Raw genomic sequence first — 115,343 nt, forward strand, 5'->3', positions numbered from 1 at the left:
CAGGATATCTCTTTCGACATCGAAGCCGACCAGCAAATAGCTTTGGTAGGCCCAAGTGGTGCAGGCAAGAGTACCATCGCCTCTTTATTATTAAGATTGTATGAACCGGCCGGCGGCAGCATCTCATTCAATGGCCGTGATGCGGCAGACTTCCCATTGTCTGCATTGAGGAGCCAGATGGCTATCGTACCACAGGATGTATTTCTATTTGGCGGCACCATCCGCGAAAACATCGCTTATGGCAAACCGGAGGCCACCCCGGACGAAATCATCGCCGCGGCAAAACAAGCTAACGCGTGGGAATTTATACAACGCTTCCCGGAAGGACTGGATACCGTAGTAGGAGAGAGAGGTATTCAATTATCCGGCGGACAGCGGCAAAGGATTGCCATTGCCCGGGCTGTGCTGAAAGATCCAAGGATCCTGATACTGGACGAAGCGACATCTGCACTGGATTCTGAGTCAGAAAAGCTGGTGCAGGATGCACTCGAAAAACTGATGCGCGGTCGTACTTCAATAGTAATTGCCCACAGGCTGGCGACTGTACGCCAGGCAGATAAGATTATCGTGCTGGATAAAGGCCGCATTATAGAGCAGGGCACGCACCAGGAATTGCTCACGGTAGATGGGGGATTATATAAAAGCCTGAGTGAAATGCAGTTCACCCATTGATCCCATATAAGAAAGATGCAGTGCAAACTGCATCTTTCTTATATATTAGAGATAAGGCTTCATCTCTTCTTCAATATTCATCCTCAATGCCATGAGCTTTTTAGCATAAGCTTCCATTTCAAGTGCGGCAGGTGTTTCGGGATGCCATTTGGGTACGGGAACCGTCTTGCCGTTATCATCTACGGCAGCGAACACCATTACACAGTGGGTAGTTTTGATCCTGTCATGCTGGCGGGGATTGCCTGCTGACACGTTTATGGCGATATGCATACTGGTGTTACCGGTGTAGATCACAGTCGCATTAATTTCTACCATGTCGCCTATCTGGATAGGACGGATAAAACGAATACCCCCAACATACACAGTCACACAATACTGACCGCTCCAATTAGCTGCACATGCATATCCTGCCTGGTCAATCCATTTCATCACGGCGCCCCCGTGAACCTTTCCGCCGAAATTAACATCCGATGGCTCTGCGAGGAAACGCAGGGTCACTGTGTTACTGATTGTATCTATCATAGTGCGCGATTTGAATATTGCAAGATACTCATAAATAAAAAAGCAGCGCCCCCAAATATTAAAGGCGCTGCAAAAACTACACAAACAAATTGATCGCTGACGCTTGCCTGTCAGTAATCAGAAATCATTATATTAATAGGACAAAACAGTCATAACGAAATTAGAAATCACCATTCCCTCCCTGTTCTTCTCCTTTCTTATTCTCTTTCTTTTTTCCTGCGTCAATCTTACCAAATCTCCAGGACACATTCAAACGCGCTTCGCGGGTAGCACGCTTGCGATAATATTCCTGCTCAGAATAATCAGTATTTGTATAATTGATACTCCGATCTGTATTGAAAATATCATTGATACCCATAGACACCACCAGTGATCTGTCTTTCAGGAACTCCTTGCGCAGCGCCGCATCCACGGTATATTTTCCGGCTCTTTCTCCCTGAGCCATAATCTGTTTGGACTCATAGATGCCAGTAACCTGTAAGGTCGTTCTATACGGCAATTTGTAATTTGTATTGATCTTACCAAAGAAGATAAACCCTGAATTTGTCAGGTTCGTCTGCAGGTTGGAAGCATTGATCTTCGTTTGCGCCATGTTCAGGTTCGTAGTCACATCCCAGTCTTTGGTCAACTGGTTACGCACGGTAAACTCCGCACCATATGCATTCCTAGTATCTGCATTCACAGGGTAAGTCAATACGACTTTCTGTGCTACACCATTCACGGTAATGGTAGTATCAGATGAGTAATCGGTGATCGCATTCTTTGTATTACGGAAATATAAAGACACCATTACATTGTGCTTTCGATTGAAATCTTTCAGATAGCTAAACTCAAATGAATTGGTGAATTCAGGTTTTAATGTCGGGTTACCACGACTTGCACTCTGTGCGGTGTAATTCAGGTTAGGCAACAGGTCCCTGAACCATGGACGACGTACACGACGTGTGTAATTCAGCTGCAGCTCATGATCACCTTTGAACTTCTGAGACAGAAACATACTGGGAAACAGGCTGATAGGGTAGCTGATCTTATAATTACTTTTAGTCGTGCTGGTCATATCACCACTGTAATAGGACTGTTCACCTCTCAAACCACCCATGTAACCAAAGCTTCCCAACTGACCGGAGTAGCTGATGTAACCTGCGTTGATGGTTTCTTTGTAATGATAGTTATTAGAGAGTGAGCTATCAAAAACGTAGTCTCCGGTAGCATTGTTCAGTCCCATGGTAGTCAGCGTATTATTAAAGATACGGCTGGTGGTACGCAAACCTGCTTCAACCTTTGAGTTTTCAGACAGCGGATTTACGTAGTCAATCTGACCCGTCACATAAGTGGTGTTACCACCACCATACGCATATCGTTTAGCAGGGGCGGTGGGTGTATCGATTGCAACATGATCCAACGTATAATATTGTAATGAATAATCACTACCATCATTGCTGGTGGCGTAGTTGTAATTGAAATCAGCCGTCAGCTCGTGACCCTGTTTTGCGAAAGTATGTTTATACCCCAACTGACCGGCATAGTTGCGGAAGTTGTGATTGTCATTGTCCACACCTGAACCATATCTTACCTGCTCTTTGCCGGTGTTCAGGTTGTACAGTGTCAGGTTATTATCATCACGGAAATCGCCTGCGTTGATGCTGGTGCTGATGCTAAAAGTATTACGGTTGTCCATGAACCAGTCAAAGCCGATACGGCCATATTGAAACTTACGGCTCTGGTCACCATTTTCATATTGGTCCAGGTAAGTAGTCGTATCTGTACCGATGTTCTTACGGAACAGGTGTTCTTTAGAAGAACCTTTACGGGAACGCACATTATAACTCAGGGAGAGATTGAACTTTTCACGGCGGATACTGAAATCGAAACCGCCATTCGCACCACCCAAAGAAGAAATACCTGCGTTCACCTGTCCGTTGATGCCAGCTTTCCTGTTTTTCTTCAATACTATATTTAATATACCACTCACACCTTCCGCATCATATTTTGCAGATGGGTTGGTGATCACTTCGATATTCGCAATAGCATCCGCAGGAATCTGATCCATGGTCAGGGTAGTAGGGCGGCCGTCAACAAAAATGGTCGGAGAACCATTCCGGACAGTCACATTACCGTCAATGTCTACACTTACCGCCGGTACCTGTTTCAAAACGTCGGTGGCGGTACCGCCTACGCTGGAAATATTTTTTTCCACATTGAAAACGCGCTTATCAATCGCCATGGTGTAAGCGGGCTTTTCACCTACGATCTCTACAGCAGCCAATACTTTCGCATTAGTGCCGAGCTTGATATTGCCAACATCAATAATATTATTTTTTGATGTTAAGGCAATTGCTTTATAAACGGTAGAATAACCTATGAAATTTACCTTCAATAAATACTTTCCTGTAGGAATTACAGGGAAATTAAAATCGCCGTTTGGTTTCGAGAGCATACCGGTCACTACGCTGGAATCGACGGAGCGCAGGATGGCAACGGAGGCATACTCGATGGGAGCATTGGTTTGTTCATCCATCAATTTTCCCTGAATAGACCCATTTTCAGGTGATTGTTGGTTGTTTTGTTGAGCATAAGAAAATGATAGAAATGACAGCGTCATTCCCATAAATAACGAGACAAATTTGTGCATGATCCAAATAACTTTTCTAATGTTAGCCTGTAACTACAGCTAAAAATAAATGTTTTATAAAAAGTTTCCTGCGATAATGGATGAATGGCGAACATGATTGATGTATCTTTACTGCCGGACCGTTACAATTTTCGAATAGCAAATTTTTATGTCTAACGCCTACCAGCCAGATTGGGATTTATACACTTGTCACATAGATGACCACCCGGCCATTATAGGGCTAGACCTCGACCTACGGCGATTCGCACCGCTGAACAGTAAACCGCATGCTATTTATGTGTCTGTATATTTGAATACTCCCCGGGCCGATGGGTTTCCACAGGGAGAAGAGTTTCAAGTGTTGGGTGAAATTGAGGACAGCCTGGTCAAAGGATTGGAAACAAAACTGAATGCACACTTTGTGGGCAGGACGATTTCCAATGGTGTAAGAGATTTTTATTTTTATTCCGGTGACACAACATTATATGATAAGCATATAGCTGATGTGATGATCGGATTTCCTAATTATCAATATGATTTTGGAGTAAAGGAAGATCGTACCTGGGAATTGTATTTTGATTTCCTGCTACCTGATAAGGTAGAGTTCCAGCGTATACAGAACCGTAAGGTGCTGCGCACGCTGAAACAACATGGGGATATTGAGGAAAAAGCCAGACACATTGATCACTATATTTATTTCAATTCGGAAGAAGATAGGGAGCGATACTGGCAGCAGATCAGCAAAGAAGGATTTGTTGTGCAGCAGCGTAACCTGAGTGGCAATGAAGAACGGCCTTACAGCCTGCATGTATCCAGACATGACTGTACAGATGAACGAAGCATCAATGCTGTCGTGCTTTTGTTGTTTGAACTGGCACAAGCGATCAATGCAGACTACAATGGCTGGGAAACGACGGTTGTAAACAGTTAATCTGTTTCCGATAGTCCATTTATTGGATCAAATCGCTTATGTCTAAGGCATAAGCGATTTTTTCGCGTGTGTAGGTTCGGGATTTTTATTTAGATTACTTACAACTGTTGTATGCTCTTTGCTAAGAAGGGCATATAAGTTATTATACGAGTGGGAAATCGATCAAAAATATTGTTACACTTTCTGGTTTGCTGTTGCCTGACTATGCCGTTACTCATTCGGCATGCATATGGCAGCACGCGAAAGGATACGGTTATTATTCCATACTATTTATACAGGGTTTCCACCCTGAGGGATACCCTTCCACCCAGATTATACAAACCGATCGCAGATACGATCCCCATTCCGTTATTTAAACCCAAACCGCCTTCCAGAAACTGGTTCCATCGTGTGGCGGAGTATAGAGATTCCCTGCGTCGCAGAGATTACCGCGACTCCCTGATCCGGAAAATGACCCGGCAAAATGCACCGGAACCACCTACTACAGACAGCAGTATTATTAAGAGTGAACAGTATTTCATTCCTTTTACCGGGAGGGTGATCCGGGATATCTATTATCGTAAGGTTAATGTATTCGGTCCGCAGAACATACGGGATACGGCGTTTACGACTTCTATGAAGCTGATCAAACTGGCCAACCGCCTTCACTATAATACGGAAGAATGGGTGATACGGCAGGCATTGTTCTTTAAATCAGGCGATACCCTGAACCCTTACGAAATGTCGGACAATGAGCGTTATCTGCGTAGCCGGCCGTATATGCAGGATGCCCGCTTGTATATTATAAACGCCGGCGCCAGCCCGGACTCACTGGATCTATTGGTGGTGACCAAAGATGTATTTGAATATGGTGTTGATGTCGGCGAAGCCAGTACTTCGGCCGTGAGAACCACCATTTATAATAATAACCTGTTTGGTGCCGGTCAGGAATTGCGGGTCGGCGCCTATTGGAAGAATAGCTACAATCCGCCCTGGGGATCGGAGGTAAAGTATACGAAATACAACGCTTTGGGCACTTTTGCCGATGTCTCGCTGGGGTATACGACACTCAATAACTATTTCCCCCTGGATTCTGGGGTATTTGAAGGCGCTTATTATTTAAATATCAACAGGCCACTCTATAACTCTTCCGCCGATTGGGCAGGTGGGATCGGTTTGAGAAGGAGCTTCTCTATTAATGCCCGTGAGCAACCTGATACCATTTACAGGGATTACAAGTATGAATTGCTGGAATTATGGGGAGGGTACAACCTGATCAAACAGGACAAACATAACCTGAACAATCAGCGTCCTAACCTGGCTATTCTGCTGGCACATTCCAACCAGATGTTCCTTAAAACGCCCAGGCAACCAATTTATAAGTACGATCCTATTTATAATAATCACCGTTATTACCTGGCGCAGGCCATTGTATTCCGGAATGAGTTCTTCAAGTCTACCCATTTCTTTGGGTTTGGCAGAACCGAGGATATTCCACTCGGGTACAATGCGAGTGTAACCTCCGGTTGGGAAACATGGAAAGGACGTACCCGGGCTTATGCCGGTATTGAAGGACAGAAGTTTTGGGTTACAAAACTGAAAGGGATCTTTAACGCCCAGATCGGGATAGGTACTTTTTATCAGAATGGCAGGTCAGAAGATGCTGTTATTCATACCAAACTGGAATATTATAGTCGTTCATTCAGGTTGGGAAAGGGCCGGTTCAGGGAATTTGCCTATTTTGATTACCTGGGAAACCCTAACCCCTATTTTTATAAACCCCTGCAGTTAAATATGGAGCATGGGATCTATGGATATAAAGGAGTTCCACTGACTGGTTATCAAAGAATAAATCTGAGATCTGAGACGGTGTATTATAGTCCGCTGAAAGTGCTGGGCTTTAAGTTCAACTGGTTTACCACCCTGCAGGCCACCCAGCTTACGATCAATAGTAACAATGTCTTTAAGAATCCCATTTATGGCGGGGTTGGACTAGGCTGTAGAATCAAAAATGAAAACCTGCCGCTTAATACACTCCTGTTCGATATTAATTATTTCCCCAATGCACCGGCACCTGTAAAACCTGTTTACTTTGAAATTACGACGACGGTGGATTTCAGGTTTGATATCTTTACGCTGAAGATGCCGAATTTTATCAATTTCAGGTGATTGATTTTTTTATTTTTATGATCACCAGCTTGGAAGTAGGCGTATTACTTTTATCTGCCACGCTATCCAGCGGTACGAGTGCATTTGTCTCCGGAAAGTAAGTGGCTGTGCACCTTTCAGGAATATCGTACAGGACCACTAAAAAGTTCCTCACTATTCTTTCTACACCCCCAAATTCATTGTATAAGTCCACCTTATCTCCACCTTTTATTCGATGCTTCGCCGCTTCGGCTTCGTTCATGAGTATCACACGACGCTCCTGGTAGATACCTCTGTACCGATCGTCCAGACCATAAATAGTGGTATTGAACTGGTCGTGGCTCCGGATGGTCATCATCATAAATTCATCGTCATTTAAGGCAGTTCGGGTCACAGGGGCCACATTAAAGTTCGCCTTCTGGTTAGTGGTATTGTATTTTCCTTCTCGGGCGCCGTTGGGCAGGTAAAATCCACCGGGGTGCCGTACCCGTTGGTTGTAATTATCAAATCCCGGAATGACCCTTTCCAGGTCATCACGGATATAATCATAGTGACGGGTGTAGCGTGGCCAGTCGACTACAGAGCGGTCTTTTAAAGCGGCCATGGCCAGCCGGCACACGATCACGGGTTCACTGAGTAGCTGGTCAGAAATGGGCGGCAGATTGCCTTTGGACATTTGAACGACTCCCATAGAGTTTTCGCAGGTCACGAATTGTCGTTCCCCATTTACGATGTCTTTGTCACTACGGCCGAGGGTGGGTAAGATAATGGCCTCTCTGCCATGTACCAGGTGACTTCTGTTCAGTTTTGTAGATACGTGTACGGTCAGGTTACAGTTGCGTAACGCATTGGCAGTCTGCACGGTATCGGGTGTGGCTGAAAGGAAGTTGCCACCCATGGCGAAGAATACCTTGCCTTTGCCATCGCGCATGGCGCGGATAGCGGCGACTACATCCCAGCCATGTTCCCTGGGTGGGTTGAAACCAAATACGTCCTGTATTTTATCTAACAGCGCCTTCGGCGGTCTTTCGAAAATACCGACGGTACGATCACCCTGCACATTGCTATGACCGCGTACCGGGCAGGTGCCGGCGCCGGGTTTGCCGATGCTGCCTTTTAACAATAGCAGGTTGACGATTTCTTTGATGGTGTCAACGGCATTTTTGTGTTGGGTGAGTCCCATGGCCCAGCAGGCAATGATTTTCTTTTTATGTACTAAAGCATTGACGGCAGCTTTTATTTGTGATAAGGGTACACCGCAGTCATTGACTAACTGATCTAAGTTTTGTTCCTGTAAATGGGCGATGTAGGCTTCGTATCCGCTGGTGTTGTTTTGAATAAATTCAGGGTCGAATACGGTGCCGGGGTGGGTTTCTTCTTCTTTTAACAGTAGCAGGTTGATGGCTTTAATTAAGGCCATATCACCATTGATCTTTACCTGCAGGAAAATATCTGTGAGGTGACTATCAATGTGGAGCATCCCTTTCACCGTTTGCGGATTCATGAATCCGAGCAGGCCGGTTTCTTTTAATGGATTCGCAGAGATAATGGTCACACCTTTTGCTTTTGCCTTTTGCAGGGCAGTGAGCATGCGGGGGTGATTGGTACCGGGATTTTGTCCTAAAATAAAAATCACCTCGGCTTCGTATAGGTCATCGAGTGTGACGGAGCCTTTGCCGATACCGACAGATTCGATGAGGGCGACACCACTGGATTCGTGGCACATGTTGGAACAATCAGGGAGGTTGTTGGTACCATATTCCCTGACGAATAATTGATATAGAAAAGCCGCTTCATTGCTGGTACGGCCGGAGGTATAAAAGATGGCTTCATTGGGAGAGGACAACGCATTGAGATGAGTGCCGATTTTTTCGAATGCCTTGTCCCAGCTGATGGGGGTATAATGGGTGGCGCCTTCGGCGAGGTACATGGGCTGAGCCACCCGACCTTTTTTGCCGATTTCGTAGTCGGTGAGGGTGGCCAGTTCAGCTACGCTGTTTTGAGCGAAGAAGGTGGCGTCCAGGCGTTTGGTAGTAGCTTCTTCAGCGACGGCTTTGGCGCCGTTTTCACAATATTCGGCTATCCCGGATCGCTCATCGTCGGGGTCAGGCCATGCACATCCGGGGCAGTCGAAGCCATTTTTCTGATTGAGTTTGTTTAAGGCTTTGAAACCCCTGATGGCGTCCATTTCAGCGAGAATGTGCTGCATGGCGTGGATGACTGCGGGTAGACCGGCAGCGGAGGATTGGGGTTTGCCAAGGCGGAAGTGTCCTGTGAAGGTTTCCGGGTTTTCGGCGTTGGGTGGGTTCAGTGGAAGGGAATTGGTATTAAATGAATCTGGATTCCCATTGCGGGAGCTTGCTGTGGATGAATCCGGGTTTCCAGCGTTGGATTGTTCCCCATTGCGGGAGCTTGCTATGGATGAATCTGGATTTCCAGCGTTGGATCGTTCTTCATTGTTGGAGCCTGCTATTGATGATTCCGGGTTTTCAGCATTGGTCTTGTTCATAACGCAATTTTTTCCTGTCCATGATAAATATTAAAACGCCCTTCTCTTAAGAAGCCGATCAGGGTGATATCCCATTCTTTTGCCATTTTTACAGCCATGCTGCTGGGTGCGCCTACAGCAGCTATGACGGGGATACCTGCAACGGCGGCTTTTTGAATCAATTCAAAACCGGCTCTGCCGCTGAGGAGCAATCCATATTGGCTAAAATCGAGATCTTGTTTTATGCCAATGCCAATCAATTTATCCACTGCATTGTGCCTGCCGATATCTTCTTTTATGTGCAGCAAAGTTCCCTCCGTATTGAATAAAGCAGCAGCATGTAAGCCGCCGGTATTATCAAATACTGCTTGCTGGTTACGTAATGACGCTGGCAGTTCATGCAAAATAGCGGCGGGAACCTTGATAAGGGAGGTAGTTTTGGAGACAGGCGTATAAATCGCATCCAGGTCTGTTTTACCACAAACCCCACAACTTGCATTCGCCAGGAAATTTCGCTGTGCGGGTTGTAAAGAAGGCGTGATGCCTGGTTGTAAAGTGACGGTGGCGACGTTATTATTATAATAAATGGTTTTTATTGCTGCGTATTGGGTAATGATTCCCTCAGTAAATAAAAAACCGGCGGCGAGTTCCTCATCTTGTCCGGGCGATCGCATGGTCACTGTAATACTTTGCTGCTGACCATTATGCACCAGGCGTATTTCGAGGGGTTCCTCGGCTGCCAGGGCATCTTCAGTAGCAGTGACAAGTGTATCCGTTACCCTTGTAATGTGCGCGTAGGATATGGCGGGATTTGACATACTTCGAAGTTACAGAAATCTCATGGTTGGCGTGCCAGTCCCTTCGGTGTTGGTACGTTTTTTTCACTGTCATTTTGTACTTTCGGGACTCATTAATCAAAAACAATCTATATGCGTTGGCAAAACAGACGACTCAGCGATAACGTGGAAGATCGCCGCGGCGGCGGCGGTGGTGGGGGTATGAGGAATATCGGTATCGGTGGCGTTATCATCATCGTTGTACTGGCACTCATTACCAAACAAAGTCCACAGGCGTTATTAAACAAGGTATCGCAAAGTACCGGTGGTGGTACTGAGCAAACAACTTCTCAGACTGTGACGAAAGCCAGTGATGAGGAAGCGCGTTTTGCATCAACAGTTTTGGCCAATACAGAAGATGTATGGACGGAGCTGTTCAAGGAAATGCATAAGGAATACGAAGCGCCTAAAATGGTATTGTTTTCAGATGTAGACGAGTCAGGTTGTGGTACGGCACAATCAGCGATGGGACCGTTTTATTGTCCTGCAGATGATCGGGTGTATCTGGATCTGAGCTTCTTTAATGAAATGGAGACACGGTTCAAGGTAGTGGGGGATTTTGCTAAAGCCTATGTTATTGCACATGAGGTAGGGCATCACATTCAAAACCTGCTGGGTATAAGTAGAAAGATGCAGGCAATGCGTTCACAGCTGAGTGAAAAGGAATATAATAAACTGTCAGTAAAACTGGAATTGCAAGCGGATTTTTTGGCGGGGGTGTGGGCACATCATGCGCAGAAAATGGATAATATATTGGATCCGGGAGATATTGAGGAAGCGTTGAATGCAGCAAGTGCGGTGGGTGATGATAAGTTGCAGGAAGCGGCGAATGGTAGAGTGGTACCGGATGCGTTTACGCATGGAACTTCAGCACAGCGTATGCGGTGGTTTAAGAAAGGGTTTGATACCGGGGATATTAAAGATGGGGATACGTTTAATGCGAGTAATTTATAATTGTAATAAAGGCCTGAGGAACATTGTTATGCGGGTAATTACTGGTTGGATATAATTTAAATAGAGCCGTAGATTTTGTTATGCAAAGAATTGCTTATTGGATATAATTTTTAATAAAACCAGAGATTTTGTTATGCTAGGAATTTCAGGTTGGATATAATTTAAAATAAAAACCAGAGATACTTTTTAATATAAGTAATCTCTGGTTAAATATAATTGACATGAAAGCCGCTGATATTTCTAATGTGAATAATCTCTTGTTGGCTGTAAAATAATCGTCCTACCATAGGCATTGGTTTCCTCTTCTTCCGACAACGGAAGTGTGAAGTGGAAACTGGTGCCTTTCTCTTTGTAACTTTGAAACCAGATCTCCCCATTGTTTCGTTGAATAAAATCCTTTGATAATGGCAATCCCAGTCCACAACCTTTCTCATTTTGTGTACCAGTTGTAGAATAATAAATATTGGAGAAAACTTTGGATTGATCTTCGGAAGGAATTCCAATTCCATTATCTTTTACCATCACTTCCACCTTATCCGGCGATAGCCGGTAATCAATGACAATACTTCCGTTTTTTGGCGTAAACTTAATAGCATTACTAATCAGGTTACGCAGCACCATGCGGATCATATCCTTATCTGCAAATACATGGATCACAGGCGGCAGGTAGTGATTTAACTGAATATTCTTTTGTCTGGCCAGGGTTTGCAGCAATTCGAACTCGTTGTTCAACAAAACCGTGATATTAAAATCATCGGGCATTACCCGAATTCCTTTCATCTGGCTATTGGCCCATTGCAAGAGGTTATCCATCATGGAAGAAGTATTTTTCATATCTCTCCACAGTTCATCTACGAACATGTTAAATTGTTCCTGCGACATCTTTTCATCCCTCAGCAAGAACAACATTCCTTCCAGGATACCCAGTGGTGCCCGAAGATCATGAGAGATCACAGAGAAGATTTTATCCTTTACCTGGTTGCCACTTTCCAGGGCTGCATTCTGATCCAGAATGATCTGGTTTTGTTGTTGAACGCGACGATTCCGGCTGTTTAACTGGCTATACAGGTCCTTTTGTCTTTTGAACATGCGGTATAGCAATACGGTGATGGTAGCAAGTGCCATGAATAATGCAATACAAAAAATTACAAGAATCTGTTGTTGCCTGATGGTAGCCAGGTGTAGCAGCTGTTCTTTTTTCAGCAGTTCATTTTCATGTTGTTTCTTTTCTGACTCGTATTTCTCTTTGGAATTGGCGATGAAGCGGGATTTTTCGGTACTAAAGAAGTCCTCGCTCAGGGCCTGGAATTCCTTGTAGTTTTCCAGTGCCTGGGCAAAGTTCCCCCTGGCTGAGTCCAGCATGGAACGGTACCGGTAATAGATCATTTCATTCCGGGTGTTCTGCATACTTTTATTGAGCCGGGCTGCGTTTTGCAGGTCTTCTTCAGCGGCAGTAAAATCTTTCAGGAATGTATTTGTCTGAGCCATGTTCAGGTACGACTTTACCACCCCCTGAATATTGTCTGACTCTTTATAATATTGGGAAGACATGGTGTGGTATCTAAGCGCCTCCTGATAATTTCCTTTTACAGAGAGGATAATTCCAATATTTTCATAAGCATAGGCCAGTCCGCGGTGGTCGTTGAGGGCGAGCTTGATCCTTTCGGAAGCATAGAGAAAGTGGAGGGCGGAGTCCCATTCTTTGAGCACCATATAACTGGTCCCAATTCCGTTCAGGGTTTTACCTATTTCGGCCTTGTCATTTTCTTTCTGTTTGATAGCCAGGGCTTTCTTCTGGTAAATTAAACCTTGTCTGGGTTGTTGCTGTTCGATCAGGATATTGCCGAGATCAGCATTGAGTATCCCGGTAGCCTTGAGGTCATTCAGCTGTTCCGCCAGTTTGAGGGCTTCCAGTGTCAGGTCCATCTGTTTTTCCAGGTTGCCTTTAGCATTTTCGGCCAGGGCGAGGTTGCGGGTAGCCCACAACTTACCAGGCAGATAGTATAGGCTATCGCTGATATAAAAAGCTTCTTTTGCGTAAGTCTCTGTCAGGGAAGGAACCTGGGTAAAGAGAAAACGGCTTAATTGATTGAGTATGTTGACACGGGTGGTATCTTTTGTAGGATGGGCGGCCAGCACTTTTGTCAGACTATCAGTCAATTGTGATTGCGCCATACTTGCCACCGGCTTCGTAAAGAACAATGCCAGCATCAATATCAATAAGGTGTAAGGGGCAGATCTCCTTCTCTGCCAGAAAGTATTCATTATCGGTACAAATTATTTTCTTAGGGTCACCTGAATGCTGTGCTAAAATTATAAAAAAATTGGATGCAAAGTATATTTACTGGAATCGTTGTAACTTTCCCCCCATGAAACCGACAGTTACAATCGAATATTGCCCCAAATGTGGGTGGCTGATGAGAGCAGCCTGGATGGCACAGGAATTATTGACCACATTTGCAGAAGAGCTGCATGGCGTGACCCTGAGGCCCAGTGAAGTAGGCGGTAGCTTTATTATTTATGTGAATGACGAGGTGCTGATAGACCGTAAGGTGATTGGACATTTCCCTGAAATTAAAGAAGTTAAACAACAGGTAAGAGACAAAGTCGCCCCTGAGAAAAGCCTGGGTCACTCAGATAGAAAATAAGAATAAATTGAAGACACGTTCACTCTCTTGTACGGCTGTACTATTTTTATTGTTGTGTGGATCCCTGAAAGCGCAGGATGATAAATCCATTGTCATAAAGGATACTTCTGTAGTTCATAAAAAAAGTTTTTTTCCATTGCCTGTATTGGGATATTCTCCTGAGAAAGGGTTGGAGATTGGAGCTGCTATGCTATATTCTTTTTATACAGATAAGAAAGATCCTTTATTGCGCAACTCCACGATTAGTTTAATTCCTGCATTGACAACCAATAGTCAGTATAAGATAGAATTAAAAACCGATTTCTGGACAGATCATAATAATTGGCATTTCAAAAGTAATATCCGTTATCATGATTATCCATTGTACTTCTATGGTATTGGGGATACCACCCGCAAGGCTGATGGGACGCTGTTGGGAAACCAGCGATACAAGGTTTTGGTGGAAGGGGAGAAGCGGCTTAGCGGGCATTTTTATGCGGGTATGTCTTTGCAGTACCAGCATGATGCTTATGAGCAGAATGAGAGTAAAGGGATTTATCCGGGGATGGCATTGACGGATAAAGATGGGGGGTATGTGACTTTTATAGGTGCGACGGGAATTTTTGATAACCGGGATAATCAGAATTATACGCACACGGGTTCCTGGGTGCGTTTGAATGTGGCATATGCGCCGTCGTTTTTGAGTAAACAAACTTTGTGGAAGATTGACGCGCAGGCGAAGCATTTTGTGCCCATTTCCCGTAAGAGTACGCTGGGAGTGAATGGGGTATTTAATTCATTGCAGGGTAGTTCTTTGCCGTTTTATTTATTGCCTGAGATGGGGAATGATCAGATGATGAGGGCGTATTATACGGGTCGCTACAGGGATCAGAATTATCTGGCTTTCCAGGCGGAGTACCGGTATTTTCTGGATCCGAAGATTCCCATCAATATCTGGTTTTTGCATATGCAGCCTAAGTTTGCCCTGGCGGCATTTGGGGCTACAGGAGCGGTGTTTAATAACCATGATTTTGGGCTGGATCATTTTAAGCCGGCTTATGGTATGGGGGTTAGGTGGTTCTATGATGAGGGGTCAAAGCTGACCATACGGATTGATTATGCGTGGGGAGAGAAGCGGACAGGAGAGGACAGGCAGTCGGGTTTGTATTTGTCGCTGGCAGAGGCGTTTTAGATAAAAGATAAGTAGTTAATAATCAGGTTCTATTTACATAAAATAAGCTGTATATAATCAGGTCACTGGCCTTAATAACTCTTTGTACCAACCTTAATAACACTTTGTACCAACCAGCCAGGTCTTCCAAAGGGCATCAAAATCAAACATATAATCCGTAAATAACCGGGTCGCGGCTAGTATGCAATCAGGTCACGGCTATAGTACGACTTCGTCACTACTAGTATACTATAAGGTCACTAAAAGGGCACTTGTATATCCAAGGGATATTGAGGTGCCCTTTTGATGTACTATTAGTACCGTAATGATGACGAAGCTACACCCTACTCATTGGCCATACTCAGTGGCATCTCAATGTTTTTTCTTTTTCATTTAAATTCGTTAAATTGATAGAACACGTTAGTTTTCACCCAAATGTTCCACTAAAATGAAAAACTTAGCCCTGTTTACCACGTTATTTCTGACGGTAGCAAGCTCGTACACCTTACACGCGCAAGACCAGAAAATAGCAGCGCCCTCAAAGTTTTATGTTAAAGTAGCCGGTGGCTATTTCTTCAGTGTTTTTCCTGGTGAGTTTCCCAAAGTGGGTCCTTATGAGCCACATGATGAGCAGAAATCGTATAATTCTTCGACAGGAACTACAACAACAGTTTCTGAAAAGGTCCTGACCGGATCGTATGGCGCAGGCAGCAGGGGAGGACTCTCCTTCGGCTGGAATATCAATCAGTACATCGCTGTGGAAGCTGCTTTTAATTACTATCACAGTAAGAAAAACCTTATGACCCGTGAGGTAACAGTACTGGCTGGTTCGAGTACGGAATTGGGTAAGATAGAATCGCATGGATATGTTAATGCGGTTGATTTTGCACCTGCAGTCGTGATTCATCCCGGTTTTGCCAGGGTCGATCCGTATGTACGTGTTGGATTTGTAGTGCCGTTGTGGGGTGAGTTGAATATCCATACAGATGCGAGTCAGACTGGTTCTGCGGTGGTTGGCGGTACGGCGGTGGTGACCAAGACGACGATTTCACGCGATGAGCGTGTAGATCCGAATATCACCGTTGGATTTCAGGGAGCTTTCGGGATTGTATTCCCGGTAGCGGCGAAGCTGGATGTATTCATTGAAACTGAGTACAGAAATATTCCGGTGCGCAGCAAGAAAAAAGAAGTGACTGCGTATGATGAGACAACGAATATTCTAAGTTCGACTACGGGTCAGGTAATTGCAACCCAGCATCGTGGGCTGGATGATCTGTCTACGGCAGAAAGGCATACAGAGTATCAGTCAACGCTGGATCAGAATTCTAATACGGCGGTGAGTCAGTCCGGTGCGACGGTGACGTATAAGGACGATAGTAAGCCTTCGAATGATTTGAAGTCTTATATTAATATTGGCGGTTTGGGTGGTAATGTTGGGTTGAGATGGCGGTTTTAGGAGATTAAACTGGTTACAATTTTAACGAGATCTGCTTTAAGTGTATTGTCAGTAATATTGCCGGCAGCATCGATTTTCGTACGTACGGTTGGTATAGTAAGGATACGATCGTCTGTAATTGTTGCCGTCATCACTTTTAATGTTTGTACCAGTGAGGCATTTGCTTTGTCACCACCGGTCATCATAGGTGAAGCACTGATTACGGCTGTAGGTTTATCAACAAATTCTCCGCTGGAAACGATCCAGTCCAACGCGTTTTTTAGCACGCCGGGTATGCCAAAAGCATATTCCGGTGTGCATACGATTACAGCATTTGCTATGCTGAGTTGTGCGCGTAAATCCGCTACAGTAGCGGCTGGCGTAGATCCTTCATAATCCAGTTCAGGGCTAAAATACGGCAACTGATCTAAGCCTTCATATATCGAAAATGAAATGCCCGGCCATTCTGCTAATTGCGGGATGGCCTTTAAAATGTTTGTATTTGAAGAGGTTGGGCGCAGGCTACCGGAAATACACAAGATCTTAAACATATACCTAACAATTTTGTAAGCACGCACAAGGAGGTGCTATCACGAATAACTTAGTCGTGGAACAAAAGTAAGAAACACATGGTATTAGGTTTGCATCATGTTGCGATTCGTGCGAATAATTTTGATGAGACGATTCGGTTTTATACGGCGCTATTGGGTTTAGTGTACAAAAAACCTGGGCGCTGCCGGCATTTAATCTCATGCAGGCGGCAATGATTCCCTTTACTATTTAAGGCTTATAATTTATATTATGTTAAATAGATAATTTCTTTATGGGATAGGGTTTGTTCCCATTTTACAGGCTTTATGCCGACTTATTCCCGCTTTCATGAATGTTTTATTCGGGTAACAGAATCCTCGTATATGCAATTCTGATTTTTTTCTTCTGTGGTAATGAAATGAAACTCCCTGTTTATCTTGTCCGGCGTGTAACCATAATCGAGTAATTGCTGACATAGATAAGTAATCAATTAATCTCCTTGTATACCATATGCCGCTATTACTTTTTTAGCTCCTTTGAATGGCGTGTCTTCCAGGTTTTGTCCAAACGTGATACTACAGCATAAGATGAACAATGGTAATAATAAATATTTCATCTGAATGGGTTTGACCCAATTTAACATTTTGAAGTTGTTTAGTCTTTTAATTTTTTACAAAAGAGGACTAAGATTGCGATCCATTGTAATGCTCTCCAGTTAGCCGCTTTTGTTTCAAATCTAATTATTAATGCTTTGAAGCTATCCATCCAGGCATTTGCTTGTTCGATCTTGTAGCGTCTTTTATATAATTGATCATCAAAGTATTGATATGACTCACTGGTTTGCTTGCTATTACGGGAATTGGTAGCGATATTAGCTTCCAATTCCTTTTCCATACAGTATTCTCTGAATTCTCCTCCATCAAATCCTGCATCTGCATTTAAGAACAATCCTTTCGTATTTATTGTAGCCTCTTCGAGGGTGGTTAGCATTTCTTCAAAAGTTGAAACAATATTATAAAGATCATTGTGATTGCCGGATTGTGGCTCGCTTACACTAAGTATCTGGCCTTGATTGTCACTCAAAAACAAACTATTACTCGTTTTGCATGATTTTCGACCCTGATAGCCTACTGCATAGCCTCCTCGCTTCGATGGTGTATGACTTCCATCTAATTGAATCGAAGACAAATCAAGGATTTGGCGATTTTCCTTTAAAAGATTTATCCAGATAAGTTTCCACGATCCATCGCTGCTCCATTTATTAAAGTAGTAATACACGCCTTGCCACGTAATTTCACCATTGGGGAAATATTCTTTAATACTTAATTCTCGCCACTGACAGCCCGTTTTTAACCGTTTTAATATCAAGCTTACTACTTTCACCAAATCCACTTTTGACTTATATCCTCGCTTTCCTATACTTAAATGCGGCAATATCCATTTTCTTATTATACCTTCGCTTATGATTCCCAGGGTAGTATCTTTTGGTTCGCAAAACAAAGATCAACTATTCCTGGGTTTCGTGTTTGTATAAAGACAATTCAATAAAGACTAAACAACTTCTTTTTAAACTTTTCATCAAAGGTTACCTTTTACCGGTTCGGAGTATAAAAAGAAAACACATTCTTATGCGTCCTTATTGTTACCTGGTGGTCCCCGCCATGACCCTCTATGCCTGTTCTGCAGGTAGTAGCTATCGCAGTACACTGGATAGTACTGTCGCTCAGGATTCCAACTCCTATACGGAAACGGTGGAAGCCGCAGCAAAGTCCGGCGAAGAAGTGCCGGCACTCAATTCCCCTTCACGTAAACATGTTAGAACGGCTGATGTAAATTGTCGTGTAGCCAATGTATTTAGTGCCGCTACTACACTCGAACATGCTACAAACAAACTCAATGGTTATGTGGTGGAAAGTACGCTTTCAAATGAATTTGGAACCTCACAGGATCTACCTTATAAAGGCGATTCCATGAAACATGTACAGCTCTTTACTGCGGTGGCAAACCTAACTATGAAAGTACCTGTCGAAAAGCTGGATTCGCTTGTGAGCACACTCACCAATGTTGCTACTTTTGTGAGTGCACGTACGTTAAAGGATGATGATAAAACACTGGAATACCTGGGAAATTCCATGAAGAATCAGGTCCCTGTGCCTACAGTAGCCGTGACAAAAAAGTCTGATCCGATAGCAACTGCAACTTACCAGGAGACTAAAAGTAATGAAACGATAGACCGGAAGATTGCAAATTTTGCTATTCTGGACGATGCGAATTTCGCGACTTTAACTGTGAAATTATCCCAACCACAACAGGCAGATATGCAAATTGTCGTAAACCCTGAAAGTGCCATCCGTGCAGGGTTTGGAACAGAGCTGCTGACAGCGTTGGGCACGGGTGCAACAGCTCTGCGTAATGTGTTTTTGTTCCTGCTGCAATTATGGCCTTTTGTATTGTTGACAATTGCAGGTGTAATTGGATATAAGAAAATATCTGCACGGAAAGTAGTTGCTAAGTGATGCTGCTGTGTATTTAAATACAAAAATTCAGGCAACCGCCAGGTGAATATTAATAAGTTTAAAGAACAAAATGAATTACACCGAAAGTGGCCACTAACATGCTTTTAAATACCCAAATATTATATCGTCATCTATGTATCTGAAAACAAAAAACAGTAACTACACCAACGCAGCAAACAACACCTCTGCCGGATGCAATGCTGTCTTGCCAGTACCATCCAATATCTGATGACGGCAGCTGGTACCAGGTGCAGCTATTATCACATCATCCGCCTGACTTCTTACAGCAGGAAACAAAACAAGTTCCCCTATCTTCATCGAAGTTTCGTAATGATCTTTATCAAAGCCAAATGATCCAGCCATTCCACAGCAACCGGAATTAATCACCGTTGCCTCATAATGCGCCGGCCATGACAGCACTTTTTTGATATAATTGACCGAGGACAACGCCTTTTGATGGCAATGCCCATGGATCACGATCTTACGCGCATCACTCCTGAAGGACTCTTTGCGAATACGGCCTTCATCCATTTCTGCTGATAAGAACTCTTCAAACAATTTCACCCTGGATGCTAATCCTTTTGCTTTCTCTTTCAGTTCCCCTGAAAGCAGATCGATATACTCATCCCTGAAAGTAAGGATGGCTGAAGGTTCCAGCCCGATCAAAAAATGTGGCTGGTCAATCAGGAACGATAATAGCTGCACATTCTTTGCTGCAATTGTTTTGGCTCTCTTTACCAAACCCTTTGACAAATGCGTGCGGCCGCTTTCAATATGATCTGGTATGATCACCTCGTAATCCAGTGCTGTCAACAGTTCTATACAACGCTGTCCGATATGTACATCGTTGTAATTGGTAAATTCATCACAGAACAGGAAGACTTTGTGTGTGAAAGTTTTGCCAGCTTGTTGTTGCCTGAACTGCTTGTACCAGGCGCGTAATGTTTGAGGCTGTAATGCAGGAACATGGCGCTCCGGCGCCATGTTCATCATGCCTTTGAGTATGCCGGAAGTAAATTTATTGGAGAAGGCGAAATTGTATAAACCAGGTGCGACGGACGCCATTTTGCTGAGGAAAGGGAACTCTCCTATCATCCGCGCTTTCAAAGGCGTACCGTTGGTATCGTAATACTGTTGCAGGTATTCTGCTTTCAGCTTGGATACATCCACACTGGATGGGCATTCTGCTTTACAGCCTTTACAGCTGAGACAGAGATCCATAGCATGACCAATCTCTTCATGATTGAAAGCCTGTGCTGTATTATCCTGAGCAAGGAACTGACGTAATACATTCGCTCTTGCACGGGTTGTATCTTTTTCAAAACGGGTGGCCATATAGCTGGGACACATTGTACCGCCCGCGAAATGCGTTTTACGGCAATCGCCTGAACCAGAGCATTTTTCTGCTAGTGATAAGATGCCATTGGTTTCAGAGAAATCAAAGTATGTTTTTATCTTTCCTCCGGCTGCAGGTTGCTTGAAACGGAAGAACTGATCCATGGGTGGCGGATCGATAATCTTACCCGGATTAAAGAGATATTCAGGATCGTATAATAGCTTCACCTGTTTGCAGCAATCATAACATTTGTCCCCCATCATGAAGCGGATAAATTCGCCGCGCAAACGACCATCGCCGTGCTCTCCACTAAGGGAGCCTTTGTATTTTTTCACAATGGCGGCGGTCTTTTCCAATACTTCACGGAACTGCTTTCTGCCTTCTTCAATTTTTAAATTGATGATAGGTTCTACGTGTAGTTCACCGGCGCCAGCGTGTGCGTAGTAAGAGGCTTTCAATCCCATGGATTTGAGCATTTCCTGCAGGTCGTCGATGTATTCAGGCAGATCTTCCGGTGCTACTGCACAGTCTTCGATGAGGTTCACGGGTTGTGCATCGCCTTTAATATTGCGGAGTAAGCCGAGACCTGATTTACGCAGGTTCCAGGCCTTATTGATATCGTTGCCGCGCAGCAATGGATAAGCGTACCCTAAATTTTTTGCTTTGACTTCGTTAATGAAGGCGCTGGTTTGTGCCTGTAATGCTTCTTCTGTATGACACATAAACTCAACCATGAGAATCGCTGCCGGCTCACCTTCCATAAAGAAGCGGTTTTGCTGATGCTCAGGGTGGCCTTTTGTAAAGTTCATGATCACGTCGTCCACGAGTTCTGAAGCCGTGACCGGGTGTCTGACAGCGATGAGGTTTACCTGTAGCGACTCTTTCACGCTGGTACAGTGTACGGCTACCAACCCGTTCACCTTTGGAGGCGCATCCAGCAATTTGAGTTTTGCTTCAGTCACGAATGCCAAAGTACCTTCTGAGCCGGCAATCAGGTGAGAGAGGTTGAATGGGGCAGCACCACCGTAAGGTGTTGTATCAAGAAGGGCATCGAGTGCATAGCCACTATTCCTTCTTTTTACAGTACGGGTAGGATAGCCATCCCGGATGGCCTGCTGATTTTCTTTATTGGAGAGCAGGGCGTGCATGGTTCTGTAAATACTGCCTTCCAGGTTGTTGAGCAGCATTTTATGCTGTAAGCCCTGTGTGTCTATATCTTCAAATATAGTGGTCTCGCCATTGCCGAGGACAACTTCGACTGAATGGAGATTGTCGCGCGTAGCGCCCCAGACCATGCTATGCAACCCACAGGAGTTGTTCCCGATCATGCCACCGATCATCGCACGGTTAGAGGTGGAGGTTTCCGGACCGAAGAAAAGCCCATAAGGTTGCAATAGTTCGTTCAAAACGTCTCTTTCGATACCCGGTTCCACCCTGACCCATTTTTCCTCCTTATTGACCTCTAAAAGGCGATTCATGTAGCGGGAAACGTCTACGATCAGACCTTGTCCTACTACCTGACCTGCCAGAGAGGTACCTGCGGTGCGGGGAATGAGGGGAATCTTGTGGGTTTTGCTGAATCGGATCAACGCAGCGATATCGGCTTTGTTCTTTGGCAGTGCGACACCCATTGGGTATTCCTGGTATACGGAGGCATCTGTAGAGTATGCCATGAGTATGGTGCGGTCCAGAGAGTTTTCTGAGAAGTAGAGATCGCCTGCCAGTTGTGGTTTGAGTTCCTTAAAAGCCTGCTTGAGTTGTTCCTTGATCATACCGTAAATTTACAGCTTCCAATTTAGAACATTCATGCAGAAAAATGCAAGAAAGTTTCGTAAACCGGCATAAAACAGCAAAAAAATAACCGCCGTTGATTGTAGATACCTTCGGCATCAGCAATCAACGGCGTAAAGGGATGGCCTGCGGCCGGCTTTAAAGATCAAACATCACCATTTTATATTTTTACTGATATACGCGATCAGTTCATTTGCCATTGCCTCCTGTTCCTTTGCATTTGGATGCCCCGGTGTGTCCTTATAAGGGAAAAAGCAGGTATGGATCTTCGCATCATGCAATCCGAGTACCGCTTCCTTTATGTAGCCCGGCCATGGTGAACCTTTCCGTGTTGCATCCATATTGCCCAGTGCACAAATGATCTGTGCTTTCGGATGTTTATCCCGGATCTTTTTCACCAGGTTACTATAAGCCGCTACTATCGTCTTTGCATCCGGCGCCTTATCACCAAATTTCGCTTTGAATTGTTCATGTTCCGGTTTTGCGACCAGCCAGCTATCATTCTGAAATAAATTTATCACGATCAGATCAGGCGTATAACTACTAAAATCCCATTTGCTTGCAGCATCCGTGGCATCAGTACGGTCGTACATTTCAGGCATGATCAGGGGGAACCAACTGATAAGGACTCCTATTCCACTCTTTGCCACTAAATGATATTCAGCATTAAAATGTCTTGCTGTCAGCGATGCATAGCTGATATAGGCATTCTCGTACGGACCTGTACCTCTATCCTTGCCACTGCTGTCTTCTACCGCATACCCACAGGTAATGGAATTGCCATAGAACTCGATCTTCCTTTTTTTCGCAACAGGGGCTTGTAAAAGCGTACCATCCACTTCAAAATTATACAACCATGTTTTACCCATGGCCCATTCTGTGCGCTTAAAGAGTACTAAGGTATGATTCCCGTTTTTCAATCCACTTACTAGCGTATATGTATGTACGGTACTATCAGGCTGTAGTTTACTGATCACTTTTCCATCTACCACTACATTATAATAATTATCTCCCCGCTCATCTTTCAGCTTTACCTTCACCCCCGTTCCTTTAAAATTTATACTTGCCGTTGTTGCCGACCAGGATAGCTGTGCACTATTATCTGTCTGGATGACACGACCCATATAGTGTATGTGTGGGTCATTACTTTTAATGGTTGAAAATTTTTCCTGTGCTTGTAACTGTATGGTCATCATACAAATCAGGAACAGGCAAAAGTGTTTTTTCATAATAAATGGATTTGTCGGAGAGGGAAATTAAGAGAGAATCTTTAAATTTCGGAAATAAATATTTATTTTGCCGCAGTTATATATATAAATTGTTGTTAGCTCATGAGATTTGTTAAGCAAACCGTGCTTTACTTTAAGGAGGGGACATCTGACAAAACTTACGAAATAGACCTATGTGAAACTGGCCCCGGACAATACATTGTGAACTTCCGCTATGGTAAGCGTGGAGCTGCACTCAAAGAAGGTAGTAAAACTGCAACCCCCGTTTCTCTGGAGGAAGCTACCGCTATTTTCGATGCATTGGAAAAGGAAAAACGTAGCAAAGGATACACCGGCGAGCAGGATGGTGTCGCCACCACCGCTTATACCAGTGTCGCTGTCGATGATGTGACTGACCCTGTCCACAAAGTAATACTGAAACGACTGGACGATGCCGTGACCGGCAAACAATCCTACAAGACAAAATGGTCCACATCCCGCGTGATCTGGGCTGCCGGTGAACACAAGATCCGTGCAGCCGCTCCGGTTATTCTGCGCCTGATTGAAAAAGGCAACGCTATGCAGCGTTACGCTGGTATCTGGGCATTGGGCAGATGTGGGGATCCGGCTGCCGTGTCGTTGGTCAGTTCCTATATAGATAATAGTACTTACCCGCAATACCTGCGACAGATGGCTGCCAACGCAGTCCTGCAACTCCTGTCAGGCGAAGAACGCACGACTTTTATTGCGCGCTCCCTGCATGCCCTGCCACCTGAGTTCCAGGATGCCATCAATGCTAAGGATTTATATGCCCTTACGCAACTGCTGGACCAGCGGGTGATGCAGCTCAATGAGCCTGGTTACCAGTTGCTGGAAGACCTGTATATTGTAGCTGCTGATATTGTTCCTGTAAGGCAACTCCTCTATGCTTTATTCGCCGCTTTACCTTTACGTCCATCTTACTTCCGGCATATCCGCCACTTATATAAACAGGCGGAACTGCGGGATGATCATGCATTGACGGCGCTCTTTTCTGTGCGCTTTGAAAGGGAAAGACAACTGTTCAGCACCTCCGGAAAACCGCCTGCGGAACTGAAAAAGCCGATGAGTAAACTGGCCTATTCCAACCGTACCCGTCGTCATTTCAGGAACAGGACCCTGCGCCACCTGCAGGAACTCGGACAACGTACGGATGTTGAATATGTAAAACTGGCTACAGCCCTGTTATTACAATATGACGGGAATGTGTATAAAGAAGCCGCTTACAGCAGAAACGTGTATCAATATGATGCTACTACCCGCCGTTATATTACCCGGGCTATCCGTTATCCAGCTAATTCCAACGCGGTTTACCTGAACTATATTTTAAGAGGTAACCAGGTGGATCTACAGCTCGTGGGTAATAATTCCCGTTGGGAATTTAAGGATCCCGAAGCGGGAAAACCTGCGGCGCAGTCTAAACCGGAACCACCTAAAAAAGAAGGCTTCCTCAACCAGATCGCCGGTATCTTCAAAACGCCTAAAAAGGACGAAGGTATACAGCCAAAAGAATCACTGGAAAAGGCGGTCAAAGAAAATGACGAACCGCACAGCGATATTCCTTTCCGTTCGCTCTGGCACCAGTTACCACAGGCATTCATCCAGCTGCTTATCAGTAGCCGTATGGAAGAGATTCATGCCTTTGCGTATTCGGAATTACAAGCCAGTCCGCAGTTCGAATCACTCAAAGAAAAGATAGATGCCAATGTCATTGCCGGTCTGCTGATCAATCCATTCCAGATCCCTCAGCGTTTCGGTCTGTCTCTGGCTATAGAAAAATATAATCCTGCTGCTCCTTCCCTCCCACTGTTTGTGGCGATGATAAACAGCCCATTTAATGAAGCCCGCGAACTGGGTATTGAATGGATCAAAACGCATATCGAATTCTGTGTTCAGGATACTGAATTTGTCACTGCCCTGATCTTTGCGGCATATGACGATGTGAGACAAATAGCCATAGACCGCCTTTCTACCACACTCTTACCACTGGATAAGAGCCGCCTGGTAGTAGGTAGAGCAGTGAGCGTATTACTGGAACAGCGTCAGCCAAATGAGGCCGTATACAATCTGCTTACTAAAGGTTGCCGTGTATTAGAACAATACTCAGTCGCCGCATTGCAGGAAGTGGATGCAAAGATCGTGGAAGACTTATTGAAATCAGGTATTCCACCAGCAGAAGCATTTGGTGTACGCCTCCTGTTACTGAAAAAAGGCCCTGTTCAGTTATCTGACGAATTGATTGTAAGCATCCTTGAAAATGCCTACCAGCCTGTAAGAGAAGGTGGTATTGCGATATTAAGCAGTATGGGTAATGCTGAACTTATTTCCCGTCCTGCTTTGTTATTGCAAACCTGCATCGCTTCTTACTCAGATGTACGGCAGGGTATTCGTCCTGTGCTGGCAAGGCTTGTAAAGGACTACAACGACCTCGCTGTATGGCTGGTGAACGAACTCGTGCCTTTGCTCATGCGAAAAGAAACTTCTGAAGGGTTGCACAATGACATCGCTAATATTCTTGGCAATGAACTCGTGGGGCACCTGCATGATATCGATAAGGCTACTGCTTTAAGACTCACCTATTCCAACTACCGCGCTACACAGGCATTTGGTGTACTTGTATTGGAAAAATATATTCCACCTGCAGAATTAACCCTCAAACAGGTGATCGCTACCGGCAATCATGAACTGAGAGAAGTACGTGAATGGTGCTGGCGTTTTTATGAGCAGCAACTTCCACGTATCCGCTACGAGAGGGACGATGCTATCGGTTTACTGGATGCAAAATGGGATGATACCCGCACATTCGCCATGCAGTTTTTCCGTACCCACTTCAGGGATGAAGACTGGTCGCCGGAAACCCTCGTTGCCATTGCAGACAGCGTGAACCCAATCGTACAGGCTTTTGGCAGGGAATTGCTGACCCGTTTCTTCAAAGCAGAAGACGGTCTCAACTACCTCCTGAAACTCAGTCAGCACCCGGGCGTAAGTATGCAAACCTTTGCGACCAACTACCTGGCTCAATATGCAGCTGGTGAACCGGATCGCTTGCGGGAACTTGAGTTTTATTTCCGCTCTGTATTATCCAGGGTGAATAAAGCAAGAGTGGCCAAAGAACGCATCTTTGCATTCCTGGAACAGGAAGCCCTGAAATCGGACGAAGCTGCGCAATATATTGCGGTGATCATTGCACATATCTCTGCAACAGTGGCTATTGGCGACAAAGCACGTTGCATTCAGATCATGCGCAACATCCACGAACAATATCCGGATATTACGCTGCCTGTTCAATTTATTGCTATTCCTGAGCATTCATCTTAAACCCTGATCACATGTTATTCAATTATAGATATAGCGGCAGTACGCAGGTATATAGCAATGCTACATCAGCAGGAATTTCATTTTCACCTGATACCCGGCGTGAGCCTACTTTCTTTAACGGAAAGCTACACAAGAAACTCGCTTTCAGGGAAGCCATTTCTGCATTGCATGATGTAGTAGTGTCAGATCTGCGATTCAAGCCAAAAGATAAAACAGAATATAAAGCTTGGGCTGCTCAGCAGGAAGATGTATGGCTGGCTGAATTCATGGGGAATTATGATGCAGCTGCTGCTCAGAGCAAAATAAAACTGATTCGTGAAGAGCTGAGCGCTGTGAATGCAGAGCGGGATAAACTGATGGCTCCTTATTACAAATCCCGCCGTAATTATTTCGATTACCTGTACCAGAAAGACAAAGATGCCTGGTTTGTACTGGATCCTGTGATCAGCGTACATCCGGATGAAATCTTTTTCGAGTGCTTTAGCCAGGATGAATCTGCCTACGGTAAACTGAGCGCCAGTTACAACGTATTCAAAGAAGTCAACGAATTTCAGTGTGGTACGACCAACATTGACTATTCCGCAAACCTCTATAATGAGTTCCAGAAAATACGTGATTACAAGGAGACGACCTTTACGGTGGATCCTTCCGGTTTTGCTGTGCAAACGACAAAAGAAGAACTCTTCAAAGAAGTAAAAATAGACCTGCCGGATAGCTGGGTCAGAGGTTTCCTGCAGGTAAGTTCTGCCATGACCTTACCCGCTGCCAGCTTTGATCTGCATCCTATGGATGTCTATAACTTCTGTCAGCAACTGCGTCGTTTCAAAGAAAAGAAAGGGCCCCGTTCTATTCGTTTTATTCTGGAACCCGGCCAGCCAGTCAAAGCCATCTTTGATCCATGGGGTACAATGATCGTTTGTGCGAGATCTGTATACACCGGTGCGCAGCGCAAAGAGATCTGTATATGGGGACGTCGTCGTCTTTTAATATTAGAAAGACTTATTCCAGTAGCAAAGAAATTCACCGTTCACCTCACTGGTAATGGACTGCCGTCCTTCTATATCGCTGACCTGGGAGATATGCAGTTCACACTGGGTTTATCCGGTTGGACGGCCAACGATTGGTCACGTTGCGGACAATTTGATCTCATGGCGCCAAGAGGCACTGTAGATGATGCGACGAAACAAATTATTTATGGCGACCTGCAACAGCATTGGTTTGGTACGCCCGAACAGATAGCTGCGCGAACCGGTACTCCGAAAGCTTCGGTACTGGCGGCATTGGGCATCTATACACAGGCAGGGAAAGCCATTTACGATTTACATTCAGGTTATTATCGCCTGCGTGAACTGAGCCGTGATCCATTGCCACTGGATGCATTACGTTTCTCCAATCCCGCAGAAGCCGCTGCCAGCAGGATTGTGGGCAAAGTGAAGTTCACCGCGAAGGATGTACCGGGTGTAGGTGTACAACTGGAAGGTTCTATGCCGGCACAAAATCGTTCATACCGCCCCGTTATAGTGATTGATGCAGATGAACGCATGGCTTCTGCCCATTGCGACTGTAATCACTACCAGATGAACAAGTTGCACAAAGGCCCCTGTGAACACATGCTGGCATTGAGAATGGCATACGAACAGGAAAAACAAAAAGTATAAAAAAATATAGCAGGGAATAGCAGAAAATTGAAGAAAAGAAAGTATCTTTAATCCCGTAATAAAACACTTCATGAAAGTTGGATTCACCAACATGGATGAAAACAATTTTTCAGAAATAAAGTTCTTTGTAAAGAGGAAATAATTGCACTTGCGCCCGTAAAAGGGACGAATGATGTTTCGTCATTCAGGTAACATGACTATACATGCTTCACTAAATGCAATCTTTACTTTGGGAGGGGCGTACTAGTAGTGATTTTACAGTACTTGCCCCAGGGGCCCTAAAATCACCACTAGTACGCCCCTCCCTGGAGTTGATTGATTTAGTCAAAGGCTTGCACGAAGGCCATTTCCTCTTTACAAATTAACCTCTCTCTTCTGCTCCCCTGCTTACATTCATTCATCATTTTTATCTGAACTGGAATTATGTCAGCAGGTTTGACCCGTCAACAATTATATGATAAGATCCGTGCTTCTTCTAAAGAAGAAGTAATTCTGGAAGAAATGATACGCCTTGGTTTCTGGGCGAAAAATGAACAGGTACCTAATGTACCCGAAACATTTATTCGTAAAGAAGGTGAGCTGCGTAGAGAATTGAACGACCTCCTTAGCGAACAAGCCAAATACAGAAATAAACAACAGGTACTCACGGACATGCGTAAAGCCCGCATGGCTGCCGCCAAGGCAAAACGTGCTGAGACCAAAAAACGGAATGAAGAGAAACGCCAGCAGCGCGCCGCAGCCTGGGCAGAAGAAAAGTCGAAATCTATCGTCTATCTCGGTGAAGACGTTTCTGCAGGATTAAATAAAACCTCCTCCAATACTGAACTGCTACAGCGCTTCGGCCTCCCGCTGCTTCATGATGCCGTACAGCTCTCCGCAGCTATGGGCATTACCCTCGGTAAACTACGTTTCCTGGCATTTGACAGGAAGGTAGGTACTATCTCCCATTACAAGCGCTTTTACCTGCCTAAGAAGTCAGGTGGCCGCAGACTGATCTCTGCTCCTATGCCACAACTAAAAGCTGCACAGTACTGGGTGCTGGAAAATATCCTGTATAAGGTACCCAACAGCGAAGCCGCACATGGTTTCGTGCCGGGCAAATCCATCGTGACCAATGCAACTAATCACGTAGGTCAGGATGTGGTGATCAATATCGATCTGAAAGACTTTTTCCCGACAATTGAATATAAACGTGTGAAAGGGCTCTTTATAAAACTTGGTTACAGCGAACAACTGGCCACTATTCTCGGCCTGCTATGTACTGAGCCCGAAGTAGACCAGGTAGCCCTGGACGGCCAGGAATATTTTGTGGCCAATACTCCCCGGCACCTGCCACAGGGTGCGCCCAGCAGTCCGGCCATCACAAACCTTATTTGCTATGGTCTGGACAAGCGTTTTGAAGGTCTGGCTAAAAAGTTTGGGTATACCTACTCCCGCTATGCAGATGATATGACTTTCTCTACCAAAGGCGAACCTGCCGACAAGATCGGTCAGTTACTCTGGTCAGTAAAGCAGGTCGTGAAAGAAGAAGGCTTCCACCTCCATCCTGATAAGTTGAAGGTAATGCGCAAAGGTGACAAACGGGAAGTAACCGGTATTGTGGTGAATGAGAAACTGAGCCTGGACAGGGATACCCTCCGTAAATTCAGGGCCTTGCTCCACCAGATCAGCGTATCCGGATTGGCTAATAAAAAATGGGGCAATGGAAACATCATTAGCAGCATAGAAGGTTTTGCCAACTATGTAGCCATGGTAAAACCCGAAACCGGACGCCTGCTAAAAGATAAAATCAGGTTACTCCTGAACAGGGACGATATAAAATCCCAGGCACGCACTTTGATGACGGGTGCACCGGCTCCTGCTTCTGAAAAAAATCCGCCCCAAAAAGGAGATGATAATTGGTGGAATGTGGTGTAAACACTAGCTTCTACTCCGGAAAAACGCTTTTACACAGGGAAAGGCGTTTTTTTGTTGTTTAAACAACATTTTCTTTTTGTTAACAGATCATTAACTATTTCCTCTCACAATTGAACTATTTTGCGTCATCAACTGTTAATTTTTTAGTTGATCACACAAGCGAACTATCCTCTAATTTCGTTATCAAAAAACTATCAGCATAGTAATCTCCGTTATCACAAAACAAATCACAATGAAAAAACATAGCAATGGGGGTCCTTTTATTACCTAAACTGTACAAGCAATTGTAGCTATCCACCCCAAAATTAATCAGTTTCAGCTCATTGCCTGCTTCTTAACTCTGATACACCATCTCATGGACTGGATTTACTGTACAAGCCGGGAACTTGTCGGTAAGTCTACGAAATGTTATGTTCCGTTAATTTAAAATATCGGTACATGAACCTACTACAACGAATCGTTACCACTGGTTGCAGTAACGTGAAGGCAACTTCATTGCAGGAGGTTGAAGACACACAACGAATTATCCGCTTCGTGAATACATTGTGTCTGACCTGTGCTGCTATGTCCTTATCCCTCAGTTTGTGCTGTCACTACCTGATTGGAAACCAGATCATTGTGTGGCCAGCCTTCGCAGAAGCCGCTGCCTTTGTCACTATCATTTGCGTGAACTGGGTGGGAAGGCATACCCTCGCCAGCATTCTCCTGATCATCGTCAGCAATGTGACCATTCAATATTACAGCGCCGTCATGGGGCGGGTCACAGAATTTCATCTTCTATTTATTTTCCTGATTGGTTTATCATTGCTATTATTTCAGCGACCTTTTCTGAGAAGGTTAGCTATTGGTATTACTATTGGGTGTTTTATGGCCGGCGAAATCAATATGTACTTTGGTTTCTATCCGCCTGCCATAAATTTTTCCACTGTTTTTCCTGTTGAATTCGTGATTCGCTGGGCGACCATTCCATCCATCCTGATCCTGGATATGATGGTGTTCACCTTTTATATTAAGAATGCAGATAGACTACGGAACCGCGAAATGACACAGGTACGGAAAATGCTGGAAACAGTCAGGCTACAAAATTCGGATCTGGAAGAGCTCACGGCCAAACTGGCCAGGGCTACAGATGCCAAGACTGTTTTTGTACGTGAAACCAGTCACGAGATCCGGACCCCGCTGAATGCCATCTTTGGTATCAGTCAGCTTTTGCAACTCAAAGTAGCGCAGGACAGAAGCCTCGCTCCCATCCGGCTGCTGGCCGATCACCTCTACGCCGCCAGTTTTAATACCAGGGAAATCATTAACAATGTATTAGAGTTTTCACGGATCGAAGCCGGCAAGGCCGATACGGCGCAAAACTCTTCGCTGGATATCAGGGAATGGCTGGACAATGTGGTGAATATACACCAATATATAGCAGGGGTTAAAATGGTCCGGATCCGGTATAATATATCAGAAGAAGTACCGGAATTCCTTTTCCTGGACAAAATGTTGCTCACGAAGATGATCAATAATCTCCTGTCAAATGCGATCAAGTTCACAGCGAGTGAGAGCAATGTCTCCATTCATATTTTCCCTAAAGGAGAACGGTTGAATATCACCGTGGCCGATCAGGGAGAAGGGATCAGCGAAGAGAGGCAGGCTACTATTTTTGATGCCTTTGTATCAGAGCGGAATATATTCCTGGAAGGTACTGGTTTGGGCCTGCACATTACGCGTCACCTGGCGGAAGCTATGGGTGGCACTATAGATGTGAAGAGTCAGATAGGCATTGGTACGACCTTCACGGTATGTCTGCCGCTGGAAGGTGCAGCAGGCTTGCCGGGTAAAGACCTGAAAGACTGGCCGGAAAGAATGATGAACCTGAATGCCGCCAGCATCCTGATTATAGAAGATGATAAAATGAGTCAGATGGTTTTATCACGGTTCCTTTGTAGTTTGGGTAGCAGGGTTACGCTGGCCAGCGATGGTGTGGAGGGCATGCTCCTGGGCAGGGCTTCAAAACCGGATATCATTATCCTGGATGCGCATATTCCGGGCATGAGCGGCAAAGATACACTTACTCATATTCGCGAAGATGATGTACTGAAAAATGTGCCGGTCATCATCGCCAGTGGAGATGCGTTTAATGAAGCCAGTGAAGAAATGATCAATGCAGGGGCGAATGAATACCTGGTAAAACCTATTGAGTTCAAGGCATTGCATGCCACGCTTACGAAATATATTGAATAAAAAAGGGGATTCACCCACAGGGATGAAAACCATTTTCAGAGAAAAGAGGCCGTATTACTCATGATACGGCCTCTTTTATTAGGTACCACCCTTTTCTGCTTAGAATTGCACCCAGGCAATATTTGCAGTTTTTGTCTCCCCCTTTCTTGTGATCAGCAGCGTCACATACTGGCTTTTCTCCTGCTTAAAATCACTGGCACCCAGCATGGTATAGTAGCCTTTGTAGGTTTCAGGGGCACCAAAGAGGAACATCCTTTCGCCGGCACTATTATAACACACGGTATTGGCATCGGTAAGGTAGCGCAATGCTTTCTTATCGGTATACACACCACCCGGATCCAGGTATTGCAGGTAATCATTGAAAATGATAAACTTACCACGTGCTGTGGTCAGGTAATCGAATGACAGGTAAGGCGTGGTATTCAGGGCCTGAATCCTGTTGCGGAACATCCATTGCCCTTTCTTTCTGCGGTGCAGGAACATAGGGTCATAGAGACCATTCGCTACCTGCATCTTGATTTGCGCCATACCTGATTTTACCGCACCTGCGCTATCCAGGGTCATGATACCAATATCATTCATATTGGTATGCATATTATTCCAGGCATTGGCATTGCCGGAACTGAACAGACTTGTATTTTCCAGCAGCAATGTGGCAGTACCGTCATCCGCTGTCAATAGCTGCTGCGGTACACCTGAATAAGTAGCGCTGATCTGATCCGGCGTTACTGCCTGATGCCGATATTCTTCTAATGTGCCGGCATCCAGGTAACTGAGCGTCATAGCTACACCTGGGGTTTTGGTTCCTTTGCCGGTAGCATTGGTTAGTAGTAATACGAGTTTCTGAGCCGCAGGTATATACTGGATATTTGCATGGATGTCCTGCATATTCGATGTGTAAGGTAGCAGCTGGTGCTTCACCTCTGTATTATGAATACCTGATACGGCTACCATGCAGGCAGTATCCTTTGGATTCTTGCGGATGCGCAAAGGAGCTGTGACCAGATATACCTGATCGTTGTGCACGGCCATGTCCAGGTATCCGTGATAAGGGTAATCTGCTGAAGGCAGGTAAGTAGTACTATGCCCAATTTGCTGATGATCAGGGGAATACTGATAAACCTGTACCCGTTCGCCTGGCGTTTCCTTCCGATCCATTTCACCGCCGGCAAATGCAGCAATGGCATAATAGCCGCTACGCGGGTCTTTGGCCACATAGAAATCGTGTGAGGCAAAGTTGTCCTGTACGACAACATCCCTGTGCTGGATAGTAGGCAGTTCGCCTAACTGATCTTCCTTTACTAACTGACCGGTTTTGCCATCCAGTATCAATCTGTATAGACGTGGCTTGTACTTAACCAGTTGCTGGAGAAAGATGACTACCTGGTTGTTTATTTCATAGATACCATCTATTTCTGTGTCATTCAATGCGTTTATATCGAACAGTTGACCAGTTACCGTATCGGTTGTAGCTATCTTGTGCTTTGCATCGTACATGTTGACGATAATACCTGCTTTTTTATCAAAGTGCAGGTAAGCTGTATAACTGTTGTTGAGGAGTAGAATCTTATCAAATCCATCTCCTGGTTCAGGGAAGTTATTGCTAAGTTGTACTTGTGGTACCTGCGCGGAAAGTTGTGATGCAAATAACACGGCAAGAAGGCTGGTGCCTTGCCAGAAATATCTCATAGGTAAAAAAAAGGTTATGAATGTAAATGTATAATTAATTTCCCAAATGTTTAATGAGAACATACTGATTGTTTGCCCTTTATCCTTTTTTACTTGTCCTTTCGCCCCTTTTATTATATTTATGCATTATTATTAACAATTGAATGATATAATGAGAAGCAACAAGTTCTTACTTTTTTGTCTGTTAGGAGCAAGTCTGGCGGGTCCTGCATTAGCACAGACAGAAGCCCCCAAATACGATCCGCACGCGGCTTTTAATCCACTATTCTACTCTTCAAACGGCAATGAGTACCGCAGCGCTTCCGGTGCTCCTGGCCACAAATACTGGCAAAACAGGGCAGATTATGTCATCAATACTACCCTGGATACGGGTACGCACAGATTGACTGGTTCCGTAGCCATTACCTACACCAATAACAGCCCTGATCAGCTACCTTTCCTGTGGTTACAGCTGGATCAGAACATTTTCAGGGAAGATAGCCGTGGTTCTGCTACCGCAGTAGTCACCGGTGGTCGTTTTGCCAACAAGAGCTACACCAAGGGTGATGAAATCAAATCGGTGAGTGTAGTGAGCAATGGCAAGGCTACCCCTGTCAGGTATTTAATCAGCGATACCCGTATGCAGATCTTCCTGCCTAAGCCACAGGCTGCGAATGGCGCTGCATTACAGATAAAAATTGAGTATGCTTTTGATATTCCGCAATACGGTACTGACCGTATGGGGCGCTTAACTACCCAGAATGGCTGGGTGTACGAGATAGCCCAGTGGTATCCACGCATGGAAGTATACGACGATGTACTGGGTTGGAACAGCATTCCTTACCAGGGAGCGGCAGAGTTCTACCTTGAGTATGGCAACTTCGACTACAAGATTACCGCACCTGCAGGTCTGGTCATAGTAGGTAGTGGTGAACTGGTGAACAGCGCCCAGGTACTGACTGCTAAAGAACAAGCGCGTCTGGCACAGGCTTATAAAAGTGATAAGACTGTGATGATCAGGGATAGCAGCGAAGTCGCAAAGCCTACTGAATCACGCAAGGGGAACCTGACCTGGCACTTTGTATGTAAAAATGCAAGAGACGTGTCCTGGGCAGCTTCCAAAGCATTCGTATGGGATGCGGCACGACTGAAACTGCCAAGTGGCCGTAAGGCACTGGCACAGTCAGTATATCCGACGGAAGCGATCAGGCGTCCGAACGGCTGGTTCAGATCTACTGAATTTGTAAAAGGTTGTATCGAGTTTTACTCCAAACAATGGTTTGAATTTACTTACCCTGTAGCCACCAACGTAGCTGGTAGCATTAGTGGTATGGAATATCCGGGTATCGTATTTTGTTCCTGGAGAAGCACCGGTTCCGGTCTATGGGGTGTAACCGATCACGAATTCGGTCACAACTGGTTCCCGATGATCGTGGGTAGCAACGAACGTAAATATGCCTGGATGGATGAGGGCTTTAATACGTTCATCAACCAGGGTTCTACTGAAGCATTTAACAAAGGAGAGTACTACACACCGATGCAGGTACAGAATACCGGCCGTGGCATGTTTGGCACAGATCCTATCATGACAATTCCGGATGTGATCCAGAACAGTTACCTGGGTACGGCGGCTTACTACAAACCGGCTGCTGGTCTGACTATTTTGCGTGATTATATTCTTGGCAAAGAGCGTTTTGAATTTGCATTCCGCACTTATATCAATCGCTGGGCTTTCAAGCACCCGACTCCATGGGATTTCTTCCGTACGATGGAAAATGCAGCTGGTGAAGACCTGAGCTGGTTCTGGCGTGGTTGGTTCCTGGAAAACTGGGCACTGGACCAGGCGGTAAAAGATGTAAAATATGTAAGCGGTGATCCTGCCAAAGGCGCCCTGATCACTATCGAAAACCGTGACCAGCTGGTAATGCCGGTTGTACTGGCCATTACCGACAGCAATGGCAAAACAGATACCGTGAAACTGCCTGCTGAAGTTTGGCAACGTTCCGGTACCTGGACATTTAAATATAACTCTGTTACCAAACTGACAGGGGTAGTGATCGATCCTGCGAAAGGCTTACCGGATATAGATCCTTCCAACAACGTATGGAAAGGTGAAGTGCGTAAAGTAGCGACAGGTACCACCGCAACAGATGTGATCAATCGTTATTTTGCTGCGATCGGAGGTATGGACAAACTGAATGGCATTAAGGATCAGTCAATGTCTGCTATGGGTAGTGTACAGGGTACAGAAATATCCATGACAAAGAAGTACAAATCTCCTGATAAGTACTACATGGACATCTACATTGCTGCCATGGGTGCACATGCAAGCCGCCTGATCATCAATGGCGACAGCGTGGTTGCTGAACAAATGGGTAACAGGATGCCGGTAGATGCAGACATGAGGAAAGAACTGAAAGGTAGCCTGGAACTCTTCCCTGAAAGGGAATACCTGAGTGATGGCGCTAAGCTTGTGCTGTCTCCTGACTTCGAACAGGTGAATGGCAAGGATGCCTATAAAGTAACTGTGACTGAACCCGACGGCGAAGTGATTGAACTGTATTTTGATGCGGCTAGTTATTACAAGGTGAAGTCCATCAACAAGCAGGGCGACCAGATAACCGGTATGCTGGAATTCAGTGATTACAAAGACGTTAGCGGTATTAAATTCCCATTCACCCTTGTCAATACAATTGGTGGCAATCAGCAGATCAATTTTAAGGTGAACGAGGTGAAGGTAAACAGTGGTCTGAATGATAGCGAGTTTAAATAATTTAATATCTAACTCGTTTTAAATATAGTAATTTGCATGAATCGCTTCTGCCTATGGTAGAAGCGATTTTTGTATGTAGCATTTATATATAGTTCGTTATATTGCAGCAAATTGATAAAGCTCAACTAATTAGGATGAGTTTGGCCGTGCTGTAATAAACACGAAAGCGAATGCATATCAGAGACACACTTACAACTATTACACACACTGGAGCGCAAGTGGATGACCTGGATCTGCGAACACGTATTATCAAGGTGAATACGATATCGCTGATCATTGGGTTGTTAGTTACTTTTTTTGCATGGTTCTTTTATGCTATTTCGGGGAAAATGGAAATCCTTATCGCGGCTTCGCTGGAGGGGTTTGCTTATTTTTCTATTATATGGATAAACAGTAAAGGTAAATATGATCTTGCTGCCCTTTTGGCCCAGTTAATTCCCAATATCGCTACACTTTATTTTGGTATTATATTATCGGCTGTGATAGAAGCAAGTCTGCTGGCTATTTTTCTGATTGGTACCAGTTTTCTCATTATCAAAGACACGAAGTACAGGATAATATCAGTTGCATTGACCATGGCTGTAGTGATATTACTGCAGGTCAATGATGAGATACATTTGATAAAGCCATTGACCTTTGGTATCACCAATCAGCGTATTATTCACTTCTCTGCTGTTGTAGTTGTATTTAGTCTCAATATACTTATCATCGCATTTTATGTGAACCAGAATGACATATTGGTGGCGGAGCTACGGGAAAGAGGGAAAAAGCTGGAAAAGGCCAATGACTACAAGAGCGTGTTCGTGCGGGAAACCAACCACGAAATCCGCGTACCGCTGAATGCCATTCATTCTATCAGTCAGCTATTAGTCATACAAAGTAAGCAGCAGCAAGAGCTTGCGCCTATCCGTGCTACGGCGGAACACCTGTGTGCGGCGAGCTATCACGCACTGGAAATTATCAATAATGTACTGGAATTATCAAGAATCGAAGTTGGTAAGATCCATGAGGTATTCAGGGAACCGTTTGATGTCAAAAACTGGATTGATAATATTGTGATCACCAGTCAGTATATCGCAAGAAATAAAGGGGTGAAAATCGCGCTGGATTACGACAGGCAGCAGATGCCTGCACAGATCTGCAGTGACAAAGTGAAACTGACACAGATCGTTAACAATATCCTTTTCAACGCCATTAAATTTACGGCTGATAACTCTACTATATTCATCCAGGTGTCTACCGAAAAGAACATTTGTTATATCCGCATCCAGGATGCGGGTCAGGGTATGGATAAGGAGCAGCTGGAAAAGATCTTCGATCCGTTTTTCACCGGTAAGAGTGATTTCTCAAATGGTACCGGGTTAGGGTTGCATATTGCGCGTTACCTGGTAAGTTTGCTGGGAGGCGCGATCACAGCGGACAGTTCACCGGGGAAAGGGACTTTGTTCTGTATTGCCTTCCCGCTGGTAGCCTTTGAAGGGAATAAACCCGCACAACCGGTGATGACGGAAATGCCGCCCCTGCCCTCTTTTACGAACATCCGCATGATGATCGTGGAAGATGACCAGATGAGTCAGATCTACCTGACGCGTTATTTGTCAAGTCTGGGGTGCCGTCTGCAAACGGCTTCTACCGGTCAGCAGGCATTGAATGTGATGCAGGAGCAGCCACCGGATATCATACTGCTGGATAGCCATCTGCCAGATATGGATGCACACACGTTACTGAAGCAATTAAAAGTTATACCCCATTTAAAAGATATTCCCGTTATTATCACCACAGGTGATGTATTTGAAGAAGCCAGGGATGCGCTATTGAATGCAGGCGTAGCCGGCTATGTTACAAAACCCATCGATTTCAATGTACTGACCCAGGAGATCAATAACTGTCTCAAGCTTCCCGCCCTGTTTTAATCTCTCTACTTGCCGTATCTTCACGTTATATAATGTTGGTTTACAACCCGTAGTATGCTGTCAAATACTCAGCCTTCACCAGGCTCATAGTCGTTTATGCCGTACTTATACTTTTGAATGTCTTCTCTTGTGCTACTGCGGAGTTCCGCAGCACTATCAGCAACTAATCCAGGCTTGTTTTTCTTTCACTCATAAAACACACACAAGTATGAAGACTATTAACGTTCCGCAGCTTTACTGTCCTTTTGAGTCAAGGATCAGTCCATTTGTAGACAAGGTAGACAGACACACTACCAATTGGCTACACCGATTTCAGCTCCTGTCAGGGGAGGAATTGTACGGGAAGTACGCGAACTACAAGTTTGCCTGGATGACCTGCAGGACTTATCCGGATGCAGATTACGATTTTCTTTGCGCGGCCAACAATCTGAACTCCCTGCTGTTTGTTATGGATGATTTGCTGGACCATGCTTCATCAGAGACCGCAGGTTATAGAACCGCGGATTATGTACAAGGTATCATTGGGGGTTTTGTAAATGTATTACGACTCAACAAGCGGGTGCCTGTTTCTGTAAACCCGATCATGGCGGCATTCAGTGACTTTTGGGAAAAGATGCGCCGGTTGAGCAGTGCCTCCTGGCAATGCCAGTTTACCCTTAGTTTGAAGGCGGTGTTTGAAGCGGGCATGTGGGAGATCGAAAACTCCCGTGCACAGCGGCATCCGAGTATGTTGCAGTACATGAAAATGCGACCTTATTTTGCGGCTGCCAACCTGGCTACGGATCTGCTGGAAGTAGCTACTAAACAGAATCTGCCCGTTTTTGTGTTGCAAAATGAAGATTTCCAGCGCCTGGTAGAACTGGCGCGCAGAACCATCTGCTGGTCAAACGACCTTTTCTCGCTCTCTAAGGAATTGGAACATGGGGATGAGCACAACCTGGTAGTAGTTATTGAACACGAAAGAAACATTTCGCTGGAACAGGCCATAGAAGAGACCGCCCGGATACACGACCGGGAGATTGCACAGTTCAATGAATTAAAGGCACAGTTACCTACTTTTGGTATCAGGATCGATACTGCCATCCAGGACCACCTGGATGCAATGGGCACCATGCTAAGAGGGTTTATGGACTGGTCAATTTATGACACAGCAAGATATGAGTTCAATTATGTAACGGAATAAGGTTACACTATTTTGCGAAAACCCGCTTCAAAGCGGGTTTTCGCTATGTTCTGCCCGCTTGATTATCAATATTTTTAAGTTATAGCTAAATTTGTTTTGGATGATGTTTAATATTATTTTATATATTTAATGTTATTGTAACGCGGGAATAATAATCCCTTCCCGCTATTGTAGCGATTGGTTCCCCTGTTTCCCAGGTTGCCCAGGTATAAAATTTTGTAAACTTTAGAAAGTTTTAATCATATAATCCTGCATCATGAAAGTATCTGCTATCAGTTTTCCCAGCGTGTTCGAGTCTGCGTATGGTAACACAGAAAACTCCTCAAAAGACCTGTTGAATGGTTTAAAAATCAAAAAAGACGATAACTGGTACATAGTTGGTAACCTCGCCAGAAGAGGCGGCATCAACCCGGGGCGTATTACGAATGCGGCTCCCCAGGAAGATGACTATGAAATACTCTTCAAAGCCGCGCTGGTTAATGTATTGGACAAGGTGCAACAACCCTTGTCTATCACCATGGGATTTCCATTCTCTACCTATAATATTTACAAGGCCGCCGCAGAACAATTCCTGAGTAAAAGACATTTTCTGATAGAATATGATACGCAGACTTTCAACAACAAAGGCACGATCAAAAAAGGGATGCTGGATATTGAACGTTTTGAAGTGATTCCTGAAATAGTGGGTGGTATTATTGGTTTGAAGAAGACCCTGAATGAGCCTAAGAATGACAACTTTATTGCAGTGAGCTTTGGATTTGGTACTATCGAAGGAGGTCTGGCTACAGCCGATGGTTTGATAAACCGTACCTGCTTCAGTTCTCACGGTATCAAATATGCCATTAACAACCTTGCCCGTGAGCTGAATAAAACATATTACCTGGATATGAAAAATGAGCATCAGCTGGATGATGCTTTCATGAAGGGTTCCATCTTTACCAACCGCAAACGCATTGACCTCAAAGAAACGCGTAAAGCCCTGCTGAAGCAGTATTACAAAGAAGTAGTATCTCCGCTGATGCGTAATTATTTCACAGACCAGGATTTTGAAACCTGTAGCAAGATCTACCTGATGGGTGGCGGTGCACATTATCGTGAACTGACGGATTGCTTCCTGGAAGAATTTAAGGATTTTATTCCTGTAGATGTGGCGCCAGATCCTGAAAACCTCGTGAGTATAGGTTACCTTTATAACTCACTGCGTATCTCAGATGATAAGCATCAGCGTAGTGTGGGCCTGGATCTGGGCAATGCCTCCTCTATCATTTCTGTGTTTGAAGATGAAAATATATCTGCGGTTTCAAAAATATGATGTGTCTGCAATAATTGAAATACTCAAAAACGCCTTCCGGAAAGGCATGTTCGTGATACCGAAAGAAGTGTCTGTACAGGGCGCTATCGAATCTCCGATTCCGGGCCGTATAGATGGCACTGTTCGTGGCGATGTGCGTACAGACGGGTTGCTGACCATAGGCAATACCGCCATTATAAGAGGTAATGTGTACGCGACAGATCTGATCCACTTCGGCAAAGTATATGGTGATATCTTTATCACCAATAAGGCGGTGATAAGTAATAAAGCCTATATAAAGGGCGATGTGACGGCATTGATATTGGAGCTGGAAGAAGAAGCTGTAATAGAAGGGGCGATCCGAAAACATGTAAATGATCTGGAGAACGCGGTACCCCTGGATACCGAGCCAGAACCGGACCTACCTATGCCTGTGGAAGAGGAAAAGCCGACCAGTTGGTTTTAAAATATTGAAGGGAAGGGGTATCAAAAATAAATAATCCTTCTCAGAATTACTTAAAGGACTACCTATCTTCATTAGGTACCCGAACAAAAGGAGGCCGTACGGCCTCCTTTTGTTTAATGTCTGGGTTTAGCTCTTTCGTACTGAACCGGCCATTTTAAAGACTCATCTTTTAACTGATGGGCTGCATGGAGCGGGAAGTAAGGATCTCTTAGTAATTCCCTTGCTAAGAACACCAGGTCTGCTTTGCCTGTACTCACGATCATTTCGGCTTCTTCGGCAGTGGTGATGAGGCCTACGGCTCCTGTTGGGATGCCGGTTTCTTTCTTTATATGATTAGCAAATTCGGTTTGGTATAATGGGCCTACCGGGATCTTCTGACGGGTATCGAGGCCACCGGAGGAGGTGTCGATTAAGTGCACGCCAGCATCTTTCAGGATGGCTGCCAGTTTGGTAGATTCTTCCAGGTTCCATCCACCTTCTACCCAGTCGGTTGCAGAAATGCGGACCAATAATGGGTTATCCTTTGGCCATACTTCCTGAACAGCGCTCACTATTTCTGTGAGCAGTCGGATCCTGTTTTCAAAGCTACCGCCATATTCATCGGTCCGGTGGTTACTGAGTGGTGACAGGAACTGGTGCATGAGGTATCCGTGGGCACCGTGAATTTCGATCACTTTAAAGCCTGCTTTTAGGGTACGTACAGCCGCTGCTTTGAAATCGGCAATCACCTTGTCGATTCCCTCCTTATCGAGTGCTTTGGGCTGTCCGTAGGTGTCAGAAAACGGAATGGCGCTGGGGGCCATGATATTTTCCCAACCACCCTGCTCCGCGGGTACCAGTTTCATGCCTTTCCAGGGTTCTGTCGTACTGGCTTTTCTGCCGGCATGGGCCAGCTGTACACCGGCAATGGCGCCATGGGCGTGGAGGAAATCTACAATCTGTTTTAGCTTTTCGATGTGTTCATCTTTCCAGATGCCCAGGTCTGCGGGGGAAATGCGGGCTTCCGGCGATACGGCGATCGCTTCTGTGAGGATCAGGCCTGCGCCACCTACTGCCCTGCTGCCCAGGTGTACGAGGTGCCAGTCATTGGCAAAACCGTCTTTGGAGCTGTATTCGCACATAGGACTTACCACAATCCTATTTCTTAATGTAACTGCGCCAATCGTTAGCGGCGTAAATAGTGCTGCCATAATATTGCTCTTCTTTAGATCTGTAATTTAAATAGAAACGATTTAAAATAGCGGGATCAATGACTAAGGAAACCCGGGAATTCTATAAAGATAATTTCAAGAGGGAATGTAATCCTTATGAAAAACAAATATCCCGGCCTTTGGGGGCCGGGATATTCCTTTCAGTGTATGAAAAAGCAAGCTTAGTCGATACGTCTAACGTTAACTGCGTTTAATCCTTTTCTACCTTCCTGCACTTCGAACTCCACGCGGTCGTCAGCCTGGATCTCATGGATTAAACCGTTTACGTGAACAAAAGTCTCTTTATTGGATTCATCATGTTTAATGAAGCCGTAGCCTTTTGTCTCGTTAAAGAACTTTACAGTTCCTTGAAATTTGTTTGTCATTTGAAAAAATTAAAAATTTGTAAAGGATAAAGGTAGTTCTTTCAGATACGCGGACCAAATATTAATTTTCAATTATTTACCAAGTGCCACATTTATATCCTTGTACATTACTCTGAAACAGCGGCTGGTACTCATCAAAGTATCATTGGGTACTTTTCGGCCGTAATACTCGTCCATAAAGGATTCCGCGTTGGACCAGACGGTCTGCATCATACCCTGATAACGGTCTTTCATTTCGGGTGTAGCAGCATTTCTAAATTCTATCATATCTTTTAGTTGTTGCTGGGCAAATGCTGGTTTTCTCCAAGGACAGGTAATAATATTGAGGCCTTTGATGGCAAAATAAGCCGGTGTTTTCTCCGGACGATCGTAATGCCAGTCACAGATCATCACGTCTTTTGGGATCAGGTCTATGGCGCGGTAGGTATTGTTCATACTGGCCTCCCACATGCCCAGACCGGTCGTTTTGCCATCCAGCAGGCGATCGCCCCATATCCATAACTGGCGGCCCTTTTCTGCCAGGTGGTTGCGCAGGGTGGATACTTCGCCGGCAAAGAGTTCGGCCTTGTCCCTGCCACCGCAACGGGGGCATTTCTCCTCTCCTATATAGAATACTTCGTCCATGCCCGCATGAAAGGCGGTGGTTTCGAATACATCACAGAGTTCGTCTATGATATCGAAAACGACCTTGTGCAGCCCCGGCGCCAGTGGACAATAGCTTTTACAATAGAGACCGTCGGGGTTTGGCCATACATATTTCTCAGGCATTTTTACCCAGGGTGTTTCGTCAAACTGCGGGTATTTTACAAGAAGGGCATTGACCTCTCCTGCCCAGGATTGATGGCCTAACAGGTTGAACTGTGGAATTAAACGAATGTGATTTTTCTTACATACAGCTACCACCTTTTTGATGTCGGCTTTGGTCAGAGCGTTTCCGGTGCGGAATTCCGGGTGGCTTTCGTATTGGTAATTGTAGTCGATGCGGAGGACCAGGGTATTCACCTTGCGGGGTGCCAGTTCCTGGTCGATGAATTGAATGAATTCGTTCAGGCCAGCTGGTGAGGGCGCCCCGATGCAGAAACCGCGAACGGGGAGAATGCTGTCTGGCGGAGTTTGAGAATAGGAAACGTGTCCTATAACGCAGCATAACAGGGTAAAGAAGATGACGTTTTTCATATTGATAAAATACAAAATAGTCTTATCTCCGATAAAGAAATTACACCAACGGAAAGGCTGGAAACATAAATTACAGATTTTGTTACATTTTCAGGTCAATCGCTCCTCTTATTTCGGTAGAGATCTCTCCTATCGTTGCATTGCCCTTGCTATTCTGTCCTGTATATACCTTTACGAAACTGACCGAAGACAAGGTGACCTTATTTCCATTATCATCCACTGCATCGGCAATATCAAAGCTATTATACCCACTGGTGCCATAGTCACTGGTCCAGTTATCCGCATAGCCATACGCAAACCCGGTATTGATATATAGCCCGGCACTATCCTTCAGGGTAGCTGGTAGTTTCATGCCTGTAAAAGACATGGAATCCCGTGCGGAGATAAAAGACGGATAATATACCTGCGTATGATATACATTGATTGAGACGGTGCCTGAGTCACCCTGGTTGTCTTTCCACTTTACATCTGCATAGCCACCGGGATTATAGTAAGTGATTTTGTAGTTCTTTACGGCATTGGTATATTGATCACCTGCTATTGTATACCAGGCATCATCCGGTAATCCATTTCCATTTACATCCTGACTTACCATTACGATACCTGGTTCTGACAGGCTTTCGATGGTATTGCTATAGATGCCGAATTTTGACACGCCATGATCAAATCCGAATACGACATAGCCTCCAAATGCACCCAGGGTAAGCACATTTTCTGTACTACCTACCAGCTTTTGCGCAGCTGCGCTATCCCCGATACTTGTATTTACAAACTGGCCGGGGGCGGGTTTGTATTCAAATATTGTGCTGATGTATTTACTGGTCGTGTTTGTGCCTGTGTTTTCTTTTTTACATGCAGTAAAAGCTAATAAGATAAATAACCACTTCTTCATAAATTATTGAATATAGGTGATCACTGAAGGAATATTACCGGTTGTAACACTCCATTTTTTAGCACCTGTCTTATCAAAACAATACAATATACCTGGCAGTAAATAATCCTTTACATCAGTAATAAGTATATCTCTTGTAACCGGATCTACTGCTATGCCATAAGGTGTTGTAATTGCCTGGTTCTGAATGAACCCATTGCTTACAATTGATTTCGTTTTTACATTCACTATGCCATAACCAATGGTATTTGCGCCTGTAATATTACTCCATTGTACGCTGATGATATAGGCAGAATCGCCCTGAATGGCGAGGTTGCTTACAGCCAGGCTAAGTGAATCTGTCACCGCATCTTTCGTTGTGCTGACTATAAACAGTTTTGATGGAATATTATCATAATTTCCACGGGAGGTCACATACAGGTTGCCATATCCATCTGCTTTTACATGCTGCAGGTTGATAGCAACATCAATGGTGTGGGTTACGGTAAATGAGCTCAGATCTATTACTGATAAGGTGCGGTCATAATTAGAAGATGTATAGCCGCCGGAGTTCGCCACATACAATTTACTGCCTGTTACCGCCATTTCTTCCGGCTGGCGACCTACGGTCACCGTGCGCAATACTTCGAAAGTGGAGGTATCTGCTTCTGCTACAAACCCCGATCCATCTGTACTGCCACTTGCGGCCGCGTAAGAACTCACATACGCCTTGCCGTTATAAAAGGAAATATACCTGCAGCTCCGTACGCTGATTTCACCCAGGTGTTTGGCGGTATGTTTATCCATCACTTCTACCCTATCCGATCCATTGATCACCGCATATAGCTTGTTGCCATATACTTTCATATCATTGCCTACATCTCCTAATTCCTTTACTATGGAAGGATTAATTTCTCCATATATATTCAGGTTGTAATCGCCTTTGGCGCCATTAAAATAATCGAGGGAGGTCTGGTTCAATCCCATATTTCCTTCATTTAATAAATAGAAGGAACTTTGGTTTGTATCATCCGTAACATGCGTAGCCTCGCTGGAACTGCTGTCAGTACCACTCTTTCTACATGCACTTAATACCAGTAAGACGAAGATCCACTTTCTCATATCAGTTAAAAATTTACACTGGCAGTCATACGATAATAACGTCCCGGCATGGGATAGTTATAAATTACATCGTAGTACTGGTTGAATACATTATTGATTTCTCCTGTCAGTTTCAGCTGACGGTTATGCCATGACACAGACAGGTCATGCGTATACCAGGGTTCTATATAATACTCCGGAATATTGACGCTACCATAGTAACGTGCTCCTACATACACAAAGCTATAATTCAGGTCCCATGCCTTCCAGGACAGGTTGGTGGTAAAAGACCCGCTGTGTAAGGGTACGTATACGATCTGTTGATTATTATTGTCCGTTGCTTTCTGATAAGTATACTTGAGCGAGAAGTTTGTTCCAATTTCTCTGAAGAAGCGTGGCGAGGTCTGCACACCCGCATCTACGCCATAAATATTCACTAATCCGATATTCTGCATTTGCCAGCGGAAGAGTTTACCCGGCACAGCTACGATCTTATCAGTCACCCTGCTGTAGTAAGCATCTGTCTGAATAGCAAAGTATTGCCACCAGCCGGCGGAGGTCTTTGTATAACTGGCTCCTATATCATATTGTTTGCTATATTCAGGTTTCAGGGTGGGATTGCCCGTGGTGGTGTAATAAAGATCATTGAAAGTAGGCATGCGGAAGATGTGCTTATAAAATGTCCTGATCCTTAAAGACGGATCTGCGAATGGTTGCCAGGAGGCAATGACAGTGGGCGTATAAGCTCTTCTATTGCCACCACTGGTATAGAGCTTTGTACTTTCATTGATGATACTCGCTAATACACTTCCCTGCAGATCGATCCTGTTAAAATGTAATTGAGTAGCGCCTGCTACCAATGTGGTGACCCTTGTAGGAATAGAGAAGTGATCAAGGTTCACAGCGGTCATCTGGTTCACCTGGAAATCGGCGGAGAGCGCAACATCCCACCAGTCTTTGATACGGTATTGATTGGCAGCAGATAAATAATATTCGTGCTGGCGGAACCGGTTCATAAGCGGCCCACTCGTAGTTACAATCGTAGTATCGAGATAGCGTACATAATCCAGCATATACTTGCCGTTCAGCTGCATGCTGTACCTGCCGGATTTTTGGTTATAGCCTCCCTGTATAAATGCATTTCGATCCCACTGACGCTGTCCGTTTTCAAAATGCCCTTTCACAATGGGACCTGGCAGGCCACGGGCGGAGTTATAATAATAACCCTGTACGTGCCAGTTACTGCTATCTTTGCCATTGCCATATACACCTGCTTCTACGCGCCAGGCATCGATGTCTCCATTCTTTCGTACAGCAGTGGTGTCATAATCATTATAGCGATAACGGAATTTGTATTGTCCGTCTGCATGGGTCCATTCTGAGCTGACAATAGCTGCTATTTTATTTGACAGTTTTTTTTCTATTCTCATGGAAGGATTGATCAATCCAAAACTACCGGTCTTAAAGCCTGCTTTACCATGTAGGGTTTCAGCTCCCTGAAAGACAGGTTTTCTGGATTGCAAATAAATAGAGGCTGCTGAAGCAAATCCTTTTGCAGGTTGGAAGATTACGCCTTTCTGGGCGTTGTAGAGGTCTATTTGTTCAATATTGTCAAGGGAAAACCGCCCTAGATCTACTGTGCCGTTTTGTGCATTGCTTAGTTGAATGCCATCATAAAATACACCCAGCTGGTTGGTACCCATGCTATGTACATTGAGCGTTTTGAGGCCGCCTATGCCACCATAATCTTTGATCTGAACACCTGAGAAGAACCGGGCAGCATCTGCCACGGAGAGGCTATTCATTTTTTCCAGTGCCTTGCCGCTGAGGGTTTGAACGGGCGTAATCGCACCGGGTTTGGCAGAGAAGATCGTAATCGTCTGTAAGGTATGAGTCGTATCATTTTGCTGTGCCTGTAAATGCAGGCACAGCAAAATGAAGCTTATTATAAAACTGGTTGTCTTCATATTAATGGAACACGACCATGGCTGGATACAGATTGTCCGTGTAGGAAATTGCAGATTTTAAAGTTGCGTCTGCGGCGCTGTAAGTATAAAGTGTATTGTTAGCGTCCCCATAGAAACCTCCTGTTGTGATCAGTACAAGGGTGTTTTTCGCTGCGTCGTAACCAATACCTTTACCATAGAAGTAGTGGTCAGCTGGCAGGGTGATATAAGCGCTGCTCAGGGAGCTGTTGTTGCCGGAAACATAGCGGTATACCTTCTGGTCATCGCTCAGCACATAGACCGCATTCTCCTGGGTAGAAGCGACGATAGAGCTGCTGGTGAATACCCATTCGTTATAGCGAACATTAAACGAGGTGGTGATCGTATCGACCTTCAGTGTAGACGGATCGATTTTGAGCAGGGCATTTGTTTGCGCAGCATATATGTAGCCATCTTGACCCTGGGCAAAACCAGCTATTGCAGTACCTAAATTCTTTGCTATGGAGTAGTCGCTGGTCTTCAATGCTACGATACCGTCGTTAGCAGTTAATGCAAATACATAGTTGCCTGATTTGAGCATATCGCTAACGCTACCACTTACACCTGTGATTTTGGTACCCACGCTCAGGGAAGATAAGGTTACCGGATAGATACCATCGTCTGTACTGAGCAGCCCATTGCTATTGTCAATACCGATGAATGCATGACCGCTAGCCGGCAAACCTGCATTTCTGGCGCTTTCTTTCAGGGAATACTCATCAGCGGCTACCAGTGGACCGCCATAGTTGGTTACCAGGTAAAGTTTTCCATTATAAATGGTGCCATATTCGAGGGTGGTGGAGGTCGTTGCCAGCGGGCTGGATGGGTTCACTGCCAGGTAATTGTCCTGCGAAAGGGTATCCGCATTATAGCTGCGGAAGCTCAGGTCTCCTCCTTTGGAACCGAAGTTGCCTTCATTTAAAATGAAATAACCATTGTCATAAGTGCCTTTGGAGATAACTGAAGTATTATCATCTTTTTTACAAGAGACTACGAAGAATACGGCGAATGCTAACAGGAGCGTGTGTAATTTTCTTTGCATGCTGTTTTAATAATTGTAATAGTTGAAAGGTTCCCGACGGAATAGATCATTCAGCATGATAAGCGTAATATCATTGTATATCCCGAAGCTTTTCACCCGAAAGCGCTGAATGGATCTATTGCATCGTGGCAGGTCTTCTGGCTCCCTGATTTTCCGGCGGCCTTCCCATCCATGGTGGACAGTGGCATAGAGTAGAACCGGAAATAATACTCAGGTTACAGCTACGGGGATAGCTCCGGTTTTGCACCGGATTCCCTTTTAAGCCTATCTAGTGACAGGCACCAAATGCGGCACAAACCTACACTATGGGGGTGGAATAACCAAATTGAAACGTTTTTTCGCCTATCTTGCCGCAAATTTTTAAATAATCCGTTTTGCTGAGACAACTTTTCCTGTTTGTGGTCCTGCTTTGCGGCGTTATGTGTAGCTATGCCCAGGGGAACCTGAGTAAGACTGTATCAGTCACCATGACCCGCCAGCCGATATCTTCTGTACTGGACGCCATTGAAATTCAGGGTAATTTTCATTTTTCTTATGTACGGGAAATGGTGCATGCCGATAGTCTTGTGTCGGTACGCGCCAATCACAGGACTGTGAAGCAGGTACTGGACCAGTTGTTCCAGGGCAGTGTTGCTTATAAGGATGCGGGCAACCAGTTGATGCTGCAGCCGAATAAGGAGAAGTGGTTCTATGTGAGCGGACATATTACGGATGGCAGTAATGGGCAACCACTGAATAATGCGAGTGTGTATGAAGGGGTGCAGCTGATTTCGACTATGACAAACGATCAGGGGTATTACCGGCTGCGGCTCAGGGAGAAAGAACGGCCAATGCCTGTGATGCTTACGGTGAGTAAGGAATTATATAAAGATACAATTATGATGGTGGCGAGCGGGTATGATCAGGACATCAGTGCGAGTATCAAGCCTGCGGCACCAATCACGTTGGGTATAGTGGATGTGAACCAGTATTCGAGAGTGAGTGATACATGGTTTGGAAAGGTGTTTTTAAGTTCCAAACAGCGTATGCAATCTCTGAACTTAAGCAGATTCTTTGCAAATCAGCCTTATCAGACCTCTTTATTACCCGGGTTGGGTACCCATGGTAAGTTGAGTTCCCAGGTAGTAAATAAGATATCGGTGAATTTTATTGGGGGGTATACGGCCGGGTTAAATGGGGTCGAAATATCCGGTGCTTTTAATATAGATCAGAAAGATGTGAGATTTGCCCAGTTTGCCTCACTTTTTAATCTGGTGGGTGGTAAAATGGAAGGCGTGCAGATAGCTGGTTTGCATAACCTGGTCATTGATTCAGTAAAAGGTCTGCAGGCAGCGGGTATCAGCAATATTACAACAAAGGGATTTGTCGGTGTACAACTCTCTACTACTTATAATGGTGCGAATGGTGAAACCCGGGGATTGGGCGCTTCAGGGATTGTGAATATTTATAGGAAGAATAGTTATGGTGTGATGATGGCGGGGGTTGGAAATATGAATACAACGACCATACAGGGTGTGCAGGCAGCTGGGGTGTTCAATATGGCAGAAATGCTGAAAGGTGTGCAGGTGGCTGGTGTTGTCAATGCGGCTGATACTACCGAAGGTGTGCAGGTAGCAGGCCTCATCAACGTTACGCGGGTATTGAAAGGTGTGCAGGTAGGTGTGGTGAATTATGCAGATTCGTCTGATGGGTATAGTATTGGCGTGATTAGTATTGTGCGCAGGGGGTATCATCAGTTATTGGTATATAATACAGAGCTGTTGCCGTTCAACCTGGCGTTTAAGTCAGGGAATAAAAAGCTGTACAGCCTGATTATAGGAGGAGCAAGTTTTATGGAAGGGTCGAAGGCGTACAGTTTTGGGTATGGTATTGGAAAGTCGTATAAAGATTATAGTGTAGAGATTACGGAGCAGAATTTGTACCTGGGGAGTTGGGAGATGGTAGGTACGATGGCACGGTTGCAGACGGCGTGGAATAAGGAAATAGGTAAAAACGCCAGGATCTTTATAGGGCCAGCGTTTACCTTATATTTTAATAGTAAGGATGCAAATGTGGAAGGGTATAAGAGCCGGCTGCCGGGCCCATATGGGGCATTTAAATTTAATGACAACCTACGTTATTGGTTTGGCTGGCATGTGGGCTTTAGTTTCTTCTAAGAATTTCTTTCGTACTGGCGATGGCTACCAATTTCTCCTTAAAATTCAGTAAATTTGCCGCTTCTTTTTCAAATTTAAACACTGGTAAATGTCAAAAGTCAAAGTAGGTTTTGTGCAAATGAATTGTACGGCCAATAAGGCGGAAAACCTTGCCAAAGCCATCGAGCAGGTAAAAGTTGCCGCATCCAAAGGTGCACAGATCGTTTGTTTACAGGAGCTGTTTACCTCCCTGTATTTTTGTGATGAAGAGAATTACGACAACTTCTCTCTCGCGGAGCCTATTCCTGGTCCATCTACAGATGCCCTTCAGAAAGTAGCTGGTGAACTGGGCGTGGTGATCATCGCCTCCCTCTTTGAAAAAAGAGCTGCTGGCCTGTATCACAACACGACTGCTGTACTGGACGCTGACGGATCTTACCTTGGCAAATACCGTAAAATGCATATTCCGGACGATCCGGCTTACTACGAAAAATTCTATTTCACCCCTGGTGACTTAGGCTATAAAGTTTTCAAAACCAAATTCGCCACCATCGGTGTACTTATCTGCTGGGATCAATGGTATCCTGAAGCTGCACGTATCACCGCGCTCATGGGTGCCGAAATACTGTTCTACCCTACCGCTATTGGCTGGGCAACGTCTCAGGACGAAGCAACCAATACAGAGCAATACAATGCATGGCAGACTATTCAGCGTAGCCACGCTGTTGCAAACGGTATCCACGTAGTTAGCGTGAACCGTACCGGTTTTGAGCAGGAAGGCCGCATGAAATTCTGGGGTGGCTCCTTCATCTCCAATCCGTTTGGTACCATCATCTATCAGGCTTCGCACGAAGAAGAAGAGATCCATGTGGAAGAACTGGATCTGTCTGTAACTGACAGATACCGTACTCACTGGCCTTTCATGCGCGACAGAAGAATCGACTCTTACGGCAACATCACTAAAAGATTTATCGACGAAGCATAATGAACGGACTACCAACGCTGAAACAGCAGGGATACTTCTTCCCTGCCGAATTCCATCCTCATGTGGCTACATGGTTGAGCTGGCCTCATAAAGAAGCTAGCTGGCCAGGTAAGATCGACGCTATCTATCCTTACTACAGCCAATTTGTAAAATACCTGGCAGAAAGTGAGCTGGTGCGCATCAACGTGGCAGACGATGTTATGAAAGCCGCAGCAGCTGCACACCTGCAAAAAGCAGGCGTTCAAATGGACAAAGTGGAATTCTTCCTGCATCCTACGAACGACGCCTGGTGCCGTGATCATGGTCCAGCTTTCCTGATCAATCCAACAGCTGCAGAAAAGAAGGTGATTGTAGACTGGGGCTATAATGCCTGGGGGGGTAAATATCCTCCGTTCGACAAGGACGATGTGATCCCTACCCTGATCGCTAATCATTATAAATTACCGGTATTCCACCCTGGCATCGTCATGGAAGGTGGTTCTGTAGAATTCAATGGGAAGGGAACGGTATTGACCTCCACCTGCTGTCTGCTGAATGAAAACAGGAATCCGCACCTGACGCAGGCCCAGCTGGAAACTTACTTGCAGGACTATTATGGTGTGGACAAGGTACTGTGGGTAGCGGAAGGCATTATCGGTGATGATACAGATGGTCATATTGACGATACTGTTCGCTTCGTAAACGAAGATACCGTGCTTACTGTGGTAGAAAGTAACAAACAGGACGAGAACTACGACCTGCTGCAGCAAAACCTGCAACAGTTAAAGCAGATGCGCCTGTTGAATGGCAAACAACTCAACGTAATTGAGTTGCCAATGCCAGATGCAGTTGTGTTCGAAGACCAGCGTCTGCCGGCTTCCTATGCTAATTTCTATATCAGCAATAAACATGTTATTGTTCCAACTTATCGTTGTGCACAGGATGATAAGGCCCTCCGGATTATCCAGGATTGCTTTAAAACCCGTGAGGTAGTTGGTATCGATTCGACCGAGATCATCTGGGGACTGGGTAGTTTTCACTGCCTGAGTCAGCAGGAACCTCTGGTATAAAATTCTTGTCAAAAAGGCGCTGTTGCCTCGCAACAACGCCTTTTTTTAGGCCCAAACATATCCCTGAATTCCGCTATGTGATTGACTTCCAATGTCATCTAATTGTTAAAAAACAGGAGCGGCCCCAACCTGGCTATTCCTTTTAGAACTGCACCACCGTTGCAGATCCCCTGATTGGCGCAATCGCCCCGTTCGCAGTCAGATTGATCCCTTCACATTTCTTTCACATTTTCAGTGCTACCTTTGTCATGTCCTAATATTTCAGTGTATTATCCTTATTAAAAGAACCTAACTAAATTCCTTAGATGAAGAAACCTGTTATTAAAAAAATCACACAGTACACCTTTGCCGCCGGAGTTTTTGCAGTTACAACATTTGGAGTACTACCTTCTACCGGTCATAAAGCAAGCAACAACGCTATTGCCATTAACAAATCTGCTTTGAGCAGCAGGGCGATGTTGTACAATAACCTGGCATTGGATTCAATGGGATTATCCCGTACCGCCTTCAATTATGCTTTACAGGGTATGGAAAAATTGGAAGCAGAAGGCAAATTAGCTAACACAGACCTGATCACCATCGTTGACTTCAGTCTTGCTTCCAGTAAGAAAAGACTGTTTGTTATTGATCTGAAAAATGGGAAAGTGCTGTTCAACACCCTCGTATCTCATGGCCGCAATTCCGGTACGGATGTAGCAACTACGTTCTCCAATTCACCGGAGAGCTTTAAAAGCAGCCTGGGTTTTTATGTAACGGGTGATACCTACAGAGGCGAGCATGGTTATAGCCTGCGTCTGGAAGGTCAGGAACAGGGTATCAATGACAACGCGATGAGTCGTGGAATCGTGATGCATAGCGCAGCATATGTAAATGAGAAATTAGCTGCTTTGCAGGGTTATATTGGTCGCAGCTTAGGTTGTCCGGCTATCCCTGAAAAGGTACACAGGAAGATCATTGAAATGATCAAAGACGGCACCTGCCTCTTCCTATATAGTCCTGATAAATACTATATGGCACATTCCAGAATCCTGGAATCACTGCCTGGCGATACTACGATTGCCTAACAACATCCATTTTCAAATAAAGACAGACGATCCGTTTTTCATCCACCCTGGCCCCTCTTCATCAACACGCCTCGGCGCTCAATGACACATTATCACGCAACAGACACATCAGAGGTTAACAGCAGATGCGCAGGGGAATGAAAAGGGCCAGGGGGATGTACGGTATTTTTAATGCACGTCAGTAAATAGTTTCGCAGCTATTTTACGGTCATGGTCATAGATGTCTTCCACCATATGCAGCTGACCGTCTGCGCCTACCCAGGTGGTATAATAGGAAATCATAACGGGTACCGGGTTCTTCACTCTGACGTACTTTTCTTTTCCACTGTTCATTGCACTATCAATCTTTTCTGATGTCCATTCCGGCTGATCACGCAGCAGGTAATTGGCCATTTTTACAGGATCTGCCAGTCTTATACAGCCATGGCTATATGCGCGCTGATCCTTGTTGAATAATTCCTTTTGATTCGTATCGTGGAAATATATATTGAAGCTGTTGGGAAACAGGAATTTCACCCTGCCCAATGGATTTTCTTTGCCAGGTACCTGCCTGATCACTGGTACGCCATTTCTTTCGCCGGTCACTTCCATATGATGGCTGGCCAGGTAACCTTTATTTCTGGCCATGGCAGGTAATACTTCTTCTTTGATAATGCTTCTGGGCAGGTTCCAGTAAGGACTGAATACAACCTGGTTCAGATCGCCGGAGAAGCTGGTGGTACCTTTACCTTCCTTGCCTACTACGACTGCCATGTCAAAGTCTTTGTTCTTGCCATCCCATGCATGGAGCATGAATTCGGGTATGTTCACCATGATGAGTCTGCCTTCGGGTACTGGTGGTGTCCAACGCATACGCTCCATGTTGATCAGGAGTTTTTCTACGATGATAATGGCCGGTACATTCATTTCACGTATCAGGGTATCCGTGATAATTCCTTTTGGCGTGTGACCATGTGAACCTTCAAATTTATTGATAGCAGCTTCCAGCGCATCGTCGTATACACCGGTCGTGTCCTTGCCGTCCAGTTCACCGGTTGCCTGCAAGCGATGTTTGATGGCGGCTATGACAGGGCTGTTATCTCCTTTCTTGTATTTCTTTTTCTTTTCTACAGGTATGCTATCCCAGTTACCTTTTCTGGCGATGTCGGTATATTTCTCCAGTTCTTTTGTCAGATCACCATATACATTATGAATATCGGTAGCGTGATAACCTTTGCCTGAGATGACAGCATCTGCCTGTTTCAGGATGTCGTTCTTTTGCATGGGCACGTAGTGTTCCATGGCTTTCACGGCATCTTTATCATCTTTATGTGCATCGAGGAAGTAATTAATAAAGCGTTGTGTCAGTTGCAACTCTGTCTTTACGATATTAGCATCGGTAGCAGAGACAGCTGAATCCGGTTCATTGTTCATAAGGGCATTGAGGCGATATTCCAGGGCTTTATTGTTTTCGCTGGTGTCTACACTGTAATCGTATAAACTACGGAATCCATATGCCTGTTCATTCAGACCACTGGTATCGAACCAGGCGTATTCAAAGTTGCGTGCGTTGTAAAAGCTACGCAACCTGTTAGCGAGGCTACTATCCAGTTTCTGGTTAGTGATGAACTTCTCAACATCTTTGGTTTCAAGGAAAAGACCATTGTACGCGTTTGCAGGGGTAATTTCGTTGTTCCTGGGGGTGACAGGTATATCATAATGCTGTGCGGCATCGCCGCCGGTAGTCTTTTTCGTATCAGATTTGCAACCTGCGATCAAAGAAATCGCGAAAGCTGAAAATATCAATGCCTTTTTCATACTCAGGCATGAAGCAAAACCTGTGCCTGTGTCCGGGGCCTTTATTCATGGCCCCGGAACGCCCCCTGATGAAAATAATTTTCCGCAGTTTGGGTATTAATTCCCATAAAGCAGGTCCACACTTTCCTTCGCATATCCCGCACCTGCGGTCATGCCCTTCCCTCCTATTCCTGTACGGATATGAATTTGCGGAGTGATGTCATATTCAAAGATGTTCTTTTCATTGTGCTGTGCATAGAAGCCGCTCCAGCAGGTAGCGATTTGTTTGTTCTTTATATTAATGATATGTGAAGCTTCTTCTAAGATCAGTTCATTGATATAGTGATTGGTATGGAAGCCTAAATCGTCGGATTGGCTGACGGGTGCATATTCATGACTGTCGCCAATGATGATGCTATTGTCTGTAGCCTGTTTGAAGAGAATATGAATGCCCCACTTCTTTAGTTCTTCATAATGCTGTGGGGTTTGAACGTGGTTGAAAGAAGGACAATTGGCAGCGAAACTTTCGTACCTGCGGATGGTAAGGCCAGTAAGAACATTGCCATTCAGCTGTAGTTCTGGCATGGGGATGGTGCGCAGCATCTGGAGTTTGCTTACTACCTGACCGCTGTTGGTGAAGATGTCGGGGAATAGCAGTTTACCTTCATGGCCACAGCAGATGATGACTTTATTGGCCAGGAACTGATTATTGACTTTTATCTGACCTTGTGTTTCTTCTATCGCTGTAACGGGGGTGTAATAGGAGATCTGGAAATTATTGAATGATTCTTTCATGTATGCGTGCAGGCGATGAATCATCTTATCCGGTTCCACACTGATCTCTTCCGGAAAGAAGAGTGCTTCCTTTGCATATTCCTGTTTGATAGCAGGGTAACGTTCGTTTATTTCTTTTGCAGGCAGCAACAGTGCATTATAACCTATGTTGTCATAATGGGTTTTCAGCTCGTGAATCAGTAATTGCTCATCGTCATCAGATGCGATGTAGACACTTCCGTTTTGTCTTACAGAGATATCCCCTTTCTGCTGGATAGATTTGTAGAGTGCCAGACCTGTCAGGCCATAATTAAACCATTTATCTGCCAGACCGGAAGGAACTACCTGTCCGAAGTTGCGTACGGTAGCGCCGACGGGATAGCTGTCTCTTTCCAGCAATAACACTTTCAATCCCTTTTGTAAAGCGTGAAAGGCGTGGAAGGTACCGAGGATACCGCCGCCGGTTATGATCAAATCAAATTGTTGCATAAGAATAATATTACCATGGAAGGGAGTAAGTCTTGGTGAAACTGAATGTCTTCATGGCTTCAGTGACACCTTCTTTGATACCCAGTCCTGAGTCTTTAATACCTCCGAAAGGAGAATGTTCTATACGATAACCCGGTACTTCGTTTATATTAACGGTACCGGCTTTGATATGTTTGATGGCGTACATGGCGTGTTGCAGGTTGTTTGTCACAACACCTGAGGATAAGCCGTAAGCAGTGCTATTGGCTACGTTCACGGCGTCTTCGAGGTTTGCTACCGCCATTATCGGTGCGAGCGGACCAAATGCTTCCTGTACCACCATTTCAGCATTCCGTGATACCTGTGTCAGGATCGCAGGTTGCAATAGGGCGCCATTGCGGGTGCCACCTTGTACCAAATTTGCACCCTGAGTTACTGCTTTTTCAATCAGCTGTGCGAGGTGAATAGCGGAGCCTTCATCGATCACTGTGCCTACAATTGTATCGGGATCGGCAGGATCACCACAGACGTAAGTTTGGGCCTTTTTGATAAATCGCGACACAAATTCGTCATGGATATTTTCCTGCACCAATATACGCTTCACGGCGGTGCAGCGTTGCCCCGAATTGCGGAATGCGCCTTCAGCGGCCAGGGTGGCTGCCAGATCAAGATCAGCGTCGTCGAGTATGATCAGCGGATCATTGCCACCCAGTTCAAGGATCACTTTTTTGTAGCCGGCTGTTTGTGCAATGCGCTTACCCACAGCTACACTACCTGTGAAAGAGACGACAGCTACCCTTGGATCGCTTACCAGCATACCTGCTACCTCATTGGTGGGTCCCAGCAATACGCTGAGCATATGTGGCGGTAATCCGGCTTCGTATAGTAATTCCACAAAGCGTACGGCAGTCAGCGGCGTTTTTTCAGAGGGCTTCAGGATCACAGGGGTGCCGGCTGCTAATGCCGGTGCTACTTTATGTGCCACCTGGTTCAGGGGATGGTTAAAGGGGGTGATCGCGACCGCCAGTGGCAGGGGTTCCTGTACGGTGTAAATCTTTCTCGCTTTGCCCTGTGGAGAGACATCGCAGGATAAGACCTGACCGGGTTCCTGCAGGGCGGCAATAGCGGCAAACATGAGCACATCGATCGCTCTCCCGGTTTCATACATCGCCTCACGGATACAGAGACCCGATTCTGCGCTAATTAAAGCCGCAAATTCGGTTCTTCTGGCGCTTAATAGTATCTGAGCCTGATTTAATACCTGATAGCGCTCAAAATGGCTCATAATCGCTTTTGGCTGTAAGGCCGTTTCGATAGCGTGCAGGGTATCGGCTTCTTTTACCGTGGAGAGGGTACCAATCACCCTGTTATCGTAAGGGCTACGTATCGTGAGCTGATCTGTGCCCTGTATTATTTTGCCCGCTGCATAGCAATGCAGGGATAGTTTATTTACCGGTTCCATTAATTGTAAAATCAAATACATCAAAGTTGCGGGCATCACCTGCCGCTTTTCGCATATAGGTTGTATTCAGCGGGTGAGAAATGAGCAGTGGCACCATTTCTTCATAACGACCACCATGTGAACGAAGTCCGCTATCCAGCGCACTCAGGTCATGGTGTGCAGGTGTTCGGCCCAGCACAACATTGCGTGCGGACAATACCACCAGGTCACCGATACGATCGGCTGGTTGTTCCAGCAGGCGTACCGCGGTAGCACGGTCATACACTTCTGTAATACCCGGTTGTGCCAGTAACCAGCGGCCTATTTCGTCTGTCTGGGAAGCATCTTTTAAATGCACGACTACATAAGAGCCCAATGCGCCGTGATGTTTTACATAGGGATCGGTGATCGGGCAAATGACGCGGCTGCCTTTGCCGAATTGTTCATCCAGCAGGGTTTCCACATAGATTACATTCGGACTGCCATCAGGTAATTGTTTTGCATTCATACCATGATCTGCGGTAGCGCCTACGATGGCACCTGCTTCCAGCAACTGACCCAGTTCATGATCGATGGCAGCATAGAAATCTAAAGACTCAGGTGCTTCCGGCGCATAGGTGTGCTGCATAAAATCTGTCAGTGACAGGTACAGGAAATCGGCTCTGCCGGCACGCAGCAAAGCATTGCCAGCCCGTAAGACGAACAGGCTGGCATCTGCACTGTAAATGGCGGGAGTGGGTTGACCTGTCAATTGTTCTACATCATCAATGCCGTGTGTGGCTATAGTAGCTGCTGCTGCTTTCTCTGCAGAAAACGCAATGCCTTTCATATTATGAGATAATATATCCCGCAACTTTTCTTTCGCCGTGACCACCGCCACTTTTCTACCTGCATTTGCTGCTGCTGCCAGCAGGGTTTCTGCACGTAAGTAAGAGGCGGAATTCATCATCACTTCCTGGTCCATTGCCGCATCATAGAAAAAGTTGCCACTAATACCGTGTACTGCAGGTGGAACCCCTGTTACGATAGAAGAATTATTCACGTTTGTAAAAGAGGGTAATGCACCTCTGACCATTCCCCTGTAGCCTTGTTGAATCATCTTCTTCAGGTGAGGCATGCGATCAAAAGCGAGTGAAATGTCCAGGTATTCATCGGCAGAACCATCCAGGCAGATCACAACAATAGGTGCAGCTGGTGGTTGGTAAGTAATGCCGTTCGCAGTAAAGGATAAGGTGGATATAGACATGTGATTAGTTTTGTGGTTCGGAAAATCCTTCAAAGGCGCTCTTTACAGGGCGGCCTATCCAGGCATAAGGTTGTCTGGCATGCAGGGCAAATGCAATGGTGGCAGCCAGGTCATATGTATATACAGGCTGTGTGATCACATAACCGGGTTTTACATCTTTGCCTGAAAAGATCATGGCAATTTCTGCTTCTTCAGGTGTGGCGCCGCCATGACTTTTGCCTTTACCACCATGGTCTGCAGTGATGATCACCAGTGAGTTTGGTGGGATGCTTTCCATGATGCGGCCAATGAGTGAATCGGTTTTGGCGACTGCCTGGTAGTATAATGGTGAACCATGGCCATATTCATGACCTGCATGGTCTACGTGATCGAAGTGCACAAAGGCAAAGAGCGGTTTCTCTGCACGTATATATTGAATAAAATCAATAGCGGTGGAGTCTTCTGTATTGAAATGGCGGTCATGATTGACGGCTTTCTTTTCGAACAGGCGGCCAAAATCATCCCAGTGGTATACCGCGCCGATATTGGCTTTGGGATATTGCTGGTGAAGTACGCCAAAAATTGTAGGGAAGATACCTTCTTCATTAGCTACTACCGGTGGCAGGGAATGTTTGTCGCGTTGCCAGTCATTGTCCGTGATGCCATGTTGTTCCGGGCCTGCACCCATGATCATGCTTGCCCAGTTGGGACTACTGCTGCTGGGTAGTACAGTCCTCACATTCCACTTTACGGCGCCGTGGGCGATGAGGTTATGCATCACAGGTGTTTTTGCCTGTTTGATCCCATCAGGGCTCATGCCGTCTACCCCGATGATGATGACGTGTTCGATACCTTTAGGCAGTTTCTCCTGTGCTTTCAGGAAGGCTGGTAATAATAAGATACAACCTGTCAAAAGTTTTTTCATATAGCGTTGATTATGATGTCCAGTGCATGGTCCATTTCTTCTTTGGTCGTAATCAGGGGCGGGTATAGCGATAATACCCTGCCGCTGGATACTTTGAAACTCAGTCCCTGCTCCAGGCAGCGGTACAATGCCTGCTCTGCATTGTCCGCTTCTATTGCCCAGAGCATTCCTTTGCCTCGTGTAGAATAACTTTTCAAGCGGGAACGGATATGTGCTTCCATTTCCATTACGTGATCTAATACCTTATATTCTTCCATGTAGTCCAGTGCAGCCAGAGCGGCGGCAGCACCTAATGGGTTCTTTTCATGGGTATAATGCCCCAATGATATATGTGCCGCTTTATTAAATTCTTCTTTACAGAGCATAGCAGCCATAGGCACCAGTCCGGCGCCCAATCCTTTGCCTAATACAACAATGTCTGGTACGATGTCGTATTGCTGCCAGGCGTAGAGGGTGCCGGTACGACCCATGCAGATAGGGATTTCATCCAGTATCAGCAGCACACCATGGCGGGTACATATCTCTCTCAGTCTTTTCCAGTATTGAGTTGATGGAATGATGACGTCTGTGCTGCGAATGGTTTCGGCTACCAATGCGCCAATATCGCCTTCTTTTTCGATGACATATTCTATGTAGTCTACATAAGCCATTTCATCTTTCCAGATGCCACGTTGTGTATCTGGTGGTGGAACATGGATATTACCGGGTAAGAGGGGGCCGATATCCTGGTGAAACTGGTATTCCCCACCTACGGAGATGCTATCCATGGAGGCGCCGTGGAAGGAATCGTACATAGAGATGGTCTTGTATTTTCCTGTAACCACGCGGGCGAGTTTCAATGCCATTCCGATGGCAGAGGTGCCACCCGGCGCAAATAATACCCTGCTTAGTTCTCCTGTAGTCAGTCTTTCCGCCAGCCGGATAGCTGGTTGGTTGGTAAACCTTCTGGGAGAAAAAGCGAGGGTATCCATCTGCGCTTTCACCCTGTCCGTGATGTATTTATTCTGGTAACCGAGTTGGTGGACGCTGTTACCATGGAAGTCCATGTATTTTTTGCCCTGGTGGTTGATGATGTATATACCGGCTGCGCCGGATAGTACGTCCATGCAGGGGGTAGAGAGTGATTGGTGCAGGAATACTTTTGCATCTGCAGCCAGTAATGCAGTTGTGGCGGCGTCTGTGTGCCGGTTCAACCATTGTTGGCGACTTTCGGATAGGTTTATATCCCCTTCTTTTGATGAAAATTGCGGTTGCATATTGGCAAATATCTAAAAGAAATAGTTTAGTTGGGCTTAACAAATTGTTAAGTAATAGTAAAAATAAGGGATGTGGTTTAATTTACTAATACTAAACAATTGAGAATTTTCGGATTTCGGCTGCGGCAAAACCCGAAAATTAGTCGTGGAGGGCGTTTTGCCTGTGGTTGGAGGCTGACAGGTATAAAAGACTTAATTTTTAATTAATGTTGGCTTAACCTAATCGCAACTTTTGTAAAATATATTTACAAATATTAAACTTTCTCACTAATGCATCGTTTACTTAAAAATGCTTCCGGCCCCTGGTTTACCATCTGGTGCCTGATCGCTTCTTTTGGCACTTACTTTTGTATGTATGCTTTTCGTAAACCGATGTCTACAGGTCTATATTCCGAATACACACTATTTGGGATGGGGTACAAATCCATCCTGATCATTTCTCAGGTACTGGGTTATATGACTTCCAAATTCATAGGTATCAAAGTCATTTCTGAACTGCGGCCGGCAGCGAGGGTAAAACTCATTATCGGGTTGGTCGGGTTTTCAGCTATTGCGCTGTTATTTTTTGGTCTGGTACCTTATCCCTATAATTTCATTTTCCTGTTTTTTAACGGTCTCCCATTGGGTATGATCTGGGGCGTAGTTTTCAGTTTTCTTGAAGGGCGTAAATACACTGAAGTCCTATCTATTGGTCTCAGCATCAGTATTATCGCGGCAAGCGGTATTTTAAAAACTACCTACCTGGAAGTCCATAGTCTCTTTCCAGGTATCTCTGAATTCTGGCTTCCATTTACTATTGGCGCCATCGCATTTCCTTTCTTCTGCTTTTTTGTGTGGATGCTTTCTGTCATTCCTGCTCCTTCCGAAGCAGATAAAGCACTACGGGCAGAACGACCACCCATGACGCAGGCAGACAAAACAAATGTGCTTCGCCAATATGGGCCGGGTATTGCCTGTATTATGATCGTCTACTGTATGCTTGCTACCATGCGCGATTTCAGGGATAACTTCTCTGTAGAGATCTGGAATGAACTTGACGCACACTGGAACAAAGCTGTCCTTGCCCAAACCGAAGTACTCTGCAGCATTTTTGTGCTGGTTGCGGTTGGCGCACTCAGTTTAATAAAGAATAATGAAAAAGCTTTTCATGTAACTATGGGTGTAATCATTGCTGGTATTGGTATGGGAGGTATTAGTACTTTATTATATCATGTACACCTCATCTCTGGATTTAACTGGATGTTATGGTTGGGCATAGGACTATTCTTAGCATATGTGCCCGTTCAGGTCGCTCTTTTTGAAAGGATGATTGCGCTGTTTCACATCCGTGCCAATGCCGGCTATTTTGTATACCTCTGCGACGCCCTTGGCTATCTCGGCAGTGTAGGAATACTCTTCTATAAAGAATTCTTTGCTAAAACAGTGAAGTGGTCAGATACAATGGCCCAGTTTAGTTGCATCATGACGATAGGTGGAGGGGTGCTCTTGATTACGGGAATGTTGTTTTTTAAAAAACTCTTGTTAAATAAAGAAATAAGCTACCAGGATTAAGGCAGTATCCTCCCCGATATTGGCTGGGCGATGCCCCTGTCTGCCATCAAAAAAGATGGAATCACCAGCATATAAGGTATGTTTCTCATTGTTGATCAGGTACTCGACGGTGCCCTGTACAATATATTTATATTCATAGGCCTCCGTCTTCACCATATTGGTTCTTTTCGCGCCTGGCTTCAGTTCCAGCATCACAATATCTACCGGGAAGTTCTTCAGGTTGCGCGTCATAATGCGCTTATATTTAAACCCTTTTGTCTTTTCTTTTTCGAATTCATAGTAGTCTTCGCTCCGCTTAACAATCACATGCGATGCGGTCGCCTGTTGCTCGATGCCCTTGAAAAATTCATTCAGGTCCAGGTCCAGCGAAGTAATAATATTCATCAATACCAGCAGAGAAGGAATAGTACGGTTATTCTCGATCTGTGAAATAAGACCCTTGCTCACTTCGGCCTTGCTGGCCAGCTCCTGCACAGTGATCCCTTTAGCTTTACGAATCTCTTTAATCTTGTTTCCGATTTGTATCAGTATATCTTCCTGCATAATATAAGATAAGGCTTCGGAGTAAAGATAGAATTTTTATCTTTGCTCTGTCGTGGGAAAATTACGCCTATACATATTAATGGGTCTCTTTACGCTGCATACCCTCTCCTTTGATCAGCTCATGAAGCTACCGGTACTGGTGATGCACTATATTGAGCATCGCGCACAAGATGGAAATCTGAGCGTGGTGGAGTTTCTTTCCATGCACTATTTGGGTGAGGATGTCAATGACGGTGACCAGGAACGCGACAACCAGTTACCCTTCAAAAAAGTAAGTACCACAACCGTTCATCAGGTATTCATACCATTTGCCAAAATTACAAATCTCAAAGTACAGGCGGTAACCAATATCACTATAAAATATCCGGAGCTGGACGACGATCGTCTTCCTAATCCTGCTACCAGTGCCCTTTTCCGTCCTCCACGTGCATAACCTCTTCTTACATATTTCTTAGCTAAGGAAGGCACCCTTCCTGAAATTTCTATTTGATCGAATCTGATATATTATGCTAAATAAAATAATTAGCTTTTCTGTAAAGAATAAGCTGATCATTGGGCTATTTGTAATAGCCCTTATCGGCTGGGGCACTTTTGAAGTCACCCGTTTACCCATCGATGCAGTTCCCGATATTACGGATAATCAGGTGCAGGTACTTACTGTATCTCCTGCTCTCGGAGCCCCGGATGTAGAGCGACTCATTACCTTCCCGATTGAACAATCCTGTAGTAATATACCGGGTCTGAAACAACTCAGAAGCTTTTCCCGCTTTGGGCTGTCGCTCGTTACTGTCGTTTTCGACGATGGAACCGACATTTATTGGGCTCGCCAACAGATCGCCGAGCGACTGGCACAGGTACAGGATGCTATTCCTGATGGCATCGGAAAGCCTGAAATGGCACCTGTGACTACCGGGCTTGGTGAGATCTACCAGTACGTAGTAAGGCCCAAAAAGGGTTATGAAGGTAAATACACCCCTATGGACCTTCGTACCCTGCAGGACTGGACGGTGCGCCGTCTCCTGCTCGGTACACCCGGTGTGGCAGACGTAAGTAGTTTTGGGGGTGAACTGAAGCAATACGAGATCGCCGTACGGCCAGAACAACTCAAAGCTTACGGCATTAGCATCGCCGATGTATTTAACGCACTGGAAAAGAATAACGAGAATACCGGTGGTGCTTATATTGAAAAAGGTCCTACCGTACTTTATATCCGAAGCGAAGGGCTGACAGGTAGTCTTGCAGATATTGAAAAGATTGTTGTAAAGAATCTCACCAACGGTGTACCCCTGCTTATCCGTGATGTGGCAGAAGTACACCTTGGCGCTGCCACCCGCTATGGCGCTATGTGTTTTAATAAAGAAGGCGAGGTCGCCGGTGCGGTCGTGATGATGCTGAAAGGCGAAAACTCCTCTGCGGTGATCAAAAGAGTGAAAGAAAAGGTAGCAGAAATACAAAAAGCATTGCCGGAGGGCGTGGTCATAGAGCCTTTCCTGGATCGTACCAAAATGGTGAACAATGCTATTCAGACTGTTGAGCACAACCTGATGGAAGGTGCACTCATTGTGGTATTCGTGCTGGTGTTCTTTTTGGGTAATATCAGGGCGGGGCTGATAGTATCTTCCGTAATTCCCCTCTCCATGTTGTTCGCCATTATCCTGATGAACAAGTTTGGTGTAGGCGGTAACCTGATGAGCCTTGGTGCGATTGATTTTGGTCTGATCGTAGACGGTACCGTGATCGTAGTGGAAGCAATTTTGCATCGGTTCTCGCATTCTAAGTTGTCGAAGATTACACAGGAGCAGATGGATACGGAGGTGAATAAAAGCACGGGAACGATGATCCGCTCCGCAGTATTCAGTCAGATCATCATCCTCATTGTATATATTCCGATCCTGTCTTTGCAGGGAATTGAAGGTAAGATGTTTAAACCAATGGCATTTACCGTGGCATTTGCCATATTGGGAGCATTCCTGCTTTCCATCACATATGTACCGATGATGAGCGCCCTGTGTCTGAATAAAAAGCTTTCTCATAAGGCCTCAATGGCCGATAAAATGATGGTACGCCTGGAACGGTTCTATCAACCGTTGTTGGGACGTGTAATGAACTTCCCAAAGACTATTATTGCAGGTTGCGTGGTATTGATGGCAGCAGCAGTGATCATACTCGGACAAATGGGGGGTGAGTTTATCCCACAACTGGAAGAAGGTGACTTTGCCGTAGAAACCCGCCTGCTTACTGGTAGTAACCTGAAAACGACTATCAAAGCCACGCAGCAGGCCTCTGGTATCTTATTGAAAGAATTCCCCGAAGTAGAAAAGGTCGTGACGAAAATAGGTAGTGCGGAAATTCCTACAGACCCGATGCCGCTGGAAGCTGCGGATATGATGGTGATCCTGAAAGATAAAAAGGCATGGACCTCTGCAAAGACCTTCCCGGAATTGTCTCAGAAAATGACAGAAGCGCTCTCTGTGGTACCGGGTCTCAGTGTTGGTTTTCAGTTTCCTGTACAGATGCGTTTCAATGAATTGATGACAGGTGCCCGTCAGGATGTGGTGTGTAAGATCTTTGGTGAAGATCTTGACTCACTCGCATTCTATGCGAACAAACTGGGAGAGGTCATCCACACCGTGAAAGGCGCGGTGAATCTTTATGTTGAGAGCGTAACCGGTATGCCACAGATCGTGATCAATTACAACCGCGATGCCATGGCCCGCTATGGCCTTAATGTTAGCGACATTAACAGGGTGGTGAATACGGCCTTTGCAGGTCAGCGTGCGGGTGTGGTTTATGAGGGCGAGAAGCGATTTGACATGGTAGTCCGGTTAGCTGGTGAAGCGAGACAGAACATCTCTGATGTAGAAAACCTGCTGGTGCCTGCTGCCAATGGTATGCAGATACCACTATATCAGGTGGCGGAAATTAAAGAGATCGAAGGACCGAACCAGATTCAGCGTGAAAATACCCGCCGTCGTATAATTGTCGGTTTCAACGTAAATGGTCGTGATGTACAGACCATTGTACAGGAGCTGCAACAGAAGGTAGCTGTGGAGGTGAAATTGCCTTTGGGATACTCTATTGTATACGGCGGCGCTTTCGATAACCTGACAAATGCCAAACAGCGTTTATCTATCGTAGTGCCGATCGCGTTATTGCTGATCTTCCTGTTATTATATTTCGCTTTCCAGTCTGTGAAACAGGGTTTGCTCATTTATACAGCGATCCCATTGTCTGCTATCGGGGGCATCTTCGCTTTATGGATACGTGACATGCCGTTTAGTATCTCTGCCGGCGTAGGTTTTATTGCGCTCTTTGGCGTGGCAGTATTGAATGGTATCCTGCTGGTGAATGAATTTAACAGGTTGAAGAGTGAAGGCTGGCATGATGTACGCCGCATTGTGATCCATGCAACCAAGTCCAAACTGCGTGCGGTATTGATGACGGCATTGGTTCCATCACTGGGCTTTATTCCAATGGCTGTCAGTGCAGGTGCTGGTGCAGAAGTACAGAAACCACTGGCCACCGTGGTGATCGGTGGTTTGATCATATCTACGATGTTGACGCTTTTTGTATTACCCGTATTATACATCCTTTTTGAAAAAGGATTCCGCTTTTATAAAAAAGGGGTTGCTGTGGGCATACTTTTGTTGGTTGGAACAGCTATGAATGCGCAACAAAAGGTCGGCTTGCAGGAATCACTGGATCTGGCGGTAAAAAATAACCTGCATATCAAAGCAGCGAAATCTGGGGAAGATTATTATGCCATGTTGCGCAAGAGCAGTTTCAATCCTGAGAAGACACAAATTGGTGCGGAATATGGACATATCAACAGTATGGCGAATGATAACAGGTTCACCATCTCTCAGGGAATTGATTTTCCTACTGTCTACAAGCGCCAGCGTGATCTGGGTATTGCACAATGGCAAATCAGTCAGGCCAGTACCCGTAACTCAGAGAATGAGCTGAAGGCAAAGGTGAAATCTACTTTCTACCTCCTGCTGGTATTACAGGAAAAACAACGACTGCTTCAAAACGCGGATAGCATCTATGCAGCCTTTGTAGCCAAAGCGACCTTGCGACTCAAAACCGGTGATACCGATGCACTGGAAAAAGCGACGGCAGAAAACCAGCGCTTACAGATCGCCTCGCAACTGGCCATCCTGCAAACAGACTATAATGCCGCATTACAATTGTTTGGTGTGTTGCTAAACAGCACAACGCCTGTGGTTCCAGCGAGTGATACCCTGGTATACCACCCGGCAGCACTGCCGGACAGCAATAGTCTGAACAACTCCCCTATCCTGCAATTGCAACAACGACACCTGGATGCGACCAGTGCCGAATACAAACTGGAAAAGAGCAGAATGCTGCCTTCTATTAATATAGGTTATGCAAATAGCAGCATTATCGGCTACCAGAATGTAACAGGAACTGACAGGTATTACGGTGGCGGCACGCGCTTCTCCGCAGTCAGTGCAGGTGTAGGCATTCCTATCTTCGGTGGTGCACAGCGTGCGCGTATAAAAGCAGGTAATATCCTCATTCAACAGCAGCAGCAGGAAATGGCGGCTAATAAACAGCAGCTGGATCAGGAACTGAACCGGGCATTGACCAGCTATTACCGATACCAGGAGCTGTTAGCATCATATATTTCTATCCAATTGCCCAATGCCGGTATCCTGATCGAAGGTGCCAACAAACGATTGTATAGTGGCGAAAGCAGTTACCTCGAATGGACGATCCTGATCAATCAGGCCATCGAAACACGGAGCAACTATTATAATCTGATCATAGAAACAAACGATGCCGCTTTTGACATCGAGAAAATCAGCGGAATTAACTAACTTATTTAAATACTCAACATGCGGGATATATTAAACGTTCTTGCAAGCTCACTGATCATCATGACCGGCTGTCACTCTTCATCCGGTAATAAGGAAACGACCAAAACGAATGCTGTAGATAGCAGCAATATCGTACAATTGTCAGCTATACAGGTCAAGAATGCAGGTGTCATCACCGGGAAGCCTGAACTGAAAAAGATGCATACCTCACTGAGGGTGAACGGTGTGATCGACGTACCTCCTCAAAACCTCGTCTCTATCAGCATCCCACTGGGTGGGTATCTGAAGACCATGAACCTGCTGCCGGGGATGCAGGTAAAGAAAGGACAGGTATTGGCAGTGCTGGAAGATCCGCAGTATGTACAGTTACAGGAAGATTACCTTGTGGCCAAAAACAAGCTGACCTTCCTTGAAGCAGATTTTGCCCGTCAGCAGGAGCTGAACCAGTCCAAGGCGAACAGCGACAAAGTATTGCAACAGGTAAAGAGCGACTATGAAAGCCAGAAGGTGATCGTACGTTCTCTCTCCGAGAAACTGCACCTGATCAACATCAATCCGGCAAACCTGCAATCATCAAACATTAGTCGCCAGATCAGCATACCCGCACCCATCAGTGGATTTGTAAGCAAGGTGAATGTAAACACCGGCAAGTATGTAGCGCCTACTGACGTGTTGTTTGAACTGATGGATCCGGCCGACCTGCACCTGAGTCTCACTGTATTTGAGAAAGACATTTCTCAGATCAGTCATGGGCAGGAAGTGATTGCCTGGTCGAATAACAGCAGTGAAAAATATCAGGCGGAAGTACACTTCATTACACAGGGTGTAGATGAAACACATGCTGCAGAAGTACACTGTCACCTGAAGAAATACGATAAGCGACTGGTACCGGGTATGTTTATGAATGCTGAAATTGCATTGAACAATGCGCAGGTAAAAGCATTACCGGATGCTGCGATTGTAAAGTGGCAGGGTAAAAACTACGTGTTCAAAGCGGATACCGGCTATATGTATACCATGGTGCCTGTAGAACTAGGTGCGCATACTGATGGTTTCACTGAAATCAAAACTGTTTTACCTGAAGGAGAATATGTGATAGACAATGCCTATTCTGTTCTCATGAAAATGAAGAATAGCGGAGAGGATGAATAATAAAAACAGGGGCTGGCATTTTCTGCCAGTCCCTAAATTGTTTTCCCTTCTTTTCCAAACTCCTTCCTGATCCCTGCCAGTATATCTTTTTGTAAGATGGATATATCGCCTCTTTTTAAAGCTGCAAGACAACTATGTCGCGATACGTTGATAATAGCCCCACCAGTCATCTCATACTTTTTAGCCACCTCAGATAACAGAGAAGCGTCTTCCATGGTCACATGTGCTGGGAATGATTGTTGCCAGAGCCGTTCACGTTGTGCAGGCCCCGGTACAGGAAAATAGATCATCGACTGAAAGCGGCGACCAAAAGCTTCGTCTATATTTGCTTTTAAGTTTGTAGCCAGTACCACCAATCCCGGAAAATCTTCGATCCTTTGTAACAGGTAAGCTACTTCCTGATTTGCATAGCGGTCATTTGAAGAGGTGGTGTTGCTTCTCTTCCCAAACAATGCATCAGCCTCGTCAAAGAATAATATCCAGTTTTTATTGATGGCCTGATCAAATACACCCGCCAGATTTTTCTCAGTCTCTCCTATGAATTTTGATACGACCATGGATAGGTCAATACGGTATACATCCAGCCCGAAGGTCTTACCCAACAGGCAGGCTGTTAAGGACTTGCCGGTACCCGGAGGCCCATAAAACAATGCCCGGTAGCCGGGTTTGATTTTGTTACTCATTTTCCAGTCCTGCAGCAGTGTCTGTCCATATTCAACCCAGGTTCTTATTTCATCGACTTCGGCCATGGTTCGTTCATCCAGTACCAGGTCGTTCCAGTCCAGGCCCGTTTCAATTCTTTTGGCAGGAAAGTGTATACTGTAGTCAGGTTTATGAGGTGTACCTAAGGTAAAATAACTGAGGTATTCATTCGTTACCTGCAATGCGCCACTAAAGAATGGTTCATCTGCATGTGCGGGTTGAATACGCAGGATATTATGTTTGGCGAAGAAATGATCGGGTCCTAATAATTGTTGCAAGAGGAATCGCTGTTCCAGCTGATCGCCTGCTATTACAAAAGCGGCAGTTTCTCCGGTAGGCAGAAAGCCGCCGTGTTGCTGGCCTTTGATACCTCCAAATTCTGTAAACCCTCTATCGTAAGTGCTATTCCTGAGGTAAAAGATATCAAGCAACTGTGGTTGGATATGGGGAGCGAGTGCGAGTAATAATAAGATCCTTTCGGGGATGGTGACATTGTAGTGTTTCAGGATCCGCGCATACACTGAATCATCGGAAGGTAATGCCGGTGGCGCAGGGGAAGAGATAGTACTTTTTTCAAAGTATTGCTGCATGCGTACTTCCAGTACCTCTCTGAGCCACGTAAACTCCTGTTGTAAAACGATGGCATTTGAACTGATCAGCAGGGTGTCCATTCCGTATAAAAGAATTTATCTGTCCAGGAAGTTTTGATCATACCAAAACTCCATGGCAGGGTTTGTAAAATAATATCGTATCCCCGCGGCGTCACTTTTTGAAACCAGGCGTCCTGGGCCTGCCATACCAATCCTTCACGTTGTAGAAAGCTGGCGCGAAAACTATCTACACTACTGTTTCTCATTTTCTCCCATTGCTGAATGGCAGCGTTGATGAGTTGGACGGCTAACTCCTTTTCAAGTTGCGTAATTTCAATATCTGGTGTCAATGGTTGTTCCAGCGGATAATTGCAAAGGATCTTATTTAGTACCAGTTCATGTTCTGCATGATCGGTCCGGCCATCTACGAGTAGTTGCAATAACCGGATAGCCCTTTGTTGCGCCTTTGAATCTACGAATTTACCATTTTGCAATAATTGCAACCGGTTGAAGTAGGTATGGAAATAAGGATGCAATAGTACCAATCCTGCATTGTTGATACGTATACCTTCCTGTTCTGATGTAGCCATCTTCTTCTTTGGAATTTCTGGTGTTATTGGCTGTAATATACGGCGGGTTGCTCTTTCATCAAACTGTTTCAGGAAATCATGTAAAGCCTTTTTATATTGCTCCGCATCTTTCAGGATCAATTTCCCTCCCAACCATTGCAGGTTAAAGACCCTGAATAAATGCCGGATCCGTTCCCTTTCAATATTGTCGGCACCCAGCAGTACGAGTTCTTCCTGCATTTCCTTCAGTATATCCACCGTGAATATGGGTGCATCTGCCAATAGTAACCAGAATTCTTCTTCTCTCAGTAAATGGGCAATTCGTTGTATCGCCGGTGCCGCCTGCAATACCTGTGTGTAAAATCGTTTTTTATCGGTGGTTTTGCGCCAGATCTCTATAAAGCTATCCGTCTGGTGGTCATTCAATGTCTCCTGCAAATAACGGATGGTATCGCGCTCTACATATTCTGCCAGGTGTTTTTGAATCTGCTCTTCCAATGGATTGACTGGTTTGGCAAACAGCTGGTGCATTCTTAGTCGGATTTGGGGGAACCGCACCGACTTCTCCCACAGGGAAAATAACAACACGGCTCTTTTTCGGTATAATAATATAATCGCCTGTTGCAAGAGCCCATTTTGTAAACCGGGTTGCAGTTGTGTAAACCAATATGGCAGGGCTTCACCGCTTAAGAATAAGGTAATCAGGAACACAGCCTGTTGCCATACCTCTTCCCTATCCGATTGATCCGGTATGGTGTCATACCCGATCCATGATGCAGGGAGCGGTACATTGGGACCATAGGGATCCAATATACGCCGAACCATAACATCTCCGGATGTAACGAGTAAAAAATACGCCAGCACTGATTCCCTTGTAGTCGCAATGGTAGGCGATACATCCGAGAATTTCTCTTCATACAGTTCCCTGATCAGGGCAGCCAGTGAGCCTGCCGGTATTTCTTTTTTATAAAAGATCAATGCCTGTCTGAAGGTATACAGCAATCGTATATAGCCGATATTGAAGTGATGCGCCAGTTGTTCCAGGTTACGGCGAATGAACGTCTTCCTGTTAAACTGACCGCTGTTATCTGTTACGAGATAAGTAAGTACAAACAGCCACACCATTTTTTCAAATTCTTCCTGCGTGGCTTTAACTGCTGGCCGTTGTTGTTGCAGCATCAGCACATTGGCAATGTAACCATAGATAAACTCCGCCTGATCCGGTTCCAGTAAGGATATCAGCTTTTCCAGCGTATGCCTGGAAAAGTGGTAGACAATCCGGCGCAGTACATAGTCTGTCTGACTAATGCCGATGATAAACCTGCCAAAGCGATCCGGTGTAGTGGTGGTCAGCCGGATCATGTATTCATCCAGCAATGCGCCTTCGCTACTATCCGCCCACCATGGCAAGGTACCTGTCACCAGGTAATGTTCCAGCAAGGCATATAGTCGTTCCGTTTCATCTTTAAAATACAAATTGCCGGTATCCTGCGTCAACAGTTCCAGCTTGCCTTCCAGCGCATCACGGAGTGCTGCGATAATGCGATCCGTTATTTGCTGCTCAAAATTGTCATACGCGAGCTCCCCCAGATCCAGTTCCAGCCGCTCAATCCACACACTTTCTCCGTTCGCGCCCAATTGGTTGAACAACGTGGCCGTAGCCGGTTCTATACTTTGATTGAACACGCGGCTGATCCTGTCCTGCAATTCACCAGCCAGCTCCCTTTCTGTAAAGGTCGCATCCATCACTATCTGCTGTATCTTATGTGAGAAAGTCAAGTATTTTATCTTTATTGTCCTGATCAAAATAAGCGGCCTCAAATTTCCGCATATCATTTACGCCCAGCCAGCGGAATTTCAATTTATATTGTGTAGGTGTCAGGTCCCTGAACAGTGATTCTGTGAATCGTCTGAACTCTTCATACTGGCACCTGGCCGGCCATGCGGAGAGTACAATGGTAATATTAAACTTAAAAAAGGATTCAGGCAGCACATGCCAGGGAGTGGCCATAACAAAGAATTCTATATGCCCGCTTACATCCTCCAGGGCCTTTTCTCTATCCACGAAGGTGAGGTGATGTGCTTCTTTCAACACTTCTCCTTTGCTGTTCTTCACCCTGAATCCATAAACAGGATCTGTAAACAAAGGTTTGAGCAGGGTATGTTCCACCACATAAAACCCTTCCGATTGTATACTGATGTTTTTGAGATGCCGGATCATGGCTATCTGCGCAGCAAGGGCTGCTTCCCGGGTGGTATGTCTGGCTACTGCCTGCCAGATGCGCTGACCGGGCGATTTGTATAATACAAGATAATGATCGTGGTTTTCCACAATTCTGTAATGCACCGGATCAATTCCATATTTGAGTAAATGCAGCGGCTGATGCCCGAAATAATAACCTTCTTCATCCGGTGGTATTTCACTCACCACATGCAGTATCTCATCGGATATATACACCGTAAATTCCTCCGAAGGATGATCATTTGTAATACTCAGGTGGGATTTCTCAAATACGGCCGTCAGTCGTTCGCCCTGTTCCTGGTGTATGAACAACAATTGCCGCAGGGCTTCCTGATACCCACCAGCTTCTGCCTGTATACGTGCATACATCAAATCGGGCAGTTTTTTGAGCAATCCTGCTTTCCATTCCAAGGTGCTAATGCCTCCATATAAGCGCTGAAAGAGGGTAATTGGATATGGTAGCAAGGGTAGATTAAATCTGGCCAGTAAATGGTCTAAAACAGCCTCTTTCCGTTCGTTCGATTCTCCGGTCTGTGGCAATGCATCCAGGTATCCCGGATCCAATAGTTGTGCTATACCCGGAACGTCATCCAGGGATTGGGAAAAGTAGGTAGATTTCTCCGCAGGGGAAAAGAAATGGCTGATATTGCCCAGCTGCGCCGCGTAATTGGCCAGTACCTGCTCAAAAAACAACAAATATCCCTTTAATTGCTTCGCCTGTGCTTTTCTTGCATCTGTTTCATCTTTGGAAATGCCTTCCCGTCCTATCCCATAGATAGCAGGGAAAAAATGTTGTATGGAATAATATTTACCCAGATCTCTGTATGTACTTTGCAGCGTAGTATCGATCATTGCTACCTGCTGTCCTGTATAATGTCGTTTCCGGATTTCCTTGATCCGCTCGAATACATTCCAGAAAAGCGCGTCCTGCGAATGATGTTCAAACTGGTCACTGACGATGCTGATATCATTCATACTGTTACTGATATCAACGGATGCAAAATAACCGGATGGTATGCGCACCTGTTTGTTACTAAAGTTGTTACCATCCAGAGAGAGGTACAGGTACTTCACCTGCAATACGCCATCAAGGCTGGAAATGGCTTTGATTAGTTCTGCAGGATCTACCTGTATCCTTAATGGTTTGAGGTCTTCATCAGGAATAAAGCCGCCGGAGAGCAAAGGACCCGAGTAGATTTCTTCCGTGGTCTTTCCCATTGCGAGCAATTCAGCTTCTGAGAGAAATCTTACCGGGGGATGAATGGTCTGCTCAATTGTATTGCAGATATAGGCCAGTGTTTCCTTGACGTGTTGTTTGCCATCGACGAGTATTGCAGCCTTAATAGCTATGTTGAGGGGACGCAGTATCGTAATCTCTTCAAAGTTTTCTCCCAGGCTGCGGTACCGCATCAAACAACCTTTGACATCTTCTTTCAGCTGATCGTATTGCCCGGTGGTGGTAATGCTCTCATCCGGCTGTACCAATACTTTGAAGATACCTTTACAGATTGTACTGCCAGACTTCGCAACCACGGGTTCTATCCACACCTGCTCTACACCCACTACCTGCCCAAGCAGGAGTTTACAGAAATCGGTAGTGGTTACCGGGCCTGAGCTCAGCACTTCTCCTTTGTTAAAAAAGGCATGTGCCTTTGGATCGATATGTCCTGTGGGGCCGGCCAGAATTTCCTCTATAGGGAAACCTGTTTTGTACCGCAGGTCCGTCATTGCAAAGCACAACTGTTCCAGCATGGTCACACCCGGATCATGAATGTTATAGTCTGTCCATATATGCCCGGATAACTTTTGCACCATGACCAATGCCTCATCTCTCAGTCTCTCATAATCAGAGGGCCCCTCCTTTTTGATCTGTATAGGCTTACTGTTCATTAGTGATAACATTCAGCAGGTAAGAACGATGCATCATCCCACAGTCGGGTGATCCTGTAATAAATTTCTACGTCTTTACCATAGTTGCTGTTTGTGCGTAACTGCAGGCTATAATTCTTTGTATTTCCTTTCCATCGCAGGCGAAGTCTGTTCCAGAAGAAACCATAGTACGCATCCGTACTGCGAATGCTATTGCGCCCGTTACCAAAGGCACTCACAGCGATTGCATGCATGATGGCAAACCGGCCTGTATTCTTTATGCCAACCCTTGCCATTACTTCCATCGCCTGGCAATTATTGAGACCTATTAGTATATCCTGCCATTTTCCATTGGCGGGTATCGTGCCACAAATATAATTGCCTACACGGCCCTCCATGGCAATAAAACCATTGACCTGCAATCGGGTGTTTTCACCACAGGGTGCTCCCAACCCCATACTGCCATTGGAATGTAGGAATACACTATGCGCATCCCGCTTTACTTCTTCTGTTTCTGTGGTAAATGCCTGCATGCGCAGGGTCGGGCTGGTGCGCTCATCTTTTTCCATCATGAAAAATGGCGATTGTTCGTTTGTATTGCGGTAAAAGCTGATCAATTTGTTAGAAGTACCCAACGCCTTTACCTGTAAGCCATTTTCTTCATCTTTTGCAAACCCGTCTTCCTGCTTGTTGATGGCAGAATCAATCAGGAAGGCAAAATGGGTTTCAGTAGGTATTTTCCCATTTTTAAAATGCTCTTTCAGCTCTTCTCTGCCTAATGTTTTAGATGCCATAATGTAATTATTTTGAGTGAATACTTAATCGTATCATTTCTCCTTCCATATCATTGTTATCTGCTGTATGTCCATAATTGGGCAGCAGCTTTCTGCCTACTATCATCTCTTCGCCGGTAATCATGCCATTGATGCCGATGGGTGAAGGCTCCCTGTATATTGATTCGCTGATAACATTGATAAGGTGGTGATTGGCGGGGATTAATACAGCTCCGGGTGTGGAAGGCATGATAAATTCAACATCTTCCAAAGCAGTATCCAGTGCACAATATGTTTTTTCCCCCGTCTTTGGATCCGTTTCTGTAAAAAAGTGTACTAATGAAAATGCTGTCATATACGTTACATATGGCAGTTTCCTGATAAAGCTGATCAGGTCTGTCAGGTAAATCCTGCTACCGATGCTCAGGTCCGCATCTTTATCGTAAAGCCATGGGGTAAGGAAGTGATGGATGTCATCCTGCATTCTGTTCAGGTAATAGTTGCTATCATTGTCATAAAAGCGCACATCGCAGATCACCTTTACTCTCTCGTATACCGGATTGTGTACGGCTACTTCCATATAAGGCGGCATCAGACTTTTTACATAATCACGGATGCTGTAGAGTGTGGCCAGGTCAGTTCTGGGCTCAGGCATTTCCATTCCTTTCTGTAGTCGGGGTACCACGATCAGTTGCAGGTCTGGCCCTGTATCTTCATGATTCGAGATATACTTGGCAATGAGAATATCCGGGAAGGCTTCCAGTACCATTTGAATAATGTCTACGCCTAATACTGGTCTGTTCTTATGCCGGAGCCTTTCGCTCACACGTACATAATACTCTTCCTTTGTTTCAGCTGGTCTGCCACCAAAGGAAGGAAAGAGCTGGTAGACCTGCTGTATACCTCTCACTTCTTTCTGCAGGCTTTTGATAGATAAGGGGGGAAGACTAGTGCTTATCGCAGTGTCTGCCTGTTCCCTTCTCACAATACCTGCATTGAGAAAGATGCCTTTCACCATTGGTCGTGTGGCAGGAGCTTCGGCACAGGACAACCGCAGCCATTGAATACCGGGTTCCAGACGGGTATGGCCGCCGGCATCCAGCATCGGCATTTTTAATACAATGATGCCACTCCGGATAAAGCTTTGTGTACTATCCGCCAGTATATGCTGTTGCTCCAGTGGCAACCACTTGTCATTATGCAGATAGCTCCATTGATAGCTTTGCAGTGTGCCGGTGGTGTCGGAATAATATTTTTCTTCCAGCTGAAATAAGAACGAAAGGATTTCCTGTTGTTTTACCTTTTCCAGCCCGATATATAAATTCGCTGCATGTTCAACTTCAGGCAGCAAAGTAAATTCTGATTCATTTGCCTGCGGATATGCCAGCCTGTACCCAAAAGGATAGATATGTAACAATGCCGTACGCCGATTCACATCTTCCACCAGTTCTGGTTTGAACACTTCTGTATGTTCCAGGTCATACTCCACTGTGATAGATTTCACAATGGGAATATATGGTGGATTTGGGATCCGGCGCTTTTTGGCCCATTTATTCGCATTGTGGGTTACAACTTCCGGGAATAGCTGCGTATACAGGCGATGCCCGAAAGCATCTGGTGGTCCTGTGAGTTCCAGTCTCACCACGCCATCTTCGTAGTAACTACTTTTCCGGGGACTGTTATTGAAATTTATTCTGAGAAAATCGATATGCCGGATGTCTGTTTTTTCTGACAATTTCTTATCCTGTCCTAATTTGAACAGGTGAAATTGTTGCCGCTTTTCTTTTGCAGGCAGAAAGACGCCATCCCGCATATTGCTTAGGCTTACCTGGAAAGCATCGTTCGTTATGCCTGCATTATAATCTGCATACCAGTTATCAAAGCCGCCTTCTACAGCAGGCAGGTCCAGCCATTCCAGCTGCAGGGTAAACTGTTTCGTATAACGGTTAAAGATATTCGCATTTGTGATCTGCAGGTAGCTGCCGACAGTAGGGGCTGGTCCAAATAACTGAAATGGATTCGCCGCACTCAACGGACCTACATTATTCTGCAACTGCACCGACCTGAATCCTTTTACTTTTGCATGGATAGTGACCCTGTCCAGTTTCATGTATTGCAGGTAAGAATAGGGATGATGGAAGCTGCTGTTATTGAGCTCGATCTTTACCATCGGGTGTACGATCTGGTACTTTTCGCCATGCAGTTTTGGATTGTATGCAACAGCGGGAGGAGCCGTCATACCTATTGTATAAGAAATCTGTATACTATCTGTTGTAAACCTTGCTGTATATTCCTTTATCAAAAGCCATCCTTCCGGCCCGGTATAATAGATCTGGAATGCGGAGGAGAGCAGTTCCCATTTTAACACATCTTCCTTTCTGTTCATCAAAACAGAGAGATTGGAAATATAGCTATTGAGCTTTTCAAAACTTGCTGGTGTACCATATAAATGAATCGTCACTGTTCTGGCACCTTCTTCGAGGCATAATACCGGTGATGCCAGTATGAAACCCATAGACATGATATCCATGGTCCGGTTATTGTCACCCAGTTCTGCCTGTTCTTCACCCAGCATAGGCCATGACTGTACAGGAGGTGCATCCGGCAAATATGCGGCCGCAGTTGGAATGGTCTGCTTCTTCATATATAACTGTGTTTCTACCATATCCTGTTGCGCATCGTCACGAGCCCTTATCTGTTTGTGATGACCAACAAACACGGTTCGCAGGGCGACCAGCCTGGTCTGCGATACGGGTATTTTGAACAACAGGCGGAATAGCACAGGGGGCTTCCCCTTCACGAGTTCCGCAGGGAACAAGGTATTTTCCGGCAATACCTGATTAGGGGCATTGGGCATGGGCACTATCAGCACATGTACAACATCCGGTTCTGCGTTTTTAAAAGGAATGCCGAGTACCGTCGTATAGTAATATTCAAGATGCCGAGCTGTGAGTCCGTTGATCTGTTGCTGCAGTTGTTTGTATAATTCAAGAAATGCGAGCAACAGCCCGATATGCGGATGGTGCTGATGTTCTGGTTCCAGCAATTTCAATTGCCGGTTGGCGGCGCTGGTCACCTGATAGAACGTGGCACGAAGGCGGTTGTAGATTTCATTCAGGGATTCATAACCCAGAAAGGTACCGGGATGTGGATACTGTGCAGCCCGTTGTGCACTTCTGGCGAATTGTCCTGACGGATCGACGGTATGTAAGGTCGTCCCTGGCTGAAAGAGCGCCAGTGCCTGGGTTTCGTAACTCAACAGATGGTACACATCGAGTTCCACACTGTCCATCACCTGATCAATGTAATTCCAGAAGGCCGCCGCTGTATCTGCTGTTCTGGCCAGTTGCAGCTGATGGCCCAGTAAGATGGCGATGGTATATAACAGATCAAACAGGGCTGTCAATCCTTCCCTTAGTTGTTCTTCATTGCCTGCTTTTTCAAGTCCCTGCCGAATGTCCTGTTGTACGGTCTGATAAGCGCCAAAATCTAATCGTGCGATATATTGTAAAACAACCCGCAGGTCACCCTGCAGAAATTCCTGCCAGTGACCATCTGGTTCGTTCTTTAGGTTATAATAACGGATCTGTTTTGAAAGCTCCACCAGCTGCATGAGCAGGTCTGCGGGACTGCGGTCATCGATCTTTACATACGATGGATGCAAGGCGGGCAGGTAACGCTCTGACTGAGTAACCCCATCTCTGATATAGTCAAAGAGATGCTTCATGTAAGACTTGTACCCTCCAGGAAGTAAAACGGATATACCAGATTATGCCTGGTATTGGTAATGATGACCGTATAATTCAATTGAATGTGCAGTATTCCTTTCAACTCATCTCTGCTCAGCAATTCAATATTGACGTCTTTCACTCTTGGTTCATAATTCAGGAGTGCGTAGTAGATCATATGCTTCATTTCGCCCATCAGGGAAGAAGCAAAATTTTCGAAGACCAGCTTATTCAGATCACAGCCAAAGGTGGGTTGCATCAGTCGTTCGCCGGGAATGGTACTGAGAATGATGCGAATGCTTTCTTCGATATCAGCAATATCGGATACCATAATGGCGGTGCGGCCTACCTTGTCAAAAGAAGGCGGGAAGCTCCAGCCTGTACCTAAGAATGATTGTATATCCATGTTATCCTCCTATTAATACGGTTGGACATCCTATTACAATTGAACCACCGTGTGCGGTGCTGTCGCCCATTCTGGCTGCAGGTTTGCCACCTATCATGACGGTAGCGGAACCTTTCACAATGGTATCCGGCGGACCGGTACATACGCAAATATCGCCCAGTACAGCGGCCGGCATTTTGCCAATGAGCACTGTCGGCATACCCGGACCAGTTATAGGGCCACCTACGTGTGGTATTGGTGGCAGGCCCGGTGTTACCATCGGGCATACATGCATATCGGTGAGTCTGGCTGCGGGAGTTCCCATGTTGTTATTATTTTAGTTAATCATCACCATACCGCCTTTGATCACGGTTTGACCGGAAGCAGAAAGTTCTGCAGAGGCGTTGCCCTGCGCGGTAAAACCTACCTGTGCCGTTTGCTTAATATTCATACCATTGAGTTCCAGGTCTTGCGTGGCTTTGCCAGTCAGCTTTTGCGTAGCTTCCATTGTAATGTTCCCGGTTGCCTTGAGCACGATGTCTTTTGCACTGTTAAGGGTTATACCGCTATCATCCAGTTTGATACTGTTGCTGTTCTGATCCTGCAGCGTAATACTTTTGCCTTCATCGCTGATGGTAATGGAATTATTACCGGGGGTGGTTATTTTGATGATCTTTTTATCATCATCAAAATTCACCTGCAACTGGCTCCTCGTGTAGAGGGCTTTGATGTTATTTTTTTCATCTGCCTGTGATAAAGGGGGTGTATTTGCTTTTCCATACAGCGAGCCCAATATGATGGGATAGCGGGCATCGTTTTCCAAGAAACCCAGTATCACTTCATCACCGACCTCCGGACAAAACACCGCACCGGCGCCTGATGTGGCGTAGTAATTAGCGAGTCTTGCCCAGATGCCTTTTTGTTCTGCATAGGCAGATACCGGTTTTACCTGCACCCGGTAGGTGGAACCCGGATCTGCGGAGATCTTAACCACCGTGGCCAGTTGCAGACCATGAATAGGCGGTACCTGGCCATTTGCATTGCTGTAGGAATATTGTTCTTTATCGTATATAGGTTTTTCTGAGAAACCAAAACCTACGGTTGTAGTCCATTCTCCTTCTTCCATGGTATGCCTGACCATGCTTACGTATGCATTGCCATTGAAGCGTGCACCTACTCCATTGAGTGTAATCATATCGCCAGGTTTTACTGTGCCATTGCCAATAAAAGAAACCTGCCCTTTTACAGCGCTCATACGCATACGCAGGAGCAGATTGTCTGCCCAGGTCTTCAGGTCTGCCTGTACCAGCGGAACAGTGGAGGTGACCTGGAAGGCCGTCTGATCCAGTTTGCCGGATAATGACGTGGCTGTTTGATTGCCAGGTGTAGTCACAGTCGGCTCTGTAGCATCGGCTGTGATCAATGCCAGTGTGCCGGGATCCCAGGCGGCTGTTTGTAAAGAAGGCGGTTGTTTTTCAGCACTCACTTCTCCTTTGAAGTCAATGATGGAATCGCCCATAACAATGCTAAGTACGGGGTCTGTACTAAAATCAGGCAGCCCTACCGTGATATCATCGTCATACATGGTAGTAACGAAACCATTGAATGCCGCTCTTGTGAGCAGGAAATCCCAGTCTGTCGACATCTTCTGAAATACGGTTTCCAGTTGCGAACTGGTGCTGGTCACGGTGGCAGTTAAACTATAATTACCTGCGAGTTTGCTCATGATGGCACTATCTGTCATAGCGTCAAATTCACATTCCTTCCTGTTGTATGTCATCTTCACGGCCTTGTGCCTGCAGGTCACGATCAGTTTGGTTCCACCTTCTGCACTGGCTGTGATAGCCTGTTTTACGATCACTCCTTTGAAGATACCTGTTTGCTCACCTGTACCATAGCCTGCAGAAATAGCGATCTCATTACCTGGAATGAAATCATCTCCCTCACTGATGGGAAAATTACCTGCATCGCCTTCCGTATCTTCATTCAGCCCCTCGGCAATCACGATTTCTGCGTATGAGATACGGTTCACTTCATGCACGATTTGTATAGATACAATAGGATATTTTTCCTCCACCGGGTTGTCTGCAACAGCAACGGTGAAGGTGAAATTGACGTCCTGTATATTTGCGGGTGATGAAGCCGGCATTTAGATCTTTTTAAGTGGTGGAAAATACAACTGATCACCTGGGCGGATGGCATGCACACTGTTCAGGTTATTGAACCGTGCGACCTCTATGTAAAAAGAAGAATTGCCATAAATACGGTATGCCATCAGGGGCAGTGTATCTCCTGCCCTGACGGTAAGTATATGTGTAAGATCCGGAGAGTTTTTGCCTGCTTCCTTGTTCTTGGTCAGAAAGTCTTTCGTTTCTGCCAGTCTGAGTTTCGCCTCTGCACGGAGGGTAGCGCCACCGGAATCGAATAATTTATAGTTAATGGTGAGGCCTTCACTGACACCAGTGACCAGCACATCACCCCATATTATTTTCAGGTAGTGACGGTGATGGAGATTTCCATCATAACGGGATACCACATCACTGAGTTTGTCGATATAATCATCAACAGATCTGATGCCGTCAGGAAACGGTATCACACCTGTGCCATCAATCACCAGGCTCAGTTCAAACCTGGCAGCACTGCTTTTGAATGTTTTAGTATCCTTGCTCTTATTCATTTCCTCACTGCTCTTATAATCCGTCATATAGCTTTTGGAAAAGCTGGCAGGATTGATCATGGCATAGATAGATTTGCCCACAGATTGCGTACAGGCCATATCACTGTACGCCTCTATTTTTAGTTTGGTCAGTTGTGGCATTGTGCGTCGTTTATCTGTCTTCAGCGCTGGTTTTCAAACCTGCTTTTAATTGTTGCATACACTCCTTTACAATCTTATCCTTCAGTTGGCGGATCAGGGCTGCATCCGGTACTTCCAGTCTGGGTGTCTGACCTGAGGTAATGGTGACTTTGATGACCAGTTCACGTATTTCAAGCGCCATGGTTACAAGGTTTTTTCGAAGAAATCATAAGCGAGTTCCAGTGTTTCAATCACGATTTGTCCTTCTTTGGCAGTGAGGCCGCTATAATCCAGTTTTACGGCATATGCATTGAAGAATGACCAGATAGCGATGGGCATAGCATTCTCTTCCAGCAGTTGTACAATGATGGTTTTCGGTTTGATGGAAAATTCATTGATGCATTGCTGTGCCCATAGTATGAGCGGAGATTCGATGACCATGCCCCGCTTCAGTACCAGGTTGCCGTATTTGGGAGGAGAAGGGAGCCGGTGGGTGAACCGGTTCTCTCCTCCTTCCTTTACTTCTTCGGGCGAAATAGATACAGAAAGGCCGTTTACTTCCATGAAGTTGCCTTCCTGCATACCAAAGATGCCTACGAATGCCACCTTGAAAAAAAAGCCCGTAGGCGGATAATAAGTGGTGTTGGGAAACGGCATAATTTATCAACTTGGAGCTAAACCTTCGTGAGCCACTTCCATAGTTTCTACGGCCACTTCGTTCGCATCAGATTTCATGTCTGTCACCGTAATCTTTGATGGGAAGGCATTTTTCAATGTCCAGCTCATCGCTACCTGCTGACCTTCGTCCAGCAGACTGATAACGATGCTGGAGCGTTTGTAGGTGTTCATCTTGATAGCGCTGTATTTGTCCCACAGAGCTTTGTCACCTTTGAAGATGCCTTTCTTCAGGGTAATGTTTGAGAACTTCTGTATACCCGGCATTTTCACTGTGGAGTATACAGGGCTACTGCCACCTCTGTATTCGATGATCTGTGTTTCGGACGATAACCCAGTGACTTCCTGGAAAATCAGTTCTGCGCCGTCCCACATCACCTTGAAGGAGAATTTGACCAAAGGCCACACCGTCTGTGACTGTGCTGATCCGTCATCTGCCATTTTATAATGATTTTAGGGGGTGAAAAAATATTATGATTGCTGCATTTGTTGCTGGAATGTGATCACGATAAATTCTGCAGGCCGAACGATGGCTACTTTAACCGTGATGAGCATCTTGCCTTCCAGGATATCCTGTGGGGTCATGGTGGTGCCTAAGCCGATCTGCACATCATAAGCAGCTTCTGGTGCGGCACCTGCAAGAGCGCCTTGTTTCCAGAGGTTGTTCAGGAAGTTGTTGATCATGCTTTTTACGGTCACCCAGGTTGTGCCATCGTTTGGTTCGAATACATATGCACGGGTCGCCAGCTTGATAGATTGCTCGATCATGATGAGGGTGCGTCGAACATTGACATAGCACCAGTCTGCGCTGTTACCGTCCAGGGTTCTACCACCCCAGACCAGAACACCGATACCTGGGAAAGGTCTGATCACGTTGATAGACTTACCGGCCATCACGTCGACGTTCAGGTCTTTCTGCTCATCATGCGAGATGTTTACAGCAGGTGCTGTCACCATGTTGATGCTCACATTGGCGGGAGATTTCCATACACCACGGTTATTGTCAACCATGGTATACAGTCCTGCAATAGCGCCGCTGGGAGGCAGTTCATTCAGGCGTGACCGGATTTCTTCAATGATACTGGTGTAGGTAGGGCTGGCGGCTTTGAGGGACTGGTGATAATTCTTTTTTGCATCATCATCAGGTGTAGCGACAGCTTTGAAGGTGGTTACGATTTTTTGCGCGTTCACTTCCGGCAGTAGCGTGCTCAGATCAACCTTGTCGTCCAGATTGGCGAAGGTGACTTCGCTAGGTTGTACGATGGCTGTTTTTAGCCAGGGGTAATAGGCAGCGCCATAGTTCAGTGAATTGATACCAATACCATCCCTGAATTTTTTCACTACATCTTCCGTGGTGTCCGTCAGGCCTTGTTGTGCCAGGTCGAAGATGCCGAAGCGGCTCTGCGTTTCCTGGCAGTGCGCGAGTACTTTGGTGTAAATGGTATTGTATGCTGCTTCGCCGAGTGCGATGGCATCAGGAATGACCACCAGGGTTGGTTCGTATTCCTTTTTGAGAAGGTCGAAGATATTCGGTTTGGTAGCAGAGCCGAAAAAGTCTTCCCCGGCAATTTCAATTCCATCAGGCTTATCGCCATAGGTGCCAACGGAAACGATATAACAGTTACTGCCACCGTTTGCGTAAAAGAGACGAATACTGTTGAAGAGGTACAATGTATTTTTCTCATTGATCGTTACCGTAAAAGGTTTTTTATCGATCATAAAGGTTTCACCGGGTTTGGCAGGGTCTGCCGCAGCGATGGTAAACTTCGCTTTAAATCCTTCACCGAAGTTCGCTACGAACTCCGCAAAGGAAGTAATGCGGGTGGGCTTGTTGATCAGCGATTTCCCGAATCGTTCGGCTATCTGCGTGTAGCCGATAAATACAGGAACCGCTGTTTCGACGGCGACCACCGAGCTGGGGAAGGCGTTCTTTTCTTCGATATAAACGCCTGGTGTCATTAGTGAGGCCATAGATAGAGCAGTTTAACAATTAGTATAAAAAGATCTCAGACGAAAGCAGTGGGTCACCACCTGCGGCAGATATTCTGCTGACATCCGGTTTGGGCAATTCTGGTATGACTACACGCCAGGCATCACTGCCTGTAGCATAATCTACCAGCATGAAAGGCGACTGTTGCTGTGCTAATGTGACGGGTGTGTCGGAGATAAATGTAATGACGTTCCGGCCATCCGGCAACACAGCAGATTGCGGTCCCTTGAAAGTCGTAGTGCCGGAAGGGTCCACTACAGCTGGTTTCGCTATCTCCTGCAAGTGCCCGCTCATCAGGAAATAGTGCCAGTGTGTAGCCTTCGGTGCAAAATGAATCTCATAGTTCGACTGTAATTCCTGTGTCAGCAGCAATTCAATTTGGCCAAACGGCCGGACAAAGCAGGGTACTGTCAGCGGAGCAACTTCACTAGCGGAAACGTATAATTCCTGGTGTAACCTGCCCGTAGAATTATTTTTATTGGTGAACAGGAGTATACTATTCCGCAGATCGTGCTGCTGCAGATCCGTGTAATTATAAAAGAGGTGATCCTTTAAAGACAGGTCAAAAATGAGGGTCAAAGCATCCTGTAGGATGTTTTCCCTGGTGAGTATGGTATCATCAAAAGACAAGGTGATACCATCAGCCTGCTGCCGCAGCAGCAAGCCATAACGTCGCAGATCTCTTGCCGTGGCAACAGGGATGTGTACCTGCAGCTGATCATACCTGGTTGAAGCGTAATAGTGGTGACGGAAATGAACCGCTGTTAACAGTGTATAGCTCATGAATATCTATATACAAAACCCAATTATACAAGGCTGGTACTCCCGGATGGTGCCGATACATCAGGCCTGTATTCCCTGATGACGCCCTCATCGAATGTGAGCATACGCATCTTGTATATCACAGATGGCATATACTTCGCACCCAGGGTGGCCCATACATTATTCAACCGCTCTGTACCCAGACTCTCCATTTCAAACATCAGTTTATCTATCCGCTTGTCCAGCGAAGGAGTATTCGCACTTGTCAGCACATTTCTGGACTGAAAGTATGCAATAATAAAAGAGAGAAAGCGCAATGCTTCCGCATAGTTATTACTACTGAAATAAGCTGCAAATAGTATATAGAGGTTGATGCATACCGGGGGCATGCTTCGTGCTGCTACATTACCGTTATTAAAGCCTGGTGCGCTTTTGCCGAGTGGTTCTTTTTCTACGTTAATGAGCGTAAGTACAACCTTATTTTCGCCCTGGATTGCAATAGTACCATCCTGGTTGACGATGGACGACAACACTACTTTGTCTTCGCTGAGATGCAGTTGCCTGTTGAAATATTTATTGATCTCATCAGAAATGCAGGAAAGGGTCTCATAGATCATGTCGGTCGTTTTAAGACAATATCAACCCGTATAACCATGTATGTTAGCAAGCACATACTATGATCATACCATGTTATAGAATATGTTTAGAATGCCCGATACGATATCAGTTACTCAATATTGTGAGGGATCTTATATTGGGAACAGGCAATCGTAACGTTAGGATACGTCAGTGTTAAGGAGTCATTAAAGTTGTTTAATTAATTAGTATTTGAATTCTGCGGGCTAGGAATTCTTAATTACGTGCAATATAGGAGTTAATAAAAATTATTCAAATTTTATTTTGAATAAATAATTATATATTTTTTACGAGGATTCCTTACTATTGCATCATTGACCTCGCCCAAAGTCACAACATTAAATTGAAGTAATGAGACCGTGCATGCGGGATTATCTCCGTTTTATATTATTCATCCTTTCGCTATTCTTCTTTGCAGGTAATACCATGACTGCTACTGTTGCTGTGTGCCAGCAAATGCCGAAGGACACGGCTTTCAAGACGAAACTGCTAAAGCGGATCACTGAAATGTTACAGTTCAGAAAAAACGCGCACAGACGTGAACAGCAGCGCATGATCACCATCGTCAACGGACTTTTTGTGGATTCGCTGGTAGCTACGCCGGCAGCGATTAAATACCTGAACTGGGCATTGGATAATGAACGAAGTCAAAACTTCGGGCAATTACGGCAACTACTAAACGATAGTTTATCTAAACGAAAGTCAGATACTGTATTAGTGAAAGCGACTATTACTGATGAAGAGATGACCGAGCTGGCAGCGAAGCTCATACCGCTGTTAAAGCAAAAGGAAGCAATGATCCGGAATGATACAGCACAACAACAACGATTGAAAACAATCCGGACCCTATACAGCAGACCCCCTGATCAGGTAGATACCTTGAGACTCAATGATACTACAGGAATAACGTATAAAATAAAGTTAGGGCACGAGGCAGAAGTGATCGGTATTCAGGCGAAGGATAATGGAGATGCATATTTGAATTACAATTTCACTTCGCTGAGTTATCTTTCCATTGCACCGCCGGGACCATCCAAAATATTGACTGCTGCCAGCAAAGGTGGTTGTAAGACATTGCTTACCCTATCAGCAGGTAAGGGATTATTACAAAATGAAGAGCAGCAGTTTGAGCTGGTAGATTCTTTGTTGCTGGCGTTGCAGGATCAGGAGGCAGCTGGGGTGAATGTCTGGTTTAAAGATTTGAAACAAAATGAGCGGGAAGCGTTTGTAAGATTTGTGACGATACTATATAATTATCTTGATCATAGTGCACCTGGAAAATATAGTGTATCAATCACGATACCTGCGTATGATAAAAATAAGGCGTATGATTTGAGAGAGCTCGCCCCGATGGTGAAATATTTCCTGATCAATTTTACAGAGGCGCCAGCTACAGTGGGTAGTAGTGATCCATTGAAAGGGAATAATAATTACAGTATAGATGCTGTAGTGTCAAGGTATGTGAATCAGCTTATCGCACCTGGGCAATTTATTGTGATGCTTCCTTATGATGGGATTAAATGGACGGGGAAGAGTTATTCCTATGTAGCGTATAAGGATATTAAAAAAGCGTTTCCGGCAGATACGATGATCAATTATGATGTGACAGCAGCATCAGCGTATGTAGAGAAGATGGAGAATGGCAAGACCGTGCAGATCTGGTTTAATGATCCGACTACGCTGGATGTGAAGTATGATTATGTATTGAGGAATGGATTGGGTGGAGTGGCAATTTGTCCGCTGGGAGCGGATGACGGGTATGGGGAGTTGTGGGATGAGCTGACGGATAAATTTGTGGTGGCGGATACAGTTTGGATGGATACGGTGAGATTAACACCATTGCCTGTAAAAAAACTGAGTTTGTGGACGCGGATTAAGTTGAGGTTCAGGCATGAGATCCGGGCGATCCATATGCTGTTTCATGATCCTTGCGGTATCAGGGCAGAGAATTATGCCAGTGATGAATATTTTAAATACCTGACGATATTTCTGTTTGTTTGTGTGGTGATAATTGGAGTGGTGTATGCGTATAAAGTGCGGATGGATGGCGCGGATTGGAAATGGCGGCAAAAGGTGTTGTATTTGTTTATAGGGCTGATTGTGTTGTTTGGGCTGTCGTTTACGACGAGTTTGATGTTGGCGAAAAGGATGCCGTGGCTGGGCCTTACGGATGATCCTGTGGAGTGTAGAAATATCTCATTGTATAATGTATTGGTGGTTTTTTTGATTGGTATTGTGTTGGGGATGATTTTGATGAGGGTGTTTGTTTTCCCGTTGGCGAGGAAGAAAGATATGCCATAAAGGTTTGGCGTATTTCATTCCGGGTTTTAATACTTTTTTATCTCAATGTTGTATTTTGTCTCTCATATTGGTGTTATAATGGCGTTGTAGCTTCTGTGCACCAAATAATACTTTTTTACTACCTTGCAGATAGAATGCCATCGTTATGAGAGAAAAATTATTACGGGAGATCACTCCGCTGACACCCAATGATTGCTTCACATTATTTGCCAGAGAGAAGACGGGTTTTGATTTCCCATTGCATTATCACGAGGAGTTTGAACTGAATTTTATCCAGCATGCCACGGGTGCAAAGCGCATCATTGGGGATCATATGGAGGAAATCGGCGACCTGGAACTGGTACTTGTAGGCCCCAATCTTCAGCATGGGTGGTTTACGCACAAGCATGCCGGAGGGGTAATCCGCGAGATCACCATTCAGTTTCACAGGGACCTGTTTGATGATAAATTTTTACAGCGGAACCAGATGAGTTTTATCAGAAGTATGCTGGAAAGATCGCTTCGGGGTATTCTTTTTTCGCAGGAGACGGTGGGAAGTATAATGCCCCGGTTAATACAGCTGCCACACAAGCAGGGATTTGACTCTGTACTGGAATTACTGTCTATTCTCCATGACCTCTCTATTTCCCGGAATATCAGGATCCTGTCGGATGCAAGTTTTCGGAATACGGAAACGCTCTCTTACAACAGCCGGCGGATTGACAATGTGATGAAATACCTGAACGAGCATTTTGACAAAAATGTCACTCTTGGAGAGGCGGCAAAAATAGCGTCGATGACAGAGGTGTCTTTTAGTCGTTTTTTTAAGCTGAAGATCGGGAAGACATTTGTAGATACGCTTATAGAAATCCGGCTGGGTCATGCTTCCCGCATGTTAATAGAAACCACGCATAGTATTAATGAAATCGCCTATAAATGTGGGTTCAATAATATATCAAACTTCAATAGGATTTTCCGCAAAAAAAAGGATTGCACTCCTAAGGAATTCCGGCAGGCGTATACTTCTTCATCAGGTGTGCGCACCTTTGTTTAAGGGAGAAAAAATGGGGCTTTGGACCAAATTTTGACGATATTAGCTTATGCCGATTAATCCCGGCATTTTATGCATGAATATTATTGAGATTGTCAACAAGCAGGTACTGACCATAGGGAATTGTGAAAGTGAACCGATACATATCCCTGGCAGCATCCAGCCCCATGGCATGTTACTGGCCATTATACCGGCCAGCGGGGTGATCCGGTACTGTAGCGCAAATACCCACCAATTTATTGATAAACAACCAGCTGAAATCCTGGGTCAATCCCTGGCTGCTATCCACCCGGCTCTTTGGGAAAAGGTAGAACCCTTATTGGATGCAGAAAATTCTCCATTTCATCCTATCATCGCCGGTGACCTGCAGACGACCATCCACGAAAGCGGCGAATTTCGCATTTTAAGTATCGAAAAACGCCTCGATCAAATAAATGACCCAGACTATGCCTTCGATCAGACAAGGGGCTTTATTGGCTTTATAGAGCATTCCAGGACCCTCAAAGAACTCTGTCAGAACATTGCGGCCGAGACAGCCCGTATTACGGGGTTTGACAGGGTCATGATTTACCGCTTTGACAAAGAATACAACGGGGAAGTTTTTGCAGAATACTGCCGGGAGGGTTTACCGCCTTACCTGGATCTGCATTACCCACATACAGATATACCGCCACAGGCGAGGGAGTTGTACCTCCACAACCTGCTCCGTCTTATTCCGGATGTACAGTATGAGCCGGTGCCATTGCTGACCATTGCCACAAAGCAGGAGCCTGTGCAGCAGCTGGACCTGAGCGATGTAGGTCTCCGGAGCGTATCTCCCATCCATGTGCAATACCTCAAAAATATGAGCGTAGGGGCTTCCATGAGCGTATCCGTCATTATGGAAGGCAATTTATGGGGCCTGATCGCCTGCCATCATTCCGAGCCACTGATCCTGTCGTCCCAGCAAAAAAAGGCGGCTTTACTCCAGGGGCACTTTCTGAGTTCGCAGATCCGGGTACAGCAGGTAGCTGAGGAGCATGCCGTAAATGTAAATGTGGAAGCACATCTGCAGCTGCTACTGAACCAGATTGATCACGATGAAGACCTGAGTCAGAAATTTGAGCAGTTTACCTCCCTCCTTTCAGTGACGAATGCGACCGGGGTTGTCCTGCTGCACGAAGGCAAGATCTATGAAAAAGGGCTGGTACCTTCCAGGGATAAAGTCCTGGGACTGATCCGCTGGGTAGGGGATAATGTAAAGTCGAGTCTCTTTTCTACAAACTGCCTCAGTAAGCGTTATCCAGATGGCGTTACGATGAGTAAATATGGATCCGGCGTGATCTTTCATGCTATGGGTAAACCAACCGATAGCTGTGTGATCTGGTTCCGTGAAGAACTGGAACGTACTGTAAAATGGGCGGGAAGACCTGATACTGCGTTGCAGAAGAAAGCGGAGGGAAAGCCCCTGACACCCCGTAAGTCATTTGAAATATGGAAAGAGATGGTTAAGTACCAATCGGCTGAATTCAGGGCTTCGGAGATCAATGCAGCGATCCGCTTTGCCACTTCCCTGCAAAACCATTTCCATCTCACTTACCTCCGTAATGAAGAAAACAGGCTTCGTGTGCTGAATGAACGCCTGCAACAGGCCAACCAGGAGCTTTCTAATATCAATTGGATCACCTCGCACGATTTGAAAGAACCTTTAAGAAAGATTCAACTCATGTCGTCGAGAATTGTGTATGAGGGTGGCGACAATCTGTCGGAAGTCATCAAAGTACACATTGAGAAGATCCGCAATTCTGCCAGCAGAATGCAACACCTGGTAGACGATATTCTTTCCTATAGCATGATGAATAACCGGAATAATATGTTTACCCTGGGCAACCTGGAACCGATTATTTTGGAGGTAGGAGCTGAACTGGAAGAAGAACTGGCGCAAAAGAAAGGACTGCTTTCCGTTCAGTCTATGCCTCAGGATCTCCGTATCGTGACCCACCAGATGGGGCAATTATTTTTGAACCTGATCTCCAATGCGATCAAATTTGCCCGGCCAGGTGTACCGCCTGAAATTTATATCAACTGCCAGGTAGAGAAAGGCCGGGACATACTCGAAGTGGCATTGCCTGCTGATAAAAGTTTTTATTGTATCCGCATTTCAGATAACGGCATGGGGTTCGAGCCGAGGTTCAATGAAAAGATTTTTGATATCTTTTACAGACTACATGATCGGAACACTTATGAGGGTACAGGAATTGGATTAGCCATCTGTAAAAAAATTATGGAGAACCACCATGGGGCTATCACTGCAAGCGGTGAAGCCGGTAGGGGAGCGATTTTCAGGGTTTATTTACCTGTCGAATAAAAGCCGTTTTCATAGGGCCATTTCAGTTAGACAGAAAAAAGGCATAATTTTTTTTGGTGATTTAAAAATAAAGTCTACTTTTGCAATCCCAATCACGGGAATGGCCTCGTAGCTCAACTGAATAGAGCATCTGACTACGGATCAGAAGGTTTCTGGTTTGAATCCAGACGAGGTCACAAAAGAGAGGAACGTTTTGTACTAAAAGAGATCAAAACTTTTCTCCTTCAAAAAAAGAAAAGGCAAAATTTGGTAGTCTGAAAAATATTTTCTAAATTTGCCCTCCCAAATGGCTTCGTAGCTCAACTGAATAGAGCATCTGACTACGGATCAGAAGGTTTCTGGTTTGAATCCAGACGAGGTCACCCAAAAAGCCCGTTTCATCTACATGAAACGGGCTTTTCTTTTGTGCATACTATAGATCTATCATCATGAAAATACAACTCTGGAGCATCGGGAAGGAAAATGACGCGTACATCAGAGATGGTATAGCGGTTTTCCAGAAGCGGTTACAGCATTATACAGATTTTGAGCTCAGGCTGATCCCTACGGTGAAGCAGGCGGCAAGTCTGTCTGTGCCGGAGCTCAAAAAGGCGGAAGCGAAGATGATTATGGACATGCTCCAACCCCAGGATTACCTCCTCGCCCTGGATGAACATGGAAAGATGCATACGACCCTGCAACTGGCAGATTTTCTGCAGCAAAGGGCAAATGCAGGCACCAGGCAGTTAATTATCCTGATTGGCGGGGCCTATGGGATCGATAGTAGTTTGCTGGAAAGGGCACAGTTGAAAATGTCCCTCTCGCCACTCACATTTCCGCACCAGTTGGTAAGATTGATTATGACGGAACAAATTTACAGGGCGTATACAGTTTTGAACCGGGAAAAATATCATCATCAGTGATAATTTTAAGTAAATTACAACCAATAAATTATTTGACTCAACATGGAAGGCTTTACTTTAACGCATACAATTATTCTGATCACCTGCCTGGTATCACTCACTACAATGTTCTACAATCCGGAGAAGATTTACGACCTGAGCCTGCGCCCAACCATGATCAGAGATCGTAAGCAGTACTACCGCTTCTTCACCTGTGGTCTTGTACACGCTGACCTGATGCACCTGGGTTTCAACATGCTCTCCCTCTACTTCTGCGGACGCTTTATAGAACAAACATTCGAAGCTATCTTTCAGTCTAAATTTTACTTCCTGATATTTTATGTGTTAGGGATTATCTTATCAGGTATTCCCACTTATATTAAGCACAAAAACGATGACCATTATTCTTCCATAGGTGCATCCGGTGCTGTATCTGCTGTGATCTACGCAACCGTATTATTTGCACCATGGGCGAAAATCTATGTACTGATATTTCCTATGCCGCTGATCTTGTACGCAGTATTGTACATCGTGATGACGGCTTACCTGGATAAACGTCAGTACGGCGATGGTATCAATCACTCTGCGCACTTGTGGGGAGCTATATTCGGTCTGATCTTCCCGATTATTTTCAAGCCGCAGATTGTTTTGTACTTCCTGAATCAACTCATGCACCCCTCTTTCTTTTAAAAGGGCAATACGATATTGAAAAGCCGCTTGGGTCTATGTCCCAAGCGGCTTTTTCATTTTACACGGCCTGCTTTTTGCAATTGTGTCTTTGAATCAAGGCTCCAGCTAAGCGAAACAAGCCATCTGATAAAATCTGAGACCACCCGGATTGAGAAAGGAAGTAAATATCCCTACAATACCAATGTGGATCAAGAATCAATTAGTGGATTTTTTTCTACGGGAGTCTCTTCATCACTCATAAGGAATTGGTAGCAATCACGTATGGAAGAAAAAATAGTGAAAATATTATTGGCCGATGATGATCTGGAGGATCGCTTTATTATGCAGGACGCTTTCAATGCCATCAATCTGCCTGATGTGCCCTTACTTGTTGAAGATGGAGAAAAAGTATTACAGCATATGGAACAGCTTTCACTGGATGCAGGAACCCTTCCTTCCCTGATTGTGCTGGACCTGAATATGCCGAGGATGAGTGGCACAGAAACCTTACGTGAACTAAAGAACATTCCCGAATACCAGAACATTCCAGTGATTATCTTCTCCTCTTCCATGAATGTAATGGAAATGCATCAGTGCCGTCAATTAGGTGCCCTGTCCTATATGGTAAAACCATTTACTTACGAGGAATACCTTGTTTCAGCACAACATTTCTATGATTTTTGTCTGAAAAAACACTCCTTTCCGGAACTCAGCAGTCTGATTCAAAACTTTAAATAGGCTGCCACTCCAGCACCAACATATTGCTGGTATGGGGGGTAATCTTACACCGGTCATCTATGCGCATACCGATGATCCAGACTATTCGTTTGGCGGATTCCAGCACCCATATATTCTCTTTCTGTATCAATGATAATTTCTGATCTATGAAGAAGCGACTCAGCTTTTTCTTTTTCCGCATGCCTAATGGGTAGAAATAATCTCCCTGTTTCCAGCGGCGCATGAGCAATGGGAATTGTAAAGTATCCATGTCCAGGCAGGCCATGTGCGGAGAACCAGGAATGGGGGCACCTTCACTGCTTCGGATCTTCAACTTCAGGGACCCTCCTTTCACTGGCACAACTGCTGTTTCTTTTTCAATCACAATCAGGGGAGCTTCCGGAGCTTCCAGTGGCGTAATTAACAGCCACACTCTGTCGCGGATAATCCGGTGGGTGGTAGTTTCTACCAGTCTGCCGGGTTCTGATTGCAGCAGATCGATCACCTGTGGTAATTGCGGGGCACTACAGCCAAAGTCTTTGAAGATCTCCCAGGCAATTGTTTGCAGGGGTATCGCTTTTTGGAGCTTTAGTACAGGTACTTTAAAATTATCCCCCTGTTTGAACAGCAACCGTTTTTTATGCCTCAGTACTGCTTCCGTATACAGTTGTTCTGCTTCCCTGAAACGGTCTATACTGGCCGCCATTTGGGGTACAACCGCCGGAAAGGTCTCCTGTATAACGGGGATGACTTTGTGCCGGAAGAAATTGCGTGTATATTTTACTGTTATATTAGAACTGTCTTCTACAAATCCCCAACCGTTCGCTGTTGCCAGGGCCACCAGATCTTCTTTTTGTGCAAAGAGCAATGGCCGGATCAGGTGTTGCTGACGGGGTAATATACCGTGAAGACCTGCAATACCGGTGCCTTTGGAGAAATTCATGAGTACTGTTTCTACATTGTCCTGCATGTGATGTGCGGTGGCGAGGAATGCATACCCCTGTTGCTGACGGATCTCTTCCAGCCATGTATAACGCAGTTCACGGGCTGCCACCTGGATGGATACACGTTTTTCATTAGCGTATACTTCGGTATCAAAGCGAATGGAGTACAATGGTACTCCCAGTTCATTGGCCAGTGCGGTCACGAATGTTTCGTCTCTTGTAGATTCTACCCCTCTGAGCTGAAAATTGCAGTGTGCAATGCCACAGTCAATGCCCGCCTGTTTGTACAGGTGCGCCATCACGACGGAATCCACGCCGCCGCTTACAGCCAGCAAGATCCTGTCACCTGATTGGTACAACTTTTCTGCTGCGATATATTCCTTAAACCTGTTAATAAGTTCCATAGTGTTGATTCGATTGTTATTTTCTTAAAGCAGATCGTCAAGTGCCATCTGGAGTTCATTGTAGGCATGCCTGTTATTTTCAGCTTTTGCCATTTCCATGCCTTTTTCGTAAACGGCGATGGCTTCCTGCTCCGCTCCTGCCCTTTCCAGCAGTTTGCCAAGGTGGTAGTACGAGCCTACATACCCCGGTTCGTGTGTCAGCAACTCTTCGAACTGCAGACGGGCATCCGCATCGTTGCCCAGTTTTATATATTCCAGCGCCAATGCATGCTTCAGAAAGCTGTCATTAGGTGTCTGTTTCAAAAATTCTTTTATACTGGCTATCCTATCCATTATTTAAATATATTTGCTCATACCGCTTTATTTCATAAAACAGTTAAGGCCATGAAGATATTAGTATGTATCAGTAAAACTCCGGACACGACTGCAAAAATAGCTTTCACAGACAACAACACGAAATTCAATGAAGCAGGTGTACAATTCATCATCAACCCCTACGATGAATGGTATGCCCTGGTCAGGGCGCTGGAACTGAAAGAGTCCCTCAATGCTACTGTACATCTGATTACCGTGGGTGGTGCTGATACGGAGCCCATTATCCGTAAAGCCCTTGCATTAGGAGGCGATGAAGCCTTCAGGGTGAACACAGATAGTCCCGACAGCTATTTTATTGCTGCGCAGATTGCAGCCCATGCCGGGCAACAGGGTTATGACCTGATCCTGACAGGAAAAGAAACCATCGATTACAATGGCGCTGCCATTGGTGGTATGGTCGCAGAGTTGCTGGATCTTCCTTATGTATCAATCGCTGCAAAGCTGGAGCTGAGCGACAATACAGCCACTATCAACAGGGAAATTGAAGGTGGTGAGGAGATCGTAACTGTAGCACTGCCTGTAGTCGTATCCTGCCAGAAAGGAATGGCCGAAGCCCGCATCCCCAATATGCGTGGTATCATGGCTGCAAGAACCAAGCCACTGGCGGTAGTAGAGCCGGCACCAGCCGATACGCTGACTACCATTGCCAGTTTTGAGCTGCCACCAGCAAAAGCAGGTGTAAAAATGATTAGCCCAGATAATGTGGAAGAGCTGATAAAGCTATTGCACGAAGAAGCTAAAGTGATTTAAGTTAACCGGTTTTACCGAATACCCCGTTAAGAAAAATCATTCCACGTCAGGCGCCCGCCTGCGAACATTATTCAAAAATCTAAACAGCCAAACCGATATGTCAGTCCTCATATTTGCAGATCAGGCCCAGGGAAAGATCAAGAAGGCGGCTTTTGAAGCGATACAATATGGTGCAAAAGTAGCACAACAATTTAATACAACTGCGACCGTGCTGGTGCTGGGTGAAGTACCGGAGGGTGAATTGACAGCACTGGGCAATTACGGTGCAGGCAAGGTGTTGCATGCGGCAGATGCCCGCCTGAATGAAACAGAAGGAAGTGTATTTACAAAGATCATAGCAGCTGCTGCAGAGCAGGAAGGTGCCGATGTGATCGTATTCCCACACAACTTTGACGGCAAAGCAATCGCCCCGAGAGTTGCAGCCCGCCTCAAGGCAGGGTTTGTGTCTGGTGCGATCTCTTATCCGGATACCAGCAATGGCTTTGTGGTAAAAAAGAGTGTCTTCTCTGGCAAGGCATTTGCCAACATAAATATCACTGCAGCGAAAAAGGTGATAGCGGTCATGCCGAATACCTTTGCGGTGGAGAAATCTTCCAATACATCGACAGTAGCGGCTTTCCCCACTGCAGTTAATGATGGGGATTTTAAAGTAAAAGTGAGTAAAGTAGAAACGGTGAGTGGAGAGATACCGCTGACGGAAGCAGAGATCGTAGTGAGTGGTGGCCGTGGATTGAAAGGTCCAGAAAACTGGGGGCTGGTAGAAGATCTGGCAAAGGCATTGGGAGCAGGTACAGCCTGTTCAAGGCCGGTAGCAGATTCTGGCTGGCGCCCACACCATGAACATGTGGGGCAGACTGGGCTGACCGTGCGGCCAAATTTGTACATCGCTATAGGAATATCGGGTGCAATACAACATTTGGCAGGGGTTAATGGTAGCAAGGTGATTGTGGTCATTAATAAAGATCCGGAGGCACCTTTTTTCAAGGCGGCAGACTACGGGATTGTAGGAGATGCATTTGAGGTAGTGCCGAAATTGACAGCGGCCGTGAAGGCGTTAAAAAGTTAAAAAGTTTACATTTGAAAATTAGCTGCTGTCTTCGACAGCAGCTAATTTTCAGGTTTATCAAGCATTACGTAATTTTTAGATAAGGAATATTTTTTCTAACTTCACGACTTATAAAATATTCAGCGACAACGCAGGACAGATATGAGAAAAATAGAACTGGAAATAGTTGCCCTTTCGCACAGCATTACACAAACACATTCATACGCCGTCGTACTGGGGGAAGTGAACGGTTTGCGCAGATTACCTATTGTAATAGGTGGATTCGAAGCACAAGCCATTGCTGTAGCGCTTGAAAAAATGCAACCCAGCCGCCCACTGACACACGATCTGATGAAAAACTTTATGAATGCATTCAACATTGAATTGCACGAAGTGGTCATCAGCAATTTGCAGGAAGGGATTTTTTATTCAAAACTTGTCTGCTACAGTAATGATGAAACCATTGAGATAGATTCACGTACTTCCGATGCATTGGCATTAGCCGTGCGTTTTGGTTGTCCCATCTTTACTTACGAAAATATCCTGAACAGTGCCGGTATCCTACTCGATGACCCTGCAGGCAAGAAGGGATTGAAACCTGTCACACCGACCATTTCAGAACACGAAAAAGGTGCTGAGGATGATCTGAAAGTCCTGAACCTGGATGAGCTTACACAACTGCTACAGGAAGTATTGGAACAGGAAGATTATATCCGGGCGATCGCGATACGCGATGAGATCAATAGCCGGAAGAGCAGATAAATTATACCTTTTTTCCGCATGATCGTTTTTCCAAATTGCAAGATAAATCTGGGTCTGCATATTGTCCGCAGGCGTGCGGATGGTTTTCATGACCTGGAGACGGTATTCTATCCTTTGCAGCTCACAGATGCGCTGGAGGTGTTGAGTCCGGGAACATTACAATTTAACAGCAGTGGTATTGCAATACCAGGTGCTGCAGATGATAATTTATGCCTGAAGGCGTGGCATTTGCTGAAGAAGGATTTCCCTTCTATTGCAGAAGTGGATATACATCTGCATAAGCATATTCCAATTGGCGCAGGGCTGGGCGGTGGTTCGGCAGATGCTGCGTTTATGTTGATGCATTTGAATCAGCGTTTTCAGCTGGGATTGACAACGGAGCAGTTGGTAGAGTATGCTGCTGCGTTGGGCAGTGATTGCCCGTTTTTTGTTTTGAATAAGGCGTGTTATGCTACAGGGCGTGGCGAGGTAATGATACCGGTGGAACTTGACTTAAAAGGATGGACCTTTGTGTTGGTGTATCCGGATATACATGTGAATACGGGGTGGGCGTTTAAACAACTGACGCCGGGGGAACCTGATATTTCTTTGCTGGAGGTGATAAAGCGGCCGGTGGAGGAATGGAAGGGATTGATGAAGAATGATTTTGAGATTCCCATATTTAGTGCGCATCCGGAATTAGCACAAATTAAAGAGGAAATGTATAGACAGGGTGCAGTGTATGCGACGATGAGTGGAAGTGGTTCTTCGATAGTGGGGATTTTCCCGAAGGGAGGGAAATTTGAAACAGATTATAAATCATTTATAATATAAAAAAGGGCTTTCGCCTATGGCGAAAGCCCTTTTTTGCGTGCGCCTGCGGCGGGCTGGAAATAAATAAAAGAGCCGATGCTATTCAGCACCGGCTCTTTTTGTTGTATCGTTGGAGGCTACCGCTTATTTAACGGTTGCTACGAGCTTCTTGAAAGTCTCAGGCTCATTCATAGCCAGATCAGCCAATACCTTTCTATTCAGATCGATATTCTTAACTGACAGCTTGTGGATGAACTCAGAATAAGTGATACCTTCAGCACGAACTGCAGCGTTAATACGCGCGATCCACAACTGACGGTAGTTTCTCTTCTTTAATTTACGGCCTACATAGCTATATGTAAGACCTTTCTCCAATACGTTCTTGGCTACGGTATAAACGTTTTTACGTTTACCATAAAAACCCTTGGCCTGCTTTAAAATTTTCTTCCTGCGGGCTCTGGAAGCAACTGCATTTACTGAACGAGGCATTTTGTGCTCTTTTTTCCGTTTTAGTTAATAATAATTCTGAAACTCCGACTATCTGAGTGCGAGCATTCTCTTTACGAGATCCAGGTTAGCGGAACTAACCAGGCTGCTACCTCTCAGGTGGCGTTTTCTTTTGGTAGCTTTCTTGGTCAGCAAGTGACTTTTGAAGGCATTATACCGCTTAATCTGTCCGCTCCCGGTTACCTTGAAGGTCTTCTTAGCCCGGGAATGAGTCTTTACTTTGGGCATCTTACATCAAATTTGGTCTGCAAAGGTAGATAAATAATTGATACAACAATCGTCAAATATAACTTTTTTATTCACGGAATGACGATGTGGATAACTTTTCTTCTCAAATATAAAAATAATTTTCACCTCATTAAGTACCTGAAAATCAAAATTCCTCTCCCCCATTACTTCCATTTCTGCTTTTATATATTAGGTTATAAGTAATACACATTTTTTCTATTTACTATATTAGTGTTAATTTTAATTTCAAAATAGTATTATTTAAAGCCATATCGTAAAACTTAACCAGGCCTATGAAAGCACTTTACACTTCATGGATCGCCTACTCCGTATGGAGTTGGTTGCTTTTTCACCCTCAAAAATATGAAAGACCACAAAGAGCGCCCGATTGTTAATCCAGCCCTCTCTGATAGTTTTTTCCCAAAATAATTGAAGATGAAAAAGATTCTAATCCTATTATATAGCTGTTTGTTCCTCGCCATGGGTATAGCGCGGGCGCAAACGCTGTATTTCAACATACCGGATACGGTATGTATGTCAACTAATAATAGTACTGCGGATCAGGCCAAATTTGTTAGTATGAACGCCGTGCTGTCAAGTAACCAGAACGGCAAGGCAACCTGGACAATCACGACGCCAACAGGATCAGATGCAGATTATACCATCCTGTACTCTGACGTCAATTCTACCGTCAAGTCCACTCAGCTAACAGGAACCCAGGCCCTGACAATCCAGTTCCTCACTGCCGGTACTTACACCTTTAAAGTCGTACTCAAAAGAACAAATGGTGCAGACATTACTTCGACTAAAACAGTCGTGGCTGTAGATTGTACCATTTCGACCTGTAGTGGCGGTAATGCCGAAATGCCCGGTTTCTCGGAGAACTTTGGTACCCTGCCGACCAATACGTCAAGAATGGCCTATTCGCCTTCTTCCGCTATTACTTATATTTATCAGGCTTCCGGTGACCTGAACGATAACTATTATGCAATATCCAATACTACACAGCTTAGACCTGAATGGGTAGCTGCCCTGGACCATAGCGGTTTAACCCGCGGTGGTATGCTGGTGGCCAACTCAGATTATACGCCTAGTATCTTCTTCCAGAAAGAAGTGACCGGTCTTTGTCGTGGTTCGGTGTATAACTTCAGCGCCTGGCTCCTTAACACGGATAGCGCCTCTGTATTAAACAACAATTGCGTAAACGGTTATAAATACGCTGGGGTCACCTTCCAGGTACTGAATGCGGCAAATACCAGTCAAGTACTCGCAGAATTTAAAACCTATGCGGTATCGATGAACATCAAGAAAACACAATGGCAAAGGTATGGTGGTTCATTCACTGTACCTTCCGGTGTTACAGACGTTCTGGTAAGGATCAAAAACAATTTCGACGGTGGTTGTGGTAACGATATTGCAGTTGATGATATCGAATTCCAATATTGTAGCCCCGTTATCACGGCACAGATTGAAGGCCAGGCCGATAACCTGAAAGAGGTATTGTGTGAAGGCGCTCCTACCGTGATAACCTCCGCTTATACACCTGCTACCTACTTCACTAATCCGGAGTACCAGTGGGAAATGTCTGATGATGGTGGTGTGACCTGGTTCAACGTACCTTATGGTACTGCGAACAACGACACCCTCTTTATCGCTGAAGGCGAACTGACTGCTACCAAAACGGAAGCAGCAGATTATTATTTCCGTGTAAGGATCTACGAAAGTGGCAGCTCTTCAGAAACCTGTGCTTCCCCTTCTTCTGCGGTCAAAATTACCATCCTCCCAATGCCAACCCTTTACCTGACCAAGAGCCAGGTGTGTGAGGGCGCCACTGTCGAGTTGCAGGCTTCGGGCGGTTTTGATGAATTTAAATGGAGCGATACCACTTATGTCGGTCCTAAACGTTCGATCACACTGGTTTCTGATACCACCATTACCGTATATGGATATATTTATTATGGTATTGATGGTGGTAAAACCTGTGTGGACTCCAACAGCGCAAGCATTAGTGTTGATGATAAACCTACAGTGGAGATCTCTGCAACACCAACCACTATTTGCGTGGGTAGCAGAGTTACCTTCTCCGTAAACGACACATTATCAGCTATAATTCCTACTGGCGGTCATATATATTGGTATAAGGGTAGCGATTCTACCGGCGTATTGTTGACAGATTTTAATGATCTGACATCGATGACTTATACAACAGAGACGATCGCAGATAGTGTATTTACGGTCGTCGTCAAATCGGGCCAATGTATCGTGCAGTCCGAACCATTCCATGTGAAACTCACAGATATACCGGCGCCACCTGCGGGTAAGCACCTGATCCAGTGTGTGGAAACCGGAAGCAGTACGTTCACCCCAGGCCGTACACAGATTACCGGTACATCAGGAACATGGTCTTATATTGCTGTGGAAGGACCCGGTGTGTCTGATCCGAGCAACGTTGACTTCTCTGACTACATTACCGGGAATAAAAATAACCCGGGGGCTACCTTTACATTGCTACACGCAGGTACCACCGTATACCTCCAGTATACTGTGAAAGCTACCGCCAACTCTTCCTGTATTGGTTATGCATACGATACGCTGACGCTCGTAGCTGGTGCTTCTGCTGCTTATGCAGGTGAGGACACCATCCAGTGTGGTACTTCGAATGTATTTACGATGACGGCTACGCCTCCTAACACAGACGCAACCGGCATATTTGCAGAAGAAGGTACCTGGACGGTGATCTCCGGTAATGGTGTAACCATCGATGATATCCATGCTTATAATACAACTGTAACGGTAACTCCTATAGGTACAGCACAGGATGTAGTACTGCAATGGAGTATCGCGAATACCGCAGGTTGTGCTACCACTACCGATGAAGTGACCCTGCACTATACAGCTGTTCCAACAGTGACCCTGAAACCGGTGACCATCTGTAACACCGCAACTTCCTTCTCACTGGATACAACTGCGACTTCAGGTAATCCTTTATATTATAGTATCGCTGCTGCCAGCACAGGTGCAATGCCTGGGTTCAGTGCGGTTGCCGAAACACCAATTACTACATGGCCAATCACTGTTACTATTCCGAGTGGTGTTGCTGCAGGTACTTACAACTTCCTGCTGACCGTAAGAAATGATTATGGTGGTTGTACCAATACAATTCCGTTCTCTGTAAACGTAGAATCACCTACCACTGATCCTACCGGCGTAACCGTAAGTTCTCCGAACATTTGTACTACTGGCTCTACTACCCTGACTGTAACAGGTGGTACCCTTGGTCAAAACCCGGATGGTACCGATGCGGCACAATGGGTATGGTACGCAGGCGGCTGTGGTACAGGTACTGCTATCGGTACAGGTGCGACAATCACGGTGACCGTTTCTGCTACCACTACATTCTATGTAAGAGCAGAAGGTACCGGCTTATGTGCGAATTCAACCTGTGCAAGCGGAACTGTAACTGTATATACTGCTCCTGCTACTTCCAATGCAGGTGCTGACCAAACACATTGTAGCGACTCCCTGTTCACCATGGCAGCTAACACAGCTACTATCGGTACAGGTGAATGGACCCTGGTAAGTGGTAAAGCAACGATCACTAATTTATCCAGCCCGACCACTACAGTGTTTGTACTGGCTGGTGACACTGCTACACTGGCATGGACCATTACGAATGGGGCTTGTACTACTTCAGACCAGGTGGTGCTGATCAACTACAAACAACCAGTTCAGGCAAATGCCGGTCCTGATTCTCTTATGCAGTGTGCGAATAGTACCTTTACCATGCAGGCGACAACACCTGCCATCGGTACCGGTACCTGGTCAACCTTCACAGGTAGCGCTGCCACTATCACTACAGGTATGTTCAACAATCCTGCAGCTACTGTGACCCTGGCAGCTGGTGATACAGCTACTTTAATATGGACAGTGACCAACGGAACCTGTTCTTCTCACGACTACGTAAAACTGATTAACTACGCAACTCCTACTACTGCCAATGCAGGTCCGGATACGATTAAACAGTGTATGACACCTTCCTTCACCATGTCCGCAACTGCACCTACCATTGGTACAGGTAAGTGGTCTGTGAAGAGTGGTAATCCTGTTATTGCAGCGGCAGACAGCAGCAAAGTAAATGCTGTGATCACCGTTGCAAATGGTACAACTGCAATTCTTTACTGGACTGTCACCAACGGTACATGTTCATCTAAAGACAGCATTGTATTAATTAACTACCAGAGCCCTGATCCTGCTAACGCTGGTCTGGATTCAATCGTTCAGTGTAATAACGCTACCTTCACCATGGCAGCGACTACACCTAATCCTGCTACAGCAACAGGTACCTGGACCCTCTTTACCGGTAGCGCAGCAAGCATCGCTGCTGCTGATATAAATAAGATCAATGCTATCATCACCCTGCCAGCCGGCGATACCGCCACGGCTATCTGGACAGTGACAAACGGTGTATGTTCCAGCTCTGATTATATCTTCCTGAAGAATTACCAGGCGCCTTCTACGGCACAAGCTGGTCCTGATTCAACCAAGCATTGTGCGGACGGTACTTTCACCATGTCTGCCACTGCACCCACCATCGGTACCGGTACCTGGACCGTGTCCAAACCAACAGCTATCATCACAAATCCAACCAGCACTACCGCTATCATCACAGTTCCTGTTGGCGACAGCGTAATGGCTTACTGGACAGTTGTAAATGGTACATGTTCTTCTATAGATAGCGTGAAACTGGTGAACTATGTAAAACCAGCCGACGCAGATGCGGGTCCTGACCAACACCTGTGTAGCGCTACCAGTTTTACCATGGCTGCGAATACACCTTCTGTAGCTACTGCTTACGGTGTATGGAGCAAGCCAGCCGGTTCTACTGCTACTATCACAAGCGTAACAAGTCCGACCACTACTGTGACCATCCCTGTGGGTGACAGCAGTATGTTGTTCTGGACAATTACCAATGGTGCTTGTGCAGATGTGGATACTGTATGGATTGTGAACAACAATCCGCCAGCTGCTGCCAATGCCGGTGTTGACACGATTAAACAATGTAACAACGCTGCTTTCGCCATGACGGCGAATACACCTTCTGTAGCTGGTGCTACCGGTTACTGGACAGTGGTATCTCCTTCTACTTATACCATCCCTGCTGCGGATGTAAACAATCCGACAGCTACTTTCTCTGTAACCGCAGGTACGACCGTAAAACTGAGATGGACAATCACTAACCTGGGATGTACTTCTACCGATAGCATTGTGCTGATCAACTACGAACAGCCAACTGCGGTAAGTGCAGGTGCAGACCAGACCAAGTGTGCGGGTACCGCTTTCGTAATGACTGCTTCTGCAGTAACCGTAACAGGTGCGACCGGTACCTGGTATGTACGCAGTGGTAACGCAACAATCGCTACCGGCGAAGAACACAGCGAAAGTGCCCATATCACTATTCCAAACGGCGAATCTGCTGTATTAAGTTGGGTAGTAACAAACGGCACTTGTGCTGACTCTTCTTCTGTAACACTGACCAACCTCCTCACTCCTTCCAATGCAAATGCAGGAGCGGATATCTATCATTGTAATGACAGTGCTTTCGTAATGGCCGCCAACGCTCCTGACGTAGCCGGTGCTACCGGTACCTGGACATTCGTTGGTACTACTACTGCTACACCAAGTGATCCGAACAGCCCAACTGCAACGATCATTGTACCGGCAGGCGATAGCGTACTGGCTATATGGACGATTACCAACGGTACCTGTCCTACCAGCGATACAGTGAAACTGGTGAACTACATGTCACCAACCGCCGCTGCTTTACCAGCTGACATGCAACAGTGTATGACCACCACGTTCCCTGTTACAGCGAACGCGCCTGATGTACCTAATGCAGTGGGCCACTGGACAGTAGTAAAAGGTAACGCTACCTTCCCTGCTGCTGACTTAAACAGCACATCTACTACTTTCACTGTGCCAAATGGTGATAGCGCTTATGTGACATGGACCATTACAAACGGTTTGTGCCAGAGCGTAGATACAATTAAGTTATACAACTATCAGCAACCTGAAACTGCGAACGCCGGTCCGGATTCTATCCGCCAGTGTAACAATGCTACCTTTACCATGCAGGCTACGGCAGCATCTCCTGCTACCGCTGTAGGTAAATGGTCACTGTATCCTGGTAGCGCGGCCAGCTTCAGCGCTGCTGATTCGACCAATCCAGCTGCTGTATTTACACTGCCTGCCGGTGATAGCGCTACCGCAACCTGGACAGTGACAAACGGTGTCTGCTCTTCTTCTGACAAAGTACTGCTCATTAACAGCGCAATGCCAGACCAGGCGAATGCCGGTGTAGACTTCATCCGTCAGTGTAATAACACGACCTTCACCGTGGCAGCAAACACGCCAACTGTAACAGGTGCTACCGGTAAATGGACACTCTCCAATACCCGTGCAACCATCGCAGCTGCTGATACCAGCAACCCAACTGCGGTGATCACCGTTCCTGTAGGTGATAGCGTAAAAGCTTACTGGACAATTACAAACGGTGCATGTTCTACTATCGACAGCGTGAAACTGGTGAACTATGCACAGCCAACCGCTGCCGAGGCAGGTCCTGACCAACGCCAGTGTGCTACCACAGCCTTTCCTATGGCGGCTAACACTCCTGATGTAACAGGTGCTACCGGTAGATGGACACTATCCAATACCCGTGCGACCATCGCAGCTGCTGATATCAGCAAACCAACTGCAGTGATCACTGTTCCTGTAGGCGACAGCGTAGTAGCTTACTGGACAATAACAAACGGTGTTTGTTCTTCTATCGATAGCGTGAAACTGATAGACGATGCAATGCCTGGTACGGCAAATGCTGGTCCTGCTCAGACACATTGTAACGACAGTGCCTTCACGATGGCGGCAAATACTGCTACCGCAGGTACCGGTGCATGGTCCTTCTACACAGGTACTACTGCAACGATTGCCACTACAGATGTAAATAATCCGACAGCAACGATCTTCGTACCGGCTGGCGATACTGCTACTGCTATCTGGACAATCTCCAACGGCATATGTACTTCTACCAGCACTGTTCTTCTGAAGAATGATATGATGCCGGAAGCTGCAAATGCGGGTCCTGACCAGACACATTGTAACGATTCGCTCTTCCACATGGCGGCTACGCCTGGAGCAATCACCACATCTACCGGTAAATGGACTGTGATCAGCGGTACTGCAACTATTGCAGCGACTGACCTGAATAACCCAACTGCCAGTGTGATTGTGTTCGCAGGTACATCCGCTACCCTGCAGTGGACCCTGAGCAATGGTACATGTACTGGTACGCCAGCTACTGTAACACTGACAAACCAGGGACCAGTACTGAACAATACCATCTCTGCCGATCAGACACTTTGTGCTTCTGAAACACCAGCTGCCCTCACGGGTACGGTGGCATTGAGTGGTGGCGACGGTACTTATACTTACCAGTGGCAGATAAGCACGACCAGTGCAACCACCGGTTTCTCCAATGTAACAACAGGTACAGGTGGCACTGCTGCTACTTATACCCCTGCTACACTCACCGCTGATACCGTATGGTTCAGAAGGATCGTAACTTCCGGTTCCTGCTCCAATACCATCAGCAACGTGGTGAAACTGAGAAGAATCACTACATCTCCTGTAGTTGTATCTGTTCCTGCTTCCGTAACGACTAATTGCGTAGCTGGTAAAGACTATACTACACTGTTCGGTACACCAGTATTCAGTCACCAGCCTTTCAGCAATGAAGCCCTGACTGTAACTTATACCGACAATACTCAAACGCCTGATGCATGTACTACCCTCATCATGCGTACCTGGACAGCCGTAGATCGTTGTGGTCTCACGACTTCCGCTCAGCAGACCATCACGGTTGTTGATACCACTGCACCTAAGTTCACCACCGCCGCTCCGGCTAACGTGACAGCAAGTTGTGACAACGTACCAGCTGCTGTAAACCTGACTGCTACCGACGATTGTTCCGGTACCCTGACCATCACACCGATTGAAACCCGTGTAGACATCGCAGGTCAGTGTACAAACAATTATTACCTGATCCGTAAATGGGTAGCGGTTGATAACTGTGGTAATGTAAGCGACACCCTGAGACAGACCGTAACTGTGAAAGATACCACCGGTCCTGTGTTCTCTGGTACTGCTCCTGCCAACGTAACCGTTGATTGTGATAAGGTACCTGCCGGAACTACCCTGACTGCTACTGATAACTGTACAACAGGTACCATCACTGTAACACCAGTGGATACCAGACAGTCAATCTCCGGCAGCACTTGTAGCAATACTTACCAGATCACCCGTACATGGACTGCGACCGATGATTGTGGTAACAGTACTGTACTAAAACAGATCATCACAGTAGTAGATACTACCCGACCAGTATTCAATACAATCCTGGTTGCTGATACTACTGTAAACTGCGACGGCGTACCTGCACTGCCAACGATCACTGCTACAGACAATTGTTCTGCAAGTGTGAAAGTAACGGTTGCCCAAACCAAGGTATTCCTGAGCACTACCTGCTCCAATAACTATCGTCTGACCCGTACCTGGACCGCTACCGACGATTGCGGAAACGTGGCTACAATGAAACAGGTAATTACTGTACAGGATACTACCAGACCATCATTTACCATCACACCGCCAAGCGATACTACCGTAAGTTGTAGTGCAGTGCCAACACCGCCAAGCAACCTGTCTGCTACTGACAACTGTAGTGCAACCAGTAATGTGAAGATCAGCTACACCCAGACCCGTCAGTCTATCACCGGTGCTTGTGCAAGCAACTACCAGCTGATCAGAGTCTGGACAGCGAAAGATGAATGTGGTAATACCAACACTGTTCGTCAGGTGATCACAGTAGTAGATACCACCAAACCAGTGATCGATCCGGCTCCGGCTGCTGTTACTGTCACTTGTGGAGGTACTATACCAGCTGCTGCTACCCTGTATGCAACTGATAACTGCGATGGCAACTTCCCTAAGAAAGCGACCATGACCACCGATCCATATACTGTGGATGCTTGTAACGGTTACACCATCACCAGAAGATGGAACGTATCTGACGCATGTGGTAATGCTGCGATCGAAAGGGTACAGATCATTACTGTAGTAGCGTGTCCTAAACCACAACTGGATACAGCGCTGCCAGCTAACTGTTCTGACAATACGAAGTTTGCATTGCAGCTGCTGACCAAAGTGAGCAAACCAACATTTACACTGCAGAGCGTATATCCTGCAGGTACCGTAACCACACCGAAGAGTCAGACCAGCAATGTATTCGACCTGAATGGTGCGACTCAGGCTACCTTCATCGTAACTGATGGCGTAACCGGTTGCGTATCTGACCCAGTGACTTATACCCTGCAATATGTACAGAAACCAACCGTCAACCTGGGTAACGATACTGCGATCTGCGAAGGCAACTCATTAACCCTGGATGCAGGTGCGGCAAATGCAAGTGCTGGTTATACAATTAAATGGAACACAGGTGCAACTACCCAACAGATCACCATATCTGCTGCCGGTACTTACTACGCAACGGTGACCAACAATGGTTGTTCCGCTACAGACTCTATTAAAGTAACGGTGAATACACCTCCAACGGTTGATATCCGCGATACCACTATCTGTGATGGCATGACTGTAAAACTGAATGCTTATGTACAGGGTGCTTCTTACACATGGAGCACTGGTGATACCGGACCATCTATCACTGTAAGTACCGCTGGTACCTACACCGTAGATGTATCACTGAAAGGTTGTACCGTAACTGACCAGGCGACCGTAACGGTGTCTACTCCGCCGAACGTGACCCTGACTCCTGATACTGCTATTTGTCCTGATCAGACAGTGATGCTGCAGGTTGAACCAGATGGTGGCAGTGTAACATGGTTAGACGGTTCATTGACAAACTCCATTATCGTATCTAAACCTGGTGATTACTGGGTGACTGTAACGAAGGGTGGTTGCGTTGTAACTGATACTGTAACTGTGACCAACAAAGCAAACATCAGCTTCGACCTCGGTCCTGACAAGGATATCTGTGCCGGTGGCCTCGTGGTACTGGATGCGACTAACGCTGACGTAATCTCTTACCTTTGGAATGATGGTACAACCGATCCGATCAAGGAAGTAAGCACACCAGGTACTTACACCGTAACAGTGCTTGACAGGTTCTGTAACCTGACTTCTACAGATAGCGTAAAAGTAACAGTGGCTGGTATCGGAGATATTTCTCTGGGTAATGATACCACCATCTGTATCGGTCAGACACTGACACTGAGTGTAGATGCCGGTACCGGCAACAGCATCAAGTGGCAGGATGGCGCTACTACTTCAACGTATGTAGTGACTACGACCGGATACTATACTGTGACTGTTTATAATGATTGCGGTACCGTAACCGATGATATCACGGTAACTTATAAAGCTTGTGAGGGTAAACCAGACTTCCCGAATGCGTTCACACCGAACGGCGACGGAAACAATGATACCTTCAAACCACATGTAACCGGAACGATGTATGACTACGATCTGCGTATCTACAACCGTTGGGGTGAACAGATCTTCATCAGTAAAGATTCCAAGACCGGATGGGATGGTCGATACAAAGGAACACTGGTGGATGTAGGAACTTATGTGTGGATGCTGAGCTATAAGAAGATACTGGGTGGACCATCAAATGTGGTGAAAGGCGAAGTGACCGTAATAAGATAAGAGAAGTGTAAAGTAGAAATAAAATAGGCTTTAAGGCGTCCCGGGATACCCACCGGGGCGCCTTCCTTGTTTAAGCAAAAAAAATACCCCGCAGCAGGCTGCGGGGTATTTTACCATATTTATTACTCCAATTAATAAAGCAATCTGGCCTTAATTGTATTCTTCACATCACGCAGCAATACAAACGCTTCTTTGGATAACCCACTATCCACATCCAATACAACGTAACCAACCGTATCATTCGTTTTCAAATACTGCCCCAGGATATTAATCTTATTCTGAGAAAGCACAGTATTGATTTCAGATAACACCCCCGGAACATTCTGGTGAATATGCAAAATACGATGTGTATGATCTACTTCCGGAACGCTCATCGCCGGAATAGTATGAGAACCGAAGCTCGCACCTTTCTCGAGGTAATTCAGCATTTTACTGCTCACATCCAGACCAATATTGTGCTGCGCTTCTTCAGTGCTACCACCGATGTGAGGCGTGAGGATCACATTGCTCAGTTTCTGCAGCGGTGTAGAAAATGCAGCACCGTTCTTTTCAGGTTCTACCGGGAATACGTCGATGGCAGCACCACTCAGGCGTTTTTCCAGCAGGGCATCTCTCAGTGCTTCCAGGTCTACCACTTCACCACGTGCATAGTTGATGAAGATAGCTCCCGGTTTTGCATGGCTAAGCACCTCGGCCGTGATCATATTATTGGTCGTCTTGGTAGACGGTACATGCAGGGAGATTATATCTGACTGCGCAAACAGCTCATCCAGGGAGCGGATCTGTACCGCATTACCCAATGGTAGTTTGGTTTCCACATCATAGTAAAGTACGTTCATACCCATTGCCTCAGCGAGTACGCTCACCTGGCTACCGATATTACCATAACCTACTATACCCAGGCTTTTACCTCTCAGTTCGAAGCTGCCTTTGGCTTCTTTCATCCAGGTACCTTCATGCGCAGCGGCATTTTTGTCCGGAATACGGCGGATGAGCATAATGGACAGACCAATTACAAGCTCAGCCACAGAACGGGTATTGGAATAAGGTGCATTGAAAACGGCTACCCCAAACTCACGGGCACTTTTCAGGTCTACCTGGTTGGTACCTATACAAAAACAACCGATGCCCTGCAGTTTATGAGCTGCCTCCAGTACCTTGCGTGTCACCTGCGTCTTTGAGCGGATGCCCAGCAGATGCACGTCTTTTACCTCACGAATCAGATCTTCTTCGCTCAGCGCTCCCGATAACCTTTTTACATTGGTATAACCAGCTGATGTAAATTGTGCCGCGGCGGCATCGCTGATGTTTTCCAACAATAAAATATTGATCTTCTCCTTCGGATAACTAGTCAACTTTTGCTGATCCATGATTCTATTTTATATGTTACCAACTGCAAAACAATTGGCTTAATGTTTGTTATTACGGCAAACAAAGCACAAACCTAAAAGATGTTGCGCAAAAATCAAATAGCAGTCGCTTCAAATTTGATTTCGTCAAAATTAAGCCAGTTTTTGGGCTTTATTTTGCCATTTTCGGGGTATAAATCTTAAAATACCTTTAAAATGACCAATTTGGTATTGAAATTTTTGCCCAACTTAGCTTTAGGTCCTAATTTTAAGGCTTTTACGAAATATTTGTCACAGATCGACTCTTAACAGCAGAATGAAAGCAGCTTTTATTGCACTAACTATCTCCGGGTTTACGTTATACGCTGTTACCGCTTGTCAAAGCAATGCGGCGTATAATAAGGATAGAAAATCGAGAACAAAGGATACTACGCAGATTGAGATCACTGATGAGGCGAGAGCAGCTGTACTCAATTCCCCCCGCACCAAGGTGCAACAACAGGAATTGGAAACTTTTTACAATACTAATTTATTGCGCTCCGGCTTCAATGGATCTATGATTGTAGCCAAGAAAGGGGTGATTATCTTCGAG

Annotated in this window: 83 protein-coding genes, 2 tRNA genes and 1 riboswitch (2 of these 86 only partly in view); of the genes, 40 read left to right on the plus strand and 45 right to left on the minus strand. The window is 45.5% G+C overall.

What is annotated here, in order from left to right:
* On the plus strand, positions 1–672 hold the end of the coding sequence (locus QQL36_RS24620; protein ID WP_321567115.1) for an ABC transporter ATP-binding protein. The gene continues 1,095 nt to the left of window position 1, outside the view; the window shows 672 of its 1,767 coding nt (coding positions 1,096–1,767); its start codon lies off the left edge, out of view; it ends in the stop codon at positions 670–672.
* A 45-nt stretch (positions 673–717) separates the two neighbouring features.
* Here the strand turns inward: QQL36_RS24620 and QQL36_RS24625 are convergent, their stop codons facing one another.
* Positions 718–1,194 carry an acyl-CoA thioesterase gene (locus tag QQL36_RS24625; RefSeq protein ID WP_083723115.1) on the minus strand — a complete coding sequence of 159 codons (477 nt, stop codon included), beginning with the start codon at positions 1,192–1,194 and terminating at the stop codon, positions 718–720.
* A gap of 160 nt (positions 1,195–1,354) precedes the next feature.
* Positions 1,355–3,826 (minus strand): TonB-dependent receptor domain-containing protein, encoded by a 2,472-nt coding sequence (locus QQL36_RS24630; RefSeq protein ID WP_321567116.1) that lies wholly within the window; start codon positions 3,824–3,826, stop codon positions 1,355–1,357.
* Positions 3,827–3,974: 148 nt separating this feature from the next.
* Here QQL36_RS24630 and QQL36_RS24635 point away from each other — a divergent pair, with 148 nt between their 5' ends.
* Both QQL36_RS24635 and QQL36_RS24640 read left to right on the plus strand, forming a co-directional pair.
* Positions 3,975–4,736 (plus strand): DUF695 domain-containing protein, encoded by a 762-nt coding sequence (locus QQL36_RS24635; protein WP_083730110.1) that lies wholly within the window; start codon positions 3,975–3,977, stop codon positions 4,734–4,736.
* 204 nt (positions 4,737–4,940) lie between these two features.
* Positions 4,941–6,884: a hypothetical protein gene (locus tag QQL36_RS24640; protein ID WP_321567117.1), complete on the plus strand. Its 1,944-nt coding sequence runs from the start codon at positions 4,941–4,943 to the stop codon at positions 6,882–6,884.
* On the opposite strand, the gene QQL36_RS24645 is transcribed toward QQL36_RS24640, so the two are convergent.
* A complete protein-coding gene (locus tag QQL36_RS24645) occupies positions 6,877–9,372 on the minus strand; it encodes an FdhF/YdeP family oxidoreductase (protein WP_321567118.1) in 2,496 nt (831 codons plus the stop codon). The two genes, QQL36_RS24640 and QQL36_RS24645, sit on opposite strands and share 8 nt — an antisense overlap.
* Entirely contained in the window at positions 9,369–10,169 is an 801-nt protein-coding gene (gene fdhD / locus QQL36_RS24650; protein ID WP_321567119.1) for a formate dehydrogenase accessory sulfurtransferase FdhD, read from the minus strand. Before fdhD ends, QQL36_RS24645 begins: the two co-directional genes overlap by 4 nt.
* Before the next feature lie 111 nt (positions 10,170–10,280).
* Between fdhD and QQL36_RS24655 the strand changes: the two genes are divergently transcribed.
* Entirely contained in the window at positions 10,281–11,141 is an 861-nt protein-coding gene (locus QQL36_RS24655; protein ID WP_321567120.1) for a neutral zinc metallopeptidase, read from the plus strand.
* 240 nt (positions 11,142–11,381) lie between these two features.
* Here QQL36_RS24655 and QQL36_RS24660 read toward each other — a convergent pair whose 3' ends face one another.
* Positions 11,382–13,406, minus strand: coding sequence for an ATP-binding protein (locus tag QQL36_RS24660; protein ID WP_321567121.1), 2,025 nt, complete (start codon positions 13,404–13,406; stop codon positions 11,382–11,384).
* Between the two features lie 104 nt (positions 13,407–13,510).
* On the opposite strand from QQL36_RS24660, the gene QQL36_RS24665 reads away from it, so the two are divergent.
* From QQL36_RS24665 to QQL36_RS24675, 3 genes are all read left to right on the plus strand, one after another.
* Positions 13,511–13,789 carry a SelT/SelW/SelH family protein gene (locus QQL36_RS24665; RefSeq protein ID WP_083730116.1) on the plus strand — a complete coding sequence of 93 codons (279 nt, stop codon included), beginning with the start codon at positions 13,511–13,513 and terminating at the stop codon, positions 13,787–13,789.
* Between the two features lie 7 nt (positions 13,790–13,796).
* Positions 13,797–14,960, plus strand: a complete 1,164-nt coding sequence (locus QQL36_RS24670; protein ID WP_321567122.1) for a BamA/TamA family outer membrane protein — start codon at positions 13,797–13,799, stop codon at positions 14,958–14,960.
* Between the two features lie 427 nt (positions 14,961–15,387).
* Positions 15,388–16,395, plus strand: coding sequence for an outer membrane beta-barrel protein (locus QQL36_RS24675; RefSeq protein ID WP_321567123.1), 1,008 nt, complete (start codon positions 15,388–15,390; stop codon positions 16,393–16,395).
* Here QQL36_RS24675 and QQL36_RS24680 read toward each other — a convergent pair.
* Positions 16,392–16,925 carry an NADPH-dependent FMN reductase gene (locus QQL36_RS24680; RefSeq protein WP_083730119.1) on the minus strand — a complete coding sequence of 178 codons (534 nt, stop codon included), beginning with the start codon at positions 16,923–16,925 and terminating at the stop codon, positions 16,392–16,394. The two genes, QQL36_RS24675 and QQL36_RS24680, sit on opposite strands and share 4 nt — an antisense overlap.
* Positions 16,926–17,003: 78 nt before the next feature.
* Here QQL36_RS24680 and QQL36_RS35770 point away from each other — a divergent pair, with 78 nt between their 5' ends.
* Positions 17,004–17,141 carry a VOC family protein gene (locus tag QQL36_RS35770; RefSeq protein WP_143709154.1) on the plus strand — a complete coding sequence of 46 codons (138 nt, stop codon included), beginning with the start codon at positions 17,004–17,006 and terminating at the stop codon, positions 17,139–17,141.
* A gap of 254 nt (positions 17,142–17,395) precedes the next feature.
* On the opposite strand, the gene QQL36_RS24685 is transcribed toward QQL36_RS35770, so the two are convergent.
* Complete coding sequence (locus tag QQL36_RS24685; RefSeq protein ID WP_321567124.1) at positions 17,396–17,521, minus strand: hypothetical protein; 126 nt, start codon at positions 17,519–17,521, stop codon at positions 17,396–17,398.
* 38 nt (positions 17,522–17,559) lie between these two features.
* On the minus strand, positions 17,560–18,405 hold the full coding sequence (locus QQL36_RS24690; protein ID WP_220388919.1) for a transposase: 846 nt from the start codon (positions 18,403–18,405) through the stop codon (positions 17,560–17,562).
* Between the two features lie 128 nt (positions 18,406–18,533).
* On the opposite strand from QQL36_RS24690, the gene QQL36_RS24695 reads away from it, so the two are divergent.
* On the plus strand, positions 18,534–19,421 hold the full coding sequence (locus tag QQL36_RS24695) for a DUF4349 domain-containing protein (RefSeq protein WP_083730121.1): 888 nt from the start codon (positions 18,534–18,536) through the stop codon (positions 19,419–19,421).
* Positions 19,422–19,580: 159 nt separating this feature from the next.
* Here the strand turns inward: QQL36_RS24695 and QQL36_RS24700 are convergent, their stop codons facing one another.
* Both QQL36_RS24700 and QQL36_RS24705 read right to left on the minus strand, forming a co-directional pair.
* On the minus strand, positions 19,581–22,529 hold the full coding sequence (locus QQL36_RS24700) for an FAD-binding and (Fe-S)-binding domain-containing protein (RefSeq protein WP_321567125.1): 2,949 nt from the start codon (positions 22,527–22,529) through the stop codon (positions 19,581–19,583).
* A 171-nt stretch (positions 22,530–22,700) separates the two neighbouring features.
* Complete coding sequence (locus tag QQL36_RS24705) at positions 22,701–23,777, minus strand: SGNH/GDSL hydrolase family protein (protein WP_321567126.1); 1,077 nt, start codon at positions 23,775–23,777, stop codon at positions 22,701–22,703.
* 102 nt (positions 23,778–23,879) lie between these two features.
* Between QQL36_RS24705 and QQL36_RS24710 the strand changes: the two genes are divergently transcribed.
* The 4 genes from QQL36_RS24710 (at position 23,880) to QQL36_RS24725 (ending at position 32,923) form a co-directional block, all read left to right on the plus strand.
* Entirely contained in the window at positions 23,880–27,113 is a 3,234-nt protein-coding gene (locus QQL36_RS24710) for a WGR domain-containing protein (protein WP_321567127.1), read from the plus strand.
* An 11-nt stretch (positions 27,114–27,124) separates the two neighbouring features.
* Positions 27,125–28,771 carry an SWIM zinc finger family protein gene (locus tag QQL36_RS24715; RefSeq protein ID WP_321567128.1) on the plus strand — a complete coding sequence of 549 codons (1,647 nt, stop codon included), beginning with the start codon at positions 27,125–27,127 and terminating at the stop codon, positions 28,769–28,771.
* A 423-nt stretch (positions 28,772–29,194) separates the two neighbouring features.
* Positions 29,195–30,688 carry a reverse transcriptase family protein gene (locus tag QQL36_RS24720; RefSeq protein WP_321567129.1) on the plus strand — a complete coding sequence of 498 codons (1,494 nt, stop codon included), beginning with the start codon at positions 29,195–29,197 and terminating at the stop codon, positions 30,686–30,688.
* Between the two features lie 438 nt (positions 30,689–31,126).
* A complete protein-coding gene (locus QQL36_RS24725; RefSeq protein ID WP_321567130.1) occupies positions 31,127–32,923 on the plus strand; it encodes an ATP-binding protein in 1,797 nt (598 codons plus the stop codon).
* Positions 32,924–33,022: 99 nt separating this feature from the next.
* On the opposite strand, the gene QQL36_RS24730 is transcribed toward QQL36_RS24725, so the two are convergent.
* Entirely contained in the window at positions 33,023–34,612 is a 1,590-nt protein-coding gene (locus tag QQL36_RS24730) for a hypothetical protein (protein ID WP_321567131.1), read from the minus strand.
* Positions 34,613–34,763: 151 nt separating this feature from the next.
* Here QQL36_RS24730 and QQL36_RS24735 point away from each other — a divergent pair, with 151 nt between their 5' ends.
* The 5 genes from QQL36_RS24735 (at position 34,764) to QQL36_RS24755 (ending at position 42,217) form a co-directional block, all read left to right on the plus strand.
* Positions 34,764–37,364 (plus strand): M1 family metallopeptidase, encoded by a 2,601-nt coding sequence (locus tag QQL36_RS24735; RefSeq protein ID WP_321567132.1) that lies wholly within the window; start codon positions 34,764–34,766, stop codon positions 37,362–37,364.
* 170 nt (positions 37,365–37,534) lie between these two features.
* A complete protein-coding gene (locus QQL36_RS24740) occupies positions 37,535–39,277 on the plus strand; it encodes a hybrid sensor histidine kinase/response regulator (RefSeq protein ID WP_321567133.1) in 1,743 nt (580 codons plus the stop codon).
* A gap of 208 nt (positions 39,278–39,485) precedes the next feature.
* Positions 39,486–40,460 carry a terpene synthase family protein gene (locus QQL36_RS24745; RefSeq protein WP_083725704.1) on the plus strand — a complete coding sequence of 325 codons (975 nt, stop codon included), beginning with the start codon at positions 39,486–39,488 and terminating at the stop codon, positions 40,458–40,460.
* Between the two features lie 256 nt (positions 40,461–40,716).
* On the plus strand, positions 40,717–41,772 hold the full coding sequence (locus QQL36_RS24750) for a ParM/StbA family protein (RefSeq protein WP_083725705.1): 1,056 nt from the start codon (positions 40,717–40,719) through the stop codon (positions 41,770–41,772).
* Between the two features lies 1 nt (position 41,773).
* Positions 41,774–42,217, plus strand: coding sequence for a polymer-forming cytoskeletal protein (locus QQL36_RS24755; protein WP_321567134.1), 444 nt, complete (start codon positions 41,774–41,776; stop codon positions 42,215–42,217).
* 113 nt (positions 42,218–42,330) lie between these two features.
* Here QQL36_RS24755 and namA read toward each other — a convergent pair whose 3' ends face one another.
* The 7 genes from namA to QQL36_RS24790 all read right to left on the minus strand — a co-directional run bounded on the left by namA (position 42,331) and on the right by QQL36_RS24790 (position 49,968).
* Positions 42,331–43,407 carry an NADPH dehydrogenase NamA gene (namA, locus tag QQL36_RS24760; protein ID WP_321567135.1) on the minus strand — a complete coding sequence of 359 codons (1,077 nt, stop codon included), beginning with the start codon at positions 43,405–43,407 and terminating at the stop codon, positions 42,331–42,333.
* Positions 43,408–43,589: 182 nt separating this feature from the next.
* A complete protein-coding gene (locus QQL36_RS24765) occupies positions 43,590–43,793 on the minus strand; it encodes a cold-shock protein (protein WP_072357632.1) in 204 nt (67 codons plus the stop codon).
* A 72-nt stretch (positions 43,794–43,865) separates the two neighbouring features.
* Positions 43,866–44,969: a family 20 glycosylhydrolase gene (locus QQL36_RS24770; RefSeq protein WP_321567136.1), complete on the minus strand. Its 1,104-nt coding sequence runs from the start codon at positions 44,967–44,969 to the stop codon at positions 43,866–43,868.
* An 82-nt stretch (positions 44,970–45,051) separates the two neighbouring features.
* Positions 45,052–45,861: a hypothetical protein gene (locus tag QQL36_RS24775; protein ID WP_321567137.1), complete on the minus strand. Its 810-nt coding sequence runs from the start codon at positions 45,859–45,861 to the stop codon at positions 45,052–45,054.
* Between the two features lie 3 nt (positions 45,862–45,864).
* On the minus strand, positions 45,865–46,962 hold the full coding sequence (locus tag QQL36_RS24780; RefSeq protein ID WP_321567138.1) for a YncE family protein: 1,098 nt from the start codon (positions 46,960–46,962) through the stop codon (positions 45,865–45,867).
* Positions 46,963–46,967: 5 nt separating this feature from the next.
* Positions 46,968–48,908, minus strand: a complete 1,941-nt coding sequence (locus QQL36_RS24785; RefSeq protein WP_083725716.1) for a TonB-dependent receptor — start codon at positions 48,906–48,908, stop codon at positions 46,968–46,970.
* A 1-nt stretch (position 48,909) separates the two neighbouring features.
* Positions 48,910–49,968, minus strand: a complete 1,059-nt coding sequence (locus QQL36_RS24790) for a DUF5074 domain-containing protein (RefSeq protein ID WP_321567139.1) — start codon at positions 49,966–49,968, stop codon at positions 48,910–48,912.
* A gap of 109 nt (positions 49,969–50,077) precedes the next feature.
* Positions 50,078–50,269: riboswitch (cobalamin riboswitch) on the minus strand.
* Positions 50,270–50,342: 73 nt separating this feature from the next.
* On the opposite strand from QQL36_RS24790, the gene QQL36_RS24795 reads away from it, so the two are divergent.
* The 4 genes from QQL36_RS24795 (at position 50,343) to QQL36_RS24810 (ending at position 55,201) form a co-directional block, all read left to right on the plus strand.
* On the plus strand, positions 50,343–52,124 hold the full coding sequence (locus QQL36_RS24795) for a hypothetical protein (RefSeq protein WP_321567140.1): 1,782 nt from the start codon (positions 50,343–50,345) through the stop codon (positions 52,122–52,124).
* An 88-nt stretch (positions 52,125–52,212) separates the two neighbouring features.
* A complete protein-coding gene (locus QQL36_RS24800; RefSeq protein WP_083725732.1) occupies positions 52,213–53,088 on the plus strand; it encodes a carbon-nitrogen hydrolase in 876 nt (291 codons plus the stop codon).
* Positions 53,088–54,137 (plus strand): agmatine/peptidylarginine deiminase, encoded by a 1,050-nt coding sequence (locus QQL36_RS24805; protein WP_083725733.1) that lies wholly within the window; start codon positions 53,088–53,090, stop codon positions 54,135–54,137. Before QQL36_RS24800 ends, QQL36_RS24805 begins: the two co-directional genes overlap by 1 nt.
* Positions 54,138–54,442: 305 nt before the next feature.
* Positions 54,443–55,201 (plus strand): murein L,D-transpeptidase catalytic domain family protein, encoded by a 759-nt coding sequence (locus QQL36_RS24810; protein WP_083725735.1) that lies wholly within the window; start codon positions 54,443–54,445, stop codon positions 55,199–55,201.
* Positions 55,202–55,369: 168 nt separating this feature from the next.
* Here QQL36_RS24810 and QQL36_RS24815 read toward each other — a convergent pair whose 3' ends face one another.
* The 6 genes from QQL36_RS24815 to QQL36_RS24840 form a co-directional block, all read right to left on the minus strand.
* Positions 55,370–56,998, minus strand: a complete 1,629-nt coding sequence (locus QQL36_RS24815; protein ID WP_083725737.1) for a L,D-transpeptidase family protein — start codon at positions 56,996–56,998, stop codon at positions 55,370–55,372.
* A gap of 96 nt (positions 56,999–57,094) precedes the next feature.
* Positions 57,095–58,240: a TIGR03364 family FAD-dependent oxidoreductase gene (locus tag QQL36_RS24820; protein WP_321567141.1), complete on the minus strand. Its 1,146-nt coding sequence runs from the start codon at positions 58,238–58,240 to the stop codon at positions 57,095–57,097.
* Positions 58,241–58,250: 10 nt separating this feature from the next.
* Entirely contained in the window at positions 58,251–59,696 is a 1,446-nt protein-coding gene (locus QQL36_RS24825; protein WP_321567142.1) for an aldehyde dehydrogenase family protein, read from the minus strand.
* Entirely contained in the window at positions 59,665–60,906 is a 1,242-nt protein-coding gene (phnA, locus tag QQL36_RS24830) for a phosphonoacetate hydrolase (protein WP_321567143.1), read from the minus strand. Before phnA ends, QQL36_RS24825 begins: the two co-directional genes overlap by 32 nt.
* A 4-nt stretch (positions 60,907–60,910) precedes the next feature.
* On the minus strand, positions 60,911–61,810 hold the full coding sequence (locus QQL36_RS24835; protein ID WP_083725745.1) for an alkaline phosphatase family protein: 900 nt from the start codon (positions 61,808–61,810) through the stop codon (positions 60,911–60,913).
* Entirely contained in the window at positions 61,807–63,066 is a 1,260-nt protein-coding gene (locus QQL36_RS24840) for an aspartate aminotransferase family protein (RefSeq protein WP_321567144.1), read from the minus strand. Before QQL36_RS24840 ends, QQL36_RS24835 begins: the two co-directional genes overlap by 4 nt.
* A gap of 270 nt (positions 63,067–63,336) precedes the next feature.
* Here QQL36_RS24840 and QQL36_RS24845 point away from each other — a divergent pair, with 270 nt between their 5' ends.
* Entirely contained in the window at positions 63,337–64,617 is a 1,281-nt protein-coding gene (locus QQL36_RS24845) for a DUF5690 family protein (protein ID WP_083725759.1), read from the plus strand.
* On the opposite strand, the gene QQL36_RS24850 is transcribed toward QQL36_RS24845, so the two are convergent.
* Positions 64,588–65,160: an XRE family transcriptional regulator gene (locus QQL36_RS24850; protein ID WP_321567145.1), complete on the minus strand. Its 573-nt coding sequence runs from the start codon at positions 65,158–65,160 to the stop codon at positions 64,588–64,590. The two genes, QQL36_RS24845 and QQL36_RS24850, sit on opposite strands and share 30 nt — an antisense overlap.
* A gap of 52 nt (positions 65,161–65,212) precedes the next feature.
* Between QQL36_RS24850 and QQL36_RS24855 the strand changes: the two genes are divergently transcribed.
* From QQL36_RS24855 to QQL36_RS24865, 3 genes are all read left to right on the plus strand, one after another.
* The gene (locus QQL36_RS24855) at positions 65,213–65,593 is read left to right on the plus strand and encodes a hypothetical protein (protein WP_143708949.1); all 381 of its coding nucleotides are present in this window, start codon (positions 65,213–65,215) and stop codon (positions 65,591–65,593) included.
* Positions 65,594–65,666: 73 nt separating this feature from the next.
* Positions 65,667–70,004, plus strand: a complete 4,338-nt coding sequence (locus QQL36_RS24860; protein ID WP_321567146.1) for a CusA/CzcA family heavy metal efflux RND transporter — start codon at positions 65,667–65,669, stop codon at positions 70,002–70,004.
* Between the two features lie 18 nt (positions 70,005–70,022).
* Complete coding sequence (locus QQL36_RS24865; protein WP_083725766.1) at positions 70,023–71,156, plus strand: efflux RND transporter periplasmic adaptor subunit; 1,134 nt, start codon at positions 70,023–70,025, stop codon at positions 71,154–71,156.
* 32 nt (positions 71,157–71,188) lie between these two features.
* On the opposite strand, the gene QQL36_RS24870 is transcribed toward QQL36_RS24865, so the two are convergent.
* From QQL36_RS24870 to QQL36_RS24940, 15 genes are read right to left on the minus strand one after another with little or no spacing between them, the layout of a single operon-like run.
* Positions 71,189–72,529 carry an ATP-binding protein gene (locus QQL36_RS24870; protein ID WP_083725768.1) on the minus strand — a complete coding sequence of 447 codons (1,341 nt, stop codon included), beginning with the start codon at positions 72,527–72,529 and terminating at the stop codon, positions 71,189–71,191.
* Positions 72,514–74,796 (minus strand): contractile injection system tape measure protein, encoded by a 2,283-nt coding sequence (locus tag QQL36_RS24875; protein ID WP_321567147.1) that lies wholly within the window; start codon positions 74,794–74,796, stop codon positions 72,514–72,516. The genes QQL36_RS24870 and QQL36_RS24875 overlap by 16 nt, the downstream gene beginning before the upstream one ends.
* On the minus strand, positions 74,780–77,149 hold the full coding sequence (locus QQL36_RS24880; protein WP_321567148.1) for a hypothetical protein: 2,370 nt from the start codon (positions 77,147–77,149) through the stop codon (positions 74,780–74,782). The genes QQL36_RS24875 and QQL36_RS24880 overlap by 17 nt, the downstream gene beginning before the upstream one ends.
* Positions 77,149–77,922: a hypothetical protein gene (locus tag QQL36_RS24885; RefSeq protein ID WP_321567149.1), complete on the minus strand. Its 774-nt coding sequence runs from the start codon at positions 77,920–77,922 to the stop codon at positions 77,149–77,151. Before QQL36_RS24885 ends, QQL36_RS24880 begins: the two co-directional genes overlap by 1 nt.
* A 7-nt stretch (positions 77,923–77,929) precedes the next feature.
* Positions 77,930–81,628, minus strand: a complete 3,699-nt coding sequence (locus QQL36_RS24890) for a hypothetical protein (RefSeq protein ID WP_321567150.1) — start codon at positions 81,626–81,628, stop codon at positions 77,930–77,932.
* Entirely contained in the window at positions 81,625–82,035 is a 411-nt protein-coding gene (locus tag QQL36_RS24895; RefSeq protein ID WP_083725778.1) for a GPW/gp25 family protein, read from the minus strand. Before QQL36_RS24895 ends, QQL36_RS24890 begins: the two co-directional genes overlap by 4 nt.
* Position 82,036: 1 nt before the next feature.
* Positions 82,037–82,339 carry a PAAR domain-containing protein gene (locus tag QQL36_RS24900; RefSeq protein WP_321567151.1) on the minus strand — a complete coding sequence of 101 codons (303 nt, stop codon included), beginning with the start codon at positions 82,337–82,339 and terminating at the stop codon, positions 82,037–82,039.
* 12 nt (positions 82,340–82,351) lie between these two features.
* Complete coding sequence (vgrG, locus tag QQL36_RS24905) at positions 82,352–84,163, minus strand: type VI secretion system tip protein VgrG (RefSeq protein WP_083725796.1); 1,812 nt, start codon at positions 84,161–84,163, stop codon at positions 82,352–82,354.
* Positions 84,164–84,832: a CIS tube protein gene (locus QQL36_RS24910; protein WP_083725798.1), complete on the minus strand. Its 669-nt coding sequence runs from the start codon at positions 84,830–84,832 to the stop codon at positions 84,164–84,166.
* A gap of 10 nt (positions 84,833–84,842) precedes the next feature.
* The gene (locus QQL36_RS24915) at positions 84,843–85,013 is read right to left on the minus strand and encodes a DUF5908 family protein (RefSeq protein WP_179091212.1); all 171 of its coding nucleotides are present in this window, start codon (positions 85,011–85,013) and stop codon (positions 84,843–84,845) included.
* 2 nt (positions 85,014–85,015) lie between these two features.
* On the minus strand, positions 85,016–85,468 hold the full coding sequence (locus QQL36_RS24920) for a phage tail protein (protein WP_083725800.1): 453 nt from the start codon (positions 85,466–85,468) through the stop codon (positions 85,016–85,018).
* 6 nt (positions 85,469–85,474) lie between these two features.
* The gene (locus QQL36_RS24925; protein ID WP_083725802.1) at positions 85,475–85,927 is read right to left on the minus strand and encodes a phage tail protein; all 453 of its coding nucleotides are present in this window, start codon (positions 85,925–85,927) and stop codon (positions 85,475–85,477) included.
* Positions 85,928–85,957: 30 nt separating this feature from the next.
* Positions 85,958–87,457 (minus strand): phage tail sheath family protein, encoded by a 1,500-nt coding sequence (locus QQL36_RS24930; RefSeq protein ID WP_083725804.1) that lies wholly within the window; start codon positions 87,455–87,457, stop codon positions 85,958–85,960.
* Between the two features lie 19 nt (positions 87,458–87,476).
* Positions 87,477–88,259, minus strand: coding sequence for a hypothetical protein (locus QQL36_RS24935; RefSeq protein WP_083725806.1), 783 nt, complete (start codon positions 88,257–88,259; stop codon positions 87,477–87,479).
* A 23-nt stretch (positions 88,260–88,282) separates the two neighbouring features.
* The gene (locus tag QQL36_RS24940; protein WP_083725808.1) at positions 88,283–88,855 is read right to left on the minus strand and encodes a DUF4255 domain-containing protein; all 573 of its coding nucleotides are present in this window, start codon (positions 88,853–88,855) and stop codon (positions 88,283–88,285) included.
* Positions 88,856–89,225: 370 nt separating this feature from the next.
* Between QQL36_RS24940 and QQL36_RS24945 the strand changes: the two genes are divergently transcribed.
* The 8 genes from QQL36_RS24945 (at position 89,226) to QQL36_RS24980 (ending at position 96,840) form a co-directional block, all read left to right on the plus strand.
* Positions 89,226–91,175 (plus strand): glycosyl hydrolase family 18 protein, encoded by a 1,950-nt coding sequence (locus tag QQL36_RS24945; protein WP_321567152.1) that lies wholly within the window; start codon positions 89,226–89,228, stop codon positions 91,173–91,175.
* Between the two features lie 145 nt (positions 91,176–91,320).
* On the plus strand, positions 91,321–92,208 hold the full coding sequence (locus QQL36_RS24950) for a helix-turn-helix domain-containing protein (RefSeq protein ID WP_083725812.1): 888 nt from the start codon (positions 91,321–91,323) through the stop codon (positions 92,206–92,208).
* Between the two features lie 73 nt (positions 92,209–92,281).
* Entirely contained in the window at positions 92,282–94,552 is a 2,271-nt protein-coding gene (locus tag QQL36_RS24955; protein ID WP_321567153.1) for an ATP-binding protein, read from the plus strand.
* Positions 94,553–94,654: 102 nt separating this feature from the next.
* Positions 94,655–94,728 (plus strand) — tRNA-Arg (locus QQL36_RS24960).
* A gap of 112 nt (positions 94,729–94,840) precedes the next feature.
* A tRNA-Arg gene (locus tag QQL36_RS24965) sits at positions 94,841–94,914 on the plus strand.
* Positions 94,915–94,980: 66 nt separating this feature from the next.
* A complete protein-coding gene (locus tag QQL36_RS24970) occupies positions 94,981–95,454 on the plus strand; it encodes a 23S rRNA (pseudouridine(1915)-N(3))-methyltransferase RlmH (protein WP_083725816.1) in 474 nt (157 codons plus the stop codon).
* A 42-nt stretch (positions 95,455–95,496) separates the two neighbouring features.
* The gene (locus tag QQL36_RS24975; RefSeq protein WP_083725818.1) at positions 95,497–96,123 is read left to right on the plus strand and encodes a rhomboid family intramembrane serine protease; all 627 of its coding nucleotides are present in this window, start codon (positions 95,497–95,499) and stop codon (positions 96,121–96,123) included.
* A gap of 261 nt (positions 96,124–96,384) precedes the next feature.
* A complete protein-coding gene (locus QQL36_RS24980) occupies positions 96,385–96,840 on the plus strand; it encodes a response regulator (protein WP_083725820.1) in 456 nt (151 codons plus the stop codon).
* Here QQL36_RS24980 and tilS read toward each other — a convergent pair.
* Both tilS and QQL36_RS24990 read right to left on the minus strand, forming a co-directional pair.
* Positions 96,833–98,167: a tRNA lysidine(34) synthetase TilS gene (gene tilS / locus QQL36_RS24985; RefSeq protein WP_321567154.1), complete on the minus strand. Its 1,335-nt coding sequence runs from the start codon at positions 98,165–98,167 to the stop codon at positions 96,833–96,835. The two genes, QQL36_RS24980 and tilS, sit on opposite strands and share 8 nt — an antisense overlap.
* 24 nt (positions 98,168–98,191) lie before the next feature.
* On the minus strand, positions 98,192–98,500 hold the full coding sequence (locus QQL36_RS24990; protein WP_083725824.1) for a hypothetical protein: 309 nt from the start codon (positions 98,498–98,500) through the stop codon (positions 98,192–98,194).
* A 51-nt stretch (positions 98,501–98,551) separates the two neighbouring features.
* Between QQL36_RS24990 and QQL36_RS24995 the strand changes: the two genes are divergently transcribed.
* From QQL36_RS24995 to ispE, 4 genes are all read left to right on the plus strand, one after another.
* A complete protein-coding gene (locus tag QQL36_RS24995; RefSeq protein ID WP_321567155.1) occupies positions 98,552–99,292 on the plus strand; it encodes an electron transfer flavoprotein subunit beta/FixA family protein in 741 nt (246 codons plus the stop codon).
* Positions 99,293–99,389: 97 nt separating this feature from the next.
* Positions 99,390–100,358, plus strand: coding sequence for an electron transfer flavoprotein subunit alpha/FixB family protein (locus QQL36_RS25000; protein ID WP_083725828.1), 969 nt, complete (start codon positions 99,390–99,392; stop codon positions 100,356–100,358).
* A 141-nt stretch (positions 100,359–100,499) separates the two neighbouring features.
* Complete coding sequence (locus tag QQL36_RS25005) at positions 100,500–101,099, plus strand: bifunctional nuclease family protein (RefSeq protein ID WP_083725830.1); 600 nt, start codon at positions 100,500–100,502, stop codon at positions 101,097–101,099.
* Positions 101,100–101,117: 18 nt separating this feature from the next.
* Positions 101,118–101,912 (plus strand): 4-(cytidine 5'-diphospho)-2-C-methyl-D-erythritol kinase, encoded by a 795-nt coding sequence (gene ispE / locus QQL36_RS25010; RefSeq protein ID WP_321567156.1) that lies wholly within the window; start codon positions 101,118–101,120, stop codon positions 101,910–101,912.
* Between the two features lie 123 nt (positions 101,913–102,035).
* Here the strand turns inward: ispE and rplT are convergent, their stop codons facing one another.
* Positions 102,036–102,380, minus strand: a complete 345-nt coding sequence (gene rplT / locus QQL36_RS25015; RefSeq protein ID WP_072357586.1) for a 50S ribosomal protein L20 — start codon at positions 102,378–102,380, stop codon at positions 102,036–102,038.
* 48 nt (positions 102,381–102,428) lie between these two features.
* Complete coding sequence (gene rpmI, locus QQL36_RS25020; protein ID WP_072357585.1) at positions 102,429–102,626, minus strand: 50S ribosomal protein L35; 198 nt, start codon at positions 102,624–102,626, stop codon at positions 102,429–102,431.
* A gap of 435 nt (positions 102,627–103,061) precedes the next feature.
* Here rpmI and QQL36_RS25025 point away from each other — a divergent pair, with 435 nt between their 5' ends.
* Positions 103,062–113,402, plus strand: coding sequence for a T9SS type B sorting domain-containing protein (locus tag QQL36_RS25025; RefSeq protein ID WP_321567157.1), 10,341 nt, complete (start codon positions 103,062–103,064; stop codon positions 113,400–113,402).
* A gap of 131 nt (positions 113,403–113,533) precedes the next feature.
* Here the strand turns inward: QQL36_RS25025 and serA are convergent, their stop codons facing one another.
* Positions 113,534–114,772 (minus strand): phosphoglycerate dehydrogenase, encoded by a 1,239-nt coding sequence (gene serA / locus QQL36_RS25030; protein WP_083730360.1) that lies wholly within the window; start codon positions 114,770–114,772, stop codon positions 113,534–113,536.
* A gap of 295 nt (positions 114,773–115,067) precedes the next feature.
* Between serA and QQL36_RS25035 the strand changes: the two genes are divergently transcribed.
* Positions 115,068–115,343, plus strand: partial view of a serine hydrolase domain-containing protein gene (locus QQL36_RS25035; protein WP_083730359.1) — the 5' portion only. 924 nt of this gene lie beyond the right edge of the window; 276 of the gene's 1,200 nt are visible here — the first part of the coding sequence; the start codon lies at positions 115,068–115,070; its stop codon lies off the right edge, out of view.

Source organism: Chitinophaga sp. LS1 (assembly GCF_034274695.1).
In the GTDB taxonomy this organism is placed as follows: Bacteria; Bacteroidota; Bacteroidia; order Chitinophagales; family Chitinophagaceae; genus Chitinophaga.

What these genes read in the sequence shown, in the direction of transcription:
- QQL36_RS24925 (WP_083725802.1), bottom strand. Translation starts at nt 85,927, where the DNA reads ATGGCAGATGACGGATCAGCACAGTCACAGACGGTGTGGCCTTTGGTC.
- QQL36_RS24910 (WP_083725798.1), bottom strand. Translation starts at nt 84,832, where the DNA reads ATGCCACAACTGACCAAACTAAAAATAGAGGCGTACAGTGATATGGCC.
- QQL36_RS24890 (WP_321567150.1), bottom strand. Translation starts at nt 81,628, where the DNA reads ATGAAGCATCTCTTTGACTATATCAGAGATGGGGTTACTCAGTCAGAG.
- QQL36_RS24840 (WP_321567144.1), bottom strand. Translation starts at nt 63,066, where the DNA reads ATGCAACCGCAATTTTCATCAAAAGAAGGGGATATAAACCTATCCGAA.
- serA (WP_083730360.1), bottom strand. Translation starts at nt 114,772, where the DNA reads ATGGATCAGCAAAAGTTGACTAGTTATCCGAAGGAGAAGATCAATATT.
- QQL36_RS24980 (WP_083725820.1), top strand. Translation starts at nt 96,385, where the DNA reads ATGGAAGAAAAAATAGTGAAAATATTATTGGCCGATGATGATCTGGAG.
- QQL36_RS24940 (WP_083725808.1), bottom strand. Translation starts at nt 88,855, where the DNA reads ATGATCTATGAGACCCTTTCCTGCATTTCTGATGAGATCAATAAATAT.
- QQL36_RS24745 (WP_083725704.1), top strand. Translation starts at nt 39,486, where the DNA reads ATGAAGACTATTAACGTTCCGCAGCTTTACTGTCCTTTTGAGTCAAGG.
- QQL36_RS24665 (WP_083730116.1), top strand. Translation starts at nt 13,511, where the DNA reads ATGAAACCGACAGTTACAATCGAATATTGCCCCAAATGTGGGTGGCTG.
- QQL36_RS24765 (WP_072357632.1), bottom strand. Translation starts at nt 43,793, where the DNA reads ATGACAAACAAATTTCAAGGAACTGTAAAGTTCTTTAACGAGACAAAA.
- QQL36_RS24705 (WP_321567126.1), bottom strand. Translation starts at nt 23,777, where the DNA reads ATGAAAAAACACTTTTGCCTGTTCCTGATTTGTATGATGACCATACAG.
- QQL36_RS24735 (WP_321567132.1), top strand. Translation starts at nt 34,764, where the DNA reads ATGAGAAGCAACAAGTTCTTACTTTTTTGTCTGTTAGGAGCAAGTCTG.
- QQL36_RS24870 (WP_083725768.1), bottom strand. Translation starts at nt 72,529, where the DNA reads ATGGACACCCTGCTGATCAGTTCAAATGCCATCGTTTTACAACAGGAG.
- QQL36_RS24975 (WP_083725818.1), top strand. Translation starts at nt 95,497, where the DNA reads ATGGAAGGCTTTACTTTAACGCATACAATTATTCTGATCACCTGCCTG.
- QQL36_RS24800 (WP_083725732.1), top strand. Translation starts at nt 52,213, where the DNA reads ATGTCAAAAGTCAAAGTAGGTTTTGTGCAAATGAATTGTACGGCCAAT.
- QQL36_RS24915 (WP_179091212.1), bottom strand. Translation starts at nt 85,013, where the DNA reads ATGGCGCTTGAAATACGTGAACTGGTCATCAAAGTCACCATTACCTCA.
- QQL36_RS24820 (WP_321567141.1), bottom strand. Translation starts at nt 58,240, where the DNA reads ATGCAACAATTTGATTTGATCATAACCGGCGGCGGTATCCTCGGTACC.
- rpmI (WP_072357585.1), bottom strand. Translation starts at nt 102,626, where the DNA reads ATGCCCAAAGTAAAGACTCATTCCCGGGCTAAGAAGACCTTCAAGGTA.
- QQL36_RS24895 (WP_083725778.1), bottom strand. Translation starts at nt 82,035, where the DNA reads ATGGATATACAATCATTCTTAGGTACAGGCTGGAGCTTCCCGCCTTCT.
- QQL36_RS24770 (WP_321567136.1), bottom strand. Translation starts at nt 44,969, where the DNA reads ATGAAAAACGTCATCTTCTTTACCCTGTTATGCTGCGTTATAGGACAC.
- QQL36_RS24880 (WP_321567148.1), bottom strand. Translation starts at nt 77,149, where the DNA reads ATGAACAGTAAGCCTATACAGATCAAAAAGGAGGGGCCCTCTGATTAT.
- QQL36_RS24730 (WP_321567131.1), bottom strand. Translation starts at nt 34,612, where the DNA reads ATGAGATATTTCTGGCAAGGCACCAGCCTTCTTGCCGTGTTATTTGCA.
- QQL36_RS24815 (WP_083725737.1), bottom strand. Translation starts at nt 56,998, where the DNA reads ATGAAAAAGGCATTGATATTTTCAGCTTTCGCGATTTCTTTGATCGCA.
- QQL36_RS24860 (WP_321567146.1), top strand. Translation starts at nt 65,667, where the DNA reads ATGCTAAATAAAATAATTAGCTTTTCTGTAAAGAATAAGCTGATCATT.
- QQL36_RS25005 (WP_083725830.1), top strand. Translation starts at nt 100,500, where the DNA reads ATGAGAAAAATAGAACTGGAAATAGTTGCCCTTTCGCACAGCATTACA.
- QQL36_RS24750 (WP_083725705.1), top strand. Translation starts at nt 40,717, where the DNA reads ATGAAAGTATCTGCTATCAGTTTTCCCAGCGTGTTCGAGTCTGCGTAT.
- QQL36_RS24695 (WP_083730121.1), top strand. Translation starts at nt 18,534, where the DNA reads ATGCGTCCTTATTGTTACCTGGTGGTCCCCGCCATGACCCTCTATGCC.
- rplT (WP_072357586.1), bottom strand. Translation starts at nt 102,380, where the DNA reads ATGCCTCGTTCAGTAAATGCAGTTGCTTCCAGAGCCCGCAGGAAGAAA.
- QQL36_RS24645 (WP_321567118.1), bottom strand. Translation starts at nt 9,372, where the DNA reads ATGAACAAGACCAATGCTGAAAACCCGGAATCATCAATAGCAGGCTCC.
- QQL36_RS24810 (WP_083725735.1), top strand. Translation starts at nt 54,443, where the DNA reads ATGAAGAAACCTGTTATTAAAAAAATCACACAGTACACCTTTGCCGCC.
- QQL36_RS24710 (WP_321567127.1), top strand. Translation starts at nt 23,880, where the DNA reads ATGAGATTTGTTAAGCAAACCGTGCTTTACTTTAAGGAGGGGACATCT.
- phnA (WP_321567143.1), bottom strand. Translation starts at nt 60,906, where the DNA reads ATGTCTATATCCACCTTATCCTTTACTGCGAACGGCATTACTTACCAA.
- QQL36_RS25025 (WP_321567157.1), top strand. Translation starts at nt 103,062, where the DNA reads ATGAAAAAGATTCTAATCCTATTATATAGCTGTTTGTTCCTCGCCATG.
- QQL36_RS24660 (WP_321567121.1), bottom strand. Translation starts at nt 13,406, where the DNA reads ATGAATACTTTCTGGCAGAGAAGGAGATCTGCCCCTTACACCTTATTG.
- QQL36_RS24935 (WP_083725806.1), bottom strand. Translation starts at nt 88,259, where the DNA reads ATGAGCTATACACTGTTAACAGCGGTTCATTTCCGTCACCACTATTAC.
- vgrG (WP_083725796.1), bottom strand. Translation starts at nt 84,163, where the DNA reads ATGCCGGCTTCATCACCCGCAAATATACAGGACGTCAATTTCACCTTC.
- QQL36_RS24780 (WP_321567138.1), bottom strand. Translation starts at nt 46,962, where the DNA reads ATGAGAAAGTGGATCTTCGTCTTACTGGTATTAAGTGCATGTAGAAAG.
- ispE (WP_321567156.1), top strand. Translation starts at nt 101,118, where the DNA reads ATGATCGTTTTTCCAAATTGCAAGATAAATCTGGGTCTGCATATTGTC.
- QQL36_RS24850 (WP_321567145.1), bottom strand. Translation starts at nt 65,160, where the DNA reads ATGCAGGAAGATATACTGATACAAATCGGAAACAAGATTAAAGAGATT.
- tilS (WP_321567154.1), bottom strand. Translation starts at nt 98,167, where the DNA reads ATGGAACTTATTAACAGGTTTAAGGAATATATCGCAGCAGAAAAGTTG.
- QQL36_RS24715 (WP_321567128.1), top strand. Translation starts at nt 27,125, where the DNA reads ATGTTATTCAATTATAGATATAGCGGCAGTACGCAGGTATATAGCAAT.
- QQL36_RS25000 (WP_083725828.1), top strand. Translation starts at nt 99,390, where the DNA reads ATGTCAGTCCTCATATTTGCAGATCAGGCCCAGGGAAAGATCAAGAAG.
- QQL36_RS24685 (WP_321567124.1), bottom strand. Translation starts at nt 17,521, where the DNA reads ATGAAATATTTATTATTACCATTGTTCATCTTATGCTGTAGTATCACG.
- QQL36_RS24700 (WP_321567125.1), bottom strand. Translation starts at nt 22,529, where the DNA reads ATGATCAAGGAACAACTCAAGCAGGCTTTTAAGGAACTCAAACCACAA.
- QQL36_RS24945 (WP_321567152.1), top strand. Translation starts at nt 89,226, where the DNA reads ATGAGACCGTGCATGCGGGATTATCTCCGTTTTATATTATTCATCCTT.
- QQL36_RS24835 (WP_083725745.1), bottom strand. Translation starts at nt 61,810, where the DNA reads ATGAAAAAACTTTTGACAGGTTGTATCTTATTATTACCAGCCTTCCTG.
- QQL36_RS24845 (WP_083725759.1), top strand. Translation starts at nt 63,337, where the DNA reads ATGCATCGTTTACTTAAAAATGCTTCCGGCCCCTGGTTTACCATCTGG.
- QQL36_RS24950 (WP_083725812.1), top strand. Translation starts at nt 91,321, where the DNA reads ATGAGAGAAAAATTATTACGGGAGATCACTCCGCTGACACCCAATGAT.
- QQL36_RS24920 (WP_083725800.1), bottom strand. Translation starts at nt 85,468, where the DNA reads ATGCCGTTTCCCAACACCACTTATTATCCGCCTACGGGCTTTTTTTTC.
- namA (WP_321567135.1), bottom strand. Translation starts at nt 43,407, where the DNA reads ATGGCAGCACTATTTACGCCGCTAACGATTGGCGCAGTTACATTAAGA.
- QQL36_RS24725 (WP_321567130.1), top strand. Translation starts at nt 31,127, where the DNA reads ATGAACCTACTACAACGAATCGTTACCACTGGTTGCAGTAACGTGAAG.
- QQL36_RS24995 (WP_321567155.1), top strand. Translation starts at nt 98,552, where the DNA reads ATGAAGATATTAGTATGTATCAGTAAAACTCCGGACACGACTGCAAAA.
- QQL36_RS24865 (WP_083725766.1), top strand. Translation starts at nt 70,023, where the DNA reads ATGCGGGATATATTAAACGTTCTTGCAAGCTCACTGATCATCATGACC.
- QQL36_RS35770 (WP_143709154.1), top strand. Translation starts at nt 17,004, where the DNA reads ATGGTATTAGGTTTGCATCATGTTGCGATTCGTGCGAATAATTTTGAT.
- QQL36_RS24990 (WP_083725824.1), bottom strand. Translation starts at nt 98,500, where the DNA reads ATGGATAGGATAGCCAGTATAAAAGAATTTTTGAAACAGACACCTAAT.
- QQL36_RS24885 (WP_321567149.1), bottom strand. Translation starts at nt 77,922, where the DNA reads ATGGCATCTAAAACATTAGGCAGAGAAGAGCTGAAAGAGCATTTTAAA.
- QQL36_RS24675 (WP_321567123.1), top strand. Translation starts at nt 15,388, where the DNA reads ATGAAAAACTTAGCCCTGTTTACCACGTTATTTCTGACGGTAGCAAGC.
- QQL36_RS24785 (WP_083725716.1), bottom strand. Translation starts at nt 48,908, where the DNA reads ATGAAGACAACCAGTTTTATAATAAGCTTCATTTTGCTGTGCCTGCAT.
- QQL36_RS24740 (WP_321567133.1), top strand. Translation starts at nt 37,535, where the DNA reads ATGCATATCAGAGACACACTTACAACTATTACACACACTGGAGCGCAA.
- QQL36_RS24805 (WP_083725733.1), top strand. Translation starts at nt 53,088, where the DNA reads ATGAACGGACTACCAACGCTGAAACAGCAGGGATACTTCTTCCCTGCC.
- QQL36_RS24720 (WP_321567129.1), top strand. Translation starts at nt 29,195, where the DNA reads ATGTCAGCAGGTTTGACCCGTCAACAATTATATGATAAGATCCGTGCT.
- QQL36_RS24775 (WP_321567137.1), bottom strand. Translation starts at nt 45,861, where the DNA reads ATGAAGAAGTGGTTATTTATCTTATTAGCTTTTACTGCATGTAAAAAA.
- fdhD (WP_321567119.1), bottom strand. Translation starts at nt 10,169, where the DNA reads ATGTCAAATCCCGCCATATCCTACGCGCACATTACAAGGGTAACGGAT.
- QQL36_RS24790 (WP_321567139.1), bottom strand. Translation starts at nt 49,968, where the DNA reads ATGCAAAGAAAATTACACACGCTCCTGTTAGCATTCGCCGTATTCTTC.
- QQL36_RS24630 (WP_321567116.1), bottom strand. Translation starts at nt 3,826, where the DNA reads ATGCACAAATTTGTCTCGTTATTTATGGGAATGACGCTGTCATTTCTA.
- QQL36_RS24625 (WP_083723115.1), bottom strand. Translation starts at nt 1,194, where the DNA reads ATGATAGATACAATCAGTAACACAGTGACCCTGCGTTTCCTCGCAGAG.
- QQL36_RS24930 (WP_083725804.1), bottom strand. Translation starts at nt 87,457, where the DNA reads ATGGCCTCACTAATGACACCAGGCGTTTATATCGAAGAAAAGAACGCC.
- QQL36_RS24655 (WP_321567120.1), top strand. Translation starts at nt 10,281, where the DNA reads ATGCGTTGGCAAAACAGACGACTCAGCGATAACGTGGAAGATCGCCGC.
- QQL36_RS24640 (WP_321567117.1), top strand. Translation starts at nt 4,941, where the DNA reads ATGCCGTTACTCATTCGGCATGCATATGGCAGCACGCGAAAGGATACG.
- QQL36_RS24635 (WP_083730110.1), top strand. Translation starts at nt 3,975, where the DNA reads ATGTCTAACGCCTACCAGCCAGATTGGGATTTATACACTTGTCACATA.
- QQL36_RS24955 (WP_321567153.1), top strand. Translation starts at nt 92,282, where the DNA reads ATGAATATTATTGAGATTGTCAACAAGCAGGTACTGACCATAGGGAAT.
- QQL36_RS24900 (WP_321567151.1), bottom strand. Translation starts at nt 82,339, where the DNA reads ATGGGAACTCCCGCAGCCAGACTCACCGATATGCATGTATGCCCGATG.
- QQL36_RS24970 (WP_083725816.1), top strand. Translation starts at nt 94,981, where the DNA reads ATGAAAATACAACTCTGGAGCATCGGGAAGGAAAATGACGCGTACATC.
- QQL36_RS24680 (WP_083730119.1), bottom strand. Translation starts at nt 16,925, where the DNA reads ATGTTTAAGATCTTGTGTATTTCCGGTAGCCTGCGCCCAACCTCTTCA.